At 59.6% G+C, this 113,798-nt stretch carries 99 protein-coding genes and 2 tRNA genes (2 of these 101 only partly in view); 40 read left to right on the forward strand and 61 right to left on the reverse strand.

Translation table 11 applies throughout. The annotated features are described in order from the left end of the window. From KUIN1_RS12455 to mqo, 3 genes are all read right to left on the reverse strand, one after another. Positions 1-637: the 5' portion of an ATP-binding protein gene (locus KUIN1_RS12455; RefSeq protein ID WP_152092009.1), read on the reverse strand. Its footprint begins 2,375 nt before the window's first position; the window shows 637 of its 3,012 coding nt (coding positions 1-637); the start codon lies at positions 635-637; its stop codon lies off the left edge, out of view. Between the two features lie 374 nt (positions 638-1,011). Continuing rightward, positions 1,012-1,248: a hypothetical protein gene (locus KUIN1_RS12460; protein WP_152092010.1), complete on the reverse strand. Its 237-nt coding sequence runs from the start codon at positions 1,246-1,248 to the stop codon at positions 1,012-1,014. A gap of 156 nt (positions 1,249-1,404) precedes the next feature. Further along, the gene (gene mqo / locus KUIN1_RS12465; protein WP_024651478.1) at positions 1,405-3,048 is read right to left on the reverse strand and encodes a malate dehydrogenase (quinone); all 1,644 of its coding nucleotides are present in this window, start codon (positions 3,046-3,048) and stop codon (positions 1,405-1,407) included. An 889-nt stretch (positions 3,049-3,937) separates the two neighbouring features. On the opposite strand from mqo, the gene KUIN1_RS12470 reads away from it, so the two are divergent. Genes KUIN1_RS12470 through KUIN1_RS12485 form a run of 4 tightly spaced genes read left to right on the forward strand, consistent with a single transcriptional unit; the run spans position 3,938 to position 8,798 of the window. Continuing rightward, positions 3,938-4,618 carry a (2Fe-2S)-binding protein gene (locus tag KUIN1_RS12470; protein WP_152092011.1) on the forward strand — a complete coding sequence of 227 codons (681 nt, stop codon included), beginning with the start codon at positions 3,938-3,940 and terminating at the stop codon, positions 4,616-4,618. Continuing rightward, the gene (locus KUIN1_RS12475; protein WP_103753758.1) at positions 4,618-5,601 is read left to right on the forward strand and encodes an FAD binding domain-containing protein; all 984 of its coding nucleotides are present in this window, start codon (positions 4,618-4,620) and stop codon (positions 5,599-5,601) included. The genes KUIN1_RS12470 and KUIN1_RS12475 overlap by 1 nt, the downstream gene beginning before the upstream one ends. Positions 5,602-5,610: 9 nt before the next feature. Next, positions 5,611-7,827 (forward strand): xanthine dehydrogenase family protein molybdopterin-binding subunit, encoded by a 2,217-nt coding sequence (locus tag KUIN1_RS12480; protein ID WP_003405554.1) that lies wholly within the window; start codon positions 5,611-5,613, stop codon positions 7,825-7,827. A 2-nt stretch (positions 7,828-7,829) separates the two neighbouring features. Further along, the gene (locus KUIN1_RS12485) at positions 7,830-8,798 is read left to right on the forward strand and encodes an XdhC family protein (RefSeq protein ID WP_011267647.1); all 969 of its coding nucleotides are present in this window, start codon (positions 7,830-7,832) and stop codon (positions 8,796-8,798) included. Here the strand turns inward: KUIN1_RS12485 and KUIN1_RS12490 are convergent. Continuing rightward, positions 8,779-9,402, reverse strand: a complete 624-nt coding sequence (locus KUIN1_RS12490) for a nucleotidyltransferase family protein (protein ID WP_024659720.1) — start codon at positions 9,400-9,402, stop codon at positions 8,779-8,781. The two genes, KUIN1_RS12485 and KUIN1_RS12490, sit on opposite strands and share 20 nt — an antisense overlap. Before the next feature lie 141 nt (positions 9,403-9,543). Here KUIN1_RS12490 and KUIN1_RS12495 point away from each other — a divergent pair, with 141 nt between their 5' ends. Continuing rightward, positions 9,544-10,128, forward strand: coding sequence for a flavin reductase family protein (locus KUIN1_RS12495; protein ID WP_024638824.1), 585 nt, complete (start codon positions 9,544-9,546; stop codon positions 10,126-10,128). Between the two features lie 233 nt (positions 10,129-10,361). On the opposite strand, the gene KUIN1_RS12500 is transcribed toward KUIN1_RS12495, so the two are convergent. After that, positions 10,362-11,753, reverse strand: coding sequence for an aldehyde dehydrogenase family protein (locus KUIN1_RS12500; RefSeq protein ID WP_024642552.1), 1,392 nt, complete (start codon positions 11,751-11,753; stop codon positions 10,362-10,364). A gap of 101 nt (positions 11,754-11,854) precedes the next feature. On the opposite strand from KUIN1_RS12500, the gene ptrR reads away from it, so the two are divergent. Further along, entirely contained in the window at positions 11,855-12,730 is an 876-nt protein-coding gene (gene ptrR / locus KUIN1_RS12505; RefSeq protein WP_152092012.1) for a putrescine utilization regulator PtrR, read from the forward strand. Here ptrR and KUIN1_RS12510 read toward each other — a convergent pair. Then, the gene (locus KUIN1_RS12510; protein WP_172980053.1) at positions 12,727-13,821 is read right to left on the reverse strand and encodes a tartrate dehydrogenase; all 1,095 of its coding nucleotides are present in this window, start codon (positions 13,819-13,821) and stop codon (positions 12,727-12,729) included. The two genes, ptrR and KUIN1_RS12510, sit on opposite strands and share 4 nt — an antisense overlap. A 124-nt stretch (positions 13,822-13,945) precedes the next feature. Between KUIN1_RS12510 and KUIN1_RS12515 the strand changes: the two genes are divergently transcribed. Continuing rightward, positions 13,946-14,860 carry a LysR substrate-binding domain-containing protein gene (locus tag KUIN1_RS12515; protein ID WP_152092014.1) on the forward strand — a complete coding sequence of 305 codons (915 nt, stop codon included), beginning with the start codon at positions 13,946-13,948 and terminating at the stop codon, positions 14,858-14,860. Positions 14,861-14,867: 7 nt separating this feature from the next. Here KUIN1_RS12515 and KUIN1_RS12520 read toward each other — a convergent pair whose 3' ends face one another. The 5 genes from KUIN1_RS12520 to ribBA all read right to left on the reverse strand — a co-directional run bounded on the left by KUIN1_RS12520 (position 14,868) and on the right by ribBA (position 20,207). Further along, entirely contained in the window at positions 14,868-16,022 is a 1,155-nt protein-coding gene (locus KUIN1_RS12520) for an ABC transporter ATP-binding protein (RefSeq protein ID WP_152092015.1), read from the reverse strand. Further along, positions 16,019-16,834 carry an ABC transporter permease gene (locus tag KUIN1_RS12525; protein WP_003405538.1) on the reverse strand — a complete coding sequence of 272 codons (816 nt, stop codon included), beginning with the start codon at positions 16,832-16,834 and terminating at the stop codon, positions 16,019-16,021. The genes KUIN1_RS12520 and KUIN1_RS12525 overlap by 4 nt, the downstream gene beginning before the upstream one ends. A 6-nt stretch (positions 16,835-16,840) precedes the next feature. Further along, positions 16,841-17,797, reverse strand: coding sequence for an ABC transporter permease (locus KUIN1_RS12530; protein WP_152092016.1), 957 nt, complete (start codon positions 17,795-17,797; stop codon positions 16,841-16,843). Then, a complete protein-coding gene (locus KUIN1_RS12535) occupies positions 17,782-18,807 on the reverse strand; it encodes an ABC transporter substrate-binding protein (protein ID WP_003405534.1) in 1,026 nt (341 codons plus the stop codon). Before KUIN1_RS12535 ends, KUIN1_RS12530 begins: the two co-directional genes overlap by 16 nt. A 290-nt stretch (positions 18,808-19,097) precedes the next feature. After that, positions 19,098-20,207: a bifunctional 3,4-dihydroxy-2-butanone-4-phosphate synthase/GTP cyclohydrolase II gene (gene ribBA, locus KUIN1_RS12540; RefSeq protein ID WP_024648946.1), complete on the reverse strand. Its 1,110-nt coding sequence runs from the start codon at positions 20,205-20,207 to the stop codon at positions 19,098-19,100. 94 nt (positions 20,208-20,301) lie between these two features. Here ribBA and KUIN1_RS12545 point away from each other — a divergent pair, with 94 nt between their 5' ends. Next, on the forward strand, positions 20,302-20,592 hold the full coding sequence (locus KUIN1_RS12545; protein WP_116830538.1) for a DUF1330 domain-containing protein: 291 nt from the start codon (positions 20,302-20,304) through the stop codon (positions 20,590-20,592). Positions 20,593-20,624: 32 nt separating this feature from the next. On the opposite strand, the gene KUIN1_RS12550 is transcribed toward KUIN1_RS12545, so the two are convergent. The 6 genes from KUIN1_RS12550 to KUIN1_RS12575 all read right to left on the reverse strand — a co-directional run bounded on the left by KUIN1_RS12550 (position 20,625) and on the right by KUIN1_RS12575 (position 25,568). Beyond that, entirely contained in the window at positions 20,625-21,188 is a 564-nt protein-coding gene (locus KUIN1_RS12550) for an NUDIX hydrolase (RefSeq protein ID WP_032653639.1), read from the reverse strand. Between the two features lies 1 nt (position 21,189). After that, the gene (locus KUIN1_RS12555) at positions 21,190-21,942 is read right to left on the reverse strand and encodes a GntR family transcriptional regulator (protein ID WP_003405525.1); all 753 of its coding nucleotides are present in this window, start codon (positions 21,940-21,942) and stop codon (positions 21,190-21,192) included. Between the two features lie 175 nt (positions 21,943-22,117). After that, positions 22,118-22,603 (reverse strand): flavin reductase family protein, encoded by a 486-nt coding sequence (locus KUIN1_RS12560; protein WP_152092017.1) that lies wholly within the window; start codon positions 22,601-22,603, stop codon positions 22,118-22,120. Positions 22,604-22,616: 13 nt separating this feature from the next. Then, on the reverse strand, positions 22,617-24,098 hold the full coding sequence (locus KUIN1_RS12565; protein WP_152092018.1) for an aldehyde dehydrogenase: 1,482 nt from the start codon (positions 24,096-24,098) through the stop codon (positions 22,617-22,619). After that, positions 24,095-24,943 (reverse strand): alpha/beta fold hydrolase, encoded by an 849-nt coding sequence (locus tag KUIN1_RS12570; RefSeq protein WP_024638817.1) that lies wholly within the window; start codon positions 24,941-24,943, stop codon positions 24,095-24,097. The genes KUIN1_RS12565 and KUIN1_RS12570 overlap by 4 nt, the downstream gene beginning before the upstream one ends. 34 nt (positions 24,944-24,977) lie before the next feature. Then, on the reverse strand, positions 24,978-25,568 hold the full coding sequence (locus tag KUIN1_RS12575; RefSeq protein ID WP_058398510.1) for an amino acid synthesis family protein: 591 nt from the start codon (positions 25,566-25,568) through the stop codon (positions 24,978-24,980). A gap of 413 nt (positions 25,569-25,981) precedes the next feature. On the opposite strand from KUIN1_RS12575, the gene KUIN1_RS12580 reads away from it, so the two are divergent. Further along, entirely contained in the window at positions 25,982-27,121 is a 1,140-nt protein-coding gene (locus KUIN1_RS12580) for a glutathione-independent formaldehyde dehydrogenase (protein ID WP_096126739.1), read from the forward strand. A gap of 112 nt (positions 27,122-27,233) precedes the next feature. Beyond that, a complete protein-coding gene (locus tag KUIN1_RS12585) occupies positions 27,234-28,094 on the forward strand; it encodes an SDR family oxidoreductase (protein ID WP_011267661.1) in 861 nt (286 codons plus the stop codon). A gap of 107 nt (positions 28,095-28,201) precedes the next feature. On the opposite strand, the gene KUIN1_RS12590 is transcribed toward KUIN1_RS12585, so the two are convergent. After that, positions 28,202-30,970, reverse strand: coding sequence for an RHS repeat domain-containing protein (locus KUIN1_RS12590; protein WP_148193385.1), 2,769 nt, complete (start codon positions 30,968-30,970; stop codon positions 28,202-28,204). A gap of 248 nt (positions 30,971-31,218) precedes the next feature. Here KUIN1_RS12590 and KUIN1_RS12595 point away from each other — a divergent pair, with 248 nt between their 5' ends. Continuing rightward, entirely contained in the window at positions 31,219-32,649 is a 1,431-nt protein-coding gene (locus tag KUIN1_RS12595) for an NAD-dependent succinate-semialdehyde dehydrogenase (protein WP_024642542.1), read from the forward strand. Positions 32,650-32,719: 70 nt separating this feature from the next. Here the strand turns inward: KUIN1_RS12595 and pbpG are convergent, their stop codons facing one another. After that, positions 32,720-33,655 (reverse strand): D-alanyl-D-alanine endopeptidase, encoded by a 936-nt coding sequence (pbpG, locus tag KUIN1_RS12600; protein WP_032611021.1) that lies wholly within the window; start codon positions 33,653-33,655, stop codon positions 32,720-32,722. A gap of 268 nt (positions 33,656-33,923) precedes the next feature. Between pbpG and KUIN1_RS12605 the strand changes: the two genes are divergently transcribed. After that, entirely contained in the window at positions 33,924-34,484 is a 561-nt protein-coding gene (locus tag KUIN1_RS12605; RefSeq protein WP_003405490.1) for a hypothetical protein, read from the forward strand. 95 nt (positions 34,485-34,579) lie between these two features. Here KUIN1_RS12605 and KUIN1_RS12610 read toward each other — a convergent pair whose 3' ends face one another. Continuing rightward, positions 34,580-34,762 carry a hypothetical protein gene (locus KUIN1_RS12610; RefSeq protein ID WP_003405489.1) on the reverse strand — a complete coding sequence of 61 codons (183 nt, stop codon included), beginning with the start codon at positions 34,760-34,762 and terminating at the stop codon, positions 34,580-34,582. 172 nt (positions 34,763-34,934) lie between these two features. Further along, positions 34,935-35,291 carry a hypothetical protein gene (locus KUIN1_RS12615; RefSeq protein ID WP_003410180.1) on the reverse strand — a complete coding sequence of 119 codons (357 nt, stop codon included), beginning with the start codon at positions 35,289-35,291 and terminating at the stop codon, positions 34,935-34,937. Positions 35,292-35,502: 211 nt separating this feature from the next. On the opposite strand from KUIN1_RS12615, the gene KUIN1_RS12620 reads away from it, so the two are divergent. Next, the gene (locus KUIN1_RS12620; RefSeq protein WP_003369293.1) at positions 35,503-36,318 is read left to right on the forward strand and encodes a shikimate 5-dehydrogenase; all 816 of its coding nucleotides are present in this window, start codon (positions 35,503-35,505) and stop codon (positions 36,316-36,318) included. A 22-nt stretch (positions 36,319-36,340) separates the two neighbouring features. Here KUIN1_RS12620 and KUIN1_RS12625 read toward each other — a convergent pair whose 3' ends face one another. After that, positions 36,341-37,015, reverse strand: coding sequence for a YceH family protein (locus KUIN1_RS12625; protein ID WP_152092019.1), 675 nt, complete (start codon positions 37,013-37,015; stop codon positions 36,341-36,343). A 154-nt stretch (positions 37,016-37,169) separates the two neighbouring features. Between KUIN1_RS12625 and KUIN1_RS12630 the strand changes: the two genes are divergently transcribed. Further along, complete coding sequence (locus KUIN1_RS12630; RefSeq protein WP_003405482.1) at positions 37,170-37,679, forward strand: DUF1993 domain-containing protein; 510 nt, start codon at positions 37,170-37,172, stop codon at positions 37,677-37,679. A 283-nt stretch (positions 37,680-37,962) separates the two neighbouring features. Continuing rightward, entirely contained in the window at positions 37,963-39,117 is a 1,155-nt protein-coding gene (locus KUIN1_RS12640; RefSeq protein WP_116886502.1) for an MFS transporter, read from the forward strand. On the opposite strand, the gene nhaR is transcribed toward KUIN1_RS12640, so the two are convergent. After that, on the reverse strand, positions 39,114-40,016 hold the full coding sequence (nhaR, locus tag KUIN1_RS12645) for a transcriptional activator NhaR (protein WP_003405479.1): 903 nt from the start codon (positions 40,014-40,016) through the stop codon (positions 39,114-39,116). The two genes, KUIN1_RS12640 and nhaR, sit on opposite strands and share 4 nt — an antisense overlap. A 130-nt stretch (positions 40,017-40,146) precedes the next feature. Between nhaR and KUIN1_RS12650 the strand changes: the two genes are divergently transcribed. Further along, positions 40,147-40,389 carry a hypothetical protein gene (locus tag KUIN1_RS12650; protein ID WP_003405475.1) on the forward strand — a complete coding sequence of 81 codons (243 nt, stop codon included), beginning with the start codon at positions 40,147-40,149 and terminating at the stop codon, positions 40,387-40,389. Positions 40,390-40,423: 34 nt separating this feature from the next. Next, entirely contained in the window at positions 40,424-41,182 is a 759-nt protein-coding gene (locus KUIN1_RS12655) for a TerC family protein (RefSeq protein WP_011267668.1), read from the forward strand. A gap of 119 nt (positions 41,183-41,301) precedes the next feature. On the opposite strand, the gene KUIN1_RS12660 is transcribed toward KUIN1_RS12655, so the two are convergent. Then, complete coding sequence (locus KUIN1_RS12660; protein WP_024641991.1) at positions 41,302-41,484, reverse strand: hypothetical protein; 183 nt, start codon at positions 41,482-41,484, stop codon at positions 41,302-41,304. 220 nt (positions 41,485-41,704) lie between these two features. Between KUIN1_RS12660 and KUIN1_RS12665 the strand changes: the two genes are divergently transcribed. After that, on the forward strand, positions 41,705-42,400 hold the full coding sequence (locus tag KUIN1_RS12665; RefSeq protein WP_011267670.1) for a hypothetical protein: 696 nt from the start codon (positions 41,705-41,707) through the stop codon (positions 42,398-42,400). Positions 42,401-42,459: 59 nt separating this feature from the next. Here KUIN1_RS12665 and KUIN1_RS12670 read toward each other — a convergent pair whose 3' ends face one another. Then, on the reverse strand, positions 42,460-43,743 hold the full coding sequence (locus KUIN1_RS12670; RefSeq protein WP_011267671.1) for an NAD(P)/FAD-dependent oxidoreductase: 1,284 nt from the start codon (positions 43,741-43,743) through the stop codon (positions 42,460-42,462). A 182-nt stretch (positions 43,744-43,925) separates the two neighbouring features. Between KUIN1_RS12670 and KUIN1_RS12675 the strand changes: the two genes are divergently transcribed. Beyond that, a tRNA-Val gene (locus KUIN1_RS12675) sits at positions 43,926-44,002 on the forward strand. A gap of 124 nt (positions 44,003-44,126) precedes the next feature. On the opposite strand, the gene KUIN1_RS28675 is transcribed toward KUIN1_RS12675, so the two are convergent. The 3 genes from KUIN1_RS28675 to KUIN1_RS12690 form a co-directional block, all read right to left on the reverse strand. After that, positions 44,127-44,381: a ubiquitin-like protein gene (locus KUIN1_RS28675; RefSeq protein WP_058398514.1), complete on the reverse strand. Its 255-nt coding sequence runs from the start codon at positions 44,379-44,381 to the stop codon at positions 44,127-44,129. A gap of 279 nt (positions 44,382-44,660) precedes the next feature. Continuing rightward, positions 44,661-45,170 (reverse strand): GNAT family N-acetyltransferase, encoded by a 510-nt coding sequence (locus tag KUIN1_RS12685; RefSeq protein WP_232060024.1) that lies wholly within the window; start codon positions 45,168-45,170, stop codon positions 44,661-44,663. Positions 45,171-45,217: 47 nt separating this feature from the next. After that, positions 45,218-45,442, reverse strand: a complete 225-nt coding sequence (locus tag KUIN1_RS12690; protein WP_024651457.1) for a hypothetical protein — start codon at positions 45,440-45,442, stop codon at positions 45,218-45,220. A 273-nt stretch (positions 45,443-45,715) separates the two neighbouring features. On the opposite strand from KUIN1_RS12690, the gene KUIN1_RS12695 reads away from it, so the two are divergent. Then, positions 45,716-45,792: transfer RNA gene (locus KUIN1_RS12695), tRNA-Val, on the forward strand. 134 nt (positions 45,793-45,926) lie between these two features. Here KUIN1_RS12695 and KUIN1_RS12700 read toward each other — a convergent pair. From KUIN1_RS12700 to KUIN1_RS12710, 3 genes are all read right to left on the reverse strand, one after another. Next, a complete protein-coding gene (locus KUIN1_RS12700) occupies positions 45,927-46,988 on the reverse strand; it encodes an SDR family oxidoreductase (RefSeq protein WP_011267673.1) in 1,062 nt (353 codons plus the stop codon). Positions 46,989-47,077: 89 nt separating this feature from the next. Continuing rightward, entirely contained in the window at positions 47,078-47,476 is a 399-nt protein-coding gene (locus KUIN1_RS12705) for an NUDIX hydrolase (protein ID WP_011267674.1), read from the reverse strand. Positions 47,477-47,778: 302 nt separating this feature from the next. After that, positions 47,779-48,855, reverse strand: coding sequence for an NAD(P)-dependent alcohol dehydrogenase (locus tag KUIN1_RS12710; RefSeq protein ID WP_024641983.1), 1,077 nt, complete (start codon positions 48,853-48,855; stop codon positions 47,779-47,781). 245 nt (positions 48,856-49,100) lie between these two features. Here KUIN1_RS12710 and KUIN1_RS12715 point away from each other — a divergent pair, with 245 nt between their 5' ends. Continuing rightward, entirely contained in the window at positions 49,101-52,010 is a 2,910-nt protein-coding gene (locus tag KUIN1_RS12715) for a bifunctional diguanylate cyclase/phosphodiesterase (protein ID WP_060400166.1), read from the forward strand. A 168-nt stretch (positions 52,011-52,178) separates the two neighbouring features. Further along, a complete protein-coding gene (locus tag KUIN1_RS12720) occupies positions 52,179-52,733 on the forward strand; it encodes a hypothetical protein (RefSeq protein ID WP_003369324.1) in 555 nt (184 codons plus the stop codon). Positions 52,734-52,817: 84 nt separating this feature from the next. Here KUIN1_RS12720 and KUIN1_RS12725 read toward each other — a convergent pair whose 3' ends face one another. From KUIN1_RS12725 to KUIN1_RS12760, 8 genes are all read right to left on the reverse strand, one after another. Next, positions 52,818-53,756 carry a carbohydrate kinase family protein gene (locus tag KUIN1_RS12725; RefSeq protein WP_011267677.1) on the reverse strand — a complete coding sequence of 313 codons (939 nt, stop codon included), beginning with the start codon at positions 53,754-53,756 and terminating at the stop codon, positions 52,818-52,820. A 22-nt stretch (positions 53,757-53,778) separates the two neighbouring features. Next, complete coding sequence (xylB, locus tag KUIN1_RS12730; protein ID WP_032653593.1) at positions 53,779-55,260, reverse strand: xylulokinase; 1,482 nt, start codon at positions 55,258-55,260, stop codon at positions 53,779-53,781. A gap of 10 nt (positions 55,261-55,270) precedes the next feature. Then, positions 55,271-56,752 (reverse strand): mannitol dehydrogenase family protein, encoded by a 1,482-nt coding sequence (locus KUIN1_RS12735; protein ID WP_032653589.1) that lies wholly within the window; start codon positions 56,750-56,752, stop codon positions 55,271-55,273. A gap of 17 nt (positions 56,753-56,769) precedes the next feature. Next, positions 56,770-57,876, reverse strand: coding sequence for an ABC transporter ATP-binding protein (locus KUIN1_RS12740; protein ID WP_152092020.1), 1,107 nt, complete (start codon positions 57,874-57,876; stop codon positions 56,770-56,772). A 30-nt stretch (positions 57,877-57,906) separates the two neighbouring features. Then, a complete protein-coding gene (locus KUIN1_RS12745; RefSeq protein ID WP_003347187.1) occupies positions 57,907-58,740 on the reverse strand; it encodes a carbohydrate ABC transporter permease in 834 nt (277 codons plus the stop codon). A 10-nt stretch (positions 58,741-58,750) separates the two neighbouring features. Further along, positions 58,751-59,683 carry a carbohydrate ABC transporter permease gene (locus tag KUIN1_RS12750; RefSeq protein WP_011267681.1) on the reverse strand — a complete coding sequence of 311 codons (933 nt, stop codon included), beginning with the start codon at positions 59,681-59,683 and terminating at the stop codon, positions 58,751-58,753. An 87-nt stretch (positions 59,684-59,770) separates the two neighbouring features. Beyond that, complete coding sequence (locus tag KUIN1_RS12755) at positions 59,771-61,093, reverse strand: ABC transporter substrate-binding protein (protein WP_152092021.1); 1,323 nt, start codon at positions 61,091-61,093, stop codon at positions 59,771-59,773. A 240-nt stretch (positions 61,094-61,333) separates the two neighbouring features. Beyond that, positions 61,334-62,239 (reverse strand): AraC family transcriptional regulator, encoded by a 906-nt coding sequence (locus KUIN1_RS12760; RefSeq protein WP_003402817.1) that lies wholly within the window; start codon positions 62,237-62,239, stop codon positions 61,334-61,336. Positions 62,240-62,358: 119 nt separating this feature from the next. Here KUIN1_RS12760 and cobF point away from each other — a divergent pair, with 119 nt between their 5' ends. Further along, on the forward strand, positions 62,359-63,117 hold the full coding sequence (gene cobF / locus KUIN1_RS12765; RefSeq protein WP_011267684.1) for a precorrin-6A synthase (deacetylating): 759 nt from the start codon (positions 62,359-62,361) through the stop codon (positions 63,115-63,117). A gap of 160 nt (positions 63,118-63,277) precedes the next feature. On the opposite strand, the gene KUIN1_RS12770 is transcribed toward cobF, so the two are convergent. Then, positions 63,278-64,621, reverse strand: a complete 1,344-nt coding sequence (locus tag KUIN1_RS12770; protein ID WP_172980054.1) for a glycosyltransferase — start codon at positions 64,619-64,621, stop codon at positions 63,278-63,280. Beyond that, the gene (locus KUIN1_RS12775) at positions 64,614-64,985 is read right to left on the reverse strand and encodes a response regulator (RefSeq protein WP_003369350.1); all 372 of its coding nucleotides are present in this window, start codon (positions 64,983-64,985) and stop codon (positions 64,614-64,616) included. The genes KUIN1_RS12770 and KUIN1_RS12775 overlap by 8 nt, the downstream gene beginning before the upstream one ends. 332 nt (positions 64,986-65,317) lie before the next feature. Between KUIN1_RS12775 and KUIN1_RS12780 the strand changes: the two genes are divergently transcribed. From KUIN1_RS12780 to KUIN1_RS12800, 5 genes are all read left to right on the forward strand, one after another. Beyond that, positions 65,318-68,836, forward strand: coding sequence for a response regulator (locus KUIN1_RS12780; RefSeq protein ID WP_024660620.1), 3,519 nt, complete (start codon positions 65,318-65,320; stop codon positions 68,834-68,836). Positions 68,837-68,885: 49 nt separating this feature from the next. After that, positions 68,886-69,707 (forward strand): CheR family methyltransferase, encoded by an 822-nt coding sequence (locus KUIN1_RS12785; RefSeq protein ID WP_024638804.1) that lies wholly within the window; start codon positions 68,886-68,888, stop codon positions 69,705-69,707. Next, on the forward strand, positions 69,704-70,318 hold the full coding sequence (locus KUIN1_RS12790) for a chemotaxis protein CheB (RefSeq protein ID WP_058822173.1): 615 nt from the start codon (positions 69,704-69,706) through the stop codon (positions 70,316-70,318). The genes KUIN1_RS12785 and KUIN1_RS12790 overlap by 4 nt, the downstream gene beginning before the upstream one ends. Then, the gene (locus KUIN1_RS12795; RefSeq protein ID WP_011267688.1) at positions 70,312-71,493 is read left to right on the forward strand and encodes a hybrid sensor histidine kinase/response regulator; all 1,182 of its coding nucleotides are present in this window, start codon (positions 70,312-70,314) and stop codon (positions 71,491-71,493) included. The genes KUIN1_RS12790 and KUIN1_RS12795 overlap by 7 nt, the downstream gene beginning before the upstream one ends. Positions 71,494-71,594: 101 nt before the next feature. Continuing rightward, positions 71,595-71,972, forward strand: a complete 378-nt coding sequence (locus tag KUIN1_RS12800) for a response regulator (RefSeq protein ID WP_003318062.1) — start codon at positions 71,595-71,597, stop codon at positions 71,970-71,972. A gap of 55 nt (positions 71,973-72,027) precedes the next feature. On the opposite strand, the gene KUIN1_RS12805 is transcribed toward KUIN1_RS12800, so the two are convergent. Together KUIN1_RS12805 and KUIN1_RS12810 are read right to left on the reverse strand one after the other, a co-directional pair. Further along, positions 72,028-74,058, reverse strand: coding sequence for a hybrid sensor histidine kinase/response regulator (locus tag KUIN1_RS12805; RefSeq protein ID WP_024641973.1), 2,031 nt, complete (start codon positions 74,056-74,058; stop codon positions 72,028-72,030). Next, a complete protein-coding gene (locus KUIN1_RS12810; RefSeq protein WP_116886498.1) occupies positions 74,055-75,539 on the reverse strand; it encodes an ATPase domain-containing protein in 1,485 nt (494 codons plus the stop codon). The genes KUIN1_RS12805 and KUIN1_RS12810 overlap by 4 nt, the downstream gene beginning before the upstream one ends. 219 nt (positions 75,540-75,758) lie before the next feature. Between KUIN1_RS12810 and KUIN1_RS12815 the strand changes: the two genes are divergently transcribed. Both KUIN1_RS12815 and nudC read left to right on the forward strand, forming a co-directional pair. Continuing rightward, a complete protein-coding gene (locus tag KUIN1_RS12815; protein WP_024641971.1) occupies positions 75,759-76,571 on the forward strand; it encodes a crotonase/enoyl-CoA hydratase family protein in 813 nt (270 codons plus the stop codon). Positions 76,572-76,609: 38 nt separating this feature from the next. Continuing rightward, positions 76,610-77,446, forward strand: coding sequence for an NAD(+) diphosphatase (gene nudC, locus KUIN1_RS12820; protein WP_024638799.1), 837 nt, complete (start codon positions 76,610-76,612; stop codon positions 77,444-77,446). On the opposite strand, the gene KUIN1_RS12825 is transcribed toward nudC, so the two are convergent. The 6 genes from KUIN1_RS12825 to KUIN1_RS12850 form a co-directional block, all read right to left on the reverse strand. Beyond that, positions 77,414-78,193, reverse strand: a complete 780-nt coding sequence (locus tag KUIN1_RS12825) for a TSUP family transporter (RefSeq protein ID WP_003402798.1) — start codon at positions 78,191-78,193, stop codon at positions 77,414-77,416. The two genes, nudC and KUIN1_RS12825, sit on opposite strands and share 33 nt — an antisense overlap. A 92-nt stretch (positions 78,194-78,285) precedes the next feature. Then, positions 78,286-79,434, reverse strand: coding sequence for a Gfo/Idh/MocA family protein (locus KUIN1_RS12830; RefSeq protein WP_003402795.1), 1,149 nt, complete (start codon positions 79,432-79,434; stop codon positions 78,286-78,288). 100 nt (positions 79,435-79,534) lie between these two features. After that, complete coding sequence (locus KUIN1_RS12835; RefSeq protein ID WP_024641970.1) at positions 79,535-80,302, reverse strand: SDR family oxidoreductase; 768 nt, start codon at positions 80,300-80,302, stop codon at positions 79,535-79,537. 27 nt (positions 80,303-80,329) lie between these two features. Next, entirely contained in the window at positions 80,330-81,397 is a 1,068-nt protein-coding gene (locus tag KUIN1_RS12840) for a phosphotransferase family protein (RefSeq protein WP_003402791.1), read from the reverse strand. 213 nt (positions 81,398-81,610) lie between these two features. Next, positions 81,611-81,928, reverse strand: a complete 318-nt coding sequence (locus KUIN1_RS12845; protein ID WP_003348992.1) for an SCP2 sterol-binding domain-containing protein — start codon at positions 81,926-81,928, stop codon at positions 81,611-81,613. Between the two features lie 55 nt (positions 81,929-81,983). Then, positions 81,984-82,694, reverse strand: coding sequence for a histidine phosphatase family protein (locus tag KUIN1_RS12850; protein WP_024651452.1), 711 nt, complete (start codon positions 82,692-82,694; stop codon positions 81,984-81,986). Between the two features lie 205 nt (positions 82,695-82,899). On the opposite strand from KUIN1_RS12850, the gene sohB reads away from it, so the two are divergent. Continuing rightward, complete coding sequence (sohB, locus tag KUIN1_RS12860; RefSeq protein WP_003402788.1) at positions 82,900-83,922, forward strand: protease SohB; 1,023 nt, start codon at positions 82,900-82,902, stop codon at positions 83,920-83,922. 165 nt (positions 83,923-84,087) lie between these two features. On the opposite strand, the gene KUIN1_RS12865 is transcribed toward sohB, so the two are convergent. Continuing rightward, positions 84,088-84,582 carry a DUF934 domain-containing protein gene (locus tag KUIN1_RS12865; RefSeq protein WP_024641283.1) on the reverse strand — a complete coding sequence of 165 codons (495 nt, stop codon included), beginning with the start codon at positions 84,580-84,582 and terminating at the stop codon, positions 84,088-84,090. Further along, the gene (locus tag KUIN1_RS12870; RefSeq protein WP_024638794.1) at positions 84,566-86,224 is read right to left on the reverse strand and encodes a nitrite/sulfite reductase; all 1,659 of its coding nucleotides are present in this window, start codon (positions 86,222-86,224) and stop codon (positions 84,566-84,568) included. The genes KUIN1_RS12865 and KUIN1_RS12870 overlap by 17 nt, the downstream gene beginning before the upstream one ends. A 554-nt stretch (positions 86,225-86,778) precedes the next feature. Here KUIN1_RS12870 and KUIN1_RS12875 point away from each other — a divergent pair. Then, entirely contained in the window at positions 86,779-87,879 is a 1,101-nt protein-coding gene (locus KUIN1_RS12875; RefSeq protein WP_103712866.1) for an ABC transporter substrate-binding protein, read from the forward strand. A gap of 11 nt (positions 87,880-87,890) precedes the next feature. Here the strand turns inward: KUIN1_RS12875 and metH are convergent, their stop codons facing one another. After that, a complete protein-coding gene (gene metH, locus KUIN1_RS12880) occupies positions 87,891-91,610 on the reverse strand; it encodes a methionine synthase (protein ID WP_116886497.1) in 3,720 nt (1,239 codons plus the stop codon). A 157-nt stretch (positions 91,611-91,767) separates the two neighbouring features. On the opposite strand from metH, the gene KUIN1_RS12885 reads away from it, so the two are divergent. The 3 genes from KUIN1_RS12885 (at position 91,768) to nfuA (ending at position 95,947) form a co-directional block, all read left to right on the forward strand. Continuing rightward, positions 91,768-94,080 carry a fatty acid cis/trans isomerase gene (locus KUIN1_RS12885; RefSeq protein ID WP_116830545.1) on the forward strand — a complete coding sequence of 771 codons (2,313 nt, stop codon included), beginning with the start codon at positions 91,768-91,770 and terminating at the stop codon, positions 94,078-94,080. A gap of 180 nt (positions 94,081-94,260) precedes the next feature. Then, positions 94,261-95,283, forward strand: a complete 1,023-nt coding sequence (locus KUIN1_RS12890; protein WP_003402782.1) for an acyltransferase family protein — start codon at positions 94,261-94,263, stop codon at positions 95,281-95,283. Between the two features lie 70 nt (positions 95,284-95,353). Then, positions 95,354-95,947 (forward strand): Fe-S biogenesis protein NfuA, encoded by a 594-nt coding sequence (gene nfuA / locus KUIN1_RS12895; protein WP_011267703.1) that lies wholly within the window; start codon positions 95,354-95,356, stop codon positions 95,945-95,947. Between the two features lie 82 nt (positions 95,948-96,029). Here the strand turns inward: nfuA and KUIN1_RS12900 are convergent, their stop codons facing one another. From KUIN1_RS12900 to KUIN1_RS12915, 4 genes are read right to left on the reverse strand one after another with little or no spacing between them, the layout of a single operon-like run. Continuing rightward, positions 96,030-97,979 carry an acetyl/propionyl/methylcrotonyl-CoA carboxylase subunit alpha gene (locus tag KUIN1_RS12900; RefSeq protein ID WP_116886496.1) on the reverse strand — a complete coding sequence of 650 codons (1,950 nt, stop codon included), beginning with the start codon at positions 97,977-97,979 and terminating at the stop codon, positions 96,030-96,032. Then, positions 97,976-98,851, reverse strand: coding sequence for a gamma-carboxygeranoyl-CoA hydratase (locus tag KUIN1_RS12905; RefSeq protein ID WP_024651448.1), 876 nt, complete (start codon positions 98,849-98,851; stop codon positions 97,976-97,978). Before KUIN1_RS12905 ends, KUIN1_RS12900 begins: the two co-directional genes overlap by 4 nt. Positions 98,852-98,865: 14 nt before the next feature. Continuing rightward, a complete protein-coding gene (locus KUIN1_RS12910) occupies positions 98,866-100,473 on the reverse strand; it encodes a carboxyl transferase domain-containing protein (protein ID WP_060400159.1) in 1,608 nt (535 codons plus the stop codon). Between the two features lie 13 nt (positions 100,474-100,486). Then, the gene (locus tag KUIN1_RS12915; protein ID WP_011267707.1) at positions 100,487-101,650 is read right to left on the reverse strand and encodes an isovaleryl-CoA dehydrogenase; all 1,164 of its coding nucleotides are present in this window, start codon (positions 101,648-101,650) and stop codon (positions 100,487-100,489) included. A 235-nt stretch (positions 101,651-101,885) separates the two neighbouring features. Between KUIN1_RS12915 and KUIN1_RS27655 the strand changes: the two genes are divergently transcribed. Continuing rightward, positions 101,886-102,143, forward strand: a complete 258-nt coding sequence (locus KUIN1_RS27655) for a hypothetical protein (RefSeq protein WP_116886495.1) — start codon at positions 101,886-101,888, stop codon at positions 102,141-102,143. A 282-nt stretch (positions 102,144-102,425) separates the two neighbouring features. On the opposite strand, the gene KUIN1_RS12925 is transcribed toward KUIN1_RS27655, so the two are convergent. The 3 genes from KUIN1_RS12925 to KUIN1_RS12935 all read right to left on the reverse strand — a co-directional run bounded on the left by KUIN1_RS12925 (position 102,426) and on the right by KUIN1_RS12935 (position 104,843). Beyond that, positions 102,426-103,325: a hydroxymethylglutaryl-CoA lyase gene (locus KUIN1_RS12925; RefSeq protein WP_032653547.1), complete on the reverse strand. Its 900-nt coding sequence runs from the start codon at positions 103,323-103,325 to the stop codon at positions 102,426-102,428. Between the two features lie 30 nt (positions 103,326-103,355). Next, the gene (locus KUIN1_RS12930) at positions 103,356-103,748 is read right to left on the reverse strand and encodes a MerR family transcriptional regulator (RefSeq protein ID WP_003318521.1); all 393 of its coding nucleotides are present in this window, start codon (positions 103,746-103,748) and stop codon (positions 103,356-103,358) included. A gap of 156 nt (positions 103,749-103,904) precedes the next feature. Beyond that, on the reverse strand, positions 103,905-104,843 hold the full coding sequence (locus KUIN1_RS12935) for a LysR family transcriptional regulator (protein ID WP_054092597.1): 939 nt from the start codon (positions 104,841-104,843) through the stop codon (positions 103,905-103,907). Positions 104,844-105,028: 185 nt separating this feature from the next. Here KUIN1_RS12935 and KUIN1_RS12940 point away from each other — a divergent pair, with 185 nt between their 5' ends. Next, a complete protein-coding gene (locus tag KUIN1_RS12940) occupies positions 105,029-106,258 on the forward strand; it encodes an acyl-CoA dehydrogenase (RefSeq protein WP_116886494.1) in 1,230 nt (409 codons plus the stop codon). Positions 106,259-106,269: 11 nt separating this feature from the next. Here KUIN1_RS12940 and KUIN1_RS12945 read toward each other — a convergent pair whose 3' ends face one another. Both KUIN1_RS12945 and xthA read right to left on the reverse strand, forming a co-directional pair. After that, a complete protein-coding gene (locus KUIN1_RS12945; RefSeq protein WP_116886493.1) occupies positions 106,270-107,613 on the reverse strand; it encodes a substrate-binding domain-containing protein in 1,344 nt (447 codons plus the stop codon). Between the two features lie 148 nt (positions 107,614-107,761). Next, a complete protein-coding gene (xthA, locus tag KUIN1_RS12950) occupies positions 107,762-108,574 on the reverse strand; it encodes an exodeoxyribonuclease III (protein WP_024641291.1) in 813 nt (270 codons plus the stop codon). A 192-nt stretch (positions 108,575-108,766) separates the two neighbouring features. Between xthA and KUIN1_RS12955 the strand changes: the two genes are divergently transcribed. The 3 genes in view from KUIN1_RS12955 to KUIN1_RS12965 are tightly spaced (at most 59 nt apart) and all read left to right on the forward strand, a layout consistent with a single transcriptional unit that may run on beyond the window. Then, positions 108,767-109,438 carry a GNAT family N-acetyltransferase gene (locus KUIN1_RS12955; RefSeq protein WP_003345438.1) on the forward strand — a complete coding sequence of 224 codons (672 nt, stop codon included), beginning with the start codon at positions 108,767-108,769 and terminating at the stop codon, positions 109,436-109,438. A 59-nt stretch (positions 109,439-109,497) separates the two neighbouring features. Then, positions 109,498-111,222 carry an autotransporter assembly complex protein TamA gene (locus tag KUIN1_RS12960; RefSeq protein WP_152092022.1) on the forward strand — a complete coding sequence of 575 codons (1,725 nt, stop codon included), beginning with the start codon at positions 109,498-109,500 and terminating at the stop codon, positions 111,220-111,222. 5 nt (positions 111,223-111,227) lie between these two features. After that, positions 111,228-113,798, forward strand: the 5' portion of a protein-coding gene (locus tag KUIN1_RS12965; protein ID WP_116892663.1) for a translocation/assembly module TamB domain-containing protein. 1,110 nt of this gene lie beyond the right edge of the window; only the first 2,571 of its 3,681 coding nucleotides appear in the window; the start codon lies at positions 111,228-111,230; its stop codon lies beyond the right edge, outside the window.

A 113,798-nucleotide genomic window follows, 5' to 3' on the forward strand; every position in this document is an offset into this window, starting at 1 on the left:
CCTGGGCGGGAATGTCCGAACCGGGGAAGTTCAGGCCGCTGTAGCTGGGCAGTGGCCCGGTCAGTGCCTGCGCAACGACTTGGCCATGGCCCTCGGGCTCGAACCGGTAAATCATGACCCGGTCGTAACCGGTAAGCGCCTGAATCTCGTGCACACTGATATCGAACAGTGTTTCCAGCGTCGTGGCTGCCTGCAGGTTGCGCAATACCCGGGTAATGATTCTGGACTGCCCATGACCGGTTTCCACGAAGGGCTCCAGCTCGATTATCAGCACATCGTCGGCACGCTGCAGCGAGGCACTGTAGTGGGCTGTTCCGATCGTCAGTTTTATCGGGTCAATGTGTGGGGCAGCGGGGTGGCCGTACGCATGGTCGATGAGGGCCGACTGTTCGGGCGATAACAGCCATGACAAAGGCTTGCCCAGCAACTCGTCAGCGGCCATTCCGAATTCTGTTGCGCAATTGGCGCTGACCTGCTCAATGCAAAGGGGATCGCCTGCAACGCTGAGCAGTACGCCATGCGGCTGAATCGCGCCAGGAACACGGATCGGCTCTCGGGCACATTCGGCAAGCGCAGCTTCAAGCGCTGCGTCAGGCTTTGCATCCAGCATGTCCTTGATCAATTGCGTGAACTCCATAGGGTGTTTCAGCCGGGAACAGCCAGCCGCTGCTTGGTACGAAGTGCAGTCGTTCAACGCTAAACGCGGTTCAGATGGTTTTTTTGTCGGCCGCAACGAAAATTTGAGCGGCCAGCGGCCCGGATGGACAGCGCAAGAAAATGCGAGGTTGCCGCGAAAGTGCGGCGTGGAGACCTGGATAATGCGCTCTGCTGATACAAGCCAGAGATGGAAGGAAGTAGGCCACCATAACAGGTGCCAGTTGCGCGCGTAACTTTAACTGACTATGGCGGAAAACGCCTGCAGGTTGGCGGATAGGGGCTTTCAAGGCCCTGCCTGCCAGATTTACCGGGTTGTGGGTTACAGGTGAGTCGCGGGCGGACCCACCTGAACAATCAGCCCTGGCCGTTCAACTTGCGTTCCAGCTCACGATTTTTAGCGCGAAGTGTTTCGGCATCCTGCTCTTTTTCCTTGATGGACGTCGGGGTGATGACCTTGTCTACGCCTTCGGTTTCGGGGTTTTCCTGCGCAATGTCCTTGCGCACCACATCGACCGGCTTGCCGGACTGGTCTGTCGTTGGCGCGGACTGTTCAGGCGTGTGGCTGGAAGGCTTGTCAGTATGCTTGCTCATTGCAGTTCCTTTCTGTGTGTCGTCCTGCTTGGAGGAACGAACGGCGCGAAGAGTTCGACGTGTTTTCATGTCGGCACGGTTTGCGTGAGAAAGCAGCTGAAAAAAAAAGCCCCGCCAGACAAGGTCTGGCGGGGCTTTGCTCAAGCTCTGAAAGCCTTAGAGCGCCATGTCACTGGCTGGATTGCTTTTCGCTGGCTGTGCAGCAGGTGCAGGTGTTGGAGCATTACCTGTCTTGTTCACCGGCGGCGGTGGAGTCAGTTGCAGGACTTCGGCGGTGTAAGCCCATTCCTCGGCAACACGGTCCGGATTGTTGTTCAGCTTGGTGCCGTAGCTAGGCACGATCTGGTGCAGTTTTGCCTGCCATTCCGGAGTCGCTACCTTGTCCTTGAAGACTTTCTCAAGTACGCCCAGCATGATCGGCGCTGCAGTCGACGCGCCTGGCGAAGCACCCAGCAGGCCGGCAATGCTGCCGTCCTTGGAAGCAACGATTTCGGTGCCCAGCTTCAGAACGCCGCCTTTCTCTTCGTCACGCTTGATGATCTGTACGCGCTGACCGGCTTGCATCAGGCGCCAGTCTTCTTTCTTGGCGTTCGGGAAGTACTCTTTCAGGGCAGCGAAGCGATCGTCGTCAGACATCATCACCTGACCGGCGAGGTATTCGATCAGCGGGTACTGTTCGATACCAACGCGAGTCATCGGCCACACGTTATGCGTGGTGGTGCTGGTCAGCAGGTCGAAGTAGGAACCGTTTTTCAGGAACTTGGTCGAGAAGGTCGCGAATGGGCCAAACAGGATCACGCGCTTGCCGTCCAGAACACGGGTGTCCAGGTGCGGAACCGACATGGGTGGCGCGCCAGTCGACGCGATACCGTAGGCCTTGCCCATGTGCTGCATGGCCAGGGTCTGGTTGTCAGTGACAAGCCACGAACCGCCGACCGGGAAGCCGCCGTATTCCTTGGCTTCAGGAATACCGGATTCCTGCAGCAGATGCAGCGCTGCACCGCCGGCGCCGATGAACAGGAACTTGGTGTCGGTCTCGGTAACGGTACCGTCTTTCAGGTTCTTGTACTTGACGCGCCAGGTGCCGTCGTCGTTGTGATTGATGTCTTCGACTTCGCTCGACAACTGCAGATTGAAGTTCTGCTTGGCTTTCAGGTTGGCGACGAACTGACGAGTGATCTCGCCGAAGTTGACATCGGTGCCGATCGGGCTCCAGGTCACGGCCAGCTTCTGCGCCGGGTCACGACCTTCCATCATCAACGGGACCCACTTCTTGATCTGCTCGTGGTCTTCGGAGTACTGCATGCCGCTGAACAGCGGGCTGGCTTGCAATGCTGCGTAACGCTTGCGCAGGAACTGGATGTTGTTGTCGCCCCACACGAAGCTCATGTGCGGTGTGGAGTTGATGAACGAACGCGGGTCTTTCAGGACGCCGGTCTTGACCTGCCAGGACCAGAACTGACGGGAGATCTGGAACGCTTCGTTGATCTCGATGGCCTTGGAGATGTCGACGTTGCCGTTCTTGTCTTCAGGGGTGTAGTTCAGTTCGGCGAGCGCCGAGTGACCGGTACCGGCATTGTTCCAGCCGTTGGAGCTTTCTTCGGCAACGCCGTCGAGGCGCTCGACCATTTCCATCGACCAGCTCGGCTCCAGCTCGTTGAGCCAGACAGCGAGGGTTGCACTCATGATGCCGCCGCCGACGAGCAGTACGTCGACTTTCTTGGTTTCAGCCGCCTGCACGGGCATCAGGCCCATGGAAATGGCCAGACCCAGGAGGGCCGTGTTCACTTTCTTAAACATTCTGTCATCCATCTGATAAACGCCATCCGCCGACTACTCCTGGGGAAACGGCCTGTCACATGCATCGAGCCTGCGACAAACACTCGCACCCACGGGGACTAGAGGTGGACATACAAGGCCAATATAATACCGCTCGAGACCTCAATTTATGTCCTGCTGCGCTGACTTCTTATCATCATTGGATTCAGCGTCATGAGTGACATTTGCTCTGTTGGTGCGCTGCGATGCCCGAGGGTCTTGCCCTCTGAGCCACGTGCGAAGACACACCTGGTCAGCCTGTTCACGGAGTCTGGGACGCCGCATCGGAGCATGGAGGCACGCCTGACGCGCAATTTTATGTACGCGTACTGCGCCACATCCTCGGTGGCATACCGGCAAAGACGCGGTATTTTCGCATAATGTGCACCCCGGTTGCGAGGTGCCATCATCAAATTGGCCACGAATGCGTTGATTTAGACACTTCACAGCCTTCCACTGCCTATCTGTATCGGCATTTTCGCCCGGGTCTTTAGCCGTCAGACGGATATGGCCCTCACTCGGTCTGCAACCCGCTCCGAACAACGCGCTCATCCGGCTCCCATGCATTCATGAGCCAGGCTCATAACGGCGTGTGACCTTGGCTGGCTAATCAGCGCGCTGACCTCCTGTTAGGGTCCGTACTCGGCTGTCATGCGGGTGGCGGCAATGTCCGGATACAGACGCCCGTCAAACAGTTGGAACTTTGGAGGCGCTGACCAGTTAAACACTTATAACGGGTGATAGCGTTTTGGCTTTGATTACCCCCGAAAATAAAGGCAGCACGTCAGTGAGCAGGAGTACGCCCGGGCCGCTGACCACACCATAACGCCCGTCGCTTTACAGCAGCGACGGCTATTACCGAGTGATCCTGATGACCGAACCCAAGAAGCACAAGGAAACTGCTGTCGACAGCAGTACCGTGCAGCCCTCACGCCGAAACTTTCTGAAGTTCGGTGCCTCAGGCATTGCTGCGGCCACGCTGTCTACCTGGATCCCCTCCGACGGCATGCTGCAGGCGGCGCCTCTGGCACCTGCGGCTCCCGTGGTCGAAGACAGTGACGCGCCCGCAGCGGGTGAGCAGCGCATCCAGTTGAAGGTCAATGGCCAGGTTCATACCCTGAACGTGCCGGCCAATGCCGTTCTGCTCGATGTGTTGCGTGACCGCCTGCAACTGACGGGCACCAAGAAAGGCTGCGATCACGGCCAATGCGGCGCCTGCACGTTGTTGGTCAACGGCGTGGCGATCAACTCCTGTCTGTCGATCGCCGTTCAGCATCAGGGCGACAGCATTACCACCATCGAAGGGCTGGCCGAGAACGGCAAGCTGCACCCGGTACAGGAAGCGTTCTGGGAACACGATGCCTACCAGTGTGGTTATTGCACCTCCGGACAGATCATGAGCGCGGTCGCGATTCTCAAGGATCCGAACATTGCGTCCGACGACGCCAGCGTCAGAGAGGCCATGAGCGGCAATATCTGCCGTTGCGGTGCCTACAAGAACATTCTGTCTGCCGTGCAATCTGCGCGCTCGAAAATGGGAGGTGTCGCCTGATGCGAACTTTTGACTACGCTCGCGCCGCTTCGCCCGCGCAGGCTTTCAGCACAGCGTCCGGTGAAGGGCAACGCTTCTATCTGGCCGGTGGCACCACACTGCTGGACCTGGTCAAGCTCGACGTGATGCAACCGCAGCAACTGGTGGACATCAACCATCTGGCGTTGAAGCAGGTCGAGTCGCTGCCCGATGGTCGCCTGCGCATCGGCGCGCTGGTCAGCAATACCGACCTGGCCAGCCACCCGCTGGTGCAGCAGCGCTACCCGGTGTTGTCCGAGGCGATTCTTGCCGGTGCTTCGACCCAATTGCGCAACAAGGCGACCACCGCCGGCAATCTCATGCAGCGTGTACGCTGCCCGTATTTTCGCGATGGTATTTCCGCCTGTAACAAGCGCCAGCCGGGCTCTGGCTGTGCAGCCATTGGCGGGATGAACCGCAGTGTGCACGCAGTGCTGGGCACCAGCGAACACTGCATTGCCACGCATCCGTCAGACATGTGTGTCGGCATGGCGGCCATCGGCGGGCAGGTTACCGTCCAGGGCGCCAACGGCTCGCGGGATATCCCGCTCGCTGACTTTCATTTGCTGCCGGGTGATACGCCAGAGCGCGAACACGCGCTGGCGCCCCATGAGCTCATCACGCATGTGACCCTCGACGCGCCGCTGTCAGGCAGCCGCTCTTCTTACCTGAAGCTGCGCGACCGAACCTCTTACCAGTTCGCCCTGGCATCCAGTGCCGTGATTCTGGTGATGGACGGCAAACGCATTACCGATGCGCGCATTGCGCTGGGCGGCGTGGGCACCAAGCCGTGGCGTGCCCCGGAGGCGGAACGTGCGCTGATTGGTCAGCGTGCCGACCCGGACACCTTTGCGCAGGTCGCAGCGCTGGCGATGAAGGGCTCGCGGGCCTATGAACACAACGCCTTCAAGATCCCGCTGGGTCAGCAGGTCATCGTCCGCAACCTTCGTGACCTCACGGCCTAGGAATTTCTCATGAGCGAAAACATCATTGGTGTGCCGCAGCGTCGTATCGACGGCGGCAAGAAAGTCAGTGGTCAGGCGCGCTATGCCGCAGACCATCCGATGGGCAAGATGCTTTACGCCTATGGCGTCTACAGCACCATCGCCAACGGGCGCGTGCTGGCCATAAAGGATCAGCAGGCCAAGGCGATGCCTGGTGTGGTCGATATCTTTCATCATGACAACTTCCCCACGCTGCACCGTACTCCGAACACCAAACTGAGCTTTGCCAAGATGCTCTCGGCCAGCAAGGCGGACGAGCATCGCCTGCCGTTCGAGGATGACCGTATCTACTACCCTGGCCAGTTTGTGGCCCTGGTGGTGGCCGAGAGCTTCGAGCAGGCGAGGGCGGCGGCCTATCGCGTGACGGTGGATTACGACGAGCGTCCGGCGGTCAAGGACCTTGCCGAAGGCATGCGCGTCAACGGCGCCCGCGATGGCGGTGCCGGGCACAACCGGGGCAACCCGGACAGCGCGTTCGATGGCGCAAAAGTCAAAGTCGACCAGACCTACACCACGCCGGTGGAAGTACACAACCCGATGGAAATGCACGCCAGCACCGCCTGGTGGCAGGACGGCAAACTGTTTGTCTATGAAAGCACCCAGGGCGTGGTCAACCACCGCAACCTGCTGGCCAACGTCTTTGACCTGTCCCCCGACCGGGTGGAAGTGCGCGCGCCCTTCATCGGCTCAGGGTTCGGCGGCAAGCTGTGGCCGTGGCCGCATTCGGTCGCAGCGTGCGCCGCTGCCAAAGTCACCGGGCGACCGGTGCAACTGGTGTTGCCACGTGCGCAGATGTTCACCACGGTGGGCCACCGTCCGGAAACTCGCCAGCGCCTGCGTCTGGCCACCGATGCGAGCGGCAAGCTGGTGTCGATTCGTCACGAGTCGTTCAACAACACCTCGATGCTCGATGACTACACCGAAAACTGCGGTGGCGTGACCAAAAGCCTGTATGCCTGCGATAACGTACTGGTCAGCCACAAGATCAGCCCCATCAACCGCGGTACGCCGACCTCCATGCGTGCGCCGGGCGCGGCACCGGGTCTGTTTGCACTGGAGTCGGCCATTGATGAAATGGCGCTGGCCAGTGGCATGGACCCTCTGGCATTCCGCAAGCTGAACCTCTCTGACAAGGATCAGAGCGCAGGCCTGCCGTGGTCCAGCAATCACCTGCCTGAAGCCATCGACAAGGCCGCCGAACGGTTTGGCTGGCAGGCACGCAAGGCCGACGTCGGTTCGATGCGCGAAGGCGATGAAATCATTGGTTACGGCATGGGCGCCTGCAATTGGGAAGCCTATCAGGTGCCCACTGATGCGCGGGTCATTCTGCGTTCCGACGGCACGGCTCTGGCTCAGTGCGGCTTGCAGGACATCGGCACCGGCACCTACACCATCGTCGCGCAAACCGTCAGCCAGTTGACCGGCATTCCCATGGAGCGCGTCGAAGTGGAACTGGGCAGCTCGTCGTTCCCGGCAGGCCCGGTGTCCGGTGGCTCGTGGGTCACTGCCAGCGTAATGCCGGCGATTGCCGGCGCCACCCGCGAAGCGTTGCAGAAACTGCGCCAGTACGCCGTCAGCAAGGATGCCGTGTTCGCCGGACAGGACGCCGAAGCGATCAAGGTCGAGAACGGTCAACTGGTCATGGGTGAGCAGCGTGCGAGCTTCGTCGATGTGCTCAATGGCCAGCGTCTGTCGCGTGCCGAGGGCACTTTCCAGAGTGGCATGCCTGAGGCCGGCAAGTACTCATTCCGCTCGTTCGGCGTGCATTTTGTCGAGGTGCGCTGGGACCCGGGCATTTCCAGCCTGCGTGTTTCGCGGGTGGTCAGCGCCATTGACGTGGGCAAAGTGGTCAACCCGCTGGCGGCACGCAATCAGGTGGAAGGCGCGATTGTGATGGGCATCGGCATGGCCTTGTTCGAGGCCGGTGAATACGATCCGCGCAGCGGCATGCCGGTCAATAACAACTACGCCGAGTACGTGGTACCGGTGCATGCGGATCAACCGGACATCGACGTCCTGCTGCTCGATTATCCGGACTACAACCTGGGTGAATTCGGCGCACGAGGTATCGGCGAGATCGGTGTGACCGGGCTGGCCGCAGCAGTGGCCAACGCGGTGTATCACGCGACCGGCAAACGGGTGCGCAGCCTGCCGATCAGCAAGGAAAAACTGATGGCAGGGTTGTAACAATGAAACAGCTTGATTTGCAGGTAGTACAACAGGCGCGTGACTGGCTGGCCAGCGGCAAGGCGGTCTGGCTGTGCACGGTTCTTTCCACGTTCGGCTCGGCCCCACGCGGGCCGGGTGCGATGCTGGTGGCGCTGGGCAGCGGTGAGCATCGCGGCTCTCTGTCGGGTGGTTGCGTGGAAGAGGATTTTCTCGAACGCGTTGCCGCGGGGCAGTTCGAGCCGGTCAATCAGGTGGTTCGCTATGGCGACGGCGGCTTTGCGCCAACGCGGGCCTTGCCGTGCGGCGGTGTGCTGGATGTGCTGATCGAGTTCATCGCGCCAAAACCTGAGGCCGATGCACATCTGGCGGCCATCGAGCAGGCGCTGGCCGGGCGCGAACTGGTCAGCAGGCAGGTGCACCTGGGCGGTGTGCAGAGAGAGATCGGGCCGGCGACGATGGGCGAGTCGCGTGTGCAGGTCGATGGTGAACGGATCAGCATCCGCATGGGCGCGGTGTATCGTGTGCTGCTCGCCGGGCTGTCGCCGGTGGCAGAGTTCTGCGCCAGTTTTGCCGTTGCGATGGGCTATGAGGTCATCGTCTGTGACCCTCGTGTCGAAGTGACCTCAGGGTTTTCAATGCCAGGTGTCGAGGTGCGTGGCGTGTTGCCTGCGGTGTTCATTGCCGAGGGCGGCTGCCACAGTTCGACGGCCGTGCTGGCGCTGACGCACGATCCGAAGCTGGACGATCTGAGCATGCTCGAGGCGGTACGTACCGAGGCGTTCTACATAGGTGCAATGGGCTCGATGCGCACCAGCAGCAAACGTCTGGAGCGTCTGGGGCGGATTGGCGGGCTGGACGCTCAGGTCCTGGACCGGATCCACGCGCCGATCGGCCTGAACCTGGGCAGCAAGACGCCTTCCGAGATCGCCATTGCGGTAATGGCCGATATCCTGCGGGTAGCCAACGGTGTCAGTCGTGCCGAGGTGTAAGGTGTTGCCGGCAGGCTTCTGCCAGTGCTGAAGGGGTGTCGGCGTCGCGCAGGATGCCAGGGTCATCGCAATACAGTAGGTCACACGCCTCGGGGTTATTCGTGATCAGGGCCTTCGCGCCCTGATCGCCTTCCAGTTTCAGCAGTGCCGGCCAGAATCGTCGACCGATGATCACCGGATGGCCACGCTGGCCTTCATGCATTGGCAGGACGATGCGCTGGGGATCGGCCATTCTGGCCAGGTCATGCAGGGTCTGTGGCTGTATCCAGGGCATGTCCGCAAGAACAACGGCAACCGCATCGGCAGAGGAGTCCATCACTGCCGCAACGGCGCTCGCCAGGCTGTGGCCCATCCCCAGTTCGACCTGTTCGCTGCGGATGATCGTGATGTTCGAGGCAACTCCCAGCGCATCCGCCTGGTCATCAGGGCGCAATACCACCGCCGTTTTGGCGAATGCGTTTTGCGCGTTTTCCAGGCTTGCCGTCAGCAGGGTCCGCCCGCACGGCAGAAGCGCCTGCCGCTTGTCACCGGCAAAGCGCCTGCTGCGGCCGGCTGCGAGGACCAGGGCGAACACTTCGGGGATCTGGCTGTCTATGCTGCTCAATCCGAAACCTTATGAGTGGGTGAAAGGAGAGGGCGCGTGCGGTTTGCGCGGCGCACCCTGCAGTTCTGCCGATGCACGCACAATGCCTTATTTCGCTGCCTTGCCGGTAGCGGCACGAATCATGTTTTTCGAGGGTTTCAAGTGGACAATCATATTCGTCCTGTCGAGCTGGAAAAAGCCTACCGTTTGCTCAACCACGGGCCGACCGTGCTGGTCTCATCCAGCCACGAGGGCACGCATAACGTCATGGCTGCGGCCTGGGCCTGTGCGCTGGACTTCTCGCCACCGAAGGTGACGCTGGTCATCGACAAGATGACCAAGACCCGCGGACTGGTGGAGAAGAGCGGCTACTTTGCCCTGCAGGTGCCCAATCTGGATCAATTGCAGATGACCTTCGACGTCGGCACCCAGAGCAAGGTCTTCACTCCGGACAAGCTGGACAAGGCCAATGTGGACCTGTTTCGCATCGACGGGCATGACTCGCCGCTGGTGGCCGGATGTTCGGCCTGGCTGATCTGCAAGGTCATTCCCGAGCCGCACAATCAGCAGACCTACGACTTGTTCATCGGTGAAGTGGTGGGCGCCTGGGCTGACAACCGCGTGTTCAACGACGGGCACTGGGAATTCGAAAAGGCCGACCCGAAATGGCGCAGCCTGCATTACGTCGCGGGCGGGCATTTCTATACGATCGGTGAGCCTGCGGTGGTGGATACGGGCGACGAGTAATCGCGATGTCTGGCCCTGACGATCCTCGCCGACCGTAAGGGCCTCTTCGTGAGCAAGCTCACTCCCACACAAGCACACTCATTGCTCCCACAGATGGCTCCCGTGCTAGCGAGCTTGCTCGCGAAGGGGGACTGACTGATCAGTCAATACTCAGCGGCTACACCTGCTCCTTGGTGAGCAACGCGAATCGCCATCCCGGCCAGTCCCGCAAGGGCTTTGTATCTTCTGCACCCTCAGTGACGATCCCGCCACACAGTCTGTGCATTGCAGAACTCGCGTACTCCAAAGTGCGACAGCTCACGGCCAAAACCGCTTTTCTTCACACCACCAAAGGTCACGCGCGGGTCTGAAGCGCTGTAGCCGTTGATGAACACACCGCCGGTTTCCAGTTCCTCGGTCATGCGCTCTGCCAGTTGCAGGTCGCGGGTATAAACCGTCGCGGTCAGGCCGAAATCACTGTCATTGGCCAGCTCCAGAGCGTGCTGCGCGTCGCGGGCGGTGATGATCGACGCAACCGGCCCGAACAGCTCCTGCCTGAACGAAGTCATCCGGTCGGTGACGTCACCGAGCACGGTCGGCTCGTAATAATTGCCCTGGCCTTCAGCTTTTTTGCCGCCCAGCAACAGCGTGGCGCCTTCGGCGAGCGTGTCCTGTACCTGGGCATCCAGCTCGTCGCGCAGATCGAAACGCGCCATGGGGCCAATGTAGGTTTCGCCGGAAAGAGGATCGCCCGTTACCAGTTGACGCGTTTGCTCGACGAACCTGCGGGTGAACTCCTCGACCACGCCTTGCTCGATGATCAGACGCTTGGCCGCTGCACAGACCTGCCCGGTGTTCTGGAAGCGGCCAATCACCGCGGCCTTCACAGCCTGATCCAGGTCCGCATCATTGAGCACGATGAACGGGTCGGAGCCGCCCAGTTCCAGCACGCACTTCTTCAGTGCCGCACCGGCCTGGGCGCCGATGGCCTGGCCGGCACGCACGCTGCCGGTCAGAGTGACAGCTGCGATGCGCGGGTCGGCAATGGCGTTTGAAACGCCTTCCGGGGTCACGTTGATGACCTCGAACACACCCTCCGGGAAGCCGGCACGCTTGAAGGCGCCGAGCATCAGGTAAGCGCAGCCCATTACGTTGGGCGCGTGCTTGAGCACATAGGTGTTACCGGCCAGCAGGGTCGGAATCGCGCCGCGCAGCACTTGCCAGATCGGAAAATTCCACGGCATTACCGCGAGAATCGGGCCCAGCGGACGGTACTCGATCCGCGCCTTGTCATGCTCGACCTGAGTTGCTTCGGCCACCAGCATCGCCGGGCCTTGTGCCGCGTACCAGTCGCACAACTGGGCGCATTTCTCGATCTCGCCTCGGGCCTGGGCAACGGGCTTGCCCATTTCCTGGCTGATCATGCGGGCAATGTTTTCGACGTCATCGCGCAGGGCCTGGCCCATGGCGACGATCAGTTGCGCACGTTGCTGAACCGGCGTGCGCTTCCAGCCGGCAAAACCGGCAGCCGCACGCGACAGGCTTTGATCCAGCGCGGCGGCGGATTCGAAGGCATAGTGGCCGATCTGCTCGCCGGTGGCAGGGTTGATCGAGATTGCATGGGTGTTGCTGGTGACAGTAGTCATTGCGCCATCCTGTTGAGGTGGAAGTGGGACCAGAATATAGGCGTGCAATGCTTTCTAAAACTGAATAATAATGAGCGTAACGTTCATGTTTGGAGAATGATATGGATCTGATTCAGCTGGAGATCTTCAAGGCAGTGGCTGAACACGGCAGCATCAGCGCCGCCGCGCAGCACATCCACCGGGTGCCCTCGAACCTGACCACACGCATCAAGCAGCTGGAGCAGGATCTGGGCGTCGACCTGTTCATTCGCGAGAAGCACCGCTTGCGCCTGTCTCCTGCAGGCTGGAATTTTCTCGACTACACGCGACGCATCCTGGATCTGGTGCAGGAAGCGCGTTCTGCCGTGTCCGGGGAGGAGCCACAGGGGCCTTTTGCACTGGGGTCGCTGGAAAGCACGGCTGCGGTCAGGATTCCTGCGCTGCTGGCCGCCTACAACCAGCAGAACGCCAAGGTCGAGCTGGACCTGTCCACCGGCCCGTCCGGAACCATGATCGACGGCGTGCTGGCCGGTAGACTGGTGGCTGCGTTCGTCGACGGGCCGGTGCAGCATCCGTCGCTCGACGGCGTGCCGGTCTTCGAAGAGGAAATGGTCATCATCGCGCCGCTCAATCATGCGCCGGTCAAGCGCGGGCGGGACGTCAGCGGAGAGAGTATTTATGCGTTTCGTGCCAACTGCTCGTACCGCCATCACTTTGAACGCTGGTTCACCGATGACGCGGCAGTGCCGGGCAAGATCCATGAAATGGAGTCCTACCACGGCATGCTCGCCTGCGTCAGCGCCGGTGCCGGGCTGGCGCTGATGCCGCGCAGCATGCTGGAAAGCATGCCCGGCTGCGCCACGGTCAGTATCTGGCCGTTGTCCGAGAAGTTTCGCTACCTGCACACCTGGCTGATCTGGCGCCGGGGCACGGTGTCGCGCAGCCTGACCCGCTTTGTCGAGCTGCTGGAACAGCGCAGCGAACCGGCGAACGTTTAACGGCCTGCAGAAACCCGCTCGGCAATCGCCGCACCCACGTGCTGAGTCGAAAGCGTGCCGCCCAGATCCGGCGTGACGTCGCCGTTGGCGATCACTTGCTCGATGGCGGTGATGATCTCGTCATGGGCCGCAGTGAAGCGTTGATCGCCCTGGCCGAGGAATTCGAGCATCAGCGCACCTGACCAGATCATGGCGATCGGGTTGGCGATGTTCTGGCCGAAGATGTCCGGGGCCGAGCCGTGAACCGGTTCGAATAGCGACGGGAAGTGGCGCTCGGGATTGAGGTTGGCTGACGGCGCAATGCCGATGGTGCCTGCGCAGGCCGGGCCGAGGTCGCTGAGGATGTCGCCGAACAGGTTGGACGCCACCACCACGTCGAAGCGCTCGGGTTGCAGCACGAAACGGGCGCAGAGAATGTCGATGTGTTGCTTGTCCCAGCTGATGCCGGGGTACCGGCTGGCCATCGCTTCGGTGCGCTTGTCCCAGTACGGCATGCTGATGGCCATGCCATTGGATTTGGTCGCCGAGGTCACGTGCTTGCGCTCGCGTTTGCTGGCCATCTCGAAGGCGAACTTGAGAATGCGGTCGACACCACGACGGGTGAATACCGATTCCTGCAACACGAATTCGTTGTCGGTGTTTTCGAACATGATCCCGCCCAGCGACGAGTATTCACCTTCGGTGTTTTCCCGGACCACGACAAAGTCGATGTCGCCCGGTTTGCGATTGGCCAGCGGGCAGGGCACGCCGGGAAACAGCCGCACCGGACGGATATTCGCGTACTGGTCGAATTCGCGGCGAAACTTGAGCAGCGAGCCCCACAGCGAGATGTGATCCGGGACCTTTTCCGGCCAGCCGACGGCGCCGAAGAAGATCGAGTCAAAGCCTTTGAGCTGTTCGAACCAGTCGTCCGGCATCATCTTGCCGTGTTTCAGGTAGTAATCGCAGCTGGCCCATTCGAAGTATTCGAACTCCAGTTCCAGCCCGTGCCGTGCGGCAGCGGCCTGCACCACGCGTACCCCTTCGGGCAGCACTTCCAGGCCGATGCCGTCACCGGCGATGGCAGCAATACGCAGTTTCTTGTTGTTCATGGCGGCGCTCTCTCTGAATCGATCCATTACGGGTGTGCGATGAATGAGTTGCACAGGCCATCCATGCTATAAGCGCACGATATAAAGATAATCAGCTGATTAATGCACTGAGAAAACACGAATCGTGAATAAATACCCCAGCCTCGATGATTTGAATGTGTTCGTTCATGTGGCCCGGCGTTCAAGCTTCGTCGGGGCTGCGGATGAGCTGGGCATGTCCGCGGCCTACGTCAGCAAGCGTATTCGTTTGCTGGAGCAGGGCATGGGTGTGGTGTTGCTACACCGCTCGACCCGGCAGGTGTCGATTACCGAAGATGGCGAGCGCGTCTACGAGTGGGCCAAGGGCATGCTCGATTCAGTGCAGCAGATGGGTGACGAAGTGGCGGCGCTGCACGGCGAGCCGAGTGGCTTGTTGCGGGTCGTCAGCAGTCAGGGCTTTGGCCGCCGTTTCGTCGCGCCTGCGTTGTCGGAGCTGGCGGCGCGTTATCCGAAGCTGGATATCCGCCTGGACATTCAGGACCGGCTGGTCGATCTGATCGAGGAGGGCGTCGATCTGGATATCCGCGTCGGCAATGAAGTCGCCCCGCACCTGCGCGCCAGGCATCTGGCCAACAACTGGCGGGTTCTGTGCGCGAGCCCCGGCTACCTCGACGTTCATGGCACGCCGCTTAATCTTGGTGAGCTGGCCAATCACGATTGCCTGGTGATCAAGGAGCGCGACCGGCCATTCGGCATCTGGCACCTCAACGGGCCGCAGGGTGCCGAAACCGTCAAGGTGACCGGCAGCCTGTCTACCAACCACGGCGAAATCGCCCGTCAGTGGTGCCTGGACGGGCGCGGGGTGTTGCTGCGTTCGCTATGGGATGTGCGCACTGACCTGGCCGAGGGCCGGCTGGTTCAGGTGTTGCCGGATTACCGCCAGGATGCAGACATCTGGGCGGTGCATACCTCGCCGCTGATGAGTTCGGCCAAGGTCCGCGTCACGGTGGAGTTTCTGCGCGACTACCTTGCCCTGCATCCTTCACCCGTCAACCACTAAGGCACTATCAGTGCGTGCCGGCGGCCTTGTTCAGGTCGCTGTCGGTCCACTCGGTGTAGATGCACGCGTCTGCGGCCGCCCAGCGCACGCGCACCGGGTCGCCCGCCTTGAGCGACATGCCGTTCGCGGAAAGCGCTTTGACGGTCATGGCAGTGCCTCCGGCTGAGACCACCGAGCATGTCTGGCTCTCGCCGAGAAAAAGCACTTCAGTAACCGTGGCGCTTACCTCGTTCCAGCCTGCTTCAAGCGGCATGGCCGCTGCCTGGGACACGCTCAGCGCCTGGGCTTTCTCCGGGCGCACCATGAGCAGCACGTCCTGATCGGTCTTGAGCCCCGCGGTCAAGCGAATCGCCAGTGTGCTGCCTTCGAAGGTCGCTACGGCATTGCCCTGGGCCTTGAGCCTGAGGAAGTTCGAGTTGCCGAGAAACGAAGCGACGAACGCATTCGGCGGATCCTGGTACAGGTCATAGCCCGAGCCCAGACCGACAATCTTGCCATGGCTGAAAATGGCGATGCGCTGTGACAGGCGCATGGCTTCTTCCTGGTCATGGGTCACGTAAACGATAGTGATGCCCAGGCGACGATGCAACTGACGCAGTTCGTCCTGCAGGTCTTCGCGCAGCTTCTTGTCCAGTGCGCCCAGAGGCTCGTCCATCAGCAGGATGCGCGGCTCGTAGACCAGCGCCCGGGCGATGGCGACCCGTTGCTGCTGGCCGCCGGACAATTGCGACGGGCGCCGATGAGCAAAGGCTTCCAGCTGAACCAGCTTGAGCATCGCATCGACTTTCTTCTCGCGCTCGGCCGCAGGCAGCTTGCGGATCGCCAGTGGAAAGGCAATGTTGTCGCGTACCGACAGGTGCGGGAACAGCGAGTAGCGCTGAAACACCATGCCGATGTCGCGCTTGTGTGGCGGCACATTCACCAGCGATTTGCCACCCACCAGAATCTCGCCCGAGCTGGGCGTTTCGAAGCCGGCGAGCATCGACAGCGTGGTGCTTTTTCCCGAGCCGCTGGAGCCCAGAAAGGTCAGGAATTCACCGTCCTGGATGTCCAGGGAAATGTCGTCGACAGCGGCGAAATTTCCGTAGTGCTTGTTCAGATTACACAGGCTGACCAGTGTGTTCTGGTGCTGATGGGCGGGGTCTTTGATCACGGCACTCATGACGTACTCCTGGCTTCGTTGCGGCGACGCAGGGTCGCGGCGATGAACATGATCAGCACCGACAGGGCGATCAGCAGCGTTGAGGCGACGGCGATGACCGGCGTCAGGTCCTGACGCAGGGTGGTCCACATTTTCACGGGAAGGGTTTGCAGGGTCGGGCTGGCCATCATCACGCTCAGCACCACCTCGTCCCACGACACCAGGAACGCGAACAGCGCGCCGGCCATCATGCCCGGCCGGATCCCGGGAAAGGTCACCTTGTAGATGGCCTGCAAGCGTGAAGCGCCGCAGATGACCGCAGCATCCTCGATGGACTGGTCGAACAGCTTCAGCGAATTGATGATCGAGATGATGGTGAACGGCAACGCGACGATCACATGGCTGACGACGAAGGAAAACAATGTGCCGGTGTAACCGAGCTTGAGAAACAGCGCGTAGACCGCGACGGCGATGATCACCAGCGGCACGATCATCGGCAGTGTGAAGACGCCGTACAGAAAATCACGCCCCGGAAACCGGCCACGCACCAGTGCGAACGCGGTGGGCAGGCCCAGCGCCACCGAGGCGAGGGTGGTCAGGATCGCGACCTTGAAGCTGGACATGGCCGCGGCCATCCAGTCCGGGTTGGAAAAAAACTGCTGATACCACTTCAGCGTCCAGCCGGGCGGCGGGAACACCAGCCACTGCGAGGAACCGAACGACAGCAGGACGATGAACAGGATCGGCAGCAACAGGAACAGCGCGATCAGGGCGGTGGTCAGGTACAGGCCCGTACGCAAGCCGGGGCTCATGGCATTGGGTGTCAGGAGCATGGCGGTTTACCTCGCGTTGCTGGCGCCGACCGGTGATTCCGGCTGGAGCTTCAGGTAGAAGTAGAACAGCACCAGCGTGATCAGCACCAACAACGCAGCGGCGGCACTGGCCAGCCCCCAGTTGAGGAACGACTGCACCTGCTGGACGATGAATTCGGGCAGCATCATGTTCTGCGCGCCGCCGAGCAGTGCCGGGGTGACGTAGTAACCGAGTGACATGACAAACACCATCAGGCCTCCGGAAAACAGCCCAGGACGGCACAGTGGCAGAAACACTCTGAAGAAATTGCTCCAAGGGCTGGCACCGCAGATCGAGCCCGCCTGCAGCACCATGGGATCGATGGCCTGCATGGTCGCCTGCAATGGCAGGACGATGAACGGAATCATGATGTAGCTCATGCCGATCACCACACCGGTCAGGTTGTGCACCATTTCCAGCGGTTGATCGATGATACCCATGGCCATCAAGGCCTTGTTGACGACCCCGGAGGCCTGCAACAGCACCAGCCACGAATAGGTGCGGGCCAGCAGGCTGGTCCACATCGACAGCAGCACGATATTGAGAATCCAGCGGCCCCAGCCGCGCGGCACCAGGGTGATCACCCAGGCGAGCGGAAAGCCCAGCAGCAGACTGAACAGCGTCACCAGACCGGCTACGGAAAAGGTATTGAGCAGCACCCGCGAGTAGGCCGAGTTGGCAAACAGTTGCTCATAGTTGCCAAGGCCCGGCACCGGTTCAAGCACGCCTCGCAGCAGTAGAGCAATCAGCGGCGCGAAGAAGAACAGTCCGAGGAATATCAGCGCCGGAAGCAGATTGCGGCTGCCACGCCAGCGCTGTGCGACGGAAGGGGATGGCGGCATGCCCGGCGCCTTCTGGCTGGCCGCGCCAGCGGTGCTGGAAGCACCCCCGGCCGGCATGGATTGACGAGGAGCAACCGCTGTCATCTTTACTTGACCAGCCATTCGTTCCACCGTGTCGCAATATCAGCGCCGTTCTTGGCCCAGTATGCGAAGTCGAGAGTGATTTGATCGGCAACGTGCGCGGTCGGCAGGTTAGGTGCCAGCGTAGAGTCCAGGCGCGCAACGCTCTGGGTATTGACCGGGGCATAGGCACTGAGGTTGGAGAAGTCTGCCTGGCCTTTGGCGCTGGTCGCGTTGGCGATGAATTTCATCGCGGCGTCCTTGTTTTTTGCACCCTTGGGTACGACCAGAAAGTCAGCCATGACCAGGTTCTGCTTCCAGCTCACCCCCACTGGGGCGCCATCCTGTTGCAGGGCGTAGACCCGGCCGTTCCACATCTGCCCCATCGACACTTCGCCGGAAGCCAGCAGTTGCTGGGATTGCGCGCCGCCGCCCCACCAGACGATGTCCTTCTTGATGGTGTCGAGTTTCTTGAAGGCGCGGTCGAGGTCCAGCGGGTAAAGCTTGTCGGGCGCTACACCATCGGCCAGCAGGGCCAGTTCCAGCACGCCGGGGCTTGGCCACTTGTACAGCGCGCGCTTGCCCGGGTAGGTCTTGGTGTCGAACATCGCGGCCCAGTCGCCAGGCGCCTTGCCGCCGACTTTACTTTCGTTGTAGCCGAGCACGAAGGAGAAGAAGAACGAACCGGCACCGTGGTCAGTCACGAAGCGCTTGTCGATCTCGTCGCGTTTGATGGCGCTGAAGTCCAGAGGCTCCAGCAGGCCTTCGCTGGCGGCGCGCAGGGCGAAGTCGGCTTCGACATCGACAACGTCCCACTGCACGTTACCGCTTTCGACCATGGCCTTGAGTTTGCCGTAGTCGGTAGGACCATCCTGCACGACGGTGATGCCGCTAGCCTTGCTGAATGGAGCGGCCCAGGCCTCCTTCTGGAAGTCCTGCGTGGAGCCGCCCCAGCTCACGAAGTTGACGCTCTCGGCGGCAATAGCGGCGACACTCGAGAAAGCCAGCACGCCAGCGGCCAGGACTGCTGTTGCACGTTTGTTCAACACCATTTTTACGCCCTCATTTGTTGTGTTTTGAGCGGGCTTTTCTTGCCCGCGTAATCGGGAGCAGTAGGTCCAATGGGCCTTGAAACCTTGTACAGGTCAGGTGCTGTTATTAGTGCTTTCCCTTGCCGGGCGCGTCTGACCAGATCTTGTATTTATGGAATGTCATATTATGGTATTCCAAACTTTCTGCAAGCGTTTTGCCCTTTCAAAACGCCTTCATGGTCGGGTTTCCGGTCAGCGCCTGTGGTTGCAGGCGGCGGATTATCGGGCTCGCGTGACGAGTTTTTGCCTGGTCAGCCGGGAAACGGAATACTTTCAATCACTTCCAGATCGTAGCCGGTCAACCCTGCGTATTTCAGTGGCGGGCCGAGGTGGCGCAGCTTGCCGACGCCCAGGTCCTGCAAGATCTGTGCGCCCGTACCGACCTCGGAATAAATGCGCGATTGCGAGCGGGTGTATTGACGGGGTGGCTGGGTGAGTTGCGGGATGCGCTCCAGCAGCGCCTGGGACGATTCGTGATTGGCCAGCACCACTACCACACCGTGACCTTCCTGTGCGACACGTTGCAGGGCGGCCCAGAGTGTCCAGTTGGCAGGCCCGTTGTATTCGGCGCCGACCAGGTCGCGCAGCGGGTCGACCACATGGACGCGTACCAGCGTGGCGGCGTCGCGCCGGATGTCGCCCATCACCATGGCCATGTGCACGCCACCTTCGATGCGGTCTTCGTAGCTGAACAGACGGAAGGTGCCGTGCACGGTCGGCAGTTCGCGCTCGCCAATCCTGACGATGGTGTGTTCGGTGCTCAGGCGGTAATGGATCAGGTCGGCGATGGTGCCGATGCGAATACCGTGCTTTTTGGCGAACACTTCCAGGTCGGGTCTTCTGGCCATGCTGCCGTCATCATTCATCACTTCAACGATGACCGACGCTGGCGTGAAACCGGCCAGCCGGGCCAGGTCGCAGCCCGCTTCGGTATGCCCGGCGCGGGTCAGCACGCCGCCGTCGCGAGCGCGCAATGGAAAGATATGGCCCGGCTGCACCAGGTCCTCCGGTACCGCGTGCGGGTTGACGGCGGCCTGCACGGTACGCGCACGATCTGCCGCGCTGATGCCGGTGGTCACACCCGTCGTCGCCTCGATGGATACCGTGAACGCGGTGGCGAATACGCTGCCGTTGCTGGGCACCATCTGTTCCAGGCCCAGACGCTGACAGTGCTCGTCGGTCAGCGTCAGGCAGATCAGACCGCGCGCTTCGCGAGCCATGAAGCTGATTGCCTGCGGCGAACAGCAGTCGGCGGCGAGTAGCAGATCGCCTTCGTTTTCCCGGTCTTCGTCGTCGACCAGCAACACCATCTTGCCCTGGCGGTAGTCTTCAATGATGTCTTCGATGCGATCGAACGCCATAGTCAGTTTCCCGGTTTTATGGGTGGATGAATCGTGGTATACCATAAGACAGAATATTCCACAGATTGCCTATCAATGAAACAGTGAGATCGCGATGAAAGCCTATTGGATTGCACACGTTGATGTGACCGACCCCCAGCAGTACAGCCAATACACCCAGCGCGCCCCGGCGGCTTTCGAGCTGTTCGATGGCAGGTTCCTGGCGCGCGGCGGGCGTTCCGAGGCGCTTGAAGGGCGCGGCACGCCGCAGCGCACGGTGATTATCGAATTTGAATCCTACGAAAAGGCGCTGGCCTGTTATCAGTCGCCCGAGTATCAGAATGCGATGAGCCACAGGCAGGGCGCTTCCAAGGCCGAGATCGTGATCGTCGAGGGGCAGTTTTAGGCGTTCAGTGGCGAGCTGAAAGCTTCAGGCGTTCACCGGATAAAGTGCACCTTGCCGGTGTCGTCGTTGCCGATATAAATACCGTAGACACCGGCCTGACGTTCTTCGATATAGCGTTCCAGTATCTGCCGGATAGCGGGGTAATAGATGCTGTCCCACGGTATGTCTTCGGCGGCGAAGAATCTGTAGTCCAGGGTTTCCGGGCCGAACTGGCCGGTCACCTCCAGCGCGATGGCACGGAACACGATGTAGACTTCGCTGATGCGCGGCACGCTGAAAATGGAGTAGGGCGAAAGAATCTCGGCGCGTACACCGGTTTCTTCCCAGACTTCACGCAGCGCCGCCTGCTCGGTGGTTTCACCGTTTTCCATGAAACCGGCAGGCAGCGTCCAGGTGCCGGGGCGCGGCGGGATGGCACGCTGGCAGAGCAGGTACTTGCCTTCCTGCTCGATGATGCAACCCGCGATGATCTTCGGGTTGACGTAGTGAATGTACTGACAGCCGCCACAGACCAACCGCACATGCGTATCGCCCGACGGCACACGCTTAACCAGATCAGCGCTACCGCATTGGGGACAGAAGCGCGGTGTGGCCATTTCAGCGACCTATGCGAGGTTCTTTCAGCGCGACGGGGGCGACGATGTCACGGACTTTGCTGACTTCGTCCTGCTTGGATTTGAGGTATTCCAGCGCCACGCGTGCGGCGTTGCGTACGTGATCGACCGACGCCTGATGCGCGGCCAGCGGGTCGCCGCTCTTGATCGCTTCGACCATGAGCTCCATTTCCTTGTTGCTGGCACCGCGGCGGTTTTCCTGGGATACCGAGGTGGCGCGCAGGTAGCTGATGCGCGCCTGCAACTGGCGTAACTGGGTCGCGGCCACATGGTTGCCCGAGCCTTCCAGCAGTACATCGTAGAAACCCTGGACCGAGTCGATCACCTGCTGCAGTTCGCCTTCCTTGAGCGCCTGACGATTTTCCTCCAGGGCTTTTTCCAGTGCGCGAATGTCCTTGGGTTTGGCCCGCAGGGTAAACAGCTGAACGATCAGGCCTTCGAGCACGCAGCGCAGCTCGTAGATATCGCACGCGTCAGCCAGCGTGATGATGGCAACACGCGGGCCCTTGGCATCGGCGAACTCGACCAGACCTTCGGATTCCAGGTGGCGCAGTGCCTCGCGTACCGAGGTGCGGCTCACACCGAGGCGGTCACACAGATCACGCTCGACCAGACGGTCACCCGGCAGCAGCTGAAAGTTCATGATTGCGCTGCGCAGCTTGTCCAGCACGATCTCGCGCAGCGTGACGGGGTTGCGGTTGACCTTGAAGGTGTCGTCGAGAGGCAGGCGTTTCATCGGGTGTGCTCGGAATGGGGCTGTCAAAGTAAAAACGTGACTGGAAATAAAGTCTCGCTCATGTCGGCAACCCGCACACTGCGCGGGCTGCTGCATGGCCCGGACGGATGAACCCGGGTCGTGGCCGAGTTTATCACGCCCATGCCTGCAACCACCAAAACCGCCCTGAGCCGCCTCAGACGATGGCTGGCAGTGCGCCCATCTTGCCCCGGTGATAAATCATCGGTGTGACCGGCGTCGCGGGCAGGATCAGATTTTTTACCGCGCCGACAATGATCGCGTGATCGCCGCCGTCGTATTCGCGCCACAGTTCACACTCGATGATCGCTGTGGAGTTGCCCAGCAGCGGGTTACCCAGCTCGCTCAACTGCCACTCGATGCCCTTGGTCTTGTCCTTGCCCTTGCTGGCAAACGCATAGGCTTCTGTCTGCTGATCGGCAGACAGCAGGTGAATCGCGAATTTCCTGCTGTCGCGCAACACCGGGTAAGTGTCCGATTCGTAGTTGGGGCAGAACAGCACCAGTGCCGGGTCGATGGACAGCGCGCTGAATGCGCTGGCAGTAATGCCGACCAGATTGCCCTCAGGGTCCAGGGTGGTGACGATGGTCACGCCCGAAGGGAATGACGCCATGACTTCTTTGTAAATACCGGGTTCTATCATCGCAGCGGCCTCGTTAACGCATGACAAATGGATCAGGCATGGGCGCCTGCGAAAGGTTGATCCACACCGTTTTCAGTTCGGTGTAGGCCAGCACGGAGTCTATCCCGCTCTCACGACCGTAGCCGCTATTTTTGAAACCACCGATAGGCGCCATGGCCGACACGGCTCGATACGTATTCACCCAGATGATACCTGAGCGAATATCCCGCGCCAGACGGTGCGCGCGTCCCAGGTCACGGGTCCAGATGCCGGCGGCGAGGCCGAACTGGGAGTCGTTGGCGATGGCCAGCGCTTCGGCTTCGTCCTTGAAACGAATCACCGAGGCCACCGGACCGAACACTTCTTCCTGCATGATCTTCATCGAATTGTGATCGCACTCGAACAGCGTAGGTTCATAGAACCAGCCTTTGCTGTCCAGCGCCGGTCGCTTGCCGCCCAGACGCAGGCGTGCACCTTCGGCCAGCGCGTCAGCTACCAGGCCTTCTACCACGGCCAGTTGCTGGGCGGTGGCCATCGGGCCCATTTCGGTGCCTTCATCCTGCGGATTGCCGATCCGGATCCGACTGGCGCGTTCGGCCAGGCGTTCAACGAATTCGTCGTAGATTTCGTCCTGCACCAGCAGTCGCGAGCCGGAAACACAGCTTTGCCCGGACGCCGCATAGATGCCGGCGACGGCGCCATTGATGGCGCTGTCCAGGTCGGCGTCGGCGAAGATGATGTTGGGTGATTTTCCGCCCAGCTCCAGCGACAGTTTGGCGAAGTTCTCCGCGCTGCTGCGCACCACATGTCGCGCCGTGGCCGCGCCACCGGTGAAGGCTATCTTGCGCACCAGCGGGTGCCGGGTGAGGGCCGCGCCAGTGGTCGGGCCGTAACCGGTGATGACATTGACCACGCCAGGCGGAATGCCGGCTTCAAGTACCAGACGCGCCAGTTCGAGCACGGTGGCCGAAGCGTGTTCCGAGGGTTTGAGAACGATGGTGTTGCCTGCCGCCAGTGCCGGGGCCAGCTTGATGGCGGTCAGGTACAGCGGGCTGTTCCAGGGGATGATTCCGGCCACCACGCCCATCGGTTCGTGCACGGTGTAGGCGAACAGGTCCGGCTTGTCGAGGGGCAGGGTGCCGCCTTCGAGTTTGTCAGCCAGCCCTGCGGTGTAATGAAAGAACTCCGGCAGGTAGCCGACCTGCCCGCGGGTCTCGCGAATCAGTTTGCCGTTGTCGCGGCTTTCCAGCTGCGCCAGTTGCTCCTTGTTTTCGGCAATCAGGTCGCCCAGCTTACGCAGAAGCTTGCCGCGTGCCGTGGCCGTCAGGCCGCGCCAGGCCTGCCCCTCGAAGGCTTTCTGGGCGGCCTGAACGGCCCGTTCGACGTCGGCTTCGTCGGCATCCGGCAGTTGCGCCCAGGGTTCGGCCAGCGCCGGGTCGAGGCTGTCGAAGGTCTTGCCGGACAACGCATCGACCCACTGACCGTCGATGCACATCTGAAAGCGGGTAAGGCTCATGCAACAATCCCCTTGATCGAATGGTGAGCGGACGCCGGTTTGTCGAGGCCGATCTTTTCGAAGAAACCGAGCAACACCTGGTTGACCAGACGCGGCGATTCAACCGGCATCATATGGCGTTGATCGGGCAATATCGCGACCTCGGCACCGGGGATACGCGCGGCCAGTTCGCGGGCCATTTCCGGCGTCGATCCCGGGTCAAGTTCGCCGGTGGCGATCAACGTCGGTGCGCGAATATCGCCCAGATCCCCGGCGCGGTACATATCCTGAGTGGCGAACAGCTTGTACGTGGTCAGGTATCCCTGAGGATCATTGCTGGCCAGGTTGTGCCGAATGGCCGCAATCTGCGCCGGACTGGCCGCCTGATACTCGCGGCTGAACCAGCGCGAAAGCGCTTCGCCCGCGTTGGCGTCCGGGCCATGCTCGGCAGCCTGGCTGGTGCGCGCAATGACGCTGGCACGCTGTTCCGCGCTGCGATTGAAGACGCTGTTGAGCACCACCAGCCCCGACAGGTGCTGGGAAAACTCCAGCGCGAACGCACGCGCCACCAGGCCGCCCATGGAGAAACCGACGACCGCCGCCTGCGGCAGCTGCAAATGCGTCAGCAACTCGTGCAGTTGTTCGGCGTAGCCCGGCAGACCCGTCTCCGGGTCGGGGCGGGGGCTGGCACCGTGGCCGAGCATGTCATAGGCGATGACCTTGTAATGCGTGGCCAGACCGACGATCTGGCCGCCCCACATTTCCTTGTTCAGACCCACCCCGTGAATCAACACCACGGGGTGACCTTGGCCGGTAGCCAGATAGCTGGTACCCGCCGGGGTGTGTTCAGCGGTGAGCTGAATCATGGATCGCTCCTGCGCGGACGTTAAAGGGGATGGATCACTGGGCCTTTTCGGCGGCCAGCTCTTCCAGGTCGATATACCGATTGCCGATTCGCGGGTGCAGGCGTCCGCCGTTGGCGGCGCCAAGGACTATGATGATTTCGTCGGCGCGGGGCGAATCTTCGATGTGCATTTCCAGGGTGATGTAGTGCGAGCGCAGCCCTTCATCGTCCTTGTGCATCATCGGAATCTGGATCGACGTACCTGGGCCGCCGCGTTTGTTGGTGAAGCTCAGGTAGCTCTTGGCCTGGACGGCCTCACGGTAATGATTGCCAAAGCGCAGGGTATGGATCACTGCCGAGGCGTGTTCGATTTCACCTTCTGCGCCGACCACTGCAGCCTTGCCGTAGGCCTCGATTTTTTCCGCACCGCCAATCGCATCGGTGAGGCGCTTGACCATCAGCTCGCCCAGTGCAGAGCAGTTGGCGCGGATCTCCGGCTTCAGGTCTTCGACGAAACCACGGCCCAGCCAGGGGTTCTTGATCACCGCCGCCAGTCCGATCATGGTGACCGGTTTGTCGGTGGCTTTGCCACCCTCGATAAAGGTTTCTTCGGTGTACGTGACGATCTTGCGAATTTCAAAGCTCATGAATGACTCCCGGATCGAGTAATTTTGTATTTCGTCTGATGGTATACCATAAGATTGAGCATGCAAATCCTTTATTTGCGGCGGCTACCGGGCTTGTCGTTCATCTCATTTACCTCAATCCATACGCGCCCACAGCTCTAGGCTCTGTACGAAAAGTGGCTGCGCTCGGTGATGCTTCGTTAAAAACAGGCTCGGAATGCTCATTTACAACACGTAGACTCCGCTTCCTCGCCTGTTTTTGCCTCGCCTGACCTTCGCTCGCCGACTTTTCGTACAGAGCCTATCTCGCACTCATCGATGACCATTCGTCAGGTGTAAAGGCAATCGCTTTGAACAGGCGCCTTCTGGTTGTGACAGATATTCGGTGAGCCCTAAAAAGCCCTAACGAATTTTTTACTGAGGAGACTCCGAACATGAAAGCCATCGTCTATAGCGGTCCGCGTGACGTCAGTGTCAAAAACGTACCGGATGCGAAGATTCAGAAGCCGACAGATGCGCTTGTCCGAGTGACCTCCACGAATATCTGTGGCTCGGACCTGCACATGTACGAAGGCCGCACGTCGTTCGAGACCGGGCGCATTTTCGGCCATGAGAACCTCGGCCAGGTGATTGAAGTGGGCGCCGGCGTTGACCGCATCAAGGTGGGCGACTGGGTGTGCCTGCCGTTCAACATTGGCTGCGGCTTTTGCGAAAACTGTGAGAAGGGCCTGACCGGCTATTGCCTGACCGCCAACCCTGGCAGCGCTGGCGCGGCCTATGGTTTTGCCGATATGGGCGATCACGAAGGTGGCCAGGCCGAGTTGCTGCGCGTGCCGTATGCCGACTTCAACTGCCTGCTGTTGCCCGAAGATGCCGCCGAGCGTGAAGAAGATTACGTCATGCTCTCGGACATCTTTCCTACCGGCTGGCATGCCACCGAGCTGGCCGGGCTGCTGCCTGGCGAAAGCGTTGCCATCTACGGCGCCGGCCCGGTCGGTCTGATGGCTGCCCACTCGGCAATGATCAAGGGCGCGTCGCAAGTGTTCGTGGTCGACAACCATCCTGATCGTCTGGCCCTCGCGGCGAAGATGGGCGCGACGCCGATCAACTCGCTGGCGCAGGGCGCGGTGGATCAGATCCTCAATCTGACTGATGGCAAAGGCACCGACCGAGGCTGTGAGTGTGTCGGTTATCAGTGCTGCGACCGTCATGGTCACGAGGCCAATCACGTCACCATGAACAACCTCGTTGCCTCGACCAAGGCGACTGGCGGAATCGGTGTCGTGGGCGTTTTCGTGCCGCAGGATCCGGGCGCCAAAAGCGACCTCGCCAAGGAAGGCAAGATGGCCTTCGACTTCGGCTCGTTCTGGTTCAAGGGCCAGCAGATCCGTACCGGTCAGGCCAACGTCAAGGCTTACAACCGTCGCCTCGCCGAGCTGATCCACCACGGTCGCGCCAAGCCGTCGCAGATCATTTCCCATCGCCTGAAGCTTGAAGAGGGCCCTGACGCCTACAAGCACTTCGATGCGCGTGATGAAGGCTGGACCAAGGTAGTGCTCAAGCCAGGTGCGTGATAACCGCGTTTGACCAGCCCTTTGGTTGAAAGCCCTTGTCGTATCCGCCACAGGCGATCGGCAAGGGCTTCAGCACTTCAGTCAGAACTTTTATTCAGCGAGATTTATTCAGATGAACGAAGAATACCCAAAGCCGCCATTTGCCAGTCAGCCACAGGAAGTTCCAGGCATGCAGGGCAAGATGGACCCCTATCCCGATTGCGGTGAAAAGAGCTACAAGGGCTCCGGACGTCTGCAGGGCAAGATCGCTCTGATCACCGGCGCTGACAGCGGCATCGGCCGCGCAGTGGCGATTGCCTTTGCACGGGAAGGCGCGCAGGTCGCGATCTCCTACTTGAACGAGCATGAGGACGCGCAAGAAACCAAGCGCTGGGTCGAAGAGGCGGGCCGCAAATGCCTGCTGTTGCCGGGCGACCTGGCACAGAAGCAGCAATGCGAAGACATCGTGAGCAAGACCGTTGCAGAGTTTGGTCGCATCGATGTGCTGGTCAACAACGCTGCGTTCCAGATGACGCATGAAACGCTGGACGAAATCTCCGACGAAGAGTGGGTCAAGACCTTCGATATCAACATCACCGCAATGTTTCGCATCTGCAAGGCTGCGGTTCCGCATATGCCACGGGGCGGCTCGATCATCAATACCAGTTCGGTGAATTCGGACATGCCCAAGCCGACGCTGCTGGCCTACGCGACCACCAAGGGCGCGATTGCCAACTTCACCGGTGGCCTGGCGCAGTTGCTGGGCGAGAAGGGCATCCGTGTGAACAGCGTGGCACCCGGCCCGATCTGGACGCCTCTGATCCCGGCGACCATGACCGATGAAGACGTGAAAAGCTTCGGCAGCGAGACACCGCTGGGACGCCCGGGGCAGCCGGTGGAAGTTTCGCCGATCTATGTGCTGCTGGCCTCGGACGAAGCCAGTTACATTTCCGGCTCGCGCTATGCAGTGACGGGCGGCAAGCCGATTCTGTAATTACCCCGACAACGCCTTTTTTGTTGAAACGGTGCCCAGACAGGCACCGTTTTTTCAGGCGTCAATGGCACTCTGTATCTGCACTAGCGGGTACTGCCATTGATCACCTAATTTCCAGGCTGATTCATCCGTGTTTGTGCATATCGGACAGGCTGGCCGGTCGCCATGACCAGCGACGAAAGCGTGTCGGCATTCATCTGCAATAATAAAGTCCGGGTCGTTGTGTTGCTCAAGAACTCTTGTTTTCGCTGTGCCGGGGTGCGCGCATTCTTGGTCAACGCCTGCATAGCGGCTATATAGTCGGCAGGATCAAATTGTTCTTCGTCGGGGCCATGCTGCGAGATTTCTCTTAATGACATTCGGATCTCGCTGGACCACGCCTCGACCTGTGCAGCATCCGCTCCGTCGACGAGGAGCTTGCCAGCATCCGTCAGATAATAAAACGCATCCATCGTATTCAGTTGGACATGGGAGGCCTCATGAATAATGGATCGTGCAACTTCCAGCACATCGTAGTTGGCAAGCAGGGAGGCCGACACCCCAATCCGTTCGACCGATTCCTGAAACTCGCCTTGAAAACGAGTCGATGCGAGAATGTTTTCGGGTCCATTAAAAAGAAACAGCGTCAGATCGGATTCTGGACTGCCGATGCCCTCAATGAGCTCATGCATCTGCCGTAAGGAATCCTCCACGTCGATACTCGTAGCGGCGCGAGCGCTGGGGGCCAGCGCCCCAAAGGTTGCGTCGAATGCCTCCTTTACGTCTTCACTTGGTGATGCTTTTAACAGCTCGGAACGCGTGAACGTCAATAACGAAACGGCAACATCCCTGGCGGCAAATATTTTAAATTGCTGCTCAGGCTTGAACTCGGAAAGGTCGTCTGCGACGACTGTAAGGGGAACGTCGTGGGGAGCAGCCCCTTGTTGATCAGCAAACCGCAAAGGCGAATTCCTGACAAAACGATATAGATTCATCCCGTCCACTGTGCCCGCCGGATCCGGATTGATCCATCGCTGCAACCACGGCGCGTAATAGCGCAAGCCGTAGTAGTACAGCCCTGTTGCATCGCGTTCCTTGCCAGAATATCGAATGGTTTTATAGCTGGCTTCAATCGTACTGCGCCCTGCCCACCACGACGTACCACCAAACGGGTAGTAACTTTCCTGGCTGATGATGTGCGCGTTTTTATCCAGCTCCAGGGTGCCGGACCCCAGATGATCGGCGAAGCTGTAGCGAACCTGATCGTTTTCAAGTCCTTCGGGTTGACCCGCCTGCCAGTGCAACACCCGTACCTCGTTGCGCCCGGCCTGGGTGACGATAACGTGCAAGGTCTCGGCTGTGGCGCTGTTGCTGTGCACCTCCAGGCCTGGCAAGTAGCGCACTTCGGCATTGTGGACAACGGCTTTCGCCTTGGTCGTATGGATTTTGCGCAGGCGTTGCCCACTGGCGTCGTAGACATAGCGCTCTTTGTCGTCGTCACCCGCTTCCCGAACCACAGGCCGCACTTGCTGCAACTGATTACGCCAGTCCCAGCTCATCGCTTGCCCGGCTTGCAGCTCACTCAGATTGCCATTGGCGTCGAACGCGGCAGCGATGGCTGCTTCATCCGGCGGTTGATCGTTGATGACCGGCAGGCTGCGATTGCTGGTTTGCGAAGTGACCAGAGTGCGCGAGTGGGACTGGGTGCCAGTGTGAGTCAGTTGCAGCAGATTGCCGCTCGCATCATAACGATAGGTTTGCCTGTAATTGGCTAGCTGCGTCGGGTCGGGGGGAACCTGGAATGATGGAAAAACCGGGCCTTGATTGCGTTTCGCGGACTCCGTGCCCGTAGCCTGGATCAACTGATACAGCGTGTCGTATTGATAAGTCGACACCGGTTCAAGGCGCTGATTGCGATAGTACCGCGTCGGCTGAGCGCGATCTTCAATACGCAGGACATTGCCCACCGGGTCGTAGTCATACAGCAGATGTTGCAGCAGTTGGCCATCTGCTCGTGTGCCTTTGAGTTCAATCAGACGGCCATTTGCGGCGTCATGCAACGCCTTGGTCATAACACCGTTGCCAGCCGTTTCCGAGGTTACGTGGCCTTGAGCGTCGTAATCGATCCTGTGAATCAGAATTCGCTCTGTCTGCCCGGGGAGGCTGAGTGAAATGGCCTCGATATGACCTGCCACACTATGGGCAAAGGTCTGGACGTTACGCTGGGCGTCCGTCTGCGAGATGACATCGCCAGGCGGACTGCGTGCCCAGCGCGTAGTTGCGCCTGGACCAGATTCGAGCAAGGCGTCACGTTCTGTCAGCGGTTCTGGCCAGTCGACATTTTCGGGATTGAAGAGAAAATGCCGCGTCTGTTCAAGCACGCCACCCGCCAGGGCGAACTCGTCATCCATTCGCGAACCAGCCGGGTCATCATGGCGTATACATTGGCCGCACTGGTTATGGCCCTTGGTATCCGGCCCGCCGTATTGCCGCCGCTCGACGCAGCGTCCGTTTTCAATGATGGCAACGGGTCTGAGCAGGGCGTCATACTGCACGCTCCGCTCAGTCCCACGGCCATCCCAGCCAGCCACGACCGCGCCGCTGTCACCGGCCAGCATCAGCCGCCAACCGGCATCGACACTGTCGCTGAGAAGCGCCTGACCACTCAGGGAAAACACAGTGGCAAGATTGACCGCAGCCTGGCTTTCCCAGAGCCTTGCATCCCAGCAGCTGACCGGATGCCCGGCAGCGTCATGAGCTGCGCGGTTTACCAGTCGTTCCGGCGTGTCGATTAACGGGTTGCGCCGAAAATCAATCGCGCGAATCTCCAGACCGCGTGGATCAATGACAGTCAGGCGGGGCGTATGATGATGCAGTGCGGCAGACTGTGCGTTCATGATCCCGTCATCCCTGACTGGTGGCTCGAATCCAGGCTGTGTAAGTTAAATATTGTCGTAAGTGCAGCATAGCGCAGGCCAATGAGACCATTGCCCCAACGTATTGCGAACTTGTCTAAGCGCGTGACGATGCGTCGGAAAGTCGACGAGCCGTAGCGCTTGGTATTTTTGCCGATGGCCGGTGCTGATCAGCGAGTCTGATCCATCGGCCACACCGTTTCTTTCAGCGACTTATGGAGAAAGTGTTTATGTATCCAGACGTACAGCTTTATATCGATGGTCAGTGGCGCGCCAGTCGCGACAACCGCACGCTGTCAGTCATCAACCCGGCGACGGGCGAGGCGCTGGGCACTGTGGCGCATGCCGGTATCGCCGATCTTGATGAAGCCCTGGCGGCGGCCGAGCGTGGCTTTGCCACCTGGCGTGCGACCTCGGCTTATGATCGCTACAAGCTGATGCAGAAAGCTGCAAACCTGGTTCGCGAGCGTGCGGACAGCATTGCCCGAATCATGACGCAGGAGCAGGGCAAGCCTCTGGCCGAAGCGCGCATGGAAACCTTGTCGGCGGCGGACATCATCGACTGGCTGGCCGAAGAGGGGCGTCGCAGTTATGGCCGTCTCGTGCCATCGCGTAACGTGTCCATCGAGCAGAAGGTCATCAAGGAACCGGTCGGTCCGGTTGCTGCGTTCACGCCGTGGAATTTCCCGATCAACCAGGTGGTGCGCAAGTTGTCCTCGGCGCTGGCTGCGGGCTGCTCGATCATCGTCAAGGCCCCGGAAGAGACGCCGGCGTCGCCTGCCGAGCTTATCCGCGCATTCGCCGATGCGGGCGTTCCAGCGGGCGTCATCGGGCTGGTGTACGGCGACCCTGCAGAAATCTCCGGTTACCTGATCCCGCATCCGGTCATTCGCAAGGTCACGTTCACCGGCTCCACGCCGGTCGGCAAGCAGCTGGCCGCATTGGCTGGCAAGCACATGAAACGGGCGACCATGGAGCTGGGCGGCCATGCACCGGCGTTGGTGTTCGATGATGCGGATATCGATCTCGCCGCTCGCGTGCTGGCCACCGCCAAGTTCCGTAACGCCGGGCAGGTCTGTGTATCGCCGACGCGAATTCTGGTGCAGCGCAAGGTGCTGGATGCGTTCACCGAGAAATTCGTCGGGCTGACCCGTGAAATCAAGGTTGGCAACGGTCTGGAGGCGGGCACTACCATGGGCCCGGTGGCCAATGATCGACGTATTCCTGCGCTGGTCGATCTGATCGATGACGCGGTGCGCGGTGGTGCGACGCTGTCTGCGGGTGGCAAGGCTGGCGAAGGACCGGGCTATTTCTTCGAGCCGACGGTGTTGAGTGGCCTCAAGCCGCACATGCGCATCATGAATGAGGAGCCTTTCGGCCCTGTTGCGCTGCTGGTGCCGTTCGACACACTAGAGGAGGCGATCGCCGAGTCCAACCGCGTGCCGTTCGGGCTGGCATCCTATGCCTTCACCACGTCGATGAAGACTGCTCAGGCGCTGAGCACCTATATCGAAGCGGGCATGCTGTCGATCAACCATCAGGGCATCGGCTTGCCGGAAGTGCCGTTTGGCGGGATCAAGGATTCCGGTTACGGTTCCGAAGGTGGCACCGAAGCCATTGAGGCCTACCTGAATACCAAGCTGGTCACTCAATACAACTGAGCGTTGTTCGGGTAAATAAAAACGGTCGCGATGTGCAAGCATCGCGACCGTTTTTCGTTGCCTGTGTGACTCAGTCTCTGGCTTGAATACCGGTCTGTCTCATGACCAGATTCTTTTCCTTCTTGTACTGCAGGGCCACTTCGGGGGCCGGGCCGCTCTGGCCGGTTTCCATCCATTTGCGTATGCGGCTGGCGTCGGCGAAGTGCGTGTACTTGCCGAACGCATCGAGAATCACCACTGAAACCGGGCGGTTGGCCATGCTGGTGAGCAGCACCAGGCAGTGACCGGCCTGATTGGTAAAGCCGGTCTTGGTCAGCTTGATGTCCCAGTTGTCCTTGCGCACCAGATGATCAGTGTTGCTGAAACCGAGGGTGTAGGTCGGTTTGCGGAACGTCACAGTCTTCTGCTCGGTGGTGCTCAGTTCACTGAGCAGCGGGTATTTGCGCGCCGCCATCACCAGCTTGGTGAGGTCGCGTGCGGTCGACACGTTGTACACCGACAGGCCAGTGGGTTCGACGTAGGCCGTGTGTTTCATGCCCAGCGCCTTGGCCTTGGCGTTCATCGCCAGAATGAACGCCGGATAGCCACCCGGATAGCTGTGCGCCAGGCTGGCCGCCGCGCGGTTTTCCGAGGACATCAGGGTGATCAGCAGCATGTCCCGGCGGTTCATTTCACTGCCGAGTTTAACGCGGGAGAAAACACCTTTCATTTCCGGTGTCTGGGAAATGTTCACCGGAATGACTTCGTCCATCGGCTGCTTGGCATCCAGCACGACCATCGCGGTCATCAGCTTGGTGACCGAGGCAATCGGCACGATCACATCCGGGTTGCTGGAATACAGCACCTTGTCGGTCTGCAGGTCGATGACCATTGCGCTGCCCGAGGCAAGGTGCAGGTTGGAAGGATCACGGCTCAGGACGGCAGGTTCGTTTGCCAGCGTAGGGGTAGAAAGCATGGGGCCGGTAAGTACAAATAATAGGCCCAAAAGAGACAGACGGATTTTCAAGAGCAAGGCTCACTCGATAAAAGGTGGTAAATGGAAGGGATCGCGTCAAAACGCTGCATTTTATGAGCAGACTTTGCCGTATGTCGATGGGCTGGGGTGGGCGTTTGCGCAATAAATGACGCAATCGGTCGTTCATTAAGTTGCCGTTAAGTCGCTTTCTGCTCTGCAACCTGCCAAAAACCGCCTCTCAATTGAATATTCGTGGTGCGCAAGGCCCGCACCGATTAGCATTCCATGCCATTCAGGTCACCGATTCAGGAGTCATGCAATGCTCAAGGGGTTTGTCAGCAAGGATTACGCAGTTCTGGTGATCATCGCGTCATTGATTGTCATTCTGCTGCTGGGGGTCGGCTTTACCTCACGTCCAAGTGACTGGGCGGGCTGGATGCAGGCGATCGGTCTGATTGTCGGGCTGATGGCCGCCGTCGCAGTACCGGGCATCCAGCGCAAGCAGGAAGCGGAACTGGCGCACAAGCAGCTACGTGACCGGGAAGTGGGCTACGCGCGGCGCATGCAGTACCTGTGCGGCGAGCTGAGCGAACTGCAGGGCCGTATCAGCCTCAACCTGACCCATCTGCGCGCCAGTGACCGGCATAGCCTGAAATACACTTTGCAGGATTACCTGCATCGCCTGTTCGAGTCGCATAAACATGACCTGAACGATGACCGTGTGGTGCTGGCTTACGAATTGCGTCAGGTTGCCAATGACCTGATCGATGAACTCGACAGTGGCCGTACCGATCGCGTGGTGTTCATGGCGCTGGAGAAACGCCTGCAGAAACTGGCCCATCGCTGTCAGGTCAACGCGGCCATGGCCGAGCGCGGCTGAGCCTCGTTACCGGCTTTTTCCGTGGCAAAAAAAGCCCGCCTTCAAAGAGGCGGGCAAGGGATGTGCGGAGCAACGCACGAGGTTTGCAGAAGAAGTCAGCTGTTGAGGGGCTGGCACTGCATTTGCCGCGACAGGGCCTCTGCAACAGGCAATGACGCAAACGGGCCGCTGACGGGTTCGCCATCCTGAATCAGGTACCAGCAGGCCAACAGGCCGCGCTCTCTGAGCGGGGCTGGAACTGCGCTACCGACGACGGACATGATGTGTACCTTGGTCATACGTGCCTCCTCAATCCATGGCGCTACTGTAGAGGGCGAGCGGGCAAGTCAGAAATCGACGCTCTCAATAGTGGTCATTGATAACAACGAGGGTTGGGCGCATTGCATTGGCCGCCGATAGTGTGAGCACACCAATGAAAAACCCGCCTGAAAAGGCGGGTTTTTTGTTCTGTTACCAGCGACCGCGTGGCGGGCCGTAGTAATAGCCGGGGCCTGGAGGCGGGCCATAACGATGGTAGTAGCCTGGCGGTGGCGGTGGCGGGTAGCGCTCGACCACCTGATAAACCGGGGCCGGCTGGTAGTAGACAGGCGGCGGCGCGTAGTAGACCGGCTGCTGCTGTACATAAACCGGCTCGCGCTCGACGTACACCGTCCTGTCGCGGCCTGAAGATACCGCCGCCCCGACAACGGCAGCGCCTACGATAGCACCTACCACGGCAGGGCCACCCCAGCCACGGTCAGCATTCGCCTGGCCAGCAAGGGCCAGGGCACCTACAAACAAGGCGATCTTGGGGATTTGACGAATCATGACTGTTCCTCGCTCTCAACCCGTTGTCGCGCGCCTGCATCACTCTCAAGCACTGCCACGGGATAACACTATGACACCGAAATTGTAAGAATCTGCGAAAGTGCTGAGTAAATTTTATGTAAGGTGTGCCGCGTATGTCCTCGCGCTCACTGGTGCGTAGCATACGCTTCTATCGAAGATTCAAGCCATTACCGTCTGGAGGAAACACCCGATGTCCGTCACTGCTAACAGGGAGACATTATTGTGCATGTCCATGGCCGCCCGTCCCGGCAACTTTGGTGTGCGTTTCCATAATCATCTTTACCAGCAGTTAGGCTTGAACTTCTATTACAAGACCTTCGCCCCCAATGACCTTGCCGCCGCCGTGGCCGGCATACGCTCGCTGGGGATTCGTGGCAGCGCAGTTTCGATGCCCTTCAAGGAGGCCTGCATCGAACTGGTCGACGAACTGGACGCCTCGGCTGCCGCTATCCAGTCGATCAATACCATCGTCAACACCGACGGGCATCTGAAGGCGTTCAACACCGATTACATCGCCGTCGCTCAACTGATGGAGAGCCATGCGGTGCCGCGCAGCGCGTTTGCCCTGCGTGGAAGCGGGGGGATGGCCAAGGCAGTGGCGTTCGCGCTGCGCGATGCGGGTTTCACCGAGGGGCTGATCGTGGCCCGCAACGAGCAGGCCGGCCGGCGTCTGGCAGAGGCGTGCGGCTTTCGCTGGCAAGCGGAGCTGGGCAGTGCGCGCCCCCCCTTGCTGGTCAACGTCACTCCGTTAGGCATGCAGGGCGCGCAAGCTGACGAACTGTCGTTTGACCTGCAAGCCATCGACGCTGCTGAAACGGTTTTCGATGTGGTGGCTACCCCCGCCGACACGCCGCTGATCCAGGCTGCACGTCGTTTGGGCAAGCGTGTGGTGAGTGGTGATGAAGTGGCGGCGATCCAGGCACTGGAGCAGTTTGTGCTCTATACCGGCGTGCGCCCGACCGACGAGCAGTATCAGCAGGCTGCAGCCTTCGCAAGAGCCGGCTAGCCGTCAGGTCGGGCAGGGCGCGTTACTCCTCGGCGTGCTCCAGTCTGGCCAGGCGTTCTTCAAGGGTCGCGACCCGTGCCTCCAGTTCATCGATACGCGAGTTGGCCGCCGGGCTTGCAGAATGTCGCTCCGGTGCCTGTTGGCGAGCGGCAAGCAGTTCCTGTAGCGATTCCGGGTCACCGAGCAGATGCATGTAACGGTCTTCGCGCTGGCCCGATTGGCGCGGCACGAGCATCGCCAGACCTCTGGCGATCAGGCGTTCCAGCTGGTGGACGACCTGCTCGCTGTCCTCGAAATCATGCATGCGGTTACTGCGGGTCAGCAGCTCGTTGACGGTCTGCGGCCCGCGCAGCAGCAACAGGCCAGTGAGTATCACCTGCGCCGGGACCAGCTCCAGCCCCTTGTCGACCCTGTGCTCCCAGCGATCGGCGCGACTGCCCATGACCAGCCGCGTCAGACCGCGGCCTTCCAGGGCGCGCAGGCTCTGGCCGACCTGACCCTGGGTGAGGTTCATGACCGGGTCACGACTGGTCTTCTGGTTGCAGGCCGTCACCAGTGCATTGAGGGTCAGCGGGTAGGTTTCCGGGTTGGTCGCCTGTTTCTCGATCAGGCAGCCCAGAATGCGCACTTCAGTGCCGTTGAGTTGTAACGCCTCGGTATTCGGGGAGGATTCGGTGGAGGACGATTCGATGGACATGACGCTTCCCTGAGTGATGGCGGTGGATCAGCGTAGGGCGTGGCGGACATTATTGCCAGCGTCTGCTGCACGGATCTGCAGGGGCGCTGAAAAGTGTCACGGCGTTTGGCGTCGTGTGGGTCTATAATTGCGCCTTTCTCAATCAGGATATGTCATGTCTATTTCCCTGTACGCCGCTTCCATTCCTGTCTTTCAGCAAATGCTCAACGCGCTGAGCGACGTTCTGACCAAAGCCGAAGCTTACGCGACCGAGAAGAAAATCCAGCCACCAGCCCTGCTGCAGGCGCGTCTGTTCCCGGACATGCTGCCGTTTACCCGTCAGGTGCAGATCGCTGTCGATTTTGCCAAGGGTGCGTCGGCGCGTCTGGCAGGCGTCGAGATCCCGCAGTACGATGACACCGAAACCACCTTTGCCGAGTTGCAGGCACTGCTTGCCAGGACACTCGCGTTCATCGGCAGCATCACTCCTGATCAGGTCGACGGCAAGGAAGGCATCGAAATCGTCCTGCGCCCCGGCACTGAAAAGGAAAAACGCCTGAACGGTCAGGCCTATCTGCTCAGCTACGCCTTGCCGCAGTTCTTCTTTCACGTCACGACTGCCTACGATCTGCTGCGCCATAACGGCGTTGAAATCGGCAAGCGCGATTTTATGGGCAAGTTCTAAACAGTGCGGGGCTGAGACCTGGTTGATGGTCTCGGCCCCCGGCGTTATACACAAAGCCAACTGACTATCGTGCCAATGCTCTGCGTTGGCATGCATTGGGTGACGCTCCGCGTCACACATCTGCAGTCTTGCGCGGTATCAAGCGCAAAGGCGTCGCAGGCACTGCTTCACAAAATGCATGCCAGTGCGAAACATTGGCGTGACAGTCATCTTCAAGCTACTTTAATCCCCCTCCCGCAGGCCGCGCTGTTGCAGCGGGCTCTGTTGTTGTTCTGGAGTATTCATGTTGTTGCCCATCCTTCTGCTGTCAGCCGCCGGGTTTACCGTGTTGACCACAGAATTCGTCATCGTCGGTCTTTTGCCAGCGGTTGCCCGCGACCTGAATGTCACGGTCTCCCAGGCAGGTCTGCTGGTGACGCTGTTTGCGTTTACCGTCGCCGCCTTTGGTCCTTTTCTGACCGCCTATTTTTCGCGCTTCGAGCGCAAGCGCTTGTTTGTCAGCATCCTGGTGCTGTTCGGCTTTGCAAATGTCCTGGCGGCGCTGGCGCCCAATATCGCCGTGATGGGGATCGCCCGGCTGATTCCTGCGTTGGGGTTACCGGTGTTCTGGGCGCTGGCCAGCGAGACCGCCGTGGACATTGTCGGTCCGCAGTTCGCAGGCCGGGCAATTGCCAGGATCGGTTTCGGCATCGTTTGCGCCACGGTATTCGGCATTCCCATCGGTACCCTGATCTCCGATGCCTTCGGCTGGCGCACGGCCTTTCTGGTTCTGGCCGCTCTGGCGTTCGCCAAGGCACTGTTGCTGACGGTCTATCTGCCGAAGACGGCTGCCAGGCAGAACCCGGTATCGATCCTTAAGCAGTTCGGCATCTTGCGCAGCCGGATGATGCAGGGGCACGTGCTGCTCTCGGTGCTGGTGTTCAGCGGCATGTTCACGGCCTATACCTATCTGGCGGACATGCTCGAGCGTCTTGCCGGTTTCGACGGCGCTCTGGTGGGCTGGTGCCTGATGGGCTTTGGCGCTGTCGGCTTGCTGGGCAACTCGCTGGGCGGGCGCATGGTCGACCGCCATCCGTTGATTGCCAGCCTGGTGTTCTGCGCATTCATGGTGGTTGGCATGGTCGCGGTGGTGCCGAGCATCCATTCGGTGGTGGCCTTGCCACTCGCGCTGGCGGTCTGGGGTATCACCCAGGCGGCCTTGTTTCTGGTCAGTCATGTGCGGTTGATCAAGGCCGCGCCGCAAGCGCCTGCGTTCGCGGCGTCACTGAACATCGCTGGTGCCAACCTCGGCATTGGCATCGGCGCGGTGATCGGCGGCAGGGTCATTGATCACCTGGGGCTGGGCAACGTCGGTTTTGCCGCTGCGGGCATCATTGTGCTGGCGATTGTGCTGGCGCTGCTGTTGATCAAGCGTGATCCGGGGCCGCTCCCGGCTTAGCCAGCATCGGTAAACAGCTGATTCCGAGCACTTTCGGCAATGGCGACGACGCCGGGGTGCTTGACCTTGCGCTCCACGGTGATGGCGTAGAACGATTCGGTCACCGCATCAGTATGGCCAATCACTTGTACGCCATACTGGTTCTGCACTTCGTCGGCGATCACGCTGGGCGCCACGAACACGCCGCTGCCGGATTTGCCAAACGCCTTCATCAGTGCGCTGTCATCGAATTCGCCGATGATGCGTGGCTGAATGCCCTGTTCGGCAAACCAGCGCATCAGTCTGCCTCGAACCACGGTCTCCTGACCCGGAATCAGCAGCGGTGCTCCATGCATGCACTGCGGAAAATTTGTCCCGATACGCTCCGCCATTTCACGCGTGGCGAAAAAACTGACCCCGCATTCTCCCAGCTTCTGGCTGTAGCCCTTGATGTCCAGATGCGGCGGCATGGGGCTGTCGGAAATCACCAGGTCCAGACGCTGGATGGCCAGGTCTGCCAGCAGTCGTTCCAGCTTGTCCTCGCGACAGGTGATGCGAATGGACTCATCCAGCGTCATGGTCGGGGCAATCAGGCGGTAGACAATGGACTTGGGCACGACGTCGGCCACCCCAATGCGCAACAGCAATTGCTGTTCATCCGGCTGTGAGCGCAACAGGTTTTCCAGGTCATTGCCCAACTGAAACATCTGTTCGGCATAGGGCAGGGCGAGGCGGCCTGCTTCGGTCATTTCCAGCTGCCGACCGACGCGCTGGAACAGATCGACCCCAAGCGACGCCTCGAGCAGGCTGATCTGCCCGCTGACAGTCTGCGCGGTCAGATTCAGCTGTTCGCAGGCGCGCACGATGCTGCCGGTCTTGGCCACGACCCAGAAGTAGTGGAGTTGGCGGTAATTGAGCATAATTTCAGCCGATTCGGTAAAACCGAAGTATACGACTTATAAAATCGAATTTTCCTTATGTTTCAAGATGTCTAGAATCCGCTCCAACGCCGGGCTGAACATGCCGCCCGGCTTCACAACCGAGGAGCCCATGAACAAAGCCCTTTACGCTGTATTACTGAGCGGTTCGCTGCTGGTAGTGGCAGGGTGCGATCAGCTAGAGTCTTCCACCAAGCATGTGGTGAACGCCGCAGCTGACAGTGCAAAACAGGTGGTCGATGACACCCATAAAGCTGCGACCCAGGCATTGGACGACGCCAGGCAGGAACTTTCGTTGCAGGAATCACCACCAAACTCGGCTGAAACCGAAAACACGTCTGATAAAGAAATCTGACTTATAACTATTGGCGCAGGCAGGGCAGTGATCTATGGAATACCTATTGGAACTCGCGACAAGTCCGGCAGCCTGGATCGCGCTGGCGACACTGGTGGTGATGGAAGTCGTACTGGGCATCGATAACCTGATTTTCATCTCGATTCTCACCAACAAGCTGCCTGAACATCAGCGCGAGAAGGCTCGCAAGCTGGGTATCGGCATGGCGCTGGTGATGCGCCTGGGTCTGCTCAGTACCGTTGCGTACATCGTGCAGCTGACAGAGCCGGTCTTCGAGGTATTCGGCCAGGCGTTCTCATGGAAGGACATGATCCTGATTGCCGGTGGCCTGTTCCTGGTGTGGAAGGCAACGACGGAAATTCACCACAGCATGGACATCAAGACCGAGGAGGAGAAAGCCCTGGGTTCGGTGGTGATGTTGAGCATGAGCGCGGCGATCGTACAGATCCTGATGCTGGACCTGGTGTTCTCCATCGACAGTATCATCACTGCCGTGGGCATGACCGAACACCTGCCGATCATGGTCATCGCGGTAATCTCTGCTGTCGTGGTGATGCTTGTTGCAGCCAACCCGCTGGCGAAATTCATCAACGACAACCCGACGGTGGTCATGCTGGCGCTGGGCTTCCTGATCATGATCGGTATGACACTGATCGCCGAAGGTTTCGGCGCCCATGTGCCCAAGGGTTACATCTACGCGGCCATGGCTTTCTCGGCAGCCGTTGAAGCCTTGAACATGCTGGTACGCAGGGCAAGACGCAAGAAAGCCGGTACCCAGGTGTCCACGCACTGATAACGGGCGAAGCGGTAAAAAAGGTCGGCCCTGGCAACAGGGTCGACCTTTTGCATTCAAGGTGCGGGCAAATACGCTGAGGAGGGCAGATCAGCTAAGCGCTGCTCATACCCTGTAAATCAGTTTGCGGCGACAGCGGGGGCCTTGATGTGTTTTGCAAGTACAGCCGGTTGTACCGTACGCGGCTCGACACTGCGCGGCTGATGATGGCGACGGGATATACGCATCACCCCCCACAGCATCGCGCTGGCGACGGCAAGCCACGAAGCGATCAGCATCACTATTGTCAATTCCAGGCTCATAAGTGCCTCCACATTCCTGCTTTTTGTTGCGGTCTTGATAACTGACAGTCTAGTACGGGGCATGTTTCGGTTAATTGACCAGTGGCATCGGGCTATGAATTATTTTCGCCACTCTGTTGGCCGAGGTGCCACGCGTGGCTATCCCCGGAACCCGGTCGGCTCTATCATCGGTGCTCAGGTCGGGTCGCGGGTTGCCCGACAACAGTTGAAGTGAGTGAACATGCTGTCGGTTTCTTTCTTTACCGGTACTTCCGGTGCACTGCGTTCATGGCTGATCGGGGCCATGCTGATTGGCCTTGCCGGTTGTTCATCGATGGTTACGCCGGAGATGAAGCGCCTTCCTGACCGGGTCGAGCTGACTTCGGTGCCGTTCTTCCGGGGTAATGCCTATCAAAGCGGGCCGATGGTGCTGGCAAGCATGCTGGCCAACCAGCAGGTGCAGACGACGCCTGGTTTGCTCGACAAGCCGCTGCAATTGCCGGGTGCCGAGGACCGGCTCGAGCAGAACATGCAGAAGGTCGCGCGTGAATACGGTTTCATGGTGTACCCGCTTGATGGCCAGTTGCAGGACCTGCTGACTCAGGTCTCGGCGGGCTATCCGGTGATGCTGCGTTTTGCCCAGGGCTCTGTACTGTGGAAAGGGCCACGTTATGCGGTGCTGATCGGTTACAACCGCATCAAGGAGACCGTGCTGCTCAACGCAGGCATGAACCGTCGCTATTCAATGAGTTTCAGCAGCTTCGCATCGGCCTGGAAAGACGCGGGCAGTTGGGCGGTGCTGATCCAGTCGCCCCGGCAGTTGCCAGCCAACGTCGATGCGCAGCGCTGGTTGCAGGCGGCCGAAGCATTATCGACATCAGGACAGGAACAAGCGGCGGGCGAGGCGAAAAGAACGCTGGCACGCGGCGTTAAATGAACTCAACGCGGCAGGAACAAAAACGGCACCTGTAAGGTGCCGTTTTACGTTCAGCGAACCTAGAAACCGAGTCGGTCACGCAGGCTGTAATACCAGGCGCCCAGCGCAGTCAGCGGGGTGCGCAGCACCTGTCCGCCGGGGAACGGGTAGTGGGGCAGGTCGGCGAACGCATCGAAGCGCTCTGCCTGACCGCGCAGCGCCTCGGCCAGTACTTTGCCGGCCAGGTGGGTGTAGGTCACACCGTGTCCGCTGCAGCCCTGCGAGTAATAGATGTTGTCGCCCAGTCGTCCAACCTGGGGCAGACGAGACAGGGTCAGCAGGAAGTTGCCGGTCCATGCGTAGTCGATCTTTACGTTCTTGAGCTGCGGAAACGCCTTGAGCATTTTTGGCCGGATGATGGCTTCGATATTGGCGGGGTCTCTGGCACCGTACACCACGCCGCCGCCGAAGATCAGGCGCTTGTCGGCGCTGAGACGGTAGTAATCCAGCAGGTAATTACAGTCTTCGACGCAGTAGTCCTGCGGCAGAAGTGTCTTGGCCAGTTCATCGCTCAACGGCTCGGTGGTGATGACCTGAGTGCCACATGGCATCGACTTGGCCGCCAGCTCCGGGACCAGATTGCCCAGGTAGGCATTGCCGGCCACGATAATGAACTTGGCCCGGACCCTGCCTTGCGCCGTATGCACCACAGGATTTGCCCCGCGCTCGATACGAATGGCCGCTGATTGCTCATAGAGGGTGCCACCCAGCGTCTCGACAGCGGCGGCTTCACCCAGCGCCAGGTTGAGTGGATGAATATGCCCACCGGTCATGTCCAGCAACCCGCCGATGTACTGATCACAGGCCACAACTTCATTGATCCGGCGCTTGTCCATCAGCTCGAGGCCGGTATGCCCGTAGCGCTCCCAGAGCCGCTGCTGGGCCTCGAGATGCGCCAGCTGCTTGCTGGTCAGCGCTGCGAATACACCGCCATCTTTCAGGTCGCACTGAATGCCGTAACGGGAAACCCGATCCCGAATGATCGATGCGCCTTCGAAGGCCATCTGCCCGAGCAATTGCGCCTGGCGTGGCCCCACGGTTCGCTCGATGACATCGATGTCGCGGCTGTAGCTGTTGACGATCTGCCCGCCATTACGCCCCGATGCGCCGAAGCCGACTTTCGCCGCTTCCAGCACCGTGACCCGAAATCCGTTTTCCAGCAGAAACAGAGCACTGGACAAGCCTGTGTAACCGGCTCCGATGACACACACGTCAGTTTCGACTTCGCCCTGCAGCACGGGACGTTCCGGGGCAGCATTGGCTGAAGCCGCGTAATAGGACTGCGGGTAGGGCGTGTTTGCCATCCTGAGACTCCGTTTAATATTCTTGACGATGGCGGCAATCGTACCCGAGATGTAAAAGCTCTGCCAGCAGCAGGCAAAAAGAGCCGTTGCCTGTTGATTGGCAAAAAACGCTGTATTTCATAGGGTTAGCAAAAAAACAGATTGACAGGTATTCGCATATCCGTAGAATGCCGACCCACAGCAGGCACGTAGCTCAGTTGGTTAGAGCACCACCTTGACATGGTGGGGGTCGTTGGTTCGAGTCCAATCGCGCCTACCAGACAAAATCCGCTCTGCTGGGCGGTAAGAAAAGGGTCAGCCGAGAGGCTGGCCCTTTTCGTTTCAGTGTCTTTTGCAGGTCTGATTTTCAGGAGCTGAGGCACATGGGCTTCTAACGGCTTAAATCATGGGCTTATAGGGCCATCTAAGGGTTTCAAGACCAGGGTCAGCGTACTATCTTCCTTAATACTGTAATCTGCTAGCGAGCGTCCATCTTCCAGTCCCTTACCTGCAAATATAAGCCGTTGTCTTGGTATAGAATTGCTCGTCTTGTCCTTTATCTTTTCGTGTATCTTGACTTTAACATCACTGATCAAGTCGCTGCTTTCTACGTCTAGGTCAAATTTGTCGCCTAGTAATAGCTCTATGTGAATTATCATCTGGTTTGCCTGAATGGTTTTATGAGTATAAGGGGCTCGAACATAAATGTCTGCGTTGGACGTTCGAGGTGTTTGTACGTCATTCAGGTTAGAACTGCCTGGCGATGGGTGATACTAGTAAAGTTGCTAGGTAGGGTTTGGTAAGATCTTCAAGCGCAAAGTCGAGTGCGCAAGGGGGGAGCGTGGGTTCGAGTCCAATCGCGCCTACCAGACAAAATCCGCTCTGCTGGGCGGTAACAAAGAGGTCAGCCGAGAGGCTGGCCCTTTTTTGTTTTGCTGTCAGTTGCCAATGATCGAGTAGACGCGCGTGTTGCGCAATCCTCCCTGAATGCTCATGCGATCATGTCTAAGCGTGCCTTCGTACTCAAATCCGACACGCTCGGCGAGTCTCTGGCTCGCCAGGTTTCTTTCATCCATTGTCAGAAACACGCGATTAGCCATCAAGTTGTCCAGCGCATAGCTGACCAATGCTGCAACGCCCTCACTTATCAGGCCGGCGCCAAGGTATTGAGTTCTGCCCCAATAGCCTACTTCAAAGCTTCGCAACTGCCAGTTGGCATTATGCAAGCCGCTGCTTCCTACTAATGCGCCGTTGTTTTTCAGAAAGAGAAGAGCCCTGAGATCCTCATTCAGGAGGAACCGGGCGTAGGCATGGCGGCAGATCAGTTCGGACTGATCGATACCAGGAGTCGGCGTTGCCCAGGCCAGCCATTTCTGCAAATGCTCGGCCGATTCGGCAACAGCCTGATTAAACACGATGCCGTCACCTGGCTTTGCAACGCGAATCAACAGGCGCTCTGAGTAGATTGGACGCTGTCATCGACAATGCTCATGTGTCAGTACTTTAAGCCCTCTTTAGTGTCGGCCTTGCACGGTTTCCAGTCAGGCGTCGGGGGCGGGCCTGGGATGTTTTTAATGATAATGACGATCCCGTCACTTCCCACTCTTGCATAGCGATTCGTGATAGCGGCCCCGTCTGCGGAGGCTGATTTGCTTTCATTGTTGCTCTGAACCGAGCCTGAGCCGTTATCAACCACCAGTGCGGACACTTCATCGTCCATGATTTTTCTCCTGAGTAACGCATAGTTCGACGCCTATGACGCTAGCAAGGCTATTGCGGCCGGATGATGAGTGATACTGGTAAATGTGCTAGGTAAGGTTTCGAAAGGTGCGTGAACACAAGAAGGCCGCTCGATCAGCGTGCTGGAAAGACGAAAGGAATCCGATGGCACGTGATCAGTGACAGGAGCCTTAAAAATTTCACGTATTCAGCGAGTTACTGCAAAAAAGCGTTTGACAGGCAATCGAATATCCGTAGAATGCCGACCCACAGCAGGCACGTAGCTCAGTTGGTTAGAGCACCACCTTGACATGGTGGGGGTCGTTGGTTCGAGTCCAATCGCGCCTACCAAACAAAATCCGCTCTGCTGGGCGGTAAAAAAGGGTCAACCGAGAGGTTGACCCTTTTTTGTTGTGCTTGCCTTAGCTGTAGCAAGTGCCAGCTCTTGTGCCAACGCGAGCATTGGCACAAGAGGGCAAGCAGCCTCAGGGGATCAGGCGGTCACGGCGCAGCTTTTCAAACACGTCGAAGAACGCGTCGTCACTGGCCTGAAATGCCGTGAAACCCAGTTTGCGGCTTTTCGACATGTCGGTGACCACCTCGATCGGGCGGCCAAGGTCGGCATCGCTGTGCCATGGCGAAATCAGGCGGTTGATGTCACTTTCCTTGAGCTGATGCTCGCGGACAATGTCATCCCAGATTGCTTGATCGTTGGCCATCTGCGTTTCCAGCGGGGCAGGCTCGCTCGGGAAATCGGCTGGTTGCAAGCCGAAGTATTCGGCGATCTGTCCCCACATCCAGCTCCAGCGGAACACATCGCCGTTGGTGATGTTGAACGCCTGATTGGCCGCTGCAGGTGTGGTCGCAGCCCACAGTTGCTGGCGGGCCAGCTGACGCGCATCGGTCATGTCGGTCAGGCTGTCCCACTGCACGCGTGAACCCGGGAACACGAAAGGTCGGCCGGTGGCTTTACAGATCGAGGCGTAAACGGCCAGGGTCGTCGCCATGTTCATCGCGTTGCCGACGGCGACACCGGTCACGGTGTGCGGGCGATGGACGCTCCAGGTAAAGCCATCCTTTTCGGCGGCAGCGAAGACTTCGTCTTCCTGGGCGTAGTAGAAGTTCTCGATATCCAGGCGCGCCTGCGATTCCCTGAACGGCGTTTGCGGCAGGGTGCCTTTGCCATATGCTTCGAACGGGCCGAGGTAATGCTTGAGGCCGGTCACCAGCGCAACATGCTTGACACTGCCAGCGGGCCGCACAGCGTCCAGCACGTTGCGCACCATCGCAGCATTGACGCGGATGTTTTCTGCTTCAGTGGCCTGACGCGACCATGTGGTGATGAAAACGTGGGTGGGCTTCACATCAGCCAGAGCCGCACGCACGGAATCCGGGTCCTGCAGGTCTGCAGCTACCGGGATTACACCGGGCCGCGCTGACGGGCTACGGGAGAGGGCGGCAACCTGCCAATCGTTTTCCAGTAACAACTGCGTGATTGCGCTGCCGACAATGCCACTTGCGCCAACAACCAGGGCGGTCTGAGTCATAGGGGTCTCCTGAGACGGGGAAGAAAGTAATGAACCGTCTGCTGTCTCAGAACAGAATCAGGCCATACCGTTCAACCTTATTGTCCCGATTACACTGTGACGTGGCTCCGGGAACCGGCGACGTCTTCGGACTCGTTGGCATATGACTGGACGATGGTCTTGGTCGCACTGCTGGCTTTCAGGTCACCAAGTTTCTGCGGCGCAAGCCATTTGCAGGCGGCGATTTCGTTCTGCGGCGATGGCTCGCTGGAGGCTGGGACCTGGGCGGTGAAAACGTAATGGGCGACCTGATCCTTCTCGTACACATCGAGGTACAGAAGATCAAGATCGGCAAGCCCGGTTTCTTCGCACAGTTCACGCACTGCGGCCTGGAAGGGCGTTTCACCCGCTTCTATCTTGCCGCCGGGCAACGCCCAGCGGGATTTCGGTTTGCGCACGTAGAGGACCTGGCCGTCACGTTTGCAGATGACTGTCGCTCGTTGTTTCATAATCCATTCACCTGTTAAACGTCCGTTGACATGAGTATCTGCAAGGACTGCGTGAACTTGAGACTCAAAGATAGTCAGTGGTAGTCACCAAAATGTAATAAATAGTTCATTTTGGCGGGGCGCCGCTCAGGCCGTAGCGTGAAACAGCCAGATCGAGTCGCACAGCAGGCGGGTTGCCGATGCCTGTAATCAGAGTCCTGCACCTAGAGTATGGACATCAGTGGGCGATTGGCGGCGATCGGTTCACCGGGGGCGACGTACGGCATGTCAAATTGCAGCCGTCCTTGGCTGCCAGGTGCGCATCAGGCAGCGTTCGAGTCGGCAGCCGCTTCCTGCTTGAGGCTGTCCATGTCGATGACAAAGCGATACTTGACGTCGCCCTTGAGCATCCGCTCGTAAGCCTCGTTGATGTCCTGCATGGCGATCACTTCAATGTCGGAAACGATGCCGTGCTCGGCGCAGAAGTCCAGCATTTCCTGGGTTTCCTGAATGCCTCCGATCAACGAGCCGGCCAGGCTGCGACGCTTGAAGATCAGGTTGAACACTGCGGGTGACGGATGCGGTTCTGCCGGCGCGCCAACCAGTGTCATGGTGCCGTCGCGCTTGAGAAGAGACAGGAAGGCGTCCAGGTCATGCGGCGCTGCGACCGTGTTGAGGATAAAGTCCAGGCTGTTGGCCTGCGCGGCCATCTGTCCCGCGTCCCTGGATACGACCACTTCGTCGGCGCCCAGACGCAAGCCATCTTCGCGCTTGTCGGGGGAGGTCGTGAACAGCACCACATGGGCGCCCATGGCGTGGGCGATCTTGACGCCCATGTGGCCGAGGCCGCCAAGCCCGACAATGCCGACTTTCTTGCCGGGGCCGACCTTCCAGTGGCGCAAGGGGGAATAGGTGGTGATACCTGCGCACAACAGCGGCGCGACGGCGGCCAGGTTGGCATCATGTGAGATGCGCAAGACGAACTTTTCCTTGACCACGATCTTGTCGGAGTAGCCGCCGAATGTGTTCTCGCCGCCAAATACCGGTCCATTGTAGGTGCCGGTGAAGCCGCTCTCGCAGTATTGCTCGTCACCTTCGGCGCACGATGCACATTGCTGGCAACTGTCGACCATGCAACCGACGCCAGCCAGGTCGCCTACCTTGAATTGCTTGACGTCGGAGCCGACCGCCGTGACCCGGCCGACGATTTCGTGACCCGGAACAGAAGGATAGAGTGTGTTGTGCCACTCATTGCGCGCAGTATGCAGATCGGAGTGGCACACGCCGCAGTAAAGGATGTCGATCTGAACATCGTCAGCGCCGGGCGAGCGACGTTCGAATTGATGGGGCTTGAGTGTGTCCTGAGCCGATTGCGCTGCGTAGCTGTATGTCTTGACCATTACTGTCACCTGTTCAATGGGGATAAGTGTAACGCCGTACGACAGCATAGCCGAGCCTCGCTCATTGACCTTGCTGTCTGGCAATGCACCTGAATCTGACCCATGGGGCAGCCAGGTAGTGCCCCGCATCACACAGGCTTGATCGGGAAGCTGAAGGATCTGCCAAAAAGGTATGAACTTTGCAACAATGCCCTGTCACGCTTGTAATCTTTGGTCATGGTTTTAAGGATGACCGCCGTCGGCTCATGCATCTGGATGCTTCCATGACAGTCTCACTTCTGGCCACGGGCCTTTGCCCAAGCGTAGCTTGCACCTCAATTGCTCCCGGCAGCGCGTTGCCAGCCACCCGCGACCGATTCTCCTGTCACGCCTCCATCGAAGCGCTGATCAGCGCCGCAAGGCAGCAGACAGGAGCCATTGCCTGGGCTGCATACGCCGCTGGTGAACTGAAATGCCTGCTCGGGCAGGGCGACGAAAGCGTTGTCTGGCCGACACATATCGCTGCTGAAGATTTCGAGGCGTATTGCACTCAGTTGCAGCTGCATTGCCGTGTCGCGGGGCAGGGCGAGGGCGTGCTGGGGTGGGTGTTGGCACCGATGGCTGAAAAAGACCACCCCTTGCTGTTGGATCTGGCTGTCAGGCTGGGCTCGCTGTTGCAGACCGCGGCATTGATCCGCGCGCAGAACACTCAGCGCGTTCTGTACGAAATCAGCTTGCTGGCCAGTACTACGCTGGACCGCGGCGCTTTTCTGCAAGGCATTCATGAGCAACTCGGGACCCTGATCGATGCCGAGAACTTCTACGTTGCGCTGTATGACCGGCAAAGCGGCAAGATCACCTACCCTTATTACATTGACCGCTTCGATGACGAAGCGATGGCACATGAGACGTTCGAGTTTATCGACGCTGACCGGATGTCGCTCACCGGGTATGTCTTGAGCAGCGGGCAGCCGTTGTTTCTCGATGCCGCCTGCATCGAACAGGCCAAAGCTGAAAACCGGTTTTATTGCGTTGGACGTCTACCTGAGTTCTGGATGGGCGCGCCTTTGAAAAATGCATCGGACGACGTCTTTGGCATGGTCGCGATGCAGGTTTATGACGTATCTCGTGTCTACAGTGCCCAGGATCGTGCGTTGTTCGCCGTGGTATCGCGCCATGTGGCCATGGCATTGGACCGGCAGTTGCACCGCACTGACCTGGAGCAGGTGGTGGCCCTGCGCACGCAACAGCTTTCTGCAGCCAACGATGCATTGCGTCAGGAAGTCAGGGATCGCGAGCGCGCCGAGCATCTGCAGAATGCGTTGTTCCAGATTGCCGAGCTTTCCAGTCAGCCCGGTGACATGAACGAGCTTTTCCGCAGCCTGCACATGATCGTCGGCGAGCTGCTGGTGGCGCTCAATTTCTACATCGCGCTTTACGACAGTGCGACGGGCGAAGTGACCTTTCCGTACTACATTGACGAGTTCAAGCCCGCGCCGCCGCGCTCACGACGCGGGCAGCGGGGGTTTACCGAATATGTGATAGGCCAGCGGCGACCGTGCCTGATCGATTACGAGGAAGCTCGCAGGCTGGAAGGCCTTGGCGAGATCGAGGTACAGCGACAATCCGGTCGTTGCTCTTCATGGCTGGGCATTCCGCTGTTCGACGGCGGGCAGGTTCGCGGCGTGCTGGTGGTGCAGAGTTATTCCAAGGATGTGAGCTATACCTTGCGCGATCAGGAGCTGCTGACCTTCGTTTCTCGCCACATCGATACGGCACTGTCCCGGCGCAGCGCGGCAGAAGCGATCCATACCGCCAATGTTCTGCTTGAAGCCAGGGTTCGAGACAGGACCCGTGAGCTGGACCGGGCCAACGCCAGGCTGCAGCACGAAAACTCCCATGACTCACTGACCGGGCTGCCCAATCGCAGCCATTTGCAACATCGCCTGAGGCAGGCCTGGCAGGACTTCTGCCGCAACGGCCAGCAAGTGATTGTCATGTTCATCGATCTGGATCGCTTCAAGATGATCAATGACAGCCTTGGTCATCACTGTGGCGACATCCTTCTGGTGCAGGCCGCCGAACGCCTGCGCAGTTGCATGCGCGAAAGGGACCTGCTGGCGCGGCTGGGCGGTGACGAGTTCGCCGTGTTGAGCATCGACACGCCGTTGCAGACCGGCACGGAGATCGCTCAGCGAATACTGACCGCATTCGAGCAGCCGTTCGTGATCGATGATCACACCGTTTTCTCTTCCTGCAGTATTGGTGTGGTGGGGGCTGACAGCCGCTTCCATCAGGAGCCGGCTGACCTGCTGCGCGATGCCGATACCGCCATGTACCGGGTCAAGAACGGTGGGCGGGACAGCTTCGCGGTGTTCAATCAGGCGTTGCGCCGCGAGGTGTCGGATCAGGTCGAGCAGGAGGGTGCGTTGCGCACGGCGCTGAAACGTACGGATCAGTTGATTCCCTATTTTCAGCCGGTGATCTGCGTCAATAGCGGAAAGTTGCTGGCGTTCGAGGCGTTGATCCGCTGGTGCATGCCGGATGGACGCATCGTCGGGCCAGAGAGCTTTCTGCCTGCGCTCGAGGGGCTGCGCCTGATTGGCCGTCTGGACCTGTACATGCTCAGGCGTGTGGTTTCCATTCTGGCGCAACCCGAGAACAGTCATTGGCCGCCCGTGCACGTGAACTGTTCGAGCTACAGCATCACCCGTCCGGCGTTCGCCGCAGAAGTACTGGCACTGCTTGCCGAGCAGAATGTTGCGCCTGAACGTCTGTGTCTGGAACTCACCGAAGGCGCACTGGTGGCCGATCCCGAGCAGGCACGTCTGTCGATGAAGCTCCTGGCCGAGCACGGCATGTCGGTCATGCTCGACGATTTCGGCGCGGGCTTCTCTTCGCTCAGCTACGTGCACCAGTACCATTTCAGCGGTTTGAAAATCGACAAGTCGTTTATCTTTGGCTTGACCTCCAGTGTGCGCAGCCGCGCCATTGTGCGTGCCATTGTGCGCATGGCCGAATCCCTCGATCTGACCGTGGTTGCCGAAGGGGTCGAGGATCGAGAAACGCTTGAGTTGCTGCGCGAGATCGGCGCCACGCAGGCGCAGGGCTACTACTTCTCCGAGCCGCTGCCGATTGAGCTGTTGGATATCAACACCGGTCTTGCAGCAGGCTGACGCTCGGCCAGTGCTTGCCGCAGACGGCAGGTTGTATCCGTTCTTTGACGCGCTCGATAGACCTGATTTTTATTTAATCATTAAAAATCAACGGATTATGACTTTATGCGGCAGTTGGCACTGGACTTGCTGGTAAACCTGGGCAACAGGTTCATCAGGAGGTGAGAGATGATTATTGGCACGAGTGCGCTTGAGCAGCTTGTTTCCCGGGCTGTTGTCGGGCGCAAGACCGTGGATGAGGTGTCCCAGGACGCCTTCAGCTCGGTCGCTGCCGCTGGCCTGACATCAGGTTCGGCACCGGTTACCGCGCAGACCAGCAGTTCGACATCGCAAGACAGCAAGCAGGACAACAGCGGTTACAACGAATCCTTTGCACGGATGATGATCAACCTGAAGTCCGCCGGTGATACGTCACTGTCGGAAAAGACGGCTGACCGTGACAACGGTGTCATCGGTTCAGTGGCTGGCACCACCAGCACCACTGACACGGCATCGACGGATTCGGTACAACAGAAATTCATGGACTCTCTGAAGCAGACAGCCGAAGAGAAAGTGCGCGAAAAGCTGACGGGCATCACCCAGAAAGACTATGACGCCATGGCGCCACAGGACCAGCTGGCGATTGACCAGAAGGTTCAGGACGCGCTCAAGGACAAGCAGAACGATGTTGCGGATGACATCAACACCCGCATCAGAGGGATCAAGGCCGGTATGGTGGCTTGATGGCTCGAAAAAAGCCGCTCAGACCATGATGAATATCGTGCCGATGCTCTGCATTGGCACGATATTCATTGGATTTCAGCCCTGTCACCCCAATTGATGCCTGTACGGCAAATCCGGCCCGACCTTCGTGCAGGTCAGCGCGGCCGCGCCGACGGCGAAACTCAGCATCTCATCCAGCAATTCCCGTGACAGTGTTGCCAGGCCCTCTGGCGTGTCCAGTTGGCGTTCGCTGAGGAAGGTCAGCAGCGCCGCCTGAAACGTATCCCCGGCCCCGACGGTATCGGCGGTCACCACTGTTTTTGCCGGCGCCGACCAGGTGCCGTGCTGGCGGGTGAAGACGCTGGCGCCTTGCGTGCCGCGGGTAACGATGACCAGTTGCGTACGCTTGCCGAGCCAGCCTTCGGCGATCTTTTGTGGATCGCTGTCCGGGTACAGCAGGTGCAGGTCTTCGTCGCTGACCTTGATCATGTGCGCATGCTCGGCGAACGCTGCGACCTGGCTGCGCCAGCGCTGAATGTCCGGTGCCGGGTTGAGGCGCACGTTGGGGTCCAGCGAGATCAGCCGTGTGCTGCTTTCACGGGCGACCAGCGCCAGCAGCGTGTCGGCGATCGGCTGCACCACCAGGGAAAACGAGCCGACGTGAATGCCGCGTACCTGCCCGTCGAGTTCCGGCAGGTGTTCCAGGCGCAACTGGCGGTCTGCGCAGCCGTCGCCTCGAAAGCTGTAAGTTGGCGATCCATCGCTGCCCACGGCGACCATGGCCAGTGTGGTGGGCGCGTCGAAGTCGATCAGGTGATCGGTATTGACTGTTTCCTTTTCCAGCACGGCGCGCAGACGGCGGCCCAGGTAATCGGTAGACAGCCCGGCAAGGAAGCTCGCCTCCACACCCAGACGGCGCAGGCCGATGGCAACGTTGAACGGAGAGCCGCCGGCTATCGCATCGAACCCCAATCTGTTCAGGGAACCGCTGTCATCCGCGCGGGTAAAAATATCGAACAGTGCTTCGCCACAAACCAGAAACATAAGTGCTCCATGAAAAAACGCTTCAAACCTTGCGCAATTGCGCCTGATAACCCTGATAGACCTGCTGGTAGGCGGCCACATTATGCACCACAGGATGCGTCTCACTGCTCTGATCGAGACTCACGCAGCGTTCACACAGTTGCTGCAGGTCCTGAGCTTTGCCGTTGGCGCGCGACCAGCACCAGGCCGCTTGAATGGCGGCGCCCAGCGCGGCGGCTTCCGAGTGGTCGGTGCAGATCACCGGAGTGTTCATGATGTCGGCCACGATCTGCCGCCACACGGCACTTTTGGAGCCACCGCCGATCAGACGGATCTTTTCGCTTTTGATACCGCTGTCGCGTAACAGGTCGAGCCCGTAGCGAAGGCCGAAGGTAGTGCCTTCGACCACCGCACGGGACAGGTTGGCCTGGGTCAGATTGGTGCTGTCCAGCCCGACGATGCTGCCGGTAGCGTCGGGCAGGGCGGGCACGCGTTCGCCGTTCAGAAAGGGCAGCATCAGTACGCCTTCGGCACCGATCGGCGCCTGGGCGACCACCTGGTTGAAGCCGCCGATGTCGAGGGCGAACAACTCGCGAATGGCAGTCGTTGCGTTGGTCAGGTTCATCGTGCAGATCAGCGGCAACCAGCCGCCTGAGGATGAGCAGAACGTCGCGACCGACTCATGCTCACTGACCTGCGCCTCATCGGCGTAGGCATACACGGTGCCCGAAGAGCCCAGGCTCATGGTGATCAGCCCCGGCTGGATATTGCCTGTGCCGATCGCGCCCATCATGTTGTCGCCGCCGCCACTGGAGACCAGCGCGTCAGGGTTCAGGCCCAGCAGCCGGGCGACCTCAGCACGCAGTGCGCCCACCGGTTCATGGGCTTGCAACAGCTGTGGAAGTGCCTTGCCCAGGCGACCGCTCGGGTCGATGTGCGCGAGCAACGGCAGGTCCCACTCGCGAGTGCGCACGTTGAAGTAACCGGTGCCCGATGCGTCGCCAAACTCGGTGCAGCAGCGGCCGGTCAGCCAATAGTTGAGGTAGTCGTGGGGCAGCAGCACCTTGTCGATCCGCTCGAACAGATCCGGGTATTGCTCCTTGGTCCACAACAGTTTCGACACGGTATAGCCTGGGGCAATGACCAGGCCAAGGCGTTGCAGCGAACCCTGCGCGCCGCCCAGAAAGTCCAGCAGGCGCTGGTTTTCCGGTGCCGACTCGGTATCGCACCACAGTTTGGCCGGGCGCAGTACCTGGCCTTGAGCATCGAGCAGCACCAGGCCATGTTGCTGGCCTGAGACCCCGATGCCCTGAATCTGCTGACCGGAAACGCCCGCCGCTGCCAGTGCCTCGCGGGTCGCCTGTTGCAGCGCGTCCAGCCATTGCTGCACGTCCTGTTCACGGCGTCCGTTATGGTCGCTGATCAGGCTGTGCGGCGCCGAGCCTTCGCCCAGCACGGTGCCGCTTTCGGTGTCGAGCACTAGCACCTTGGTGCCCTGGGTCCCGCAATCGATTCCAAGAAACATGGGAATTCCCTCAGGCCTTGGCGGCCAAAAGTTTTTCCAGTGTGCCACTCACACCCAGTGTGCGGAGATCATTGAGGTTCTGCTCGAAGGCCGCCATGAATGCTGCGGATTTCGGAATGGCCGAGCCAAAGATTTCTTCCACTGCCAACAAGCGCTGAGTAATAAGCGTGTCATCAGCCACCAGCGCCTGACAGAACCCGGCACGCGGGTCAGGAATGGTGTAGGTCGTGCCGTTTTCGTCGACCCCCTTCAGATACAGCGCCCATGCAGCGACGACCAGCGAAGCGCGTTCGAGATTGCCCTGATCGACGATCAGACGATTGATCGTCGGAATGGTGAACTTGGGAAATTTCGACGATCCGTCCGAGCAGACCCGTTCCAGCTGGTCGGCAATCGCCTGGTTGGAAAAGCGCTCGATCAAGGTGTCCTTGTAACCTTCCAGATCGATACCTGGCACCGACGCCAGTTGCGGGGTCACGTCCAGGTCCATATAAGTGCGGATATAGCTCACGAACAGCGGGTCATTCATGGTTTCGTGGACAAAACGATAACCTTTCAGGAAGCCCAGGTAGGTCAATGCCAGATGACTGCCGTTAAGCAGTTTGATCTTCATCTCTTCATAGGGCGTCACGTCATCGGTGAACTGCACGCCGACTTTTTCCCACGCCGGGCGACCATTGACGAACTTGTCTTCCAGCACCCACTGCACGAATGGTTCGCAGACCACTGGCCAGGCATCGTCGATGTGCTTCTCGTCCGCCAGTTGCAGCCGGTGGGGTGCGCTGGTCATCGGTGTAATACGGTCGACCATCGCGTTGGGAAAGCTGACGTTTTCCTTGATCCAGTCGTGCAGATCGGCATCGCGCAACGTGGCAAATGCCAGCAATGCCTTGCGAGTGACCGCGCCGTTGTGTGGCAGGTTATCGCAGGACATCAGGGTGAAGGCTGGCGTACCTTGCGCCCGGCGGCGGGCCAGTGCGGCGCAGAGGAAGCCGAAGACCGTCTTTGGCTGATCCGGGTTTGCCAGGTCGTGTTGAATCTGCGGCAGATGGGCCATGAACTGCCCGTTGCTGTCGTCGATGCAGTAACCGCCTTCGGTGATGGTCAGCGAGACGATGCGGATGTCCGGGCTGGCCAGTTTGTCGATCAGCGCCTGCGGGCTGTCGTCGGCCAGCAGCATGCCGCTGATCGAGGCGATAATGCGGGTTTTGGTGTCGGGTGTGTCACCCAGTTCATAGAGCGTGTACAGGTAGTCCTGTTGCGCCAGTGCATCGCGCACGGCCTTGTCTTCAGGACGCAGGCCCACGCCGCAGATGCTCCATTCAAAGCCTTCGCCGCTGTTCATCAGCGCATCGGTATAAAACGCCTGATGCGCCCGGTGGAAGCCCCCGACGCCGATGTGGGCAATGCCCTGGCGAGTGCTCTCGACGGTGTAGGCGGGCACGGCAATGTCGTCGCCCAATCGGGACAGATTGTTTTTGTTCAGTTTCATGACGGGCTCTCCGGAACTCAGGCTGCGGCAGTCTGCAAGGCTTTGGCAATCACCAGACCTTGAGCGTCGAACAGGTGGCATTGGGCACTGTCGAGATGCAGGTTCAGCGTCTCGCCATACTGGCTGGCCAGATCGCCACGAATACGCATGGTCAGCGCTTCGCCCGAGCGGGTACGCACGTGACAGTAGGTGTCACTGCCAAGACGTTCGCTGACGTCGGCAACCACCTGCAACTGGCAATCATCGCCCTGGGCAAGGTTCAGGTGTTCCGGGCGGATGCCCAGCGTTACCGCAGCGCCAACGCTCTGTCCTGCGCCATTGACCGGCAGGCTGATGCGCGTTCCGGCATCCAGCTCGATTTCGCAGCTGGCGCTGTCCACCCGGCTGATCGTGCCCTTGAGGAAGCCCATTTTCGGCGTGCCGAGAAAGCCGGCAACGAACAGGTTGGCCGGGTGGTGGTACAGCTCGAGCGGCGAGCCGACCTGCTCGACCTTGCCGCCATTGAGGACGACGACCTTGTCGGCCAACGTCATGGCTTCTACCTGATCATGCGTCACGTAGATCATCGTGGCCTGCAACTCCTTGTGCAGGCGCGACAATTCCAGGCGGGTCTGCACGCGCAGCGCGGCGTCGAGGTTGGACAGCGGTTCGTCGAACAGGAAAATCTTCGGGTTGCGCACGATGGCCCGGCCAATCGCGACACGCTGGCGTTGCCCGCCGGACAGTTGTTTGGGTTTGCGCTCCAGCAGCGGTCCGAGCTCCAGAATACGTGCGGCTTCATCGACCTTCTTCTTGATCTCGGCCTTGTCACCGCCCGCCAGGTCCAGCGCGAACGACAGGTTCTTGCCGACGGTCATGTGCGGATACAGCGCATAGGTCTGGAACACCATGGCCAAGTCGCGCTTGGCCGGCGTGACCTGAGTGATGTCCCGGCCATCGAGCTCGATGGTTCCCGACGTCACTTCTTCAAGCCCGGCGATCAGCCGCAGCAGGGTGGATTTGCCGCAGCCCGAAGGCCCGACGAAGACCACGAACTCGCGGTCTTTCACCTCCAGGTCGATACCCTTGATGATCTGGTGACCGTCAAAGCCTTTTTGCAGATTGCGGATGCTCAGGTTAGCCATGTTGGACTCCTTCTTGTTCTTTGGGCCGGGCTATTTGACAGCGCCGAACGACAGGCCGCGAACCAGTTGTTTCTGACTGATCCAGCCGAAAATCAGAATGGGTGCACAGGCCAGGGTCGAGACCGCTGACAGCTTGGCCCAGAACAACCCTTCAGGGCTGGAGTAGGAAGCGATCAAGGCCGTCAACGGCGCTGCGGCGGACGAGGTGAGGTTCAGCGACCAGAATGCTTCGTTCCAGCACAGGATCAGCGACAGCAACGCGGTGGAAGCCAGGCCGCCCTTGCAGATCGGCATCAGCACGCGAAAGATCTCCTGACGGGTGCTGGCCCCGTCCAGCCGTGAGGCCTCGAGGATCTCGCCGGGGATATCCTTGAAGTAGGTGTAAATCATCCAGACCACGATCGGCAGGTTGATCAGCGTATAGATGATGATCAGCGCCAGCCGCGAATCGAGCAGGCCAAAGGTCTTGGCCAGCAGATAGATCGGCATCAGCACGCCCACCGGCGGCAGCATCTTGGTCGAGAGCATCCACAGCAGTGTGCTCTTGGTGCGCTTGGTCTCGAAAAACGCCATGGAATACGCCGCAGGAATCGCGATCAGCATGGCCAGCACCGTGGCGCTGAAGGAAATCAGCACCGAGTTCCAGGCAAAATGGAAGTAATCGCTGCGCTCCTGAATATGCAGGTAGTTTTCCAGCGTCGGCGTGAAGAACAGCTGTGGCGGTGTCGCGAACGCATCGATCTCGGTCTTGAAGCTGGTCAGGACCATCCAGAAGATCGGAAAGAACACCAGCGCAGCGATGATCCAGGACAGGGCCCCGAGCAGCAGGCTTTGCAGACGGCGTGATTGTTTGAGGGTCATCATGGCAAGGTCCTCATGACTTGTCGGTGAGGTTTTTGCCGATCATCCGGATCAGGATGATCGCCGCGATGTTGGCTATGACCACGGCAATCAGCCCGCCCGCCGAGGCCATGCCGACGTCGAACTGCAGCAGCGCCTGGATATAGATCAGGTAAGCCAGGTTGGTCGAGGCAAAGCCCGGCCCGCCGTTGGTCGTGGTGAAGATTTCAGCGAATACCGAAAGCAGGAAGATCGTTTCGATCATCACCACCACGGCAATCGGACGCGCCAGGTGCGGCAGGGTCAGGTGCCAGAAGATCGCCAGCGGACCTGCGCCGTCCAGCCGCGCTGCTTCTTTCTGCTCCTGATCCAGTGACTGCATGGCGGTCATCAGGATCAGAATGGCGAACGGCAGCCATTGCCAGGACACAATGATGATGATCGACAGCATCGGGTAATGGGCAAACCAGTCAATCGGTTCGGCGCCGAAGAACTTCCAGACCGCCGCAAGTACGCCGGACACCGGATGAAAGATCAGATTTTTCCAGATCAGCGCACTGACCGTGGGCATGATGAAGAACGGCGAGATCAACAGCACACGGACGATGCCGCGACCGAAAAACTCGCTGGCCTCCAGCAGCGCCGAAATCAGCACGCCGAAGATCACACTGATCGCCAGCACGCTGCCGACCAGCAGCAGGGTATTGCCGGCACCCGGCAAAAAGCCGCTGTCGGTCACGAAATACTGGAAGTTCTCCAAGCCGACGAATTCGTTTTCGCCAGGGGAGAGCAGGTTGTAGCGGATCAGCGAGAAGTAAATGGTCATGCCCAGCGGCACGATCATCCACACCAGCAGAAGCGCTACCGAAGGACTGACCAGAAACCAGCCCGGCTTGAATCGACGGTTTTTGAGCGGTTGCTGTTCGCCGGACAGGTCCGTGCGTTCAGGGGAGGCTGAGGTATTCATGGGGAGCTCCGAACCGGATTGCACCAGAGTTGTTGCGCAGTTGAGCGACAGGGCGAGAGCATTGGCTTTCGCCCTGGTGCGTGACAGTTACTTTTTCGGGTAACCCGCTCGTTTCATGTCGCGCGCGGTCGCGGTTTGCGCATTCTGCAAGGCCTGATCCACAGTGGACTGACCTATGAGCGCTGCGGAGAACTGCTGACCGACGCTGGTGCCGATGGCCTGGAACTCGGGAATGGTGACCAGTTGAATGCCGACGTAAGGCACGGGATCGCGTGTCGGGGCCTTGGGATTGGCTTTCTTGAGCGATTCCAGTGTGATGTTGGCAAACGGTGCAGCCTTTTTATACTCGTCGGTATAGGTCGAGGCGCGCGTGCCCGGCGGTACGTTGGATACACCGTCGGTATCGGCGACCAATTTGGCGTACTCTTTCGAGGTCGCCCACTGGGTGAACTCGGCAGCATCCTTGGTGTTCTTGGCGCTGGTCGGGATCGCCAGCGACCACGAGTAAAGCCACGATGAGCCCTTGTCGGTCACTTCGTGCGGGGCGTAGGTGAAGCCGACGCTGTCAGCCACTTTGCTCTGCTTCTTGTCGGTCACGAACGAACCGGCCACGCTGGCATCCACCCAGATGGCGCATTTGCCGCTGTTGAACAGCGCAAGGTTCTCGTTGAAACCGTTACTTGAGGCACCCGGCGGGCCAAATTTCTTCATGGTATTGACGTAGAAGTTCAGCGCATCCTTCCATTCTGGCTGATCGAACTGTGGCGTCCACTGCTCATCGAACCAGCGTCCGCCATAGGCGTTGGCCAGCGTGGTGATCAGCGCCATGTTCTCGCCCCAGCCAGCCTTGCCGCGCAGACACAGGCCGTACTGTTCCTTGGACTTGTCGGTCAGTTTCTCGGCGAACCCGGCGATCTGGGTCCAGGTAGGGCGCTCGGGCATGGTCAGGCCTGCGGCCTTGAACAGGTCGGTGCGGTAGTAGGTGATCGAGGCTTCAGCATAGAACGGCAGGGCAAACAGTTTGTCGTCCACCGACAGGCCGTCGCGTACTGATGTGAACACATCCTTCAGATCGTAGCTGTCAGGCAGGTCTTTCATTTCCTGCAGCCAGCCTTTCTGACCCCAGAGTGAGGCTTCGTACATGCCGATGGTCAGCACGTCGAACTGGCCGCCCTTGGTGGCGATGTCGGTGGTCAGGCGTTGACGCAGGACGTTCTCTTCCAGCACGACCCAATTGAGCTTGATATCGGGGTGCTTTTCTTCGAAGGTCTTGGAGAGGCGTTGCATGCGAATCATGTCGCTGTTGTTGACCGTGGCGATGGTCACGGTCCCCGCGGTGGCACTGCCACTGAACACGAAACAGGTGCTGAGGACGGAACTGGCGAGCAGAAGTTTTGCTGAGTTCTTCATTGATCACTCCTCTTCCACGCCCAAAGGACTGCAGAAGGATGGTTATTGTTTTTTTCTCTTCCGGAGGTGAGGAAGATGTGCATTGATTACACCGGCGTTCGGTCTGAAAGACAAATCCTGCGCCGCACTCTGACTGATACTTTTTTGCACTCGGGTGGGAAAAGGCAACAGCGCCGAATCGCCCATAGGGCGGCTTCGACGCAACTCCAGCGTAGACGATGAGGGCGAGGGCGGGGCGAATCAGTACAGGTTTTGTTCGGTCAGACGCTGAACGGCGAGTCGGCGGTAGTGCGACGGAGTCATGCCCTTGAGTTGCTGAAAACGCCGATTGAAGTTGGAAATATTGTTGAATCCGGACTCGAAGCACACATCGGTGACCGGTTTGTCGCCGTCGGCGAGCAGTTCGCAGGATTTGCTGATACGCAGCCGGTTGACGAACTCCACGAAGCAGCGCCCGGTAGCCTGTTTGAACACCCGGGAAAAATAGGTCGGTTTCATGCCCAGATACTCGGCGACTTCCTCCAGCGGCAGCTCGCGGCCATAGTGGGCGAAAATATAATCCACCGCCCGGTTGGTGCGATCCACGCTGTGCTCGTCCGCCGTGTGGGCGACCGCCGTGCCTGACAGCAACTGGTAGTCGTCGCTGGCGGCGAGCAGTTCGAGCAGAATGAAGAAATGGCCCAGGCGAGTAATGCCTCGCGAGTCGGCGATTTTCTGCATCTGCTTCATGGCCTGACGAATCGTGCGTTTGCAGCGAAATTCGATGCCGTAGCGGGCGCGCTCCAATAACGGCGTCAGGGTCTTGAGCTCGGCAAACACCTGGTTGCCGCTTTCCAGCAGCTCATCGGTAAAGTTGACCAGCATGTCGCGCTTGGGCACCACTTCACCGTCGTCGATCTGGCTGATCCAGTTATGCGGCAGGTTGGGGCCGGTGAGAAACAGGCTGGCAGGATTGAAATTGCCGATGTAGTCGCCGACAAACACCTTGCCGGAGCTGGCGACGATCAGGTGCAGTTCATATTCCTTGTGGAAGTGCCAGCGCACCAGCGGGCAGGGGAAACCATGCTCGCGGTAGATGATCGACAGACCGTTGTGGTCGTCCATCAGTTCGTAGGAAGGGTCGGCGATTCTTGTTGTTTTATTCATTGGCGATGTCATGTTCATCTGTTGCCAAAAGAGTAATGTGCCTGATTTTTCAGTTCAATGCCCGGTCATTGGCAAAAATCGCCTACGATCAGGCCTCTGCACAGAGGAGGCGTTGACCGATGAAACAGATCCTGCTGATCGGCATGGGGGCCGGGGATCCCGAACAGATCACCCTGCAGGCCGTTGCGGCCCTGAACCTTGCAGAGGTGATCTTCATCCTCGACAAGGGCTACGTCGACGATCAGTTGCTGAGGCTGCGCAAAGAGCTCTGTCAGCGCTATATCACTCATCAACGCTACCGTCTGGTGCAAGTCCAGGACCCTCGACGTGAAGATGATCCAGAGGCCTACGAGCGCGGCATCGAGGGGTGGCACGAACAGCGCGCGGTACTGTTCGAGCGGCTGTTGACCGATGAACTTGACGTGGATCAGGTCGGCGCGTTTCTGGTCTGGGGCGACCCGTCGCTCTACGACAGTACGATGCGCATCCTTGACCAGGTTCTGGCGCGGGGTAAGGAGGCTTTCGAGTATCAGGTGATACCCGGTATCACCAGCGTCCAGAGTCTGGTCGCGCGGCACCGCATCCCGCTCAATCGCATTGGCGAGTCGATTCTTGTCACCACCGGCCGACGCATGGCGACAGCTCCGCTGCAGCACCCCGGCAACGTCGTGGTGATGCTCGACGCGCACTGCACATTCGAGCGTTATACGGGGCAGGGGCTGGACATCTATTGGGGCGCGTACCTGGGCACGCCGGACGAGATACTGGTGGCCGGACGGCTGGATGATGTCTGCGAGCAGATCAAGCGCCTGCGCAGCGAGGCACGCGAGCGCAAGGGGTGGATCATGGATACCTATTTGCTGCGCAAACCGGCCTAGGCTCTGCAGGAAAAGTGGCTGCGCTCGGTGATGCTGCGTTAAAAACAGGCTCGTGCGCGAGTTCGATCGGAATGCTCATTTACAACACGTAGAGTCGAACGCGACCCCGGCCGTTCCTCGCCTGTTTTTGCCTTGCCTGACCTTCGCTCGCCGACTTTTCTCATTGAGCCTGAGCCGGTTTTTCATCCTTGTTGCGATTCTTCGCTTCGATCCACTGCGCCATGTATTTGGTGCTCTTGTGGTGATGGTGCCGCAGCATGGCGCCGGTGAAGTTCGCCAGTCGATGCTCCGTCAGTCCGTTGCGAAGGGTCTCGATGCGCTCGATCAGGCTCGCACAGTGCTGCCGATGCTGGAAGCGTGCCTGCAGCAACGCCTGACCCGCTTGTTGCGCTTCAAGCCAGAGGTTCTGGTCCTGATACAGCCTGACCGCAGCGCCAGCGATTTCCGCAGGGTTATCGGCAATGATGCCGGGCCACGGCAGCCCGCCGCTCATGGCTTCCGCACCCACCGGCGTCGTGACTGACGGCGTTCCGCAGAGCATCGCGTCCATCAGCTTGCCCTTGATGCCGGCCCCGAAGCGCAATGGCGCGAGGCACACCCGCGCGTTGGACATGACCTCCAGCGCATCCTCGGCCCAGTGCTTCACATGAAAGCCCTGAGCGGCATTGTGCAGCGCCGAGGCCTTGGGTGGCGTATAGGCGCCATAAATGTGTAGCTGGGCTTCGTGCAGTTGCTGGCGAATCAGCGGCCAGATAACGGTTTTCATCCACAGCACGGCATCCCAGTTGGGCGCATGGCGGAAGTTGCCGATGCTGAGGAAGTGCGCACGCTGTACAAAAGGCCGGAAGCTGTCGGGAATACCGTCGATCATCAACGGGCACCAGTGCAGCAGCGCCGCGGGCAGGCCGAAAGGGCCGCTCAACAGCGCGATTTCGACATCCGACGTCATCAGGTTGAGGTCGCAGCGATACAACGAAGCAATTTCGCGCTGCGCCAGATCACTGGAGGCTATTTGCCGGAAAAGCTGCGGCGCTGAAACGTCGGCGCTGCCCGGCCCGGCCGCGGCGCAATCGCTGTTCAGCGAGTCCTTCAGCAACTGATGGCGTGCGTGGCGCAGGCTCTGGAAATCCGACGTCTCCAGCATCCGCAGTGCGTCAGGACACTGCTGCTCGACCCGCCAGCCGAACTGCTCCTCGATCATGAACTGATCGAAGAGCACCACATCAGGCTGCAATTGGCTGACAAATACATCAAAACTGCTGTCGTTGAGCGTGATGTGCACTTCACTGATGCCCAGACTGAGCAGATCGGCGCGATGCTCGCCCTCGGTGGCAGGGCTGGCAAAGGTGATCTGCCAGTCCTGCTCCAGAAAGCATTGAATCAGTTGCATCATGTGCCCGCTGGCGGCCGAAGATCGCGGCTCGGGCCATACGTAGCCGATGATCAACAGGCGGGTGCTGGCAGGCTTATCGGTGCGGTTGAAGGCAGCGTCGATGTCAGTCAAGGCTGTTTCCAAGAATGCTTTTTACCTTGTCGCGCAACTGGTCGATGGAGAACGGCTTGCCGATCGAGTGCATGCCTGGCGGCACGTCGATATTTTCCGAGTAACCGCTGGCGAACAGCACGGGCAATTGCGGGCGAAGTTCGATGACCTTTTTGGCCAGTGCAGTGCCTTTCATGTCAGGCAGCCCCTGGTCAGTCATCAACAGGTCGATGTGATTGGAATCGTCTGCAACAAAGGTGAGTGCCGACGTAGCGTCCTCGGCTTCCAGTACCTTGTATTCCAGCTCTTCGAGCACGTCGACAATCAGCATGCGCACAATGGCGTCGTCTTCGACCACGAGAATGGTGCGGGCTGTGTCGGGCATGGTTGACTCCTTAAACCTGAATAATGGTGATAGCGCAGACGGTGTGGAGTTTCGCGCATCCTTTCCCCTCGACTCAGGGTAACCGAGCGAGGGCCTGTCCGCTGTCGATACAGTCCCTGTATCAGTAAATAAAAACCGTGTGGAAGTTCAATCGAGGCACAAATACCGTAAATCGCGAGGGCGACTCACGGGTTGGCGTCATTAATGAATACCGGCGTGAGCTTATCGCCCATTTATGTGTGAAATTTCAATCCTCTATGTCAGAAATAAGAGTGTTTTCTGTAGGTTTACGGCAAACTCTACGGTTTTGATCCATTGGTCAGGGATATTTCATGAATCGGACGTCTGTTGTCGATGAACAACGCTTTCGAAAATTGCTGGGACGTAACGTTGGCTTGCCACTGGGTGTCGGTGTACTGAGTGCAGTTTTCTTCATTCTGCTGATCAGTTATCTGCTCACTGCAATACAGTGGGTCGAGCACACTGACCGGGTGATCAACAACACCAACCGCTCAATGAAACTGTCGATAGACATGGAAACCGGCATGCGCGGTTTTCTGTTGACGGGGGATCAGCATTTTCTCGACCCCTATGAGGTCGCCAAGCCGCTGTTGCTCGCCGAGCTGCAGGGGCTGGAGAAACTGGTAGACGACAACCCCACGCAACTGGATCGGTTCAGACGTCTGTCCACACTGCAGCAGGAGTGGAATGCGTTCGCCCAGGAGATGATCACGTTGCGGCGCACCAACGGCGATTATCAGACGCCGGTACTGGCCGGACGTGGCAAGCGAATCACCGATCAGATCCGTACTGAATATGATCAGGCGGTGGAAATGGAGCAGCAACTTCGTCTGACCCGCAATGCGGAAGTCACGCGCAGTACCATCCTTTCCGTCACCCTTTATCTGATATTCGTGGTGGTCGTCAGCGCAATTCTGGCCTATATCGGTCGCAGGGATCTGCTGTCGCTGTCGAATACCTACAGCGAAAACCTCAGGCTTCAGGAAATCAATTCCGAGCGTCTGCAGAAAGTGGCCTGGCTGCGCAATGGCCAGAGCGAGCTGGCTGAGCAGGTTCTGGGGCAACTGACGCTGAGCATGCTGGGCCGCAATATCCTCCAGTTCCTGACCCAATACCTGGGCGCGTCGGTGGCGGCGGTCTACATTCGCCAGGACCACGGCGGCCTCACACGGGCTGCCTCGTATGGCTTCTCCCGCGAACAGGAGCAGCAGGATCAGACCATTCACAGTGATGAAGGCATTGTCGGGCAGGCCGCCCAGCAGGACCGCATCATTACCCTGGATGAACTGCCGGATAATTACTTCAAGGTTGCGTCCGGCCTGGGCGAGGGCTCGCCGCGCAGCGTGGTGGTGGTGCCAACCAGCAATGACGATCAGGTCAACGGCGTGATCGAACTGGGTTTTCTGCGCGCCCTGACCGAGCGGGACATCGAGTTCCTTGAGCTGGTGGCGGACAACGTCGGCACGTCCATCGAAGCCGCCCGTTATCGCCAGCGTCTGCAGGAGGTGCTGGCCGAGACCCAGCAGCTCAACGAAGAGCTGCAGGTGCAGCAGGAAGAACTGCGCACCGCCAACGAAGAGCTGGAGGAGCAGTCGCGCATCCTCAAGGAATCCCAGGCTCATCTGGAGACCCAGCAGGCCGAACTTGAGCAGACCAACGAGCAGTTGGCCGACCAGAGTCAAGCGCTGGCCGAGCAGCGCGATGCGCTGGATCGCAACAACGAAGAACTGAATATCGCCCAGGCCGAGTTGCAGGCGCGGGCGGACGAGCTGCAGCGTGCCAGCAAGTACAAGTCCGAGTTCCTCGCCAATATGTCCCACGAGTTGCGCACGCCGCTCAACAGCTCGCTGATCCTCGCCAAGCTGCTGGCCGAGAACCCGGGCGAAAACCTCACCGCCGAACAGGTCAAGTTTGCCGAGTCGATCTATTCGGCAGGTAATGACCTGCTGAATCTGATCAACGACATTCTGGATATTTCCAAGGTCGAAGCCGGCAAGCTGGAAATGCGTCCGGAAAACAGCAGCGTGTCCCGTCTGGTTGAAGGTCTGCGGACACTCTTCCAGCCGCTCGCCGCCGAGAAGAAACTGGCGTTTACCGTCGACATCCAGGCCGGTGCGCCCACCATGCTGTTCACGGATCGCCAGCGCCTTGAGCAGATCCTCAAGAACCTGCTGTCCAACGCGATCAAGTTCACCGAGGCCGGCTCGGTCAGCATGGTCGTCTCGCGCCAGCCAGGCGCCGGTATCGCGTTCATTGTGCGTGACTCGGGCATCGGCATCGCCGAGGAGCATCAGCAGGGTATTTTCGAAGCGTTCCGTCAGGCAGACGGCACCACCAACCGACGTTATGGCGGTACCGGCTTGGGGCTGTCGATTTCACGAGATCTGGCGGCATTACTGGGCGGATCGATCAGTGTCACCAGCGCACCGGGGCAGGGCAGTATTTTCAGCCTGGTGCTGCCGGAGCATTACGTCGAGCAAGACGATCGCGAGCCGGGCAGCGATCTGCCGATCGTGTCAGCGCCTGCTGCGCTACAGCCGTATGCCCCTGTGCTTCCGGTCATTGCGCAGCCCGTTCCGGCACCCGTGCCGATGGATACGCCGGTGCCGGTATTTGACGACGACCGTGACAAGGCACCTTTCCAGCGGCGCTGCATCCTGGTGATCGAAGATGAAGTGCGATTCGCCCAGATTCTCTACGACCTGGCCCATGAGCTGGGTTACGACTGTCTGGTGGCGCATGCTGCCGACGATGGCTTCAATCTGGCATCCCGTTATACGCCGGATGCGATCCTGCTGGACATGCGCCTGCCGGACCATTCGGGCCTGACCGTGCTGCAACGTCTCAAGGAGCTGGCGCCCACCCGGCACATTCCCGTGCACGTGATCTCGGTCGAAGATCGTCAGGAAGCCGCATTGCACATGGGCGCCATTGGCTACGCGGTCAAGCCGACCACACGCGAAGAGCTCAAGGACGTGTTCGCCAAGCTGGAGGCCAAGCTGACGCAGAAGGTCAAGCGTATCCTGCTGGTCGAGGACGACGCGCTGCAGCGTGACAGCATCGCGCGCCTGATCGGTGACGATGATATTGAAATCACGGCGGTAGGCTTCGCCCAGGAGGCGCTGGACCTGCTGCGCGATCATGTCTATGACTGCATGATCATCGACCTGAAGCTGCCGGACATGCTCGGCAATGAGTTGCTCAAGCGCATGTCGATGGAAGACATCTGCGCCTTCCCGCCGGTCATCGTCTATACCGGCCGCAACATGACCCGCGATGAAGAAGCCGAGCTGATGAAGTATTCGCGTTCGATCATCATCAAGGGCGCGCGCTCGCCGGAAAGGCTGCTCGATGAGGTGACGCTGTTTCTGCACAAGGTCGAATCGCAACTGTCCAACGAGCGACAAAAGATGCTCAAGACCGCGCGTAGCCGTGACAAGGTCTTCGAGGCGCGCAAGATCCTCGTGGTCGACGACGATGTGCGCAATATCTTCGCGCTGACCAGCGCTCTGGAACATAAAGGCGCGGTGGTGGAAATCGCCCGCAATGGTCTGGAGGCGATTGCCAGGCTTAACGAGGTAGAAGACATCGATCTGGTCCTGATGGATGTGATGATGCCTGAGATGGACGGCTATGAAGCGACCATCGAGATTCGCAAGGATCCGCGCTGGCGCAAACTGCCGATCATCGCCGTCACGGCCAAGGCCATGAAAGATGATCAGGAACGCTGCCTGCAAGCGGGTTCCAACGATTACCTGGCCAAGCCCATTGATCTGGACCGTCTGTTTTCGCTGATTCGCGTCTGGCTGCCGAAGATGGAGCGTATCTGAATGAGGGCTCAATGTAGAGGCGTCTGCGATGACAAGCCCGGACCGCACCATGCACCGTGATCGAAGCATGGATATCGAGCTGCGCCTGCTGATCGAGGCGATTTACCTTCAATACAGCTACGACTTTCGTGATTACTCCGGCGCTTCGGTCAAGCGTCGCGTGATCCATGCGCTGCGTCAGTTCGATTGTGCGACCATCTCCGCCCTGCAGGAACGTGTGCTCCACGATCCTGCAGCATTCATGCAACTGCTGCAGATTCTCACGATTCCGGTCAGTGAGATGTTCCGTGACCCGTCGCATTTTCTGGCAATCCGCAACGAGGTCGTGCCGGTACTGCGCACCTACCCATCACTCAAGGTGTGGATTGCCGGTTGCAGCACGGGCGAGGAGGTCTATTCCACGGCTATTCTGTTGCGCGAGGAGGGGCTGTTGGAGCGGACCATCATCTATGCGACCGATATCAACCCCAGCTCGCTGGAAAAGGCCAAGCAGGGCATCTTCTCCATGGACAACGTGCGGGCCTATGCCGAGAACTATCGAAAGGCGGGAGGGCAGCGCGATTTTGCCGAGTACTACACGTCTGCCTATGACTATGCGATCTTCGACAAGACGCTGTGCGAGAACGTCACGTTTGCCGATCACAGTCTGGCCACAGATAGTGTATTCTCCGAAACGCAATTTATTTCTTGTCGTAACGTACTGATTTATTTCAACAAAAAGCTTCAGGATCGAGCGTTCGGGCTGTTTCATGATTCGTTGTGCCATCGTGGCTTTCTGGCGTTGGGCAGCAAGGAAACCCTGGATTTCTCCGCCTACGGTGGCGCCTTCGAGGCGCTGGTGAAGCCCGAGCGGATTTACCGGAAATTATGAAAATCACGTTTGGCGATGACACGCTCAGCCACCCGTTGCCCGTGGTCGATGCCATTGTCGTCGGCGCCTCGGCGGGCGGCGTGGAGGCGCTGCTGAAAATATTCAGCGGCCTGCGCAAGGGGTTTACGTTACCAATCCTGATGGTCCTGCATTTGCCTGATGACCGGCTCAGCCAGTTGGCCAATGTGTTTCAGAACCGGCTGGCGATTCCGGTCAAGGAAGCCGACGACAAGGAGGGCATCGCGCCCGGCACTTTGTACGTTGCGCCAGCGGGCTATCATGTTTCGGTGGAGTCTGACTTTTCCCTGTCATTGAGTCAGGAGGACAGGGTGTTTTATTCGAGGCCCAGTATCGACATTCTGTTCGGTTCGGCCGCTGATGCCTATGGGCCGAGACTGGCTGGCGTGCTGTTGACCGGCGCCAACAATGACGGCGCGAACGGATTGCTGCAGATCAAGAAGTATGGTGGTTTCACGGTGATTCAGGACCCGTCGCAGGCTCAGGCTTCTACCATGCCTGAAGCTGGCCTGGCGCTGCACTCGCCCGATTACCTCCTTTCCCTGAACGATATTGGCCGCTTGCTGGTCGAGCTGGAACGAAGCGCATGTTAAGTGAAATTCAGGCAAAACTGCTCATCGTTGACGATTTGCCGGAAAACCTGCTGGCGCTCGAAGCGCTGATCAAGCGCGGTGATCGAATCGTCTACAAGGCGCTGTCTGCGGACGAAGCGCTGTCACTGTTGCTGCAGCACGAATTCGCCATGGCCATCCTCGACGTTCAGATGCCCGGAATGAACGGCTTCGAACTGGCCGAGCTGATGCGCAGCACGGAAAAGACCAAAAGCATTCCAATTGTCTTCGTCAGTGCTGCCGGCCGCGAGCTGAATTACGCCTTCAAGGGCTATGAAAGCGGTGCCGTGGATTTTCTGCACAAGCCGCTGGATATTCACGCGGTGAAGAGCAAGGTCAACGTGTTCGTCGATCTTTACCGACAGCGCAAGGCCATGAAAATACAGGTCGAGGAGCTTGAGCGCAGTCGTCAGGAGCAGGAAGCCCTGCTCAAGCGTCTGCAGTCGACCCAGGGCGAGCTGGAACACGCGATTCGCATGCGGGACGACTTCATGTCCATCGTGTCCCACGAGGTGCGCACGCCGCTCAACGGCCTGATTCTGGAAACCCAGCTGCGCAAGCTGCACCTGGCCAAGGACAACGCGGCGGCGTTTACCATGGAGAAGCTGCGCGCGATGGTCGATCGCGACGAGCGACAGATTCAGAGCCTCATCCGCCTGATCGAAGACATGCTCGACGTATCAAGGATCCGTACTGGCAAGCTGTCGATCAGACCGAGCCCGTTCGACCTGAGCGAACTGGTCACGCAACTGCTGGAGAGCTTTGCCGCGCAGATCGCCGCCGCCAATTCCACCATCACCCGGTTCGCCGAACAGCCGGTGATCGGTGTCTGGGACGAATTCCGTATCGAGCAGGTGGTTGCCAACCTGCTGACCAACGCGCTGCGCTACGGTGCGCGAAAGCCGATTGAAGTGCATGTGTACAGCAAGGACAGCGAGGCTTTCATCGAAGTCAGGGATCAAGGTATTGGCATTACGGCCGAAAACCAGAAGCGCATCTTTCAGCAGTTCGAGCGGGTGTCGAGCAATCACGCGGTTGCCGGGTTGGGTCTTGGGTTGTTCATTTCCGATCAGATCGTCATGGCGCACGGCGGTCGCATCGAGGTGGAAAGTGAAGAGGGCAAGGGTTCGGTGTTTCGTATCTGCCTGCCTCTGTAAGGTCGCCGCCACCGGCAATAAAGTTTAATCACAGGTTGGCGCAACCTCCCATGCGTGCCGTGGTCGTAATGGCAGCTATTTATAAGATCAAAGGCAGTTCAATGAGCGCTGATGCAGAAAACGTCGTACTAATCGTCGAAGACGAGCCCCTGATCCTGATGCTTCTGGCCGATTATCTGTCGGGTGAGGGTTATCGTGTCCTGAAAGCCGAGAACGGCGAGCAGGCTTTCGAGATTCTGGCGACCAAACCCCATCTCGACCTGATGATTACCGATTATCGGCTGCCGGGCGGCGTTTCGGGCGTCCAGATTGCCGAGCCTGCGATCATGCTGCGGCCTGAGTTGAAGGTGATCTTCATCAGCGGTTACCCGGCGGAGATACTCGACTCGGGCAGCCCGATTGCGCTGAAGGCGCCCATTCTTGCCAAACCCTTCACCATGGACACCCTGCATACCCAGATTCAGAAGCTGCTGGCTTGATGGTAAATGAGCGGGCAACCGGACAAGTCTGCGCTACCTGAAGCCTGAGCATTGCTCAGGCTTCAATCATTTCCCGTACTTTTGAAGTCAGGTGATCGAACGCAAAGGGTTTGGTGATCAATTGCATCCCTGTGTCCAGAAAACCTCCGCGCACCGCCGCATGTTCTGCATAACCGGTGATGAACAGCACCTTGAGTTCCGGTCGCAGTTGCCTGGCGATTTCCGCCAGCTGCCTGCCGTTCATGCCTGGCAGGCCTACATCGCTGATCAATAGATCGATGCGCCGTCCGGATTCCAGGATCGGCACGGCGTCCGTCGCTTCGCCAGCCTCGATAAACGTGTAGCCCAGCTCGCCGAGCACTTCACTGACCAGTGCCCGCACGGCGGGGTCGTCTTCGACGATCAACACCGTCTCGCCATTCTCGGCATAAACCGCATTGCTCTGGAAGCTTTGCTCTGTTTCGTTCGCCAGCCCGCTAAAGCGCGGCAGAAACAGTTGTACGGTAGTGCCGACGCCGACCTCGCTCTTGATCAGGACGTGGCCATGCGATTGTTTGCTGAAGCCGTAAATCATCGAAAGACCCAGGCCCGTGCCCTGGCCGATGGGTTTGGTGGTGAAGAAGGGGTCGAAAGCGCGGCTGATGACAGTCTCAGGCATGCCACAGCCATTGTCGCTGACGCTCAGTACGACATAGTCACCCGGCAACAGGTTCTCATGGGCATTGGTGAAGGATCTGTCCAGTTGCTGATTGAAGGTCTCGACCACCAGCGTACCACCGTCAGGCATGGCGTCGCGGGCGTTGAGCACCAGGTTGAGCAGGGCACTCTCCAGTTGGTTGGGGTCGGCTTCTGCGGTCCAAAGATCGTGTGCCAGACGCAACTGCAGGTGAATGCTCTCGTTGACGCTGCGCTGCAGCAGTTCGTCCATGGCATTGACCAGATGATTCATCTCGACCGGCTTGGAGTCCAGCGACTGACGCCGTGAGAAGGCCAGCAGGCGATGGGTCAGGGCGGCAGCGCGGTTTGCCGACGTCACACCCAGGTCAATAAGGCTGTTCAGGTCCTCAGTGCGCCCACGTGCCAGCCGCCGCCTTATCAATTCCAGACTGCCGATGATCCCGGTCAGCATGTTGTTGAAGTCATGGGCAATCCCGCCGGTCAACTGGCCGACCGCTTCCATTTTCTGTGACTGGCGGAGAATCTCCTCTTTGTGACGCAGCTGCGAGGTTCGCTCTTCAACCTGTTGCTCAAGTGTTTCGTTGAGACGACGCAATTGCGACTCGGCCTGCTTGCGCTCGGTGATGTCAGACGTCACGCCCGCCAGTGAGCCGACCATGCCGTTCTTGCTGCGAGTGGCGCGGGCGCGTACATCCACCCAGTTGAGCGAACCGTCCGGCCAGACATTACGGTACTCGATGATCAGGTCGACACCGGTGTCCAGGCTGCGCTGCAACGCCGATTGCATTCTGGGCTGGTCTTCGAAATAAACGGCGGCCAGCCAGTCGTCGTAGTCGAGCGTGTTCTGCTCGTCGCGGCCGTAGTGACTTTTGGTGATGTTCGAGCAGGTCAGCTTGAGGTCTTCCGCCTCCAGTACCCATGAGCCCAGCCTGCCGGCCATCAGTGCATTCTGCAGGCGGCCTTCGCTTTCGTGCAGGTCCTCCATGCGTGCCCGGGCTTCATACTGACGTCTTCGACCGCGCACTGCCGTCATCACCAGGCTGACCAGCGTCACCGGATGGAAAGGGCGTTCGAGAAAGGTCACGTTACCCAGCAGGCTGCCCGTGCGCGCAGGCGGGGTGTGATCCGGTCCGCCGTGATGGGTCAGCAAGACGATAGGCAAGTCCGACCAGGGCGGCTGGCGACCGAGGAGTTCGAGCAACGGGGTCATATCTGCGTTGCGCAGTGCCTCGTCAGCGATGATCGCCAGGCCGGCCCCCATACCCAACTCTCTGACCAGCTCGGACACATCACGGGCTACCGTTGCCGGGTAACCCGCTTCGTCGAGAATGCGCAGAGCGATCTGACTGTCCCGCCCGCGTGGGGCGAGAATGATCGCGCGCTCTGACGACAGGCCTGGAGTACTCAAAGGTCGTCATCCTCAAGCAGCGGTTTCTTGTCACCCATGTACGACGGCACACCGCGCAGTACGCCCTGAAAGGCCTGCAATGGTTCGCCGATTTTCAATCCGTTGGAACTGATGCGGTACTCGCGGATAGTGGACTCGTGAGTACCGGTACGCTTCTTGATGATCGATATCGCTCGGCGTACCTGGCCCAATGCTTCGAAGTAGCGCAACAGAATCACGCTGTCGGCAAGGTAGGTAATGTCCACCGGCGAGCGCATATCGCCCACCAGTCCGTGCTGCGCAACGGTCATGAAGGTCGAGGCGCCCTGGCGGTTGAGGTAGAGCAGCAGCTCGTGCATGTGCAGAACCAGCGCGCTTTCTTCCGGCATCGCAGCCTGATAGCCGTTGATGCTGTCGATGACAACGGTCTTTATCTGCTTTTTATCCACCGCGCGTCTTACGCGGTGTGCAAATTCACCAGGGGACAACTCTGCGGCGTCGATCTGTTCGATCACCAGATTGCCGGTTTCCTGCAGCGCACGCAGGTCGATCCCCAGTTTGAGCATGCGCTCAAACAGCAGGCCCATTTCCTCATCGAATATGAACAGGCCAACACGCTCGCCGCGTGCGACCGCCTGCACGGCGAAAACCAGCGAGATGAGCGATTTCCCGGTCCCGGCCGGGCCGAGAATCAAGGTGCTGGAGCCGCCTTCGATGCCGCCGCCCAGCAGATTGTCCAATTCCGGGATGCCGCTGCTCAATTGGGAGCGCGAGTAGTTGGAGCGGTGTTCCGCCGCCACCAGGCGTGGAAAGACGAGAATACCGTTCTCGGCAATGGTGAAGTCGTGAAAACCGCCGCGATACTTCTGGCCACGATACTTGACGATTTTCAGGCGCCTGCGCTCGGCACCGTAAGTAGGTGTCAGTGCCTCAAGGCGAATAACGCCGTGGGCGACACTGTGCACAGTCTTGTCCAGCGCCTCGGTGGTCAGGTCATCAAGCAGCAGCACCGTCGCGTTGTAGCGGGTGAAATAATGCTTGATAGCCAGGATCTGCCGTCTGTAACGCAGCGAACTCTGCGCCAGAAGACGGATTTCCGAGAGGCTGTCGATCACCACGCGAGTGGGTTTGACGCGCTCGACCACCTCGAATATCTGCCGCGTCGCCTCACCCAGCTCCAGGTCCGAGGAGTAGAGCAGACTCTGGTGATGATCGGCATCGAGCAGGCTTTCGGGCGGCGTCAGTTCGAAGATATTGATATGTTCGTCGAGTTCCCAGCCGTGCGAGGCGGCACCCGAGCGCAACTCGCTTTCAGTCTCGGACAGGGTGATGTAAAGGGATATTTCGCCCGCTGCCGCTCCGGCCTGCAGAAATTGCAGGGCCACGGTTGTCTTGCCGGTTCCGGGTTCTCCCTCGAGAAGAAACACATGACTGCGTGAAAGACCCCCTGCAAGGATGTCGTCCAGGCCCTCAATGCCGGTTGCCGCTTTTGACGTATTCAAGTATCGCCCTCTGATAACCGTACAGGTTTTGTTGCTACTGATTACTGGACCTTCGCCTGATGCGACCGTTCCCCCTATTTGAGGGGGACAGCGATATCGAATATAGCCGGGCGGGTGATTTTCGCGTCCGGCAAATGTCACTTCAGTCCGGTTCCGGTGTGCCTGTTGCAGTTGTTATAGTCCTGCGCCTGAACACCCAACCTGCCTGAGGATCACGTCGTGACCGATTATCAAAGTTTCCGGGTCGATCTGGCCGACAGCATTGCTCACGTACAAATCAACCGGCCCGAAAAACTCAACGCAATGAACGAGTCGTTCTGGACGGAGATAATCGCCATTTTCGACTGGATAGAGCGTACCGACGAGGTGCGCGTCGTGATTCTCAGCGGGGCAGGCAAGCATTTTTCGTCAGGCATCGATCTGGCGCTGCTGGCCTCGGTCGCCAGCCAGATGGGCAAGGATGCCGGGCGTAATGCCCGCCTGTTGCGGCGCAAGATCCGTGACATGCAGGCTTCGTTCACTGCCGTGGACAATTGCCGGAAACCGGTTCTCGCTGCCATTCACGGCTATTGCCTGGGCGGTGCCATCGACCTGATTTCTGCGTGTGACATGCGTTACGCGGCCGCCGACGCGCAGTTCGCCATTCGCGAGATCGACATGGGCATGGCCGCTGATGTCGGCACGCTGCAACGGCTGCCAAGGATCATCGGTGATGGTGTGTTGCGCGAACTGGCCTACACCGGGCGTACCGTCGGCGCTGAAGAGGCGCAACGCATCGGGCTGGTCAATCGCACCTTCGATGACGCGGACGGTCTGTTGCAGGGTGTCCTGGCGGTGGCTCGGGAAATAGCCGGAAAATCGCCCATCGCCATCGAAGGCACCAAGCAAATGATCAGCTACATGCGTGATCACAGAGTGGCAGACGGTCTCGAACACGTTGCCATCTGGAACGCAGCCATGCTGCAATCACCTGACCTGAAGCTGGCGATGGCTGCGCAGATGAGCAAGTACAAGCCAGTCTTTGATAATTGATACATGACAAGGCTCGAGTTTGAGCGAAGGAGTTTCTAATGTCGCGCCCGGAGCGTTGGACAACTGCAGTTCTGGATGTCGAGGCCCCTGGCGGTTTGGCTGTGGTTCAGGGGGATCAGGGTTTTTTGCTGGACGCCAATGGGGTGATGTTCCCCAGGGGCTGGTTAGCCGGGCAGGACCTGCCGGTGCAGAGCGAGCACGGCATCGGTTATTTCGAGGGTGAGCCTGTCTACTTGCTGGTGCTTGAGCGCTCGGTTGCCGTTGAGGGCTGCGCCTGGCAAGGCTTGCGTCAGTTCATGCTGGAAGGCGATTTCGCTGTCTTCCAGATGCTCGGCTACGCCGCGCAGGTCAGCACATGGGCCAGGGAACACCGTTTCTGCGGTGCCTGCGGTCGTGCGACGGTGCAGATTCGCGGAGAGCGGGCGATGTTCTGCGAACATGACAACCTGCGGCTGTACCCGCGTATTTCGCCGAGCATGATTGTGCTGGTTACCCGCGGCGATGAAATCCTGCTGGCCCGCTCACCGCGGTTTGTCACCGGCATGTACAGCGCACTGGCCGGGTTCGTGGAGCCGGGTGAGTCTGCTGAAGACTGCGTACACCGCGAGGTGATGGAAGAGGTGCAGGTGCGCATCAAGAACCTCAAGTACCGGGGCAGCCAGTGCTGGCCGTTCCCGCACTCGATGATGCTCGGGTTTCATGCCGAATACGAAAGCGGCGAAATCGTGCCCCAGGCAGAAGAAATCGAAGACGCACGCTGGTTTCATGTCGATGACCTGCCGCCGTTACCGGCCAATCGGTCGATTGCCCGTTACCTTATCGAGGCGTATCTGGCCGAGCGGTCAGGCGCCCCCGAACCAGTGCTGCCAGGCTAGGCGTACGGTCAGGCCCAGCACCACAGTGATGAACACCGGGCGGATGAATTTGGCTCCGCCCTTGATCGCGGTGCCTGCACCGAAGTAGGCACCGAGCATTACCGCAAGGCCCATGCTCAGGCCGATGATGTAATCCACCTGGCCCGAGAAGATGAACACCGACAATGCCACGGCATTGCTGACGAAGTTCATGCTGCGTGCGACGCCGCTGGCCTTGACCAGGTCTACTGGATAGAGCAGCAGGGTGCTGACGGTCCAGAAGGCACCGGTGCCCGGACCGGCAACACCGTCGTAGAAGCCTAGGCCCAGCCCCTGTGGCAACTGCCATTTCTTCCTGATCGGCGCGTTGCTGTCCAGGGGCGCCTTGGGCGTGCCGCCAAACAACAAGTACAGCCCGCAACCGAACACAATCACCGGCAACATCTGGTTCAGCCACTCGGCTGGCAGGTAATGAGCGATCACCGCACCCAGTGCAGCGCCGACGGCGGTGCCGACCACTGCATGCAGCCATTGGCGTGGATCAAACAGCTTGCGACGGTAGAAGGTGAAACTGGCCGTCGCTGAACCAAAGGTCGAACTGAGCTTGTTGGTGCCCAGCACCAGATGCGGCGGCAGGCCAGCGGTCATCAGCGCAGGAGTGGTCAGCAGTCCGCCGCCGCCGGCGATGGCGTCTATGAATCCCGCTATGAAGGCAACCACGGCAAGAATGGCGAGGGTGGTCAGGTCGACGCTGAGTTCAAAGGGCATGGTGGCAGAGGGCTTATGGCGAGGGCGGCAAAGGGGCAGAATGACTGCCCGAACGTGGCGCATTATACCCTTTGTACAACGTTTGCAGGAAGTCAGATGTCGGTGAGCGCGACCCAGCGCTGCTCGGCTGCGGCCACGCGAATGGCCGTCGCCAGGCGTTCGATTTGCCACGCTTCCTCGAAGTCCGGGCCACGGCTGCGCTGACCACAGACGGCCTGGATGAGCGCTTGTACTTCGAGCGCCTTGAGCTCGTTGTAGCCCAGCTGGTGGCCGGGAGCCGGGCAGAATGCGGCGTAACCCGGTTGTGCGGGGCCGGCCAGCAGTCGCTGAAAACCATCGCGTCCGGCTGCGCCTGTACGGTAGAGGCGCAGCTCGTTGAGCCGCTCCTGATCGAACGCCAACGTGCCTTTGGTGCCGCTGATCTCGAAACTCAGGTGGTTTTTATAGCCGTGTTTGAGCCAGCTGCTGCTGAAGGTTCCGCGCGCACCGTTGGCAAAGCGCAGCAGCGCGTGGGTCTGGTCGTCCACCGCAATGGCGCGCAGTTGCTGGCTGCCGATGCTCGCCGGGCGTTCACGGTGTACGGTGCTGGCATCGGCGCAGACTGCTTCGATGTCGCCCAGCAAATGACGAGCCATCGCCAGCAAGTGGCTGCCCAGATCGGCCAGTGCACCGCCGGCATGCGCCGCTTCACAGCGCCACGACCAGGGTGACGCCGGATCGCCCATGAAATCCTCGCTGAACTCGCCCTGAAAGCTGACGATTTCGCCCAGTTCGCCGGCTTCGATCATTTCCCTGGCGAGTCCGATCATCGGGTTGTGCTGGTAGTTGTAGCCCACCTGGGTAACGACACCCGCAGCCTTGGCGCTGCGGCGCATTTCATCGGCCTCGGCGAGATTCACGGCCAGCGGTTTTTCGCAATACACCGCCTTGCCTGCGGCGATGGCAGCCATGGCCATGGGGAAGTGCAGGTGATTGGGGGTGGTAATGGCCACGATCTGTACGTGCGGATCATCGATCAATTGCTGCCAGTCAGCGTGGCTGCGGTCGAACCCCCAGGCGCTTGCGCATTGCTCGGCGCGTGCACTGTCGGCGTCCGCCAGCGCGCAGAGCCGGATGCGTGCGGGCAGATCAAGCGCAGCGTTGGCGTTGCCGAACGCCAACGCATGGGCACGGCCCATGAAGCCGGTGCCGATCAGTCCGATACCCAGTTGCGCAGGCGATGTGGAAAGTGATTCGCGCATGACATTCTCCAGACAGGATTGTTGTTATGCGGAAAATATATTCCATATATTTTAATAATGGAAAATTAATTCACCTTCTTTTTGCCAGTCCGGCGGTTCTTCAGGATAAAAAGCCCCCGTCGACGTTCAGCGCCACACCGGTGGTATAGCTGGAGGCTTCACTGGCCAGGTAAAGCACCGCGCCGGCCATCTCGCTGGGAGCGGCCACGCGTTTCAGCGGGATCTGGGACAGCGCCACATTGAGGATTGCGTCGTTCTTGACCAATGCGGATGCGAACCTGGTGTCAGTCAAGCCGGGAAGCAGGGCGTTGCAGCGAATACCGAATTCAGCGCACTCCTTGGCAAACACCTTGGTCATGTTGACCACGGCTGCCTTGGTCATCGAATAGACGCCTTGATAGGCACCCGGCGATACCGCGTTGATGGACGCCACGTTGATGATGCTGCCGCTACCGCTTTCGCGCATCAGCTTGCCGGCTTCCACGGACATGAAAAAGTAGCCGCGAATGTTGACGTCGACTGTCTTCTGGAAGGCGCCGGGATCGGTGTCCAGCACGTTGCAGAACTGCGGGTTGGTGGCGGCGTTGTTGACCAGGACATCCAGGCGCCCGAACTGTTGGCGAATCTGCGCGAATGCACTGTTTATCTGTTCCAACTCACCGATGTGGCAGGCAATGGCTGTTGCCTTGCCACCCTCGCTGACGATGGCGTCCGCCACTGCCTGGCAACCCTCGAGCCGGCGACTCGAGACGATAACGTGCGCGCCTTGCTGGGCCAGCAGCCGAGCAATGGCTTCACCGATGCCTCGGCTGGCACCTGAAACGAATGCAACCTTGCCATCAAGGTCGAATAGCTGGGTTCTGGACATATCATTTCCTTGTCTTGCCGCTGGCGGTCAGAGGCTGGTTTTTTCGATCACGCGCAGGCTCATCTGCTCCAGCAGCCTGTTCATGTGAATGAATTGGGCAAAGCGTTTGTCCTGGGTCTGGCCGTGAAAAAACCGGTAGTAGATCTGTTGCACGATACCGGCCAGACGGAACAGGCCATAGGTGTAGTAGAAATCGAAATTGTCTATGCGCACGCCTGCGCGCTCGGCGTAATAGTCGACAAAAGCCTGGCGGGTCAGCATTCCCGGCGCATTGCTTGGCTGGCGGCGCATCAGTTGCACCGTGGCTGGATCGTCGGCCTGTATCCAGTAGGCGAGGGTGTTGCCCAGGTCCATGAGCGGATCGCCGAGCGTGGTCAACTCCCAGTCCAGTACGCCGATGATGTGCATCGGGTTGGCCGGGTCGAGGATCACATTGTCGAAACGGTAGTCGTTATGCACGATGCTCGAGGTCGGCGAGTCGGCAGGCATTTTGTCTGCCAGCCAGCGCTTGACCTGCTCCCACGCCGGAGCGTCCGGGGTCAGCGCTTTCTCGTAGCGCTCGGACCAACCGGAAATCTGCCGCTGTACGTAGCCCTGCGGCTTGCCGAGGTCACCCAGACCACAGGCCTGATAATCGACACGATGCAGGTCTACCATTTTGTCGATGAAGTTTTTGCACAGCTGTTCGGTCTGTGTTGCATCCAGCGCCAGTTCCGGCGGCAGGTCAGAGCGCAGAATGATCCCCTTGACGCGCTGCATCACGTAGAACTCCGAGCCGATCAGTGACTCGTCCGTGCAGTGCAGATAAGCCTCCGGGCAGTAGGGAAAGGCTTCCTTGAGCTGATTGAGAATGCGGTACTCGCGGCCCATGTCATGGGCCGAACGCGCCTTGTGTCCGAAGGGTGGACGACGCAGTACCAGTTCCCGCTCAGGGTACTGAAGCAGGTAGGTCAGGTTCGATGCGCCGCCCGGAAACTGACTGATCGTCGGCGTGCCGTGAAGCTCCGGCACGTGCGCCTTCAGGTACGCGTCGATCAGGGAGGCGTCCAGTTCTTCGCCGCTGCGAATCTCGGTGGACTGGTCAGTCAGTGCCATACGTATCCCTTTTGCTTATTATGGTCAGCGCAAACTATTGACTAATCTAATGATCGTCCAATCCGCGATCAAGCGCAGGACGGCTTTATAGGCTAGCGTGTTGCCGGGCAATCAGTGGCTCTGATCGCTTTTTTATACAAAGGTGCGCATAAAAAAACCGAAGCCGGCAGGGCTTCGGTTTTCAGGTAGTGCAGTCTGCCGTGTGCGGCAGGTTTATACCGGGAACAGTTCGCTGAGCTTCATGGCCAGCATCATGTCGCCTTCGGCACGCAGCTTGCCACCCATGAACGCCTGCATGCCATCGGTCTCGCCGCTGACGATACCCTTGAGGGTCTGGCTGTCCATGACCAGCGTCACGTTGGCGTCCGGGTTTTCGCCTTCCTGCAGTTCGCAGGTGCTGTCCTTGACGATCAGTGCGTAGTGCTTGTCTTCGTCGGTGATGTTGAAGCCGAAGACCAGGTCCAGACCGGCAGCAGCAGCTGGGTTGAACTTGTTTTTCATGGTCTGTACGGCGTCTGCTACTGAGGTCATGTGGTGATCCTTTTAGAGTAAGTGCCAGCGTCCGACAGGACGCGATTGGCCGGGCTCAACGATAGGTGATGAGCTCCGGCGCCTTCAGCAGTTGCAAATGTGTGTAACCGTTGAAGGAAGCCAGGGTCACGTCGGTGCCTTTGAATTTAAGCTGGTGCAACGACGTATTGACGATGTGCCAGTGAAGCTCCAGTGCCTTTGATGCAGGCATTCCGGTAATCAGATGCAGCAGCGCGGTAATGGTGCCGCCGGAGGTGAATACCGCGATCCGCTCATGCGGGCCGGCAGCCTGGAGAATCCGCTTCAGGCCTGCCTCGACGCGCGCCACGAACGCCTGCCAGCTTTGCAGCCCCGGCGTATCGTGGTTGCCGCTCAGCCAGCGCCCGGTAATCAGGTTGAACAGGCGCTGGAACCCTGCAGGATTTGCCGCTGCATCGCGCAGTATATCCAGCGCTTGCGGTTCGTCTTCGAGCATGGCCGGTATCAATGCCCTGATCACGCCTTCGGCATCGAATTCATCGAAAGCGCTGTCCAGTTGCACCTCAGGCGTATCGAGGCCTGCTTCGCTGTACTGACCCAGTACATGCCGGGCGGTGTCTTTCTGGCGCATGAGCTCACCGGACACGCAGCGATCAAAGCTCAGCCCCTGCTTGGCAAGGTGGGCACCCAGCACTTGAGACTGACGAATCCCCACGGGCGACAGCACGTCGTAATTGTCGGCACCAAATGAGGCCTGGCCATGTCGTATCAGGTAGATGCTGCCCACGTCCGTTTCTTCTCGGTACGCCGAAGGTTCACCGAGGTTATGAGGGATGCCGGGGGACTGTCAATGAAAAAACATACGCTCGTTTGAAATCATCGTTTTAATGGTTTGTAACGGGTCATTGACTGGTGCGCGGCAAAGGGCGTCGGTATGCTGCATTCAGCACAGCCCTTGATTGGTAAGGGCCTGACACTCATGAGGGATATTCGTGGATTTCGTTGTCGATTACGCAAGTTTTCTGGCCAAGACCGTGACGCTGGTGATCGCCATCGTTGTGGTACTGGTTGCCATTGCGTCCATGCGTGGCAAGGGCCGTCGCAAGTCGTCCGGACAATTGCAGGTCACCCGGCTCAATGATTTCTATAAGGGCCTGCGCGAACGGCTTGAGCAGTCATTGCTCGACAAGGAGCACCTCAAGACGCTGCGCAAAGAGCAGGGCAAGGCACTGAAGAAAGAGAAAAAGCACGCCGAGCCCAAGGCTCGTGTCTACGTGCTGGATTTCGACGGGGACATCAAGGCCTCGGCCACTGAAAGCATGCGCCATGAAATCACCGCGCTGCTGACCCTGGCCACCGACAAGGATGAAGTGGTGCTGCGTCTGGAAAGCGGCGGCGGCATGGTTCACAGCTACGGCCTGGCGTCTTCGCAACTGGCGCGTATTCGTCAGGCGGGTATCCCGCTGACCGTATGCATCGACAAGGTCGCTGCCAGTGGTGGTTACATGATGGCGTGCATCGGCAACAAGATCATCAGCGCACCGTTCGCCATCCTCGGATCCATTGGCGTGGTGGCACAGCTGCCCAACGTCAATCGCCTGTTGAAAAAGCACGACATCGATTTCGAAGTGCTGACCGCAGGTGAATACAAGCGCACCCTGACCGTGTTTGGCGAAAACACCGAAAAGGGCCGCGAGAAATTCCAGCAGGACCTGGACATCACCCACGACCTGTTCAAGAACTTCGTTGCCAGCTACCGCCCGCAATTGTCCATCGACGAAGTGGCGACGGGCGAGGTATGGCTGGGCATGGCGGCGGTCGACAAGCTGCTGGTCGATGAACTCAAGACCAGTGACGAGTACCTGGCCGAGCGGGCCAGGAATGCAGACGTGTTCCACCTGCACTACGTGCAGCGCAAGAGCCTGCAAGAGCGCATGGGCATGGCGGCAGCCACCTCAGCGGATCAACTGGCCACCAAGTGGTGGGGACGTTTGACCCAGCAGCGGTTCTGGTAGTAGGTGTAGGTGAAAAGCTGACTTGAGTCGAACCCCAAGTCAGCTGAGTGTTACTGAACCGCTGTGTGACGCAGAGCGTCACGAACTGCATTCCCACGCGGAGCATGGGAACGATAGTCATCAGTTCCCGAGCCGTGCCTTTAGCCAAATCCCGGGATGCCTGAATCAGCGGCGTCGGAACAGCGGCAGCGGCTCGTCGGTCGCGGCCTGGTAGGTGACCGAGAAGTCCTTCAGACCTTCCAGTGCCTCGTACGGATCCTTGTCGGCACGCACCGCAAATGCGTCGAAGCCACAACGGTGCATGTAGAACAACTGATCGCGCAACACGTCGCCGATGGCACGCAATTCACCCTTGTAGCCATAACGATCGCGCAACAGGCGCGCATTCGAGAAGCTGCGACCATCAGTGAAGGCCGGAAAATTCAGAGCGATGACCTGAAACTGGTCGACATCCTCGCCGATTTCCTCGGCTTCCTCATCGCTGTCCAGCCACACACCCAGACCGCCATCGCGTGCCTTCAGCGCGTGCGCGTGTTCGCGCCACAGCGCCAGCGGCACGATCAGGTCGTCGCAGTTCGACAGGCTGTCAAAGGTCGTGTCCTTGGGCAGCAGATGCCAGGTTTCATCGATGACTTCGTTGTTCTTAATGATTCGCTGCATAGACGCGCTCCTTGAAAGGGTCAATGCCAATACGTTGGTAGGTGTCGATGAAGCGCTCGTCTTCGGTACGTTTTTCAACGTAGACGTCGATCAGCTTCTCGATCACGTCCGGCATCGCCTCCTGGGCAAAGGAGGGGCCGAGAATCTTGCCCAGGCTCGCATCACGGCTGGCGCTGCCGCCGAGCGAGACCTGATAGAACTCCTCACCTTTCTTGTCCACGCCCAGCACGCCGATATGGCCGACATGGTGGTGGCCGCAGGCATTCATGCAGCCGGAGATATTAAGGTCCAGCTCGCCGATATCGAACAGGTAGTCCAGATCGTCGAAACGACGCTGAATGGATTCGGCGATCGGGATCGACTTGGCATTGGCCAGCGAGCAGAAGTCACCGCCCGGGCAGCAGATGATGTCGGTCAGAAGGCCGATGTTCGGCGTGGCGAAACCATTGTCGCGCAGCTCGTTCCACAGGGTGAACAGCTCTCTCTGCTCGACATCGGCAAGGATGATGTTCTGCTCGTGGGAGGTGCGCAGTTGACCGAAGCTGTAGCGATCGGCCAGGTCGGCGATGGCGTCCAGTTGCTTGTCGGTCACATCGCCAGGAGCGACGCCGGTTGGCTTGAGCGACAGGGTCACGGCAATGTAGCCAGGCTTCTTGTGCGCCAGCACATTGCGTTGACGCCAGCGAGCGAAGCCGGGGTGTTGAGCATCCAGCGCTGCCAGTTCGGCGTGCTGATCGCTGAGCGCCTTGTATTGCGGGTCGACGAAGTGCCGGGACACGCGCTGCACTTCGGCTTCGGTCAGGGTGGTCTGACCGCCACGCAGGTGAGCCATTTCAGCCTCGACCTTGGCGGCAAACACTTCAGGGGTCAGCGCCTTGACCAGAATCTTGATGCGCGCCTTGTACTTGTTGTCGCGACGGCCATAGCGGTTGTAGACCCGCAGGATGGCGTCGAGGTAGCTCAGCAGGTCCTGCCACGGCAGAAACTCGTTGATGAAGGCACCGACGACCGGTGTACGGCCAAGACCGCCACCGACCAGAACGCGGAAGCCCAGCTCGCCGGCTTCGTTGCGCAATGGCTCGAGGCCGATGTCATGCACTTCGATGGCTGCGCGGTCACTGGTCGAGCCATTGATCGCGATCTTGAACTTGCGCGGCAGGTAAGCGAATTCAGGGTGGAACGTGGTCCATTGACGGACGATCTCGCACCATGGGCGCGGGTCTACCAGTTCGTCCGCCGCCACACCGGCAAACTGGTCGGTGGTGACGTTGCGCAGGCAGTTGCCGCTGGTCTGGATAGCGTGCATTTGCACGGTTGCCAGTTCAGCGAGAATATCGGGAACATCTTCAAGCGCAGGCCAGTTGAACTGTACGTTCTGGCGGGTGCTGATGTGCGCGTAGCCTTTATCGTAGTCGCGCGCAATTTTCGCCATCATGCGCGCCTGACGCGAGGTCAGCTGACCATAGGGCACGGCGACGCGCAACATTGGCGCGAAGCGCTGAACATAAAGACCGTTTTGCAGGCGCAACGGTCGAAACTCTTCTTCGCTCAGTTCCCCGACCAGGTAGCGTCGGGTCTGATCCCGGAACTGCTTGACGCGGTCCTCGATGATCTTCTGATCGTAATCGTCGTATACGTACATATAGGTCCTGTTCTCAGGCTTCGTCATGAAGCAGGGCAGTGGCGTCAGTCTGAAAAAAGCCCGCTGCTCGATGTTTCCTGCTTCATCTGGTCAATTCTGCGCGCACGGCCGCGCACTCCCCGGGGAGCGAAGGCGACGATAGCAGTTTGCAGTTATCGATAAAAGTGATGTTTATATATATGCAAATCACTAAAAGCGATAAGCAAAAAGACCACTGTTCATATCCCTGCTTGCCGTGTGGGCAAGACTCGACTTAACTGCATATTGACCGATGCTGAACAGGTGTCGGGATACTCCCATTCATGTGCAATCACCCACAAGACCGACAAGAGGCGATGCGATGAGCAAGCACCCGAAAGTAACCAAGCCGGGCAGATCCGTCGATACCTGGGCCATTTTATTCATTGTCATTCTGGCAGTAGGCGCCGCGATGTTCTGGGCCAGCAGCCAGTGACCGGCTGATAAAGAATCTGCCGAAAGTCTGCAGAACCTTGCTGCCGCAGCCGATAACTCGCTTTTGGCGATAAATCCCTGCTGCTTTAAGGTTCGTTGATATGAAGGCGTTATATGCTGGCTGGCTGGTACTGTGCAGTTGTCTGTGGGTCGGGGCGACACAGGCTGCCTCGGTGGTATTTCTGAGCCCCGGCGCAGAATCAGACGGTTATTGGCTGAGTTACTCCCGGGTCATGCAGACGGCTGCCGACACCACCGGCATGTCGCTGAAAATACTCTATACCGAGCGCGACACTCGCAGGTTGCTCGATCTGGCGCGAGCGACGCTGCAAGGGGACGAGCGCCCGGATTACCTGTTGTTCTCCAACGAGCTGAATATCGCCCCTGAAGTGCTGCGTATGTCCGTGGGCAGTGGGGTAAAGCTGTTTGCCGTCAACAGTACGCTGAACGCGGACCAGATTCGGATTCTCGGTGACCTGCCATCGCGTTATCCGGACTTCATCGGCAGCCTGGTGGGTAACGATGAGGAGGGCGGTTATCTGACGGCAAAACGGCTTATCAGTCTCGCGGCGCCTGGCGCGGATGGTCAGGTCATCGACATGCTGGCGTTTTCCGGGACCAACACCACGCCGGTTTCCCTGCTGCGTGAAAAAGGCATGTTGCGTGCCCTGTCGGAGCATCCAGAGGTGCATCTACGGCAGATTGCGCTGGGTGGCTGGCGACGCGATCGCGCGCTCGAGCAGGCTCGCGTGCTGTTCAAGCGCTACCCGCAGGCACGCCTGGTGTGGGCTGCCAACGAGCAGATGGCGTTTGGTGCAATGGAGGCATTGCGTGAGCAGGGCGGCAAGCCGGGGCAGGACGTGTTGTTCAGCGCCATCAACGGCACGTCACTTTCACTGCAGGCTCAGCTCAATGGCAGTCTGAGCGTGGTGGCGTCAGGGCATTTCACCCTGGGCGGATGGGCGATCATTCTCTTGCACCGCTATGACACGGCCCAACGCCAGGCCCGGCAACAGATCGGCGCACGCATCATCGATGTGGTTCACGTCGTCGAGCCGCAGGATGCGCAACGTTTTCTGGATGCAGCCAGCAAAGAACGTTACCGGTTCGATATCCAGGCATTCAATGTGGAGGCTTCTGGCGATGCGTCGCCATTTTCGCTGAAAGGCATGTTGCCGCCTGATCACTCAGGCGGCAGATGACCGGTCAGGCGTTACTCGTCGTAGCCCAGGTTCGGTGCCAGCCAGCGTTCGGTGACGCTCAGGTCCTGACCCTTGCGAGCGGTGTAGCTTTCGACCTGATCCTTGTCGATCTTGCCCACGGCGAAGTACTGCGCCTGGGGATGGGCGAAATACCAGCCGCTGACCGCTGCAGCCGGGAACATCGCGTAGTGCTCGGTCAGGAACACGCCGCTCTTGCCTGCCGTGTGCTCGGCGCTGCCTTCCGGTAGCGGATCGAGCAGGGCGAACAGGGTGCCCTTTTCCGTGTGATCGGGGCACGCCGGGTAGCCCGGCGCCGGGCGGATGCCCATGTATTGCTCCTTGATCAGCGCTTCGTTGTCCAGCGCTTCGTCCTGCGCATAACCCCAGTATTCCTTGCGCACCTGCTGGTGCAGCCATTCGGCGCAGGCTTCGGCGAGACGGTCGGCAAGCGCCTTGACCATGATCGAGTTGTAGTCGTCGCCTTTGTCCTGATAAGCCTTGGCGACTTCCTCGGCGCCGATGCCGGCTGTGGTGATGAACCCGCCGATGTAGTCGGTCAGGCCACTGTCCTTTGGTGCAACGAAGTCGGCCAGCGAGAAGTTCGGCTTGCCGTCGGGCTTGATGGTCTGCTGGCGCAGGTGATGCAGCTTCGCCAACGGCTTGCCGTCATCGTCATAGACTTCCAGATCGTCGTCATTGACCTGATTGGCTGGCCAGAAGCCGAAGACCGCGCGGGCGCTGATCAGCTTCTCGTCGATCAGCTTGCGCAGCATCTGCGTGGCGTCGGCGTACAGTGCGGTGGCCGCTTCACCGACCACTTCGTCGGTGAGGATGCGCGGGTACTTGCCAGCCAGGTCCCAGGAAATGAAGAACGGCGTCCAGTCGATGTACTCGGCCAGCACGTTCAGGTCGATATCCTGCAGGACCCGGGTGCCGGTGAACGTCGGTTGGGCCGGGGTGTAGTTTTCCCAGTCGAACTGCGGCTTTTTAGCCACTGCAGCGCCGTAACTCAGGCGCTCGGTACGCGCGCTGCGTGCCGAGGTGCGTTCGCGTACTTCGACATATTCCAGGCGGGTCTTTTCAATGAAGGCCGGCTTCAGCTCTTTCGACAGTAACTGGGTCGCGACGCCGACTGCTCGGGAAGCATCGGTGACGTAGATCACGGCATCATTGCTGTATTTGGGTTCGATCTTCACCGCCGTGTGCGCCTTGGAGGTGGTCGCGCCGCCGATCATCAGCGGCAGGTGGAAGTCCTGGCGCTGCATTTCCCGGGCAACATGCACCATTTCGTCCAGTGACGGCGTGATCAGGCCGGAGAGGCCGATGATGTCGCATTTCTCGTCGCGGGCCACTTGCAGGATTTTCTCGGCAGGCACCATTACGCCCAGATCGACGATGTCGTAGCCGTTACAGCCCAGTACCACGCCGACGATGTTCTTGCCGATGTCATGCACGTCGCCCTTGACCGTCGCCATCAGGATCTTGCCCTTGGCTTCGGGCTTGTCGCCCTTTTCCAGCTCGATGAACGGAATCAGGTGCGCCACGGCCTGTTTCATCACGCGCGCGGACTTGACCACCTGGGGCAGGAACATCTTGCCTGCACCAAACAGGTCGCCGACCACGTTCATGCCCGCCATCAGCGGGCCTTCGATCACTTCGATAGGCCGCGCGAACCCCACGCGCGACTCTTCGGTGTCCTGCACGATATGGGTGGTAATACCCTTGACCAGCGCGTGTTCCAGACGCTGATTGACCGGCCAGCTGCGCCATTCTTCGGTTTCGGCTTCCTTGACGCTGCCATCCCCCTTGAACTTGTCGGCAATCGCCAGCAGTGCATCGGTGCCCTCGGGGTTGCGGTTGAGCACCACGTCTTCGACACAGTCGCGCAGTTCGGCGGGGATCTGGTCGTAGATTTCCAGCTGCCCGGCGTTGACGATGCCCATGCTCAGGCCATTACGGATCGCATGCAGCAGGAACACCGAGTGGATCGCCTCGCGTACCGGGTTGTTGCCGCGGAACGAGAAAGATACGTTGGACACGCCACCCGAGGTCAGCGCATACGGCAGCTCGTCACGGATGTAGGCGCAGGCGTTGATGAAGTCCACGGCATAGTTGTTGTGTTCTTCGATACCGGTGGCGATGGCGAAGATGTTCGGGTCGAAGATGATGTCTTCCGGCGGGAAGCCCACTTCGTCGACCAGAATGTCGTAGGAGCGCTTGCAGATTTCCTTCTTGCGCGCTTCGGTGTCGGCCTGACCCAGTTCATCGAAGGCCATGACCACCACCGCCGCGCCATAGCGCTTGCACAGGCGGGCGTGATGAATGAACTGCTCGACGCCTTCCTTCATGCTGATGGAGTTGACGATGCCCTTGCCCTGGATGCACTTGAGGCCGGCCTCGATCACTTCCCATTTCGAGGAGTCGATCATGATCGGTACGCGGGAGATGTCCGGCTCGCCTGCGATCAGGTTGAGGAAGGTCACCATGGCCTTCTTCGAGTCGAGCATCCCTTCGTCCATGTTGATATCGATCACCTGAGCGCCGGCTTCGACCTGCTGCAGGGCGACTTCGAGGGCTTCGGTGTAATTGTCTTCACGGATCAGGCGGGCGAAGCGGGCGGAGCCAGTGATATTGGTACGCTCGCCGACGTTGACGAACAGCGACTGGCGATCGATGGTGAACGGTTCGAGGCCCGACAGGCGGCAGGCCTTGGGGATGTCCGGAATTTCCCGCGGCGCGTAACCCGAAACCGCCTCGGCGATCGCCTTGATGTGCGCCGGTGTCGTACCGCAGCAGCCGCCGACGATGTTCAGGAAGCCGCTCTGGGCGAATTCTTCGATGATCTTCGCCGTCTGGCTCGGCAGTTCGTCGTATTCGCCAAATGCATTCGGCAAGCCGGCGTTGGGGTGCGCGGAGACATGGGTGTTGGCTTTATTGGCCAGCTCTTGCAGGTAAGGACGCAGTTCGCTGGCGCCCAGTGCGCAGTTCAGGCCGACCGAGATAGGTTTTGCATGGCTGATCGAGTTCCAGAACGCTTCGGTGGTCTGGCCGGACAGGGTGCGCCCGGATGCGTCGGTGATGGTCCCGGAAATCATGATCGGCAGCTCAAAGCCGACTTCTTCGAATACACCCTGTACGGCAAAGATCGCCGCCTTGGCGTTGAGCGTGTCGAAAATGGTCTCGATTAGGATCAGGTCGGCACCGCCTTCGATCAGCCCCTTGGTCGCTTCGGTGTAGTTCTCGACCAGTTCGTCAAAGGTCACATTGCGATAGCCGGGGTTATTGACGTCCGGCGACAGCGAGCAGGTGCGACTGGTGGGGCCCAGCACGCCGGCCACGAAACGCGGCTTGTCCGGGGTTTCCAGTGTCTTGGCGTCTGCGACCTTGCGCGCCAGGCGTGCGCCTTCGACGTTCAGCTCGTAGACGATCGATTCCATGCCGTAATCGGCCTGGGACACCTGGGTGGCGTTGAATGTGTTGGTTTCAAGGATGTCGGCGCCGGCATCCAGATAAGCCTTCTCAATGGCGCCGATCACGTCAGGGCGGGTCAGGATCAACAGGTCGTTGTTGCCTTTGACATCACTGGGCCAGTCGGCGAAACGTTTGCCGCGATAATCCTGTTCTTCGAGCCTGTAGCTCTGGATCATGGTGCCCATGCCGCCATCGAGGATCAGGATCCTCTGTTTCAGAGCAGTGAGAAAGGCTTGATGGCGGGCGCTGCGGTCAGACATGGGGGCTACCTTGAGAAGGTCGATTCTTTAAAGAACGGGATGATAGCAAACCGGAACGGTTTTGGTGGTGTTGCGCCTTTTGCATGAAAATCATTCATGTTGGAGTGGGTGGTGCCCTTGTAGAATCGTGCCATTTTAATATCAGAGCCCATGGCATATGCAGCACCGTTTGTTGGCAAGCGTCGCCTTGCTTTTTATCTGCTGTGCTGTCCAGGCCCAGACTCCTGTACCCCCCGTCACACCGGCATCCCCGGCGATTTCCTATGTAAAGGACATCCAGCCGATCCTCACCGAAAAGTGCGTTGCCTGCCACGCCTGCAATGACGCTCCCTGCCAGCTGAATCTGGGCAGTGGCGAAGGTGTGACCCGCGGCGCCAGCAAAGTCTCGGTCTATCAGGGCGAACGCAGCGAGGCGGTTGCGCCGACGCGTCTGTTTTATGATGCGCGTGACACCGACGCGTGGCGCGACAAGGGGTTCTACTCAGTATTGGAAGCGCAGGGCAGCCAGGCGGCATTGATGACGCGCATGCTTGACCTGGGGCGCAGCGCACCCTTGCCAGCCAACAGCAAGATTCCGGATGACATCGCGCTGGGCATCAATCGCGAAAACGTCTGCCCACTGCCCGGCGAATTCAATGCTTATGCGGCTGCCCACACGCAGCAGGGCATGCCGCTGGCGGTCGCCGGCCTGACCGATGCCGAATACCAGACCCTGCAGCGCTGGCTGGCCGCCGGTGCGCCGGTCGAGCAGCAGGCCATTACCCCGAGTGTCACCGAGGCGGCGCAGATCAATGCCTGGGAGGCGCAGTTCAACGAACCTGGGGCGAATCAGGCGCTGGTCGGTCGCTGGCTGTTCGAGCACCTGTTCCTGGCGCACATCTATTTCGAAGGCGGTGAGGCGGGGCACTTCTTCCAGTGGGTGCGCTCGCGAACTCCGAGCGGTAAACCTGTGGACCTGATCGCGCCCCGTCGTCCCGACGACGATCCGGGCAGCGACTTCTATTACCGGCTAATCCCCGTGCAAGGAGTGATCGTTCACAAGACCCACATTACCTACGCCATGAGCCCGCAGAAGCTGGCGCGGGTCAGGCAGTTGTTCTACGGGGCCGACTGGAAAGTCAGCGCATTGCCGGGTTACGGCCCTGGCCATCGTGCCAATCCGTTTCTGACCTTCGAAGCCATTCCGGCAGCGGCGCGTTATCAATTCATGCTCGACAACGCCGAATATTTCGTCCGCACGTTCATTCGCGGGCCGGTCTGTCGCGGGCAGATCGCCACAGACGTGATTCGCGATCAGTTCTGGGTGCTGTTTCAGGACCCGTCGCACGATCGTTACATCACCGATGCGACGTACCGCGGGGAGGCCACGCCCTTGCTGGCCATGCCGGGGCAGAACGATGACGTGGGCAGCGTGCTGAGCCTGTGGCTGTCCTACCGCGACCGACGCAATGAGTATGAAGACCTGCGCCGCGACAGTTACGCGAAAATGCCTGCGCCGGGCTGGAGCACGCTGTGGGCAGGCAATGACAATGCCTTGCTGACCGTTTTCCGCCATTTCGACAGTGCGTCGGTCAATAAAGGGCTGATTGGTGACGTGCCGCACTCCATGTGGCTGTTCGATTACCCGTTGCTGGAGCGTACCTATTACCAGCTGGCGGTGAACTTCGACGTCTATGGCAATGTTGCACATCAGGCCCAGACGCGGCTGTATTTCGATTTGATCCGCAACGGCGCCGAGATCAACTTCCTGCGCCTGATGCCTGCCGACCTGCGTGAAGACATGCTCAGTGATCTTTATCAGGAGGGCGGCAAAATCAAGATGTGGCTGGATTACCAGAAGATCGACGACGATACGCCGACGGGCATCAAGCTCGATGAAAAGGCCGCTCAGCGTGACTTTGCGTCCAGGCTGATCGAGCGCTTCGGTACCTTGAATGCCGCGCCTGACCCGATCAACCGCTGCACCGGGGCGTATTGCTCGCGGCCTGGCCTCGACAGCAGCTTCGCTCAGGCAGAACAGGCGCTGAGCCGATTGACGTCGCGTCCTGCGGCGGGTCTGAAGGTCATCGATCAGTTGCCGGAAGCGAGCATGCTGCGCATCGAGGGCAGCAATGGCAAACGCGTGATCTACAGCATGCTGCGCAACCGCGCGCACAGTAATGTCGCGTTTCTGCTGGGCGAGTCGTACCGCTATATTCCGGGCCTGGACACGTTGACTGTTTACCCGGGCGTGCTCAGCAGTTACCCGAATTTCATCTTCAATATTCCGGTCGCACAGGTGCCGGCCTTTGTCGATGCCATGCAGCAGAGCAAGGATCAGGCGAGTTTCGAGCAGATCGTCCAGCGTTGGGGCATCCGTCGTACTCACCCGCTGTTCTGGAGCTACTTCCACGATCTGAATCGCTACGTTCAGGAAACTGAACCGCGCGAAGCGGGTGTGCTGGACATGAATCGCTACGAGAACCTCTGAAAAACGGGGGCTTCACGCCGCAGGCCCTTGTGCAACATGGCCTGCGGCCATCTTTACTTCCTGAACGAAATGTATCTTGCGCGATCTTTTTTTCAAAAAAGTGGTCCGAAATGGTGCGCGTCATAGGCCGGTTTATTCAGCGGCTCATGATTGAAAGTCAGGAAGTAGAGGTTTTTCGTGATGTTGATTTCAGTTCAGGCCCTACGGGCGTTCGCAGCGTGGGTCGTGGTGTGCCATCACTTCATGCAGATTTTTTTCGATTTCAAGGCCAGCGGCCCGGTAGGGCAGTTCTTTGTGTCAAAGGGCGCGGTCGGCGTCGATATCTTCTTCGTCATCAGCGGTCTGGTGATCTTTTTGTCGACGCAGAACAGCGACATGCCGGCACGGCGCTTCATTCTGCATCGCCTGATTCGCATCGTTCCGGCCTATTGGCTATACACCGCCGCCATGGGGTTGCTACTGCTGATTGCAGCACCGATGCTCCCGCACCAGGTGATCGGCTGGCAGAATTTCCTCTTGTCACTGGTGTTCATTCCTTCCGAGAATCCCGGGGGCTATGGTCTCTACCCGACACTCAACGTTGGCTGGACGCTGAACTACGAGATGTTCTTCTACCTGCTGTTTTCGATGGTATTCCTCTTTCAACAGCGCCACCGGCCGTTGATCATTGCCGCAGCGCTGTTTGCGGTCAGTGAGGTTCTGGCCCGCGCCGGGCTGATCAGCCGCTTCTATGGCAACGACATCATTTACGAATTCCTGTTGGGTATCGGTATCGGCATTCTCTATCGCCGGGGCTGGATCAAACAGGCGCTATGGCTGCCGCTGGCAGGCATAGCGGTCGGGCTGTATGCGATCAATAACCTGAGCAACGAACAGCGCCTGCTCAACTGGGGCCTGCCGAGTGCCTTGATCGTGCTGTCGTGCATTTCGCTGGAGCCTTATTTTCAAGGCAATCGCTTGCTAAAGGTGCTGGGTGACTGCTCGTATTCGGTGTACCTGCTGCACGTTCTGGTGCTGTACGGCGGCTTGCTGATGGCGCAGCGCTTTGGCCTCAATCCCTATGTGGTCTTCGCCTTCTGCGTGCCGATCATCGCCATCGGTGCCTGGGTCAGTTATGAGTGGATCGAGAAAGGCCTGTACCGCCGGATGAAAGCCTGGCTGGATGCGCGCAGGGCGGTCAGTCAGGCGCAGGCATTAACCTGACAAAAATACTGGGACTTTGTGTGAAGCGGCCGATTGGCGTAAACTGCACGCACGTCTGCGAGGAATTTTCATGACCGCTATCACTATTACCGATGCCGCCCACGATTATCTGGCCGATCTGCTGGAAAAGCAGAATACCCCGGGCATTGGCATCCGCGTATTTATCACCCAGCCCGGCACTCAGTACGCCGAAACCTGCATTGCCTACTGCAAGCCGGGTGAAGAAAAACCGGAAGACAAGGCCATCGGCCTGAAGAGCTTTACGGCCTGGATCGACGGCTTCAGCGAGGCCTTTCTCGATGATGCAGTGGTCGACTACGCCACCGACCGGATGGGCGGGCAGCTGACTATCAAGGCACCGAACGCCAAAGTGCCGATGGTCAATGCCGACAGCCCGATCAACGAGCGCATCAATTACTACCTGCAAACCGAGATCAATCCGGGCCTCGCCAGCCATGGCGGTCAGGTCACGCTGATCGATGTGGTCGAGGAAGAGACGAAGAACATCGCCGTGCTGCAGTTCGGCGGTGGTTGCCAGGGTTGTGGCCAGGCCGATGTCACGCTGAAGGAAGGTATCGAGCGCACGTTGCTTGAGCGTATTCCCGAGTTGTCGGGCGTTCGCGATGTTACCGACCATACGCAGAAAGAAAACGCCTACTACTAGGCGTCTCTTTTTTGCAAGGAAGTTGCTGCACGAAAACGCCCTGACTGTTCAGGGCGTTTTCATGTGTGGCGGTTGACGAGCGTCAGTCCAGCTCCACCAGCACCGCGCCTTCGTTGACCATCTCTCCCTCGTGGCAGTAGAGCGCGGTAATCACTCCGGCGCTGGCGGCGCGGATGCTGTGTTCCATCTTCATGGCTTCCAGCACCACCAGTTGCGCGCCAGGCTCGACAGCCTGACCCACTTCAACCAATACCCGTACGATGCTGCCATTCATCGGTGCTGTCAGGCCTGCATGCTGACCCTCACCGACGTCTGCCTGGGCGATGGCGTCCAGGCGGGTGACGGTTTGCACCTCGCCTTGCCATTCGAGATACAGCGTATTGCCGCTTCGTATCGCCAGGTGTCGTTGGCGCACACCGTTGTGCTCGACCTGCAAATGCTCGCCACTCAGAGTGAATAACGAGGGGCTGCTGTTGCGCAGGCAGGTGTTGCGGGTTAGACCGTTGCAGCTCAGTCGCAGATCCGTCTGCGCAGGCAGGCCGGCGCGAAAGCCGCTGCTGACTGCCCAGGGCGAATACGGATCGGCTTGATCGATGCGTGCCGGTTCGCTCTGGCTGAAGGCCTCGGCAGCGGCCTGCCAGAATGTCTCGTCCGGCTCATTGGTGTGCGGCAGCAGTTGCGCCTGATGGCGGGGAATGAAGCCGGTATCAAGCTGCGCGGCGGCGAACGCTGGATGCGCGATGATCCTGCGCAGAAACGCCAGGTTGGTCCTGACTCCGCCCACTGCAAATTCATCGAGCATGGCCAGCAGGCGCAGGCGGGCTTGCTCGCGGTCTTCGCCCCAGGCAATCAGCTTGCCGAGCATCGGGTCGTAGAAGGGCGAAATGCTGTCGCCCTCGGCAACGCCGCTGTCCACCCGCCTGCCGGGGCCGGGCGCAGGCTCTCTGTAGAGCTCCAGCGTGCCGGTGGCCGGAAGAAAGTCGTTGACCGGGTCTTCGGCGTACAGACGGACCTCGATGGCGTGGCCGGTCAGGGGCACCTGCTCCTGGGTGATGGGCAGCGATTCGCCTCTGGCGACACGGATCTGCCATTCCACCAGGTCCAGACCCGTGATGTACTCGGTGACCGGATGCTCCACCTGCAGGCGGGTATTCATTTCCATGAAGAAAAACTCGCCGCGTGCGTCCAGCAGGAACTCCACCGTACCCGCACCGACGTAGCCGATGGCTTGTGCGGCTTTCACCGCGGCTTCGCCCATGGCCTTGCGCAATGAGGCCGTCAGGCCGGGCGCCGGTGCTTCCTCGACGACCTTCTGGTGTCGGCGCTGAATGGAGCAATCGCGCTCATTGAGGTACAGGCAGTGGCCATGCCGGTCGGCAAACACCTGGATTTCGACATGGCGCGGGGTGAGCACGTACTTCTCCACCAGCATCCTCGCGTCACCGAACGAGGACAGCGCCTCGCGTTGCGCCGAAGCCAGCGCTTCGGCCAGTTCGCCCGTATGCTCGACCACTTTCATGCCTTTGCCGCCGCCGCCAGCGGTGGCTTTCAACAGCACCGGGTAGCCGATACGCTCGGCAGCGGCGCGGAACGTCTCGACGTCCTGTGCTTCACCGTGATAGCCCGGCACCAACGGCACGCCTGCCTGCTCCATCAAGGCCTTGGCGGCGGATTTGCTGCCCATTGCATCGATGGCCGAGGCGGGGGGGCCGAGGAAAGTCAGCCCGGCGTCTTCGACGGCACGCGCAAAATCGGCGTTTTCAGACAGAAAACCGTAGCCGGGATGGATCGCGTGCGCGCCACTCGCCCGGGCGGCTTCGATAAGCCTGTCGATCGCCAGATAACTGTTTGCGGCCTTGCTGCCGCCAAGGTCCACGCAGAGGTCGGCCTCTCGGCTATGCCGTGCGTCACGGTCGATGGCGCTGTGCACGGCGACCGTGGTAAGGCCCATGTTTTTCGCCGTGCGCATGATGCGGCAGGCGATCTCGCCGCGGTTGGCAATCAACAGCGTGGTCAGCTCGGGCATGCTCATGATTGCGAGTCCTTCTGAGGTTCGTGCCGGGCTGTCGAGGCTGCTGGAACGGGATTGCCAGGCGGTTGATCCTTGACGGACTGCCAGCCAGGTGTGCGTTTCTGCAAAAACGCGCGCAGGCCTTCCTGGCCTTCGGCACTGGTGCGGATACGCGCGATTGCGCTTTCGCAGTAGCGACGCAGCGCGGGGGTCAGCATACCGCTGCCGACTTCGCGCAGCAGCTCCTTGCTGACTCGCATGGCCTGCGGGCTGTTGAGCAACAGGTTGTCGACCCATTGCAGCGTTCGATCTTGCAGTTCTGCAGCCGGGTAGCACTCGGCGACCAGACCGATCTGCTGCGCCCGCTGGCCATCGAAGCGCTCGGCCGTCAGGGTGTAACGTCGCGCAGCGCGTTCGCCGATGGCCTGTACCACGAATGGACTGATAACGGCCGGCGCCAGGCCGATGCGCACTTCGGACAGGCAGAACTGCGCATCCACCGCTGCAATGGCCATGTCACAGCAACTGATCAGGCCCAGCGCACCGCCGAAAGCTGCGCCCTGGACGACGGCGAGCGTCGGTATTTTCAGCCTGGCGAGGCTGTACATCAGCTCCGCCAGTTCGCGGGCGTCGTCCAGATTGGTGTTGTAATCCAGGTCTGCTGCCTGCTGCATCCACGCCAGGTCGGCACCGGCACTGAAATGCCGGCCACGGCCACGCAACAGCAGAAAACGCAGGCTGGTATCGCCTTGTACCTGGTCCAGGGCGATAATCAGCTCGCGGATCATCTGCGCGTTGAAGGCGTTGTTCTTGTCCGGTCGATTCAGCCACAGCGTGGCAAAGCCACGTGGGTCGTTGATCAGCTCTATGGTTGCGAATGAGGTCGAAGTCATGGTCATTTCCCGGCTCACATTCGGAACAGGCCGAAGGTGGTAGGTTCGATGGGCGCGTTGAGCGAGGCGGAGAGGGCAAGCGCGAGAATGTCGCGGGTTTGCGCCGGGTCGATGACTCCGTCGTCCCACAGGCGGGCGCTGGAATAGTAAGGATGGCCCTGATGCTCGTACTGATCGAGAATCGGCTGTTTCAGCTCGGTCTGCTGTTCGGCGCTGAACGCCTGACCGGCCCGTTCGGCCTGCTCGCATTTGACCTGCACCAGCACGCCGGCCGCCTGTTCGCCGCCCATCACGCCGATCCGCGCGTTGGGCCACATCCATAGAAAGCGCGGATCGTAAGCGCGGCCACACATGCCGTAATTCCCCGCGCCAAAACTGCCGCCGATGATCACCGTGAATTTCGGCACCCTGGCGCAGGCCACGGCGGTCACCAGCTTGGCACCATGCTTGGCGATGCCGCCCGCTTCATACTTCTGGCCGACCATGAAGCCGGTGATGTTCTGCAGGAACAGCAGGGGGATGCCCCTTTGGCAGGCCAGCTCGATGAAATGCGCACCTTTCTGCGCCGCTTCGGCGAACAGGATGCCGTTGTTGGCGAGGATCGCGATCGGGTAGCCATGCAGACGCGCGAAGCCACAGACCAGCGTGGTGCCGAACAGAGCCTTGAATTCGTCGAGCACCGAGCCATCCACCAGGCGCGCGATGATTTCCCTTACATCGAATGGCTGTTTCGTGTCGGTGGGGATGATGCCGTACAGGTCATCGCCGGGGTACAGCGGTGCAATGGGCGCGACGGTGTTCAATTGGCCCTGCTTGCGCCAGTTAAGATTGGCGATGCTGCGCCGCGCCAGCGCGAGCGCGTGATCGTCGTTGTCGGCATAGTGGTCGGCCACGCCGGACGTGCGGCAGTGCACATCGGCACCGCCCAGCTCTTCGGCGCTGACCACTTCGCCGGTTGCTGCCTTGACCAGCGGCGGGCCGGCCAGAAAGATCGTGGCCTGCTGGCGGACCATGATCGCCTCGTCGGCCATGGCGGGTACGTACGCGCCACCTGCGGTGCAGGAGCCCATGACCACCGCGATCTGGGCGATACCTTGAGCGCTCATGTTCGCCTGGTTGAAGAAGATCCGCCCGAAATGTTCCCGGTCGGGAAACACTTCATCCTGACGCGGCAGGTTGGCACCGCCGGAATCCACCAGATAGATGCACGGCAGGCGGTTCTGCTGGGCGATGGTCTGGGCGCGCAAATGCTTCTTTACGGTCAGCGGGTAATAGGAGCCGCCTTTGACCGTGGCATCGTTGGCGATGATCATGCATTCGACGCCCTCGACCCGGCCGATTCCGGCGATCACGCCAGCGGCCGGAACCTCTTCGCCGTATACCTCATGTGCAGCCAGTTGGCCGATTTCCAGAAACGGTGAACCGGTGTCCAGCAAACGGTTGATACGCTCGCGCGGCAGCAACTTGCCGCGTGAGGTGTGGCGCTCCTGGGCTTTGGGGCCGCCTCCTTGCTGGACGTTGCTCAACAGCGAGCGCAATGCTTCGACCTGCTTGAGCAGGGCGTCGCGATTGAGGGTGAATTCAGGCGAGCGGGTGTTGATTCGGGTCTGCAGAATGGTCATGGTGGCTCCCCGATCAACGGGTTTCGTTGAACAGTTCGCGACCGATGAGCATGCGCCGGATTTCACTGGTGCCTGCGCCGATCTCGTAGAGTTTGGCGTCGCGCAACAGTCGGCCCGCCGGGAACTCGTTGATGTAGCCATTGCCGCCGAGAATCTGGATGGCCTCCAGCGCCATCTGCGTGGCGCGCTCGGCGCTGTACAGGATCACCCCCGCAGCGTCCTTGCGAGTGGTCTCGCCGCGATCACAAGCCTGGGCGACCGCATACAGGTAGGCCCGGCTGGCATTGAGCTGGGTGTACATGTCTGCGACCTTGCCCTGTATCAGCTGAAACTCGCCGATGCTCTGGCCGAACTGCTTGCGGTCGTGAATGTAGGGCACCACCACGTCCATGCACGCCTGCATGATCCCGGTCGGTCCGCCGGAGAGTACGACGCGTTCGTAATCAAGGCCGCTCATCAGCACTCTGACTCCGCCATCCAGCATGCCCAGCAGGTTCTCCTCGGGCACCTCGACATCATCGAAAAACAGTTCGCAGGTGTTGGAGCCGCGCATGCCCAGCTTGTCGAACTTGCTGCCCCGCGAGAAACCTTTCCAGTCGCGTTCGACGATAAACGCACTGATGCCATGGGCTGCCTTTTCCAGGTCGGTCTTGGCGTAGATTACATAGGTGTCGGCATCCGGCCCGTTGGTGATCCAGGTCTTGCTGCCGTTGAGCACGTAGCGATCACCGCGCTTGTCGGCGCGCAGTTTCATTGATACCACGTCCGAGCCTGCATTGGGTTCGCTCATGGCCAGCGCGCCAACGTGTTCGCCGCTGATCAGCTTGGGCAGGTAACGGGCCTTTTGCGCCGGGCTGCCATTGCGGTTGATCTGGTTCACGCACAGATTGGAATGGGCGCCATAGGAAAGCGCCACGGATGCCGAGCCACGGCTGATTTCTTCCATCGCCACGACGTGCGCCAGATAACCCAGGCCCGCGCCGCCGTACTCTTCGCTGACAGTGATCCCCAGTACGCCCATCTCACCGAACTTGCGCCACATGTCGGCGGGGAACAGGTTGTCCTTGTCGATCTGCGCGGCGCGCGGGGCAAGCTCTGCGGCGACAAAGGATTGCAGCTGGTCGCGCAGCATGTCGATGGTTTCGCCCAGGGCGAAGTTCAGGCTGGGGTAACTCATGGGGCTTTCCTTTTTTGTTCTTGAGTGGCGCTTTGTTCTTGGACTACGCGTCTTTCTGGAAGCGGTTATAGCGTCTTTCAGCTATGACCTTTACGTTAACGTAAACCTGTAGGATTGTGCTGTCAACGCCCATGCCGAAGCGGACCGGGAGTGATCAGGCTGTATTTTTCAGTCACGAGAGAAGAGGGCGGAACGCCGGAAAGCACGAAGGGGAGCCTGGGCTCCCCTTCAAGGTGTGTTGCTATGCTCTTTTTTGTTGTTCGGGAGGCATGTTATTGTTTTTGGCGACCTGACCCTTCACATCTTTTTTGAGCGATCCGCAGGCGGGATCAAGAGCAAACGTATTTTTTTGAGCGCTGATGACACTTTCATCGTAGTGATCCAACCAGTTCGGCAGCTGCCTCGGGGCAGTTTTGTTGTTCTCTGTCTGGCTGCGAACGACTTGCGAGGCAAGTGGTTCAGAAAAGCTATCCACTCCAAAAAAATCTGTTAGCTACGTCTCTGTCCGTGTTGTTCTTGTTATGTCAGAGCCGGTACGTGTTGTTTTTATTGGGGTGCTGCGTGTTTTTATTTTTGTTGTACAAAGGATGTAGCAGGACCCGTGCCAGGTTTTCAAAACCCCTGTAATACCGGGGGATCAGCTTGTTTTTCCGGCATCGGACCGTTTGATTCTGCGGCCGAGTGTTTCCGTGTTACCCGTTTGTTTCTGCTCGACGCGGGGCACAGTAACACTCTGTGGCAAGTTGTCGCACCCTGTTACCGACAGGTGACAGTGCTACTCAGACAGTCTGGCTTTGGCCACGCGGGAGCCATTGCTACGTTGCAGTACGTCGCAGATGCGCTGGCCCGCCGCAATGACCTGGTCCAGATCGACGCCTGTTTCGATACCCAGCCCCTGCAACATGTACAGCACGTCCTCGGAGGCAACATTGCCGCTGGCACCCTTGGCGTAGGGGCAGCCGCCGAGGCCGGCCACGGAGCTGTCGAAGACCTGGATGCCTTCCTCCAGGCTTGCGTAGATGTTTACCAGCGCCTGGCCATAGGTGTCGTGGAAGTGGCCGGCCAGCTTGCCGCGCGGTATCTGCGCAGCCACGGCGTTGAACAAGGCCCGTGTGGCGCCCGGCGTGCCGGTTCCGATGGTGTCGCCCAGGGAAATTTCATAGCAGCCCATCGCGTGCAGTTGGTTGGCGACCGTCGCGACCTGTTCGGGCGAAACGCTGCCTTCATAAGGGCAGCCCAATACGCACGACACATACCCTCGAACCCGCACGCCATGCATCCGTGCCGCTTCCATGACCGGCGCGAAGCGCTCCAGGCTTTCGCTGATCGAGCAGTTGAGGTTGCGCTGCGAGAACCCTTCGGTCGCCGCCGCGAACACCGCGACTTCTCTGACCCCGGCAGCCAATGCGTCTTCGAAGCCGCGTAGATTCGGCGCCAGAGCCGAATAGATAACGCCTTCACGGCGCTGGATCCGCTCGAACACCTGAGCCGAGCCCGCCATCTGCGGGACCCATTTGGCCGAGACAAAGCTGCCGACCTCGATATGGCCCAGCCCGGCTGCCGTCAGGTCATCCACCAGGCGCACCTTGTCGTCGACACTGATGGGTTGCGCTTCATTCTGCAGACCGTCACGCGGGCCGACTTCAACGAGATTCACCTTTTGCGGGAGGGACATGGCGGCGCCTTTGTAGTCAGTGCGAAGGGGTCAGAGTGGGGCGGCAGCGGTTTTATCGAGTGCGGCTCGGCAGCGCTCTTCGGCGGTGTCCAGTTCCAGTTGCATCTGCTGGATGTCCAGCAACTGCTGCTCCAGCTGATCACGGCGTTCGGCGATCTTGCCCAGCATGGTCTGCAACTGCTTCTGATTGCCACCGGCAGGGTCGTACAACGAGATCAGTTCCTTGCACTCGGCCAGGGAAAAACCTATGCGCTTGCCTCGCAGGATCAGTTTCAGAGTGACTTTGTCACGGGCCGTATAGATACGTTCCAGGCCCTTGCGTTCAGGGCTGAGCATGCCTTGCTCTTCGTAAAAGCGTATGGCGCGGGTGGTGATGTCCAGCTCGCGGGCGAGCTCGGAAATGCTGTAGGTGTGACTGCTCATGGCATGACTCGGCGAGGTATACAACCGCAAAGCTAAGGGCTGCTTTACGTATGCGTCAAGCTGCAGTGGCGATGCCAGAGCTTGAGCGGTCGCACCTTGCTACCTAGAAACGACATTAAGTTATGTTATTTAAACTTTCATAATCAATAACTTAAGTTAAATATTTAATGCCTTTTCGAGGTTGTGTTCCTGCGCCACCACCCGCTGTGAAAGTTCGATGATCTGCTCGCGCATCCAGCGATTGGCCGGATCCTGGTCGGTGCTTTCATGCCAGTACAGGTGGGTCTCGACCGAGGGAACGTCGCTGACTGGCAGGTAGACATAGTGCAAGTCGTTACGTCGGGCGAAGCGCTCGGGCACGGTCATGACCATGTCGGTCTGCTGCAGCACCTGGGTTGCCATCATGTAGTGCTGCGAGCGCAACGCTATCCTGCGCTGGATGCCCATCTTGCCGAGCGCCAGATCCACATGGCCCAACCCGCTGCGGCGGCTGGAGATATGGATATGAGACTGGCTCAGGTAATCGTCGAGGGTCAGCGTGGCCTTGTTTGCCAATGGATGCCCCTTGCGCATGCCACACACATAGCGGTCCTCCATCAGCTTCACATGGCGCACCTGCGGGTCAGTGTTGAGCGGCGCGTCCACAGCGAAGTCGAGGCGTCCGGCGGCCAGTTCCTTGGTGGTTTCCCGGCGCTTGGAAAGAAAGCTTTCGATGGTCACCGCAGGCGCCAGGCGTCGCAGTCGCTGGAACAGCGCTGGCAGGATCACTGCCTCGGTCAGGTCGGTCATGCTGATGCGGTAATTCTTGTTGGCCTGCAACGGGTTGAAGATGCGACTTTCCTGCACCGATACCCTGAGCAACGAAAGGGCGTTGCGCACCGGGCCGATGATGTTCTGCGCCATCGGTGTCGGCACCATGCCTTGTGCCGTGCGCACGAACAGCGGGTCGTTGAAGGTCTCGCGCAGCCGCGCCAGTGCGTTGGAGACTGCAGGCTGGGTAATGCCGACAATCTGTCCGGCGCGGGTCAGGTTGGCTTCGGTGTAGATGGCGTCGAAGACAATGAAAAGGTTGAGATCGACCTTGTTCAGGTTCATTGATGGGGCGCCTCGTGCCGTTATTGTGATTGATTGTTTAGAGGGGTGGTAATGCCGCGATGGTGACGGATCATATATCGGTTATGAATGTTTATACACGCTGGGAATAGATTAGATAAATGTGCAGCGTTTCTCTAGCATCGTGTTCATGACTTCGACAACCTGATCGACACGGTGGCGACCCCATGGATTTTGCGTATTCCCCGAAGGTGCAGGCCCTGCGTGAACGCGTCACGGCGTTCATGGATGCCTACGTCTATCCGGCCGAGCCGGTTTTCGAGCGGCAAGTGGCCGAAGGGGATCGCTGGCAGCCCACGGCAATCATGGAAGAGCTCAAGGCCCGGGCCAGATCGGAAGGATTGTGGAATCTGTTCCTGCCCGACTCCGGACTGGGCGCCGGCCTGAGCAATCTGGAATATGCGCCGCTGGCGGAAATCATGGGCCGCTCAATGCTCGGTCCCGAGCCCTTCAACTGCTCGGCACCCGACACCGGCAACATGGAGGTACTGGTCCGCTATGCCAGCGAGGAACAGAAAGCCCGCTGGCTCGAGCCGCTGCTGCGCGGTGAGATTCGCTCTGCCTTTGCCATGACCGAGCCCGACGTGGCCTCATCGGACGCCACCAATATGGCCGCGCGCGCTGAGCGTGACGGTGGCCAGTGGGTCATCAACGGTCGCAAGTGGTGGACCTCTGGTGCCTGCGACCCGCGCTGCAAAATCCTGATATTCATGGGCCTGAGCAATCCTGAAGGGCCGCGCCATCAGCAGCATTCGATGATTCTGGTGCCGGTCGATACGCCCGGCGTGAAGATCGTGCGGCCACTGCCGGTGTTTGGTTATGACGATGCGCCCCATGGCCATGCCGAAGTGTTGTTCGAAAACGTCAGGGTTCCGTTCGAGAACGTCCTGCTCGGCGAGGGGCGTGGGTTTGAAATCGCTCAGGGGCGGCTCGGACCAGGGCGGATTCACCACTGCATGCGCTCGATCGGCATGGCGGAGCGGGCGCTGGAGCTGATGTGCAGGCGTTCCATTGACCGCGTAGCATTCGGCAAGCCGTTGGCCAGGCTGGGCGGCAACATCGACCTGATCGCCGACTCGCGCATGGAAATCGACATGGCACGCCTGCTGACCCTGAAAGCGGCCTACATGATGGATACCGTCGGCAACAAGGTCGCCAGAAGCGAAATCGCACAGATCAAGGTGGTCGCGCCCAACGTGGCGCTGAAGGTCATTGATCGGGCGATCCAGATGCACGGCGCCGCCGGGATTTCCAGTGATTTCCCGCTGGCCTACATGTACGCGATGCAGCGTACGTTGCGTCTGGCTGACGGCCCGGATGAAGTGCATCGCGCTGCCGTCGGCAAATATGAACTGGGCAAATATATGCCGGCAGACTCAATGCGCAGCAGGTCCTAGCTGCCGGTCGATCACTGCACCCAGACTTCAACTCGACGGTTCTTGATCCGGCCGTCGTCGATTTCATTGGTGGCCACCGGCATTTCGTCACCCAGACCAACGATATCGCGGAACGTCACGCCTCTTTTCAGCAGTTCCCGGCGCACGGCCATGGCACGCAGCCTGGAGAGCAGGGCGGCCCGCTCCGGGTCGCTCTTGGCGTCGCCGAAGCCTACCAGCGTCACATGCCGGTCCAGTTTGTCGCTGGATTTCAGGTAATCCGCAACCCGCTTGAGGTCCTGCTGCGCCTTGTTGTCCAGGCGCGCGCTGCCCTGAGCAAAGCGGAAATTGACTGACAGGCGTTCGGCCTTGCGTGCCAGCGCCTGGTAATCGGCGGGCATCTGCGCGGTAGGCTGCACCTTGAGGACCTGTACGGTCTGCGCGACAAAACCGCTTTGCGCGACGATGGCCTGGCCCTCGGCACTTTGCGCGAAACGAACCAGCGCCTGCGCCCAGCGCTGAGGAGTTGACGTGGGCACGTAAAAATACAGTCGGCGCGACAACGGGTAGTCCTCGGTGGCAATCAGGCTGATCGTCGGCAGCATGGGCCTGGAATCGCCATCGGCTATGGCCACCGCCTTGGCGCGGCGTACGGAAGGCAGGCCGATGAAGCCGATACCATTGATGTCCTTGCTGACTTCGTCGGAGAGCTGCTCGCTGGACTCGAAGCGCGCCGCGCTGCCGAGCAGGGTCTTGCCGTACTTGGTCAGTACCAGGTCCTTGAACGTCTCGTAGGTGCCGGACTTTTCATCGCGAACATAGAGATGGATAGCGCCTGGATTGCCGCCGACCTCACTCCAGTTTTTGACTTCGCCACTGAAAATGCGCGCCAGTTGAAGGGTATCCAGTTGTCTCAGCGGATTGCCGGGATGCAGAATCACTGCAACGCCGTCGATGGCAATGGTTTGCTCGCTGGCTGCACTTTTCAGATCCCCCAGACTGGCCAGATCTTTGGCCTCCTGATCCTTGATCGGTCGAGAAGAGGCCGCGATATCTGCGTTACCTGCTTTCAGCGCGGTAAAACCTGTGCCTGAGCCATGCGCGGCGATTTCGACCCTGACGGGTTGCCCGGCGGCTGTGGTTCCAACGACGCGTTGTTCATTGAGGGTGTTGCCGGGGAGGGTCTGTACCGATTGCAGACCTTGCTGGCGCATCAATCCTTCGACCAGCGCAGGTCCTAGTTGAGCGTTGATGGTGTTGGAGCCTTGAATGCGCAAGGCCGGTATATCGCCAGCAGGCAACGGCAGTGCGGCTTGCGCGAAAGCGGGCAGGGTAGCGCTCGACAGGGTGAGCGCCGTAAGCAAAGCGCGCAGCATCGGCGTCACCATGAATCACGGGAGGGTGCCGGGAGAATAAGTCAGAGAGATTGCCGGAATATGACAATTTCAGGGGCTGTAAGTGTTTCAGCGCGACCCGAGCCTTATTAAGGAGGGATCGCGCGGGAGGGGCACAGGAGGGGATCAGTCAGCTGAGTTCAAGCCAGATCGGTGCGTGGTCGGACGGTTTTTCCATGGCGCGCAAGTCGTAATCCACACCGGCTTCCTTGATGCGTGGCTGCAAGCCGGTAGAGGTCATGATCAGATCGATGCGCAGGCCGCGCTTGGGCTCGTCTTCAAAGCCACGGCTACGATAGTCGAACCAGCTGAAGCGGTCGACGACCTCCGGGTACAGGTGACGAAAGCTGTCCACCAGGCCCCAGTTCTTCAGGCGCTCCATCCACTCCCGCTCTTCAGGCAGAAAGCTGCACTTGCCGGTTTTCAGCCAGCGTTTGGCGTTGTCGGCGCCGATGCCGATATCGCAGTCCTGCGGAGAAATATTCACATCGCCCATGACGATCAGCGGCTGATCGTTGCGAAAGTGGCCCTCGAGCAGCGTTTGCAGGTTCTCGTAAAAGCGCTGTTTGGCGGGGAATTTGGTTGGGTGATCACGGCTTTCGCCCTGTGGAAAGTAGCCATTCATGATGGTTACCGGCTGGCCGTTGCGGTCGGCGTAAGTACCCCAGATGAAACGCTTCTGGGATTCCTCGTCGTCCCCCTCGAAACCCTTGTGCAGGGCCAGCGGCGCATTACGAGACAGCAAAGCGACACCGTAATGGCCTTTCTGGCCGTGGAAGTGCACGTGATAGCCCAGCGCTTCGACTTCCGCCTGGGGAAATTGCTCGTCCGAAACCTTGGTTTCCTGAAGACCGATCACGTCAGGCTGATGTTTGTCGATCAGCGCCGCCAACTGATGCGGTCGAGCGCGCAGACCATTGATGTTGAACGAGATGATTTTCATAAAACAGCGGTCCTGAGCAAAAACAAACAACGATGCTAGCCGACCTGTGGTTTCAGGACCAGTGCCGCGTCGCAAGCGCAGGCCGAGGCGTGTCTGGATAATTCGTTGGAACTGTTATCAATGGCCATCACTCGAAAGCCTGCTTGCCAAAACCGCTGCGCCAGACGCAGTTCCGTTAACACGAGGCCCTTTATGTCCCTACCTGCTGCCATCACGGGTGAAATTCGCCAACTCGACAGTGGTTATTCCCGTGAAACCCGCTCCTTGCTGTTCAGGGCCTACCGGCACGATCCGACATTTGCCTATCTGTTCAACGCCGAGCGCGAGGGATATGAGCAACGCGTGTTGGCGACCATCCGCCAACTGGTCAAACAACACTTTTTGCAAAACCAGCCTGCGCTGGGCCTGTTTCTCCAGGACCGCCTGGTCGGCGTAGCGCTGATCGCTCCGCCGCAGCGCCGTCTGGGTGTCACCGAAAGCTGGGCCTGGCGTCTGCGCATGGTGATGGACACCGGCCTGGGTTGCACCCAGCGCTATCTGGCGTATTACAACGCAGTACTTGCCTGCGTGCCGTCGGAAACCGTGCATGTGCTGCCGTTGATCGGCCTTGATCCGGAGTTCCAGGGGCAGAAGCTCGGTCAGGACCTGAGCGAGCAACTGCTGGCGGCGCTGCACGACTGGTGCGCAGTGGATGAACACTCCCAGGGCATCGTGGTAGATACGGGCAATCCGCGTTATCTGGAGTTCTATAAGCGGCAGGGCTATGAAGAAATCGGTGAAATTGCTGTAGGCCCCGTCCGCGAGCATGTGTTTTTTCATCCGAACCCTCAGGTGTCACTGCCGGTCCCTGACGTAATGGCCTGAATATCCTGCAATTCGTGGGCTTCCAGTGCAGCCTGTCGATCGTGGTAGCATCTACGCCCATGAAGCTTTTCAGACTATTCAGCAGCGTTTTCCTGATGACCATGAGTGCGGCCGCGCTTGCCCAGGCCCGCCTCGACGTCAGGATCAAGCCTGCCAATCCGCAACTCAAGGCCAACGTCGAAGGGTATGTCGGTGATCTGGGCGAGCGTGATGCCCAGGCATTGCGCAACTTCAGCCTCGGTGCCGAGCAGCAGGCGGAAAAAGCCGCGCAGGCGCTGGGTTATTACCAGGCGCAGATTGATAGTGAGATCAAGGACGGAGATCAACCGAGCCTGGTGATCAACATCCAGCCGGGCGAACCCATTCACCTGCGTAACGTGGTGATCCGGGTCGAAGGCCCGGCGGCAGCAATGAAGGCCTTTCGTGTGCCGAGCAGCGACGCGCTGAAAACCGGCGCGGTGTTGAATCACGGCAATTATGAAGACGCCAAGCGTCTGATCCAGAATCAGGCTTCGCGTTACGGATTTTTCAGCGGTCACTTCACCCGTCAGCGCCTGGCCATCGACCCGCGGGCCGGTGTGGCGGATATCGAGCTGGTCTATGAAAGCGGGCCGCGCTACACGCTCGGCAAGGTCATGTTCAGTGGCAACGCGCCATTTGATGACGATCTGCTCAAGCGCATGGTGCCGTTCAAGGAAAACACGCCTTACGACTCCCAACTGATCGCCGAACTGACCCAGGCCATGCAGGGCAGCGGTTACTTCGAGGGCGTACGGGTCGATGCGGCGCCCACCGCAGCGGAAAATCAGGTTATTCCGGTGACCGTTCAGCTCGAAACCCGCAAGCCTCGCACCATGGGGTTGGGGCTGGGCTATTCGACTGACGTTGGCCCGCGTGGCAAAGCCAACTGGACCCGGCATTGGGCCAATCCGCAGGGCCACAGTTATGGTTTCGAATCCGAGATTTCCGCGCCACGGCAGAATATCGGCCTGTGGTACGACGTACCGCTCGACCCGCCGCTGACCGACAAATTGCGCTACGCCGGTGGGTATCAGTATGAAGAGATCGCCGGAACCGACAGCCTCAGCAAATTGCTGACTGCCGGGCCTGAATGGCACAGCAAGCTGCCCAGCGGCTGGGAGCGGGTCATATCCCTGAAATGGCAGCGTGAAGAATACCGCCTGGGCGATGACGCCGGCCTCAGCACGCTGCTGATGCCCGGTATCAGTTACTCGTACCTGCGCAGTGACAACCGTATCGACCCGCACCAGGGTTACAGACTGCAGTTCGACACGCAGGTGGCCAAGGAGGGCATGTTGTCTGACGCCAATCTGGTGCATGCCAACGTGCTGCTCAAAGGGCTGACGACCGTCGCGCAAAATCACCGCTTTCTCGGTCGCGTGCAGTTTGGCGGCAACCTCACCGACGGTTACACCTCGATACCGCCCTCGCTGCGCTTTTTTGCCGGTGGCGATCAGAGCGTGCGCGGCTATGACTATCAGAAGTTGTCACCGACCAATTCCGACGGCGACCGCATCGGTGGGCGATACATGTTTGCCGGTAGCGTCGAATACCAATATTCCATCGCTGACAAATGGCGCCTGGCGACCTTCATCGATCAGGGCAACTCGTTCAACAGCCTGGACAAGCCAGACCTGAAAACCGGAGTCGGTTTCGGCGTGCGCTGGGTATCCCCAGTAGGCCCGCTGCGTCTCGATCTGGCCCACGCGCTGGACGATGACGGCGGAATCCGTCTGCACTTTTCGATGGGGCCGGAGCTTTGAACAAGGTGAACATCACCCGCGGCGCCAAGGTCGTCGGGCTGGGACTCGTCGCATTACTGCTGCTGGTGATCATCAGTGTCGCGCTGCTGCTGGGCACCCATACGGGCAGCCAGTGGGCCTTGGCTCGGGTGCCCGGTGTGCAGCTGGAAAACTTTCAGGGACGACTGGGCGGCCAGTGGAGCGCCGAACGCCTCGTGTGGCAGCAGGGCGCAGACCGCGTCGAGGTTCAATCCGTCGATTTTGCCTGGACGCCGGCCTGCCTGTTGAAGATGACGCTGTGCATCGACCGTCTGCATGCGCAGCAGGTGCTGATGCATTTCCCGCCGAGCGATACGCCCGCCAGCGACGGCCCGATCCAGTTACCGACGCTCAGGTTACCGCTGGCGCTGCAACTGGGTGATATACAGCTGGGCGGTCTGCAACTGGATGGCGTCGAACAATTGCGCGATCTCAAGCTGGCAGCGCACTGGACCGCCGAAGGCTTGAAGATCGACAGCGCGCACCTGCAACGTGATGCGCTGGTGCTGGACCTCAATGGCCTGTTGAAACCCGAGGGCGACTGGCCACTCAGCGTGCAAGGTCAACTGCAACTTCCGCCACAGGATGGCCAGCCCTGGACGCTGGCTCTGGACATCCAGGGCGACCTGCTGAAGACGCTGCAGCTCAAGGCGGACAGCAGCGGTTATCTGCCGGGATTGCTGACTGGCGAGTTGCAACCCCTGGCCGAACACCTTCCGGCACGCATCAGACTGACTGCCGAACACTTCAAACCCAGCGCTGCATTGCCTGACACCTTGCAACTGGACCAGTTGGTGCTGACGGCCCAGGGCAATCTTGACTCTGGCTATTTGATAGATGGCAGTGCCAGCCTGCCCGCAGAGAAAGGCCCTGTTGCGTTGTCATTGAAAGGAAGCGTGGATGCCAACGGCGCAACCATCGCCGGACTCGATCTGGCCGCCGATGATCAGCAGCGTCTGGCCATCAACGGCAAGATGAACTGGCAGAGCGGTTTTTCTGCGGATGCAAGCATCGACTGGCTGGATTTCCCCTGGCAGCGCCTGTATCCACTGGCTTCAGAGCCTCAGGTGGCATTGCATGCCTTCAAGGGCGATATTTCCTATACCGATGGCAATTACCTCGGCAATTTCAACGCCAGCCTCAAGGGGCCTGCCGGTGCGTTCACACTGGTCAGCCCGTTCAGCGGCAATCTGCAGGAGATTCATCTGCCGCAGCTGGAACTGGTCGCCGGGCAGGGCAAGGCCAGCGGTTTCCTGAACCTGCAGTTCGCTGACGGTATCGGCTGGGACACGGCTCTGGACCTGAGTGCGCTGGACCCTTCATTCTGGGTTGCCGAACTGCCCGGCACACTGGCAGGCCCGTTACGCAGCAAAGGTCAGATGCGCAACGAGCAGCTTGAACTCAGCGCCGACCTTGATTTGAAAGGGCGCCTGCGTGGTCAGCCTGCGCTGCTGCAAGCCAAGGCTGACGGCCGTGATCAGCAATGGAATGTCAGCAGTCTGAACATCCGCCTCGGGGACAACCGTATTCAAGGAATGGGTAGTCTGCAGGAGCGTCTCAAGGGGCAGTTGGACCTGGATCTGCCGCGTCTGGCCCAGCTTTGGCCACGTTTGCAGGGGCAGGTCAAAGGCCGGCTGGACCTGGCCGGAACGCTGCAGGCACCCCAGGGACAACTGGCCTTGCAGGGCAGCCAGCTCGCCTTGCAGGACAATCGTCTGCAAACCCTCACGCTCAACGCCAGACTGGATCAGGCGCAACGCGCGGTCATCAACCTGAAAGGCACCGGTATTCAGGCTGGCGATACCCAGTTGGGCACCTTGCTGGTGGACGGTCAGGGCACGCTCAAGAGCCAGCAGGTGAAGCTGGACCTGCAAGGACCTCTGCTCAAACTGGCCATCGGCCTTGACGGTGGTCTGGACAAGGGTGATTGGCGAGGCCGACTGGCCAGCGGTACGGTGCAGAGCGGCGGGCAGAACTGGCGTTTGCAGCAGCCAGCGAAGATCGAGCGTCTGGCCGATGGCCGGCTCAACTTCGGTGCGCATTGTTGGTTGTCCGGAGCTGCCAGCCTGTGTGGCGGTGATCAGCGGCTGATGCCTGAACCCCATCTGCGTTATCAACTCAAGAATTTCCCGCTGGACAGCCTGGCGCAATGGATGCCCAAGGATTTTGCCTGGAAGGGCGCGCTGAATGCAGACGTGCAGCTCGACATTCCGGCAGCCGGCCCCAGCGGCAAGGTCACGATTGACGCCGGAGGCGGAACGCTGCGGGTACGCAACAACAATCAGTGGCTGGACTTCCCTTATCAGACGCTGAAACTGGTCACCACGCTGGCGCCCAAACGCATCGACACGCGTCTGGACTTCGATGGCGGCAAGCTGGGAAGGCTGCTGCTCAACGCGCAGATCGACCCGCTGGCCAAGGACAAAACCCTGGCAGGTGACTTCAACCTCTCGGGGCTGGATATCTCGGTGGCACGTCCTTTCGCGCCAATGGTGCAGAAACTCAATGGGCGTCTGAATGGCAATGGCCGGTTGTCAGGCACGTTGCTGGCGCCGCTG

The organism is Pseudomonas sp. KUIN-1, from assembly GCF_009176725.1.
Lineage (GTDB): Bacteria > Pseudomonadota > Gammaproteobacteria > Pseudomonadales > Pseudomonadaceae > Aquipseudomonas > Aquipseudomonas fragariae.

Excerpts from the sequence above, each read along its gene's own strand:
- KUIN1_RS12460 (WP_152092010.1), bottom strand. The coding sequence starts at position 1,248 with ATGAGCAAGCATACTGACAAGCCTTCCAGCCACACGCCTGAACAGTCC.
- mqo (WP_024651478.1), bottom strand. The coding sequence starts at position 3,048 with ATGTTTAAGAAAGTGAACACGGCCCTCCTGGGTCTGGCCATTTCCATG.
- KUIN1_RS12470 (WP_152092011.1), top strand. The coding sequence starts at position 3,938 with ATGACCGAACCCAAGAAGCACAAGGAAACTGCTGTCGACAGCAGTACC.
- KUIN1_RS12475 (WP_103753758.1), top strand. The coding sequence starts at position 4,618 with ATGCGAACTTTTGACTACGCTCGCGCCGCTTCGCCCGCGCAGGCTTTC.
- KUIN1_RS12480 (WP_003405554.1), top strand. The coding sequence starts at position 5,611 with ATGAGCGAAAACATCATTGGTGTGCCGCAGCGTCGTATCGACGGCGGC.
- KUIN1_RS12485 (WP_011267647.1), top strand. The coding sequence starts at position 7,830 with ATGAAACAGCTTGATTTGCAGGTAGTACAACAGGCGCGTGACTGGCTG.
- KUIN1_RS12500 (WP_024642552.1), bottom strand. The coding sequence starts at position 11,753 with ATGACTACTGTCACCAGCAACACCCATGCAATCTCGATCAACCCTGCC.
- ptrR (WP_152092012.1), top strand. The coding sequence starts at position 11,855 with ATGGATCTGATTCAGCTGGAGATCTTCAAGGCAGTGGCTGAACACGGC.
- KUIN1_RS12510 (WP_172980053.1), bottom strand. The coding sequence starts at position 13,821 with ATGAACAACAAGAAACTGCGTATTGCTGCCATCGCCGGTGACGGCATC.
- KUIN1_RS12520 (WP_152092015.1), bottom strand. The coding sequence starts at position 16,022 with ATGAGTGCCGTGATCAAAGACCCCGCCCATCAGCACCAGAACACACTG.
- KUIN1_RS12525 (WP_003405538.1), bottom strand. The coding sequence starts at position 16,834 with ATGCTCCTGACACCCAATGCCATGAGCCCCGGCTTGCGTACGGGCCTG.
- KUIN1_RS12530 (WP_152092016.1), bottom strand. The coding sequence starts at position 17,797 with ATGGCTGGTCAAGTAAAGATGACAGCGGTTGCTCCTCGTCAATCCATG.
- KUIN1_RS12535 (WP_003405534.1), bottom strand. The coding sequence starts at position 18,807 with ATGGTGTTGAACAAACGTGCAACAGCAGTCCTGGCCGCTGGCGTGCTG.
- ribBA (WP_024648946.1), bottom strand. The coding sequence starts at position 20,207 with ATGGCGTTCGATCGCATCGAAGACATCATTGAAGACTACCGCCAGGGC.
- KUIN1_RS12545 (WP_116830538.1), top strand. The coding sequence starts at position 20,302 with ATGAAAGCCTATTGGATTGCACACGTTGATGTGACCGACCCCCAGCAG.
- KUIN1_RS12550 (WP_032653639.1), bottom strand. The coding sequence starts at position 21,188 with ATGGCCACACCGCGCTTCTGTCCCCAATGCGGTAGCGCTGATCTGGTT.
- KUIN1_RS12555 (WP_003405525.1), bottom strand. The coding sequence starts at position 21,942 with ATGAAACGCCTGCCTCTCGACGACACCTTCAAGGTCAACCGCAACCCC.
- KUIN1_RS12560 (WP_152092017.1), bottom strand. The coding sequence starts at position 22,603 with ATGATAGAACCCGGTATTTACAAAGAAGTCATGGCGTCATTCCCTTCG.
- KUIN1_RS12565 (WP_152092018.1), bottom strand. The coding sequence starts at position 24,098 with ATGAGCCTTACCCGCTTTCAGATGTGCATCGACGGTCAGTGGGTCGAT.
- KUIN1_RS12570 (WP_024638817.1), bottom strand. The coding sequence starts at position 24,943 with ATGATTCAGCTCACCGCTGAACACACCCCGGCGGGTACCAGCTATCTG.
- KUIN1_RS12575 (WP_058398510.1), bottom strand. The coding sequence starts at position 25,568 with ATGAGCTTTGAAATTCGCAAGATCGTCACGTACACCGAAGAAACCTTT.
- KUIN1_RS12580 (WP_096126739.1), top strand. The coding sequence starts at position 25,982 with ATGAAAGCCATCGTCTATAGCGGTCCGCGTGACGTCAGTGTCAAAAAC.
- KUIN1_RS12585 (WP_011267661.1), top strand. The coding sequence starts at position 27,234 with ATGAACGAAGAATACCCAAAGCCGCCATTTGCCAGTCAGCCACAGGAA.
- KUIN1_RS12590 (WP_148193385.1), bottom strand. The coding sequence starts at position 30,970 with ATGAACGCACAGTCTGCCGCACTGCATCATCATACGCCCCGCCTGACT.
- KUIN1_RS12595 (WP_024642542.1), top strand. The coding sequence starts at position 31,219 with ATGTATCCAGACGTACAGCTTTATATCGATGGTCAGTGGCGCGCCAGT.
- KUIN1_RS12605 (WP_003405490.1), top strand. The coding sequence starts at position 33,924 with ATGCTCAAGGGGTTTGTCAGCAAGGATTACGCAGTTCTGGTGATCATC.
- KUIN1_RS12610 (WP_003405489.1), bottom strand. The coding sequence starts at position 34,762 with ATGACCAAGGTACACATCATGTCCGTCGTCGGTAGCGCAGTTCCAGCC.
- KUIN1_RS12615 (WP_003410180.1), bottom strand. The coding sequence starts at position 35,291 with ATGATTCGTCAAATCCCCAAGATCGCCTTGTTTGTAGGTGCCCTGGCC.
- KUIN1_RS12620 (WP_003369293.1), top strand. The coding sequence starts at position 35,503 with ATGTCCGTCACTGCTAACAGGGAGACATTATTGTGCATGTCCATGGCC.
- KUIN1_RS12625 (WP_152092019.1), bottom strand. The coding sequence starts at position 37,015 with ATGTCCATCGAATCGTCCTCCACCGAATCCTCCCCGAATACCGAGGCG.
- KUIN1_RS12630 (WP_003405482.1), top strand. The coding sequence starts at position 37,170 with ATGTCTATTTCCCTGTACGCCGCTTCCATTCCTGTCTTTCAGCAAATG.
- KUIN1_RS12640 (WP_116886502.1), top strand. The coding sequence starts at position 37,963 with ATGTTGTTGCCCATCCTTCTGCTGTCAGCCGCCGGGTTTACCGTGTTG.
- nhaR (WP_003405479.1), bottom strand. The coding sequence starts at position 40,016 with ATGCTCAATTACCGCCAACTCCACTACTTCTGGGTCGTGGCCAAGACC.
- KUIN1_RS12650 (WP_003405475.1), top strand. The coding sequence starts at position 40,147 with ATGAACAAAGCCCTTTACGCTGTATTACTGAGCGGTTCGCTGCTGGTA.
- KUIN1_RS12655 (WP_011267668.1), top strand. The coding sequence starts at position 40,424 with ATGGAATACCTATTGGAACTCGCGACAAGTCCGGCAGCCTGGATCGCG.
- KUIN1_RS12660 (WP_024641991.1), bottom strand. The coding sequence starts at position 41,484 with ATGAGCCTGGAATTGACAATAGTGATGCTGATCGCTTCGTGGCTTGCC.
- KUIN1_RS12665 (WP_011267670.1), top strand. The coding sequence starts at position 41,705 with ATGCTGTCGGTTTCTTTCTTTACCGGTACTTCCGGTGCACTGCGTTCA.
- KUIN1_RS12670 (WP_011267671.1), bottom strand. The coding sequence starts at position 43,743 with ATGGCAAACACGCCCTACCCGCAGTCCTATTACGCGGCTTCAGCCAAT.
- KUIN1_RS28675 (WP_058398514.1), bottom strand. The coding sequence starts at position 44,381 with ATGATAATTCACATAGAGCTATTACTAGGCGACAAATTTGACCTAGAC.
- KUIN1_RS12690 (WP_024651457.1), bottom strand. The coding sequence starts at position 45,442 with ATGGACGATGAAGTGTCCGCACTGGTGGTTGATAACGGCTCAGGCTCG.
- KUIN1_RS12700 (WP_011267673.1), bottom strand. The coding sequence starts at position 46,988 with ATGACTCAGACCGCCCTGGTTGTTGGCGCAAGTGGCATTGTCGGCAGC.
- KUIN1_RS12705 (WP_011267674.1), bottom strand. The coding sequence starts at position 47,476 with ATGAAACAACGAGCGACAGTCATCTGCAAACGTGACGGCCAGGTCCTC.
- KUIN1_RS12710 (WP_024641983.1), bottom strand. The coding sequence starts at position 48,855 with ATGGTCAAGACATACAGCTACGCAGCGCAATCGGCTCAGGACACACTC.
- KUIN1_RS12715 (WP_060400166.1), top strand. The coding sequence starts at position 49,101 with ATGCATCTGGATGCTTCCATGACAGTCTCACTTCTGGCCACGGGCCTT.
- KUIN1_RS12720 (WP_003369324.1), top strand. The coding sequence starts at position 52,179 with ATGATTATTGGCACGAGTGCGCTTGAGCAGCTTGTTTCCCGGGCTGTT.
- KUIN1_RS12725 (WP_011267677.1), bottom strand. The coding sequence starts at position 53,756 with ATGTTTCTGGTTTGTGGCGAAGCACTGTTCGATATTTTTACCCGCGCG.
- xylB (WP_032653593.1), bottom strand. The coding sequence starts at position 55,260 with ATGTTTCTTGGAATCGATTGCGGGACCCAGGGCACCAAGGTGCTAGTG.
- KUIN1_RS12735 (WP_032653589.1), bottom strand. The coding sequence starts at position 56,752 with ATGAAACTGAACAAAAACAATCTGTCCCGATTGGGCGACGACATTGCC.
- KUIN1_RS12740 (WP_152092020.1), bottom strand. The coding sequence starts at position 57,876 with ATGGCTAACCTGAGCATCCGCAATCTGCAAAAAGGCTTTGACGGTCAC.
- KUIN1_RS12745 (WP_003347187.1), bottom strand. The coding sequence starts at position 58,740 with ATGATGACCCTCAAACAATCACGCCGTCTGCAAAGCCTGCTGCTCGGG.
- KUIN1_RS12750 (WP_011267681.1), bottom strand. The coding sequence starts at position 59,683 with ATGAATACCTCAGCCTCCCCTGAACGCACGGACCTGTCCGGCGAACAG.
- KUIN1_RS12755 (WP_152092021.1), bottom strand. The coding sequence starts at position 61,093 with ATGAAGAACTCAGCAAAACTTCTGCTCGCCAGTTCCGTCCTCAGCACC.
- KUIN1_RS12760 (WP_003402817.1), bottom strand. The coding sequence starts at position 62,239 with ATGAATAAAACAACAAGAATCGCCGACCCTTCCTACGAACTGATGGAC.
- cobF (WP_011267684.1), top strand. The coding sequence starts at position 62,359 with ATGAAACAGATCCTGCTGATCGGCATGGGGGCCGGGGATCCCGAACAG.
- KUIN1_RS12775 (WP_003369350.1), bottom strand. The coding sequence starts at position 64,985 with ATGCCCGACACAGCCCGCACCATTCTCGTGGTCGAAGACGACGCCATT.
- KUIN1_RS12780 (WP_024660620.1), top strand. The coding sequence starts at position 65,318 with ATGAATCGGACGTCTGTTGTCGATGAACAACGCTTTCGAAAATTGCTG.
- KUIN1_RS12785 (WP_024638804.1), top strand. The coding sequence starts at position 68,886 with ATGCACCGTGATCGAAGCATGGATATCGAGCTGCGCCTGCTGATCGAG.
- KUIN1_RS12790 (WP_058822173.1), top strand. The coding sequence starts at position 69,704 with ATGAAAATCACGTTTGGCGATGACACGCTCAGCCACCCGTTGCCCGTG.
- KUIN1_RS12795 (WP_011267688.1), top strand. The coding sequence starts at position 70,312 with ATGTTAAGTGAAATTCAGGCAAAACTGCTCATCGTTGACGATTTGCCG.
- KUIN1_RS12800 (WP_003318062.1), top strand. The coding sequence starts at position 71,595 with ATGAGCGCTGATGCAGAAAACGTCGTACTAATCGTCGAAGACGAGCCC.
- nudC (WP_024638799.1), top strand. The coding sequence starts at position 76,610 with ATGTCGCGCCCGGAGCGTTGGACAACTGCAGTTCTGGATGTCGAGGCC.
- KUIN1_RS12825 (WP_003402798.1), bottom strand. The coding sequence starts at position 78,193 with ATGCCCTTTGAACTCAGCGTCGACCTGACCACCCTCGCCATTCTTGCC.
- KUIN1_RS12830 (WP_003402795.1), bottom strand. The coding sequence starts at position 79,434 with ATGCGCGAATCACTTTCCACATCGCCTGCGCAACTGGGTATCGGACTG.
- KUIN1_RS12835 (WP_024641970.1), bottom strand. The coding sequence starts at position 80,302 with ATGTCCAGAACCCAGCTATTCGACCTTGATGGCAAGGTTGCATTCGTT.
- KUIN1_RS12840 (WP_003402791.1), bottom strand. The coding sequence starts at position 81,397 with ATGGCACTGACTGACCAGTCCACCGAGATTCGCAGCGGCGAAGAACTG.
- KUIN1_RS12845 (WP_003348992.1), bottom strand. The coding sequence starts at position 81,928 with ATGACCTCAGTAGCAGACGCCGTACAGACCATGAAAAACAAGTTCAAC.
- KUIN1_RS12865 (WP_024641283.1), bottom strand. The coding sequence starts at position 84,582 with ATGCAGCGAATCATTAAGAACAACGAAGTCATCGATGAAACCTGGCAT.
- KUIN1_RS12870 (WP_024638794.1), bottom strand. The coding sequence starts at position 86,224 with ATGTACGTATACGACGATTACGATCAGAAGATCATCGAGGACCGCGTC.
- KUIN1_RS12875 (WP_103712866.1), top strand. The coding sequence starts at position 86,779 with ATGAAGGCGTTATATGCTGGCTGGCTGGTACTGTGCAGTTGTCTGTGG.
- metH (WP_116886497.1), bottom strand. The coding sequence starts at position 91,610 with ATGTCTGACCGCAGCGCCCGCCATCAAGCCTTTCTCACTGCTCTGAAA.
- KUIN1_RS12885 (WP_116830545.1), top strand. The coding sequence starts at position 91,768 with ATGCAGCACCGTTTGTTGGCAAGCGTCGCCTTGCTTTTTATCTGCTGT.
- KUIN1_RS12890 (WP_003402782.1), top strand. The coding sequence starts at position 94,261 with ATGTTGATTTCAGTTCAGGCCCTACGGGCGTTCGCAGCGTGGGTCGTG.
- nfuA (WP_011267703.1), top strand. The coding sequence starts at position 95,354 with ATGACCGCTATCACTATTACCGATGCCGCCCACGATTATCTGGCCGAT.
- KUIN1_RS12900 (WP_116886496.1), bottom strand. The coding sequence starts at position 97,979 with ATGAGCATGCCCGAGCTGACCACGCTGTTGATTGCCAACCGCGGCGAG.
- KUIN1_RS12905 (WP_024651448.1), bottom strand. The coding sequence starts at position 98,851 with ATGACTTCGACCTCATTCGCAACCATAGAGCTGATCAACGACCCACGT.
- KUIN1_RS12910 (WP_060400159.1), bottom strand. The coding sequence starts at position 100,473 with ATGACCATTCTGCAGACCCGAATCAACACCCGCTCGCCTGAATTCACC.
- KUIN1_RS12915 (WP_011267707.1), bottom strand. The coding sequence starts at position 101,650 with ATGAGTTACCCCAGCCTGAACTTCGCCCTGGGCGAAACCATCGACATG.
- KUIN1_RS12925 (WP_032653547.1), bottom strand. The coding sequence starts at position 103,325 with ATGTCCCTCCCGCAAAAGGTGAATCTCGTTGAAGTCGGCCCGCGTGAC.
- KUIN1_RS12930 (WP_003318521.1), bottom strand. The coding sequence starts at position 103,748 with ATGAGCAGTCACACCTACAGCATTTCCGAGCTCGCCCGCGAGCTGGAC.
- KUIN1_RS12935 (WP_054092597.1), bottom strand. The coding sequence starts at position 104,843 with ATGAACCTGAACAAGGTCGATCTCAACCTTTTCATTGTCTTCGACGCC.
- KUIN1_RS12940 (WP_116886494.1), top strand. The coding sequence starts at position 105,029 with ATGGATTTTGCGTATTCCCCGAAGGTGCAGGCCCTGCGTGAACGCGTC.
- KUIN1_RS12945 (WP_116886493.1), bottom strand. The coding sequence starts at position 107,613 with ATGCTGCGCGCTTTGCTTACGGCGCTCACCCTGTCGAGCGCTACCCTG.
- xthA (WP_024641291.1), bottom strand. The coding sequence starts at position 108,574 with ATGAAAATCATCTCGTTCAACATCAATGGTCTGCGCGCTCGACCGCAT.
- KUIN1_RS12955 (WP_003345438.1), top strand. The coding sequence starts at position 108,767 with ATGTCCCTACCTGCTGCCATCACGGGTGAAATTCGCCAACTCGACAGT.
- KUIN1_RS12960 (WP_152092022.1), top strand. The coding sequence starts at position 109,498 with ATGAAGCTTTTCAGACTATTCAGCAGCGTTTTCCTGATGACCATGAGT.